This window comes from Pseudomonas sp. PDM03 (assembly GCF_014852385.1).
GTDB classification, from domain to species: Bacteria; Pseudomonadota; Gammaproteobacteria; order Pseudomonadales; family Pseudomonadaceae; genus Aquipseudomonas; species Aquipseudomonas migulae.
On record NZ_JACVBM010000002.1, the window covers coordinates 166,893 to 279,745 of the forward strand.

Sequence of the window (112,853 nt, forward strand, 5' to 3'; positions counted from 1 at the left end):
CGGGAGCGTTCATGATTCGTTTCGAACAGGTCGGTAAACGCTACCCGAACGGTCACGTCGGCTTGCATGAGCTGAGCTTTCGAGTCCGTCGGGGCGAATTCTTGTTTGTAACCGGCCATTCCGGCGCCGGTAAAAGCACCTTGTTGCGCCTGCTGCTGGCCATGGAGCGTCCGACCACCGGCAAATTGCTGCTGGCCGGTCAGGACCTCGGCACCATCAGCAACGCGCAGATTCCTTACCTGCGTCGGCAGATCGGCGTGGTGTTCCAGAACCACCAGTTGCTGTTCGATCGCACGGTGTTCAACAACGTGGCCCTGCCGTTGCAGATTCTTGGTTTGTCCAAGGCCGAAATCGCCAAACGTGTGGATTCGGCACTGGAGCGCGTGGCACTGTCGGACAAAACCGATCTGTACCCCGGCGATCTGTCCACCGGCCAGCAACAGCGCGTAGGTATCGCCCGCGCCATCGTTCACCGCCCGGCCTTGCTGCTGGCGGATGAGCCGACCGGTAACCTCGACCCGCGCCTGGCGGCCGAGATCATGGGCGTGTTCGAAGACATCAACCGTCTGGGCACCAGCGTGCTGATCGCCAGTCACGACCTGGCCCTGATCGCGCGCATGCGTCACCGCATGCTGACTCTGCAACGCGGCCGACTGATCGGTGACGGGGAGGCTGGGGAATGAGTGCGACACGCAGCCCTAAAGTTTCCGAACGCGTGGCGCCGAAAGCCGCCGATCCGCAACCGCAGAAGAAAAAACACGACGATGACGACGGTCCGGACTTCGCCACGCTGTTCCGCGCCTGGATAGAAAGCCATCGCGCCAGTCTGCTGGACAGTCTGCGGCGCCTGGGCAAGCATCCCATCGGCAGTTTCTTCACCTGCATGGTGATGGCGGTGGCCCTGAGTTTGCCGATGGGCCTGTCACTTCTGCTAAGTAACGTCGAACGTCTCGGCGGTTCCTGGCAGCGCGCGGCGCAGATTTCCCTGTACCTGCAACTTGAGGTCAGCCCGGCTGAAGGCGAATCGTTGCGCGATCAGATCAAAGGCATTCGGGGCGTAGCTGATGCCGAATATGTCGGTCGTGATCAGGCGCTGGAAGAGTTTCAGCAACAGTCCGGCCTGGGCGAAGCGTTGAAGGAACTGCCGGAAAACCCGCTGCCAGGCGTGGTGCTGGTGACACCGAACGAAGTCGACAAGCCCGCGCTTGAAGCATTACGACAAAAACTTTCCGAGCTGCCGAAGGTACAACAGGCGCAACTTGATCTAGTCTGGGTCGAGCGTCTGGCAGCCATCCTCAAGCTGGGTGACCGTTTTGTCTTCGGTCTGACCGTGCTTCTGATTTCTGCATTACTTTTGGTGATAGGCAATACCATTCGTCTTCATATTGAAAACCGCCGCACAGAGATAGAAGTGATTAAACTCGTCGGCGGCACTGACAGCTATGTGCGCAGGCCCTTTCTATATATGGGCGCGTTGTATGGCTTCGGTGCGGGGATACTTTCCTGGGGCGTATTGGCGTTTGGCCTGAACTGGCTGAACGAGGCTGTGGTTGGACTGGCCGGTTTGTATGGCAGTAATTTTGCGCTGGCCGGAGTGCCAGTTGCCGACGGTCTGTCTCTCTTGCTTGGCGCGGTGCTGTTAGGGTATATCGGTGCATGGATTGCAGTCGCACGCCACCTGAGGGAGCTTGCGCCTAAGTAGTATCATTTTGCTCGTATTGACCTTTCAGCGTTTATGGGAACTTGTCTTTTGGTTTCCGGTCAATTTTCGCAGTGCTGAACTGCACGAGTTTGTAAGACGGAGGTTTTTTCGTATGACCAATTCTTTGCAACCTGCATATGCTCTGGTCCCGGGTGCGAACCTGGAGGCCTACGTGCACACCGTGAACAGCATCCCATTGCTGACGCCGGAGCAGGAGCGTGAACTGGCCGAGAGTCTCTACTATGAGCAGGATTTGGGGGCGGCTCGGCAGATGGTGCTCGCCCACCTGCGTTTTGTCGTACATATCGCCCGTAGCTATTCCGGCTACGGTCTGGCCCAGGCTGACCTGATCCAGGAAGGTAACGTCGGCCTGATGAAGGCCGTGAAGCGCTTCAACCCGGAAATGGGTGTGCGTCTGGTGTCGTTCGCTGTGCACTGGATCAAGGCGGAAATTCACGAGTTCATCCTGCGCAACTGGCGCATTGTGAAAGTCGCGACCACCAAGGCCCAGCGCAAGCTGTTCTTCAACCTGCGCAGCCAGAAGAAACGTCTGGCGTGGCTGAACAACGAGGAAGTCCATCGTGTGGCGGAAAGCCTCGGCGTAGAGCCGCGGGAAGTGCGCGAGATGGAAAGTCGACTGACCGGCCATGACATGGCCTTCGACCCGGCCGCAGAAGCGGACGACGACAGCGCTTTCCAGTCGCCGGCCAACTATCTGGAAGACCACCGGTACGACCCGGCCCGTCAACTGGAAGATGCCGACTGGAGCGACAACTCCAATCACAACCTGCACGAAGCGCTGGAAGTGCTGGACGACCGCAGCCGTGACATCCTTTATCAGCGCTGGTTGGCTGAAGAGAAAGCCACGCTGCACGACCTGGCGCAGAAGTACAACGTGTCGGCCGAGCGTATTCGTCAGCTTGAGAAGAGCGCGATGAACAAGCTCAAGTTGTCGATCGCCGCCTAAGCTGCGTGAAGGCAATAAAAAACGCCCCGATCATTGATCGGGGCGTTTTTGTTTGTGCTCACTATTCCCCTCCTCACACCAAACCACTGTGGGAGCGAGCCTGCTCGCGATAGCGGTTTGTCATTCAACATTGATGTTGGCTGATACACCGCTATCGCGAGCAGGCTCGCTCCCACAGGGTTCAGCAGTGTGCGAAAGATCGTGGTTATTGTGCCCAAGGCGCCCGGCGTGAATCGTTGAGCCCCAGCAGATAACTGTCGCCCCCCAACTGGCTCATCTGCTGCCGAATCCACCCGGCGCGACGTGCGACGTAATTCGTCGGGTGACTCGCGCTCCACACCCGTGGGTTAGGCAATACAGCCGCCAGATAACTGGCCTGCTGCCGGGACAGCGACTTGGCGCTCACGCCAAAGTGATGCCGAGCCGCCGCTTCCGCGCCAAACACCCCGTCATCCCACTCGACGCTGTTCAGGTACACCTCAAGAATCCGCTGCTTGGGCCAGATTACTTCGATCAGCCCGGTAAACCAGGCTTCCAGACCTTTGCGCAGCCAGCTACGGCCGGACCATAAAAACAGGTTTTTCGACACTTGCTGGCTCAAGGTGCTGGCGCCGCGAACCGACCCCCCCAGCTCGTTGTGCGCCAGGGCTGCGCGGATCGCGCCGAGGTCAAAACCCCAGTGCTCCGGGAATTTCTGATCTTCACCGGCAATCACCGCGACTTTAAGGTCGTCGGAGATTTCATCCCAGGGTTTCCAGGTGCGTTGCAGGTCGATGGGCTCGCCGTCGAACCAGGATTCGATCTTGCGCTCGACCATCAGCGTCGTGCCCGGTGGCGGTACCACGCGGAAAATCAGCACCAGCAATACGCTGCCGCCCGCGAACCAGAGCACGGCCTTTGTAAATCGTCGTAAAAATAAACGCAGCATAGAGATGGCTTGGCCGAACCCATTGAGCGGGCCATTATACAGACCCTGTTGATCGAGTCTGACTGGAGTTCTTCATGCTGCGTGGCTTTCTGATGCTGGCCGCTTTCTTCGGCTTCACCGGCGTTGCCCTTGGCGCATTCGCCGCCCACGGCTTGAAAAGCCGCCTGACGCCTGAATACCTGGCGATTTTCCACACCGGCGTCACCTACCAATTGGTGCACACCTTGGCGTTGCTGGGTGTGGCGCTGCTTGCCACGCAGATTCCGGGTCGTTTGATCACGTGGGCCGGCGCCTCGTTTGCCATTGGCATCCTGCTGTTTTCCGGCAGTTTGTACCTGTTGACCCTGACCGGTATCAGCAAGCTCGGAATCATTACCCCCTTCGGTGGCCTGGCATTCCTGATTGGTTGGCTCTGCCTGGGCCTTGCCGCCTGGCGGTTGAGCTGACCGGGTGGTCCATTTCATGACGAATGGCTTGGGTCGCCAAGACTGATCGGGCTAGAATGCCAGCCCCTAAAAATGATGGCGGCATCCGGCATGCGCATTCAGTTGAACGGCGAATCCCTTGAACTGCCCGACGGTGAAACCGTTGCGGCCCTGCTGACCCGTCTGGAATTGACCGGACGCCGGGTAGCGGTCGAACTCAATCTGGATATCGTCCCGCGCAGCCAGCATGCGGACACCACATTGAACGATGGCGATTCCGTCGAAGTGGTACACGCCATCGGCGGCGGCTAGTCGCCCGGCCCGCAAGGGCACAGAATTCTGCAAGAACCTCACCCCTACAGAGGATTTCCCATGAGCATCGTTCGTAGCGACAAGCCCTTCGTCCTGGCCGGTCGTACTTACCAGTCGCGTTTGCTGGTAGGCACCGGCAAGTACCGCGACATGGAAGAAACCCGCCTGGCCATCGAGGCCTCGGGTGCCGAGATCGTCACCTTCGCCGTGCGCCGCACCAACCTCGGCCAGACCCCGGGCGAACCGAACCTGCTCGAAGTCCTGTCGCCGGATCGCTACACCTTCCTGCCTAACACCGCCGGTTGCTTCGACGCTACCGAGGCTGTGCGCACCTGCCGCCTGGCCCGTGAGCTGCTCGGTGGCCACAACCTGGTGAAGCTGGAAGTGCTGGCGGACCAGAAAACCCTGTTCCCCAACGTGATCGAAACCCTCAAGGCCGCCGAAGTGCTGGTCAAGGAAGGCTTCGACGTGATGGTCTACACCAGCGATGACCCGATCATCGCCCGTCAACTGGCGGAAATCGGCTGCATTGCGGTCATGCCGCTGGCCGGTCTGATCGGCACGGGCCTGGGGATCTGCAACCCGTACAACCTGCAGATCATCCTCGAAGAGGCCAAGATTCCTGTGCTGGTGGATGCCGGTGTCGGTACCGCTTCCGACGCCACCATCGCCATGGAGCTGGGTTGCGAGGCGGTGCTGATGAACTCGGCCATCGCCCATGCCCAGCAGCCGATCATGATGGCTGAAGCCATGAAACACGCCATCGTTGCAGGCCGCCTGGCCTACCTCGCCGGCCGCATGCCGAAAAAACTCTATGCCAGCGCCTCTTCGCCGCTGGATGGTCTGATCAAGTAAGAGCCATTGATGACTGAATCAAACGACACGCCAATCCAGACGGAAGAAGGCGACGAGCGCCAACACCGCCGCATCAAGAGTTTCGTGATGCGCGCCGGGCGCATGACCGAAGGCCAGCAAAAAGGTCTGGAGCAGGGCACGCCGCTGTTCGTGCTGCCATTGGCCGACGCGCCGGTGGACTTCGACCAGGTGTTCGGTCGCTCGGCACCGCGTTCGCTGGAAATCGGTTTCGGCATGGGCCATTCGCTGCTGGAAATGGCCGCCGCTTCGCCGGAACAGGATTTCATTGGCGTGGAAGTGCACCGTCCGGGTGTGGGCGCGCTGCTCAATGGCGTGCTGACACAGGGCCTGACCAACCTGCGGGTCTACGATTGCGACGCGATCGAAGTGCTCAACCGTTGCGTGGCCGATAACAGCCTCGATCGCCTGATGCTGTTTTTCCCGGACCCATGGCACAAGAGCCGCCACCACAAGCGTCGTATCGTTCAGGCGTCGTTCGCTGAACTGGTGCGCAGCAAGTTGAAGGTCGGCGGTATTCTGCACATGGCCACCGACTGGGAACCGTACGCCGAGTACATGCTGGAAGTGATGAATGTCGCGCCGGGTTACCGCAACCTGGCCGAAGACGGCAAGTGCGTGCCGCGCCCGGCCGAGCGCCCGATCACCAAGTTCGAACGCCGTGGCGAACGTCTTGGGCATGGCGTGTGGGACCTGAAGTTCGAAAAGCAGTCCTAAGCCCTACGCAATAAACCTGTAGGAGCCGGCTTGCTGCGGGCGGCGTTCCGACGATGGAGTGTCAGTCAACATCAATGTGTCTGACACTCCATCGCCAGCAAGCCGGCTCCTACAGGTTTTTTTGTGTCCGGAAATCAGCGGCGGTCGGCAACTACGCCGATGAGCACCAGAACCACCAACAACACCGGCGCCAGGCTGTAGTTGTTGAACTGGCTCAAACCACGAACGATCCACGGTGTGGCGTAGATCAGCGCGGCACCGCTGCCGATCATGCACACCAGCGCGAGCAACGGGACGCGCAAAGCGCCGGCGATGCTGCCCAGGCGTTGATCGATCCAGGCTTTGATGTCCGCGCCGAACAGCACCAGCAAACAGCCCACCAGCGCCAGAGAGATTTCCGACAGGTTACTGCGGCTCCAGCGGGAGACGGTGGCGAGCAGGTCGAGTATCAAATCCATTCGTTTTCCCTTACGGCTGAAATCAGCTCAGAAATGTTTGCAGCAAGTCATTGAGGAACAATTGCCCGCGCTCGGTGGCCGCCAGGCGTGACGGTTCGACCTGCAACAGGCCGCTTTGTTCGGCTTCGCGGCGGCCTTCGGCGAGGCTTTCCAGGCTCAGCCCGGTGCGCTCCGGATACAGCCGCGATTCCACGCCATCAGTCAGGCGCAAAGCGTTCATCAGGAAATCGAACGGCAGTTCATCGTTGGTCAGCGCTTTCTCGCCAGCCTTGAAGCTTTTCGCCGGGTTCAGGTAATCCTTCGGCAGGCGCGTCTTCCAGGTGCGCACGATGCGCCCGTCCGGATGACTGAGCTTGCCGTGGGCGCCGGCACCGATGCCGATGAAGTCGCCGAAGCTCCAGTAATTGAGGTTATGCCGCGCCGGACGACCGGGCAGGGCATACGCCGAGACTTCGTATTGCGCGTAACCGTGTTCGGCGAGCAGCGCCTGGCCGGCTTCCTGAATGTCCCACAGCGTGTCGTCTTCCGGCAGCACAGGCGGCTGGTTCCAGAACACCGTGTTCGGCTCCAGCGTCAGCTGATACCAGGACAAGTGGGTCGGCTTCAGGGCGATGGCCTGGCGCAGATCACTCAGGGCGTCGTCCAGCGACTGATCGGGCAAACCGTGCATCAAGTCCAGGTTGAAGTTATCGAACCCGGCCTGGCGCGCCATGCCGGCGGCACGCACCGCTTCATCGCCGTTGTGAATCCGCCCCAGAGCCTTGAGTTTCTCTTCCTGAAAGCTCTGGATGCCGATCGATAGCCGATTGATGCCCAGCGCGCGGTAGGCGACGAACTTTTCTTGCTCGAACGTGCCCGGATTGGCCTCCAGGGTGATTTCAATGTCGCTGGCAAACGGAATCCGTTGCTCGACGCCTTTGAGCAGGCGGCCCAAGGCTTCGGCGCTGAACAGGCTCGGCGTACCACCACCAAAGAAGATCGAGCTCAACTCGCGGCCGTAGACCGCGTGCAGATCCTGATCAAGGTCCGCCAGCAAGGCATCGACGTACTCTTCTTCCGGCAGCACGGGGCTTGCGGTGTGGGAGTTGAAGTCGCAATAAGGGCATTTGCGCACACACCACGGGATGTGGATGTACAGCGCCAGGGGCGGCAGCACGGGAAGCGCAGCCCGAGGCGATTGTGCGCCGCCGCCGTAGATCAGCGGTGGCGCGGATGATTCACGGGTCATTTCAAGCCCAGACGCTGGCGCAGCAGATCCATTGCACGGGCGCGGTGGCTGATGAGGTTCTTGTCGCTCGGGCTCAGCTCCGCGCTGGAGCAATCGCGCTCTGGCACCCAGAACAGCGGATCGTAACCGAAACCGTGCTCGCCACTGGCTTGGGTCAGGATGCGCCCATGCCACAGCCCTTCGCAGAGGATCGGCAGCGGATCGTCAGCGTGACGCACCAGCGCCAGTACGCAGACGAACTGCGCGCCACGCTCGGCTTGCGGCACGTCTTTCAAGGCGTCGAGCAGTTTGGCGTTGTTCGCCGCATCGCCTTTGCCGTCAGCGTAACGAGCCGAGTAGATCCCCGGCGCGCCGCCAAGGAAATCCACCGCCAGCCCGGAATCGTCGGCCAACGCCGGCAGGCCGGAAATGCGCGCGGCATTGCGGGCCTTGAGAATGGCGTTCTCGACAAACGACAGACCGGTTTCTTCAGGCTCGACGCTGCTGAACTCGCCGATCGAGCGCAGATGCACCGAGTCGCCGAGCATGGCCTGGAGTTCCTTGAGTTTGCCGGCGTTGTGGCTGGCCAGTACGAGTTGCGTGAAATTCATCATTGGCCGGGGAAAAGCTCTTGTTGGAAACTGATGGTGTTGGTTTTGTCGCCGGTCTGCACTTTGATATCGAAGGTGCGGACTTCCTGCTGCTCCACAGGGTATTGCGCAATGTAGTAGATCGCGCCTTGTTCGGTGATCTGCTTGAATTTCAACGGCACACTTTGGCTGGTGAGGTCTTTGACCGTGCCGCTGACGTTAGAGATCAGCGGTTTGCCATCCTTGATCACTGAGACGTTGATCACGCCCTGGTTCTTGCTGCGGATCAGTTCGGCCGATTTGGCGATGTCCGGTGTCAGGAATGTGGAGTTGAAGGTGTTGTAGTGAACCGTCACATCACCGAAGGTTTCCTTGCGCTCGCCCTTGATGACGTCGGCGGCCATGGCGGTAACGCTCAGGCAGGCAGTGAGTAGAAATAACGCTAGACGACCCATGATCGTTCTCCTTGAAATAGGGTGGTTCAGACCGCGACCTTGTGATCCTGCAGTCCTGGACTGCTGACGCGGTAAATACCGATCTCACCTAACAGATTAGGCCATAGCTTACTGGCCCACCCGTGCCGATGCTGTTGATCCACGGCAAGCCGATCAATGACCTTGGCTTCACGTTCGCGGCAAAGTGCTTCAAAGTCTTCGAAAGTGCAGAAGTGGATGTTCGGCGTGTTGTACCAGGTGTACGGCAGAAACTCGGACACCGGCATCCGGCCCTTGCTCGCCAGGTACCAGCGGCAGCGCCAGTGACCGAAGTTGGGGAAGGTGATGATGCATTGGCGACCGACCCGCAGCATTTCGTCGAGGATCTTGTCCGGGTAGTGCACGGCTTGCAGCGCCTGGGTCATGACCACGACGTCGAAACTGTTGCTGGCAAAGTTGCCCAGGCCCTTGTCCAGGTCCTGCTCGATCACGTTGATGCCCTTGGCCACGCACTCGGCGATGTTGTCCGGGTCGTTTTCCAGGCCGTAGCCGGTGACTTGCTTGTTGTCGCGCAGCCACGTCAGCAGCTCGCCGTCACCGCAACCGAGGTCAAGCACGCGGCTGCCGGCGGGGATCCATTCCTGGATGATTTCCAGATCAGCTCTCATGGCTTTCTCACAACGTAATGCGGTTCATGTAATTGCCGAATGCCTGCAGATAGCGCGGGATCGGAATCAGGAAGGCGTCGTGGCCTTGCGGGGCGTCGATCTCGAGGTAGCAGACGTCTTTCTTGGCCGCCATCAGCGCGTCCACCAGTTCCCGCGAGCGGGCCGGGGAGAAGCGCCAGTCGGTGGTGAAGGACATCACGCAGAACTTGGCCGAAGCGCCGGCGAAGGTTTTCGCCAGGTCATCGTCGAAGTTTGCCGCCGGGTCGAAGTAGTCCAGCGCCTTGGTCATCAGCAGGTAAGTGTTGGCATCGAAACGCCCGGAGAACTCTTCACCCTGATAACGCAGGTAGCTTTCAACCTGGAACTCGACGCTGTGGAAGTCGTAGTTGAGCTTTTCGCTCTTCAGGCCGCGACCGAATTTTTCGCCCATCGAGTCATCGGACAGATAAGTGATGTGCCCGACCATCCGCGCCAGCATCAAGCCGCGCTTGGGGATCACGCCCGCTTCCTGGAACGAACCGCCGTGGAATTCGGGGTCGGTGAGGATTGCCTGGCGCGCCACTTCGTTGAAGGCGATGTTCTGTGCCGACAGTTTCGGTGCCGAGGCAATGGCCAGGCAGTGACGAATGCGATCCGGGTAGGTGATGCTCCATTGCATCGCCTGCATGCCGCCGAGGCTGCCGCCAATCACGGCGGCCCATTGGCTGATGCCGATCCGGTCGGCCAGGCGCGCCTGGCTGTGCACCCAGTCCTCCACGGTCAGCACCGGGAAATCGGCGCCGAATGGCTTGCCGGTTTCCGGGTTGACGCTGCTCGGGCCCGTGGAGCCGTTGCAACCGCCGAGGTTGTTCAGGCTGACCACGAAGAACTTGTTGGTGTCGATCGGCTTGCCGGGGCCGATGCAGCTGTCCCACCAACCGGGTTTGCGGTCGTCGGGGCTGTGGAAACCGGCGGCGTGATGGTGCCCGGACAAGGCGTGACAGATCAGCACGGCGTTGCTCGCCGTGGCGTTCAGCGTGCCGTAGGTTTCGTAAATCAGGTCATACGCTGGGAGCGAACGGCCGCAGGCCAGGGCCAGGGGTTCACTGAAGTGCGCCACTTGCGGCGTCACCAGACCAACAGAATCGGCGGGAAAGGCAGTTGGCATCGACCCTGCTCTCGTTGAAATGAGGCGTAAGTCTAAAGACCGGTGGGGTTAGCGGCAAGCAAAGGCCGGGCCTGATTTCATTCTGTCAAACCGGGTTGCCTTCATCGCGAGCAGGCTCGCTCCCACATTGGAATGCTTACCCCTGTGGGAGCGAGCCTGCTCGCGATGAACGATGACGCGGTCTTAGATCAAGCCGAGCAGCCCTTGAGGCATCAGGGCAAAGTACGCCAGTCGCGGAATCAGCCAGCTTTGCAGCAACTGGATCACGATAAACGCGAAGATCGGCGAAATGTCGAGGCCGCCCAGGTTCGGGATGATCCGGCGGAACGGGGCCAGTACCGGTTCGGTAATCTGCGCGACCAGTTCGGCGCCCGGATTGTGGCTGCCCGGCGCGACCCAGGACAGAATCACGCTGATGATCATCGCGTAGAACAGAATGTTCAAAAACAGCGAGAACAGCGCAATCAGCGCCCACGGCACCAGCAGCACCCAATCGACCATGAAGCCTTTGAGCGACACGATGACCGCAATCAGCAGCATCTGCACGATCAGCGCCAGCACCAGTGACGACATATCCAGCCCGAACATGCTCGGGATGACCCGGCGCAGCGGCTTGAGCAGCGGCTGGGTGGCCTTGACGATGAACTGGCAGAGCGGGTTGTAGAAGTTCGCCCGGACCAGTTGCAGGATGAAGCGCAACAGCACAATCAGCAGATACAGGCTGCCCAGGGTCTTGATGATGAAAATGGCAGCGTCGTTGAGTCCTAGCATCATTTATTCCTTTGTAAGGGCTGATTAGCGACCGAGCTGCTCAGCCATCTCGGCCGAGCGGTGCGCAGCGGCGCCGAGTGCTTTTTCTACCAGCGCTTCGAAGCCGCCAGCCTGGAACGATTTGATTGCAGCTTCTGTGGTGCCCGCCGGCGATGTCACACGGCGACGCAGTTCAGCCGCGTCGACATCGCTGGCAACCGCCATGTGTGCGGCGCCCAAGGCAGTTTGCAGGGTCAGTTGGGCAGCGATGTCCGCCGGCAGGCCGAGCTTCACGCCGGCGGCGGTCATGGCTTCGATCAACAGGAAGAAATACGCCGGGCCCGAGCCGGAGACAGCGGTGACGGCGTCCAGTTGCTGTTCTTCATCCAGCCACAAGGCGATACCCACGGCCGACAGCAGTTCTTGCGCCTGTTGGCGTTGTTCTGCGGTGACTTCGGCGGTGGCGAACAAACCACTCACACCCTGACGCAGCAGCGCCGGGGTATTGGGCATGCAGCGCACGATCGGTTGCGCGCCGAGCCAGTTGTTCATGCTGGCGCAGGTGATGCCGGCGGCGATGGACACTACCAGTTGATCCGGTTTCAAGCTCGGGCGAATCGCTTCGCACACGGCTTTCATCGCTTGCGGTTTGACTGCCAGAACGACCACGTCGGCGCCTTGAATGGCCTCGGCGTTGTCAGCGAATACTTCGATGCCGTGTTCGGCGTTCACTTTGGCACGGGTTTCTGCGCCCGGATCGCTGGCGCGGATCTGCGCGGCGTCCAGACCTTTGGCGCGCAGGCCGCCGATCAGGCTGGCGGCCATGTTGCCGGCACCGATAAAGGCAATACGAGTTTTGCTCATGTCAGTTCCTTGTAGAGAAGTAGGCCAGCCATTTCATGGTTGACCATGCACTTGTTGAGAGCCGCGGGCGCCGAACAGGGCTGTGCCGATACGGACCCAAGTGGCGCCCATGGCGATGGCCGACTCAAGGTCGTGGCTCATGCCCATGGAAAGTGTGTCGAGCGGCAGGTTCAGGCTGGCTTGCAGGCTTTGCACGGCAGCAAAAGCGGCGTCCTGGGCGGCCCGATCTTCCGTTGGCTCGGGAATCGCCATCAGCCCGCGCAGCTTGATGCGCGGCAGTTCGCTGATGGCGTTGGCCAGGGCCGGCAGGTCGGCCGGGGTGCAACCGGATTTGCTGGCCTCACCGCTGACATTGACCTGGATGCAGATGTTCAGTGGCGGCAGATCGGCAGGGCGTTGTTCGGACAGGCGTTGTGCGATTTTCAAGCGATCCACGGAATGCACCCAAGCGAAGTGCTCGGCGATAGCGCGAGTCTTGTTCGATTGAATGGGGCCGATGAAGTGCCAGATCAAGGGCAGGTCGGCCAATTCGAGCTGTTTGCCCAAGGCTTCCTGCAGGTAGTTCTCGCCAAAGTCGCGCAGGCCGGCGGCATGCGCTTCGCGCAGGGCCTCGGCGGGCTTGGTCTTGCTCACGGCCAGGAGCTGGACGCTGTGTTCGTCACGATGGGCGGCGAGGGCGGCAGCCCGGATGCGTGAACTAACCAGTTCAATGTTGTCTGCTATCGTGGACATTCAAGAGGCGCCAGCGGGTCTGAGGTTGGCGGCATTCTACTGGAATTGAGGAGTGCTATGGATATCACTGAACTGCTGGCGTTCAGCGCCAAACAAGGAGCGTCCGACTTGCACCTGTCGGCAGGCCTGCCACCGATGATTCGCGTCGACGGCGATGTGCGGCGCATCAATCTGCCAGCCCTGGATCACAAGGAAGTTCAGGAGCTGGTCTACGACATCATGAACGACACCCAGCGTGTGGATTTCGAGAAACACCTGGAAACCGACTTTTCCTTTGAAGTGCCCGGCGTTGCGCGTTTCCGGGTCAATGCGTTCAACCAGAACCGTGGCGCCGGCGCGGTGTTCCGGACCATTCCATCGAAGGTCCTGAGCATGGACGACCTCGGGATGGGGGAAGTGTTTCGCAAGATTACCGATTCCCCCCGTGGCCTGGTGCTGGTCACCGGCCCGACCGGTTCCGGCAAATCCACCACCCTGGCGGCGATGATCGACTACCTGAACAACCATCGTCATCACCACATCCTGACCATTGAAGACCCGATCGAATTCGTCCACGAATCGCGCAAGTGCCTGATCAATCAGCGCGAAGTCCATCGCGATACCCGCAGCTTCGCCACAGCCTTGCGCTCGGCGTTGCGGGAAGACCCGGATGTGATTCTGGTGGGTGAGATGCGTGATCTGGAGACTATTCGCCTGGCGCTGACGGCTGCCGAGACTGGCCATCTGGTGTTCGGCACGTTGCACACCACGTCGGCGGCGAAAACCATCGACCGGATCGTGGATGTGTTTCCGGGGGATGAGAAGTCGATGGTGCGTTCGATGCTGTCCGAGTCGCTGCTGGCGGTGGTATCGCAGACGCTGGTGAAGAAGATCGGTGGTGGGCGGATCGCGGCGCACGAAATCATGCTGGGAACGTCGGCGATCCGTAACCTGATCCGCGAGGACAAGGTGGCGCAGATGTACTCGTCGATTCAGACCGGTGGGAATCTGGGAATGCAGACGCTGGATATGTGCTTGAAGGAGTTGGTGACCAAGGGTTTGGTCAGCCGCGAGCATGCGCGGGATAAGGCGCGGTCGCCGGATAACTTCTGACTGGGATTTGTAGCGCTTTCAATGACGCCATCGCGAGCAGGCTCGCTCCCACATTGGAACGCGATCAACTGTAGGAGTGAGCCTGCTCGCGATGGGGATATCACGGTCAAAAAAATCCCGGATCAGGCCCGGGATTTTCAAATCAACGCTGAACAACCTGCAGCGTGTTCTTCTCTTTAGGCAGAACCCGCTTGGCAACCACGTAGTGGCTTTCCCAGTACGGTTTCTTCAAGGTGTCGATGGTCACCGACTTGCCACGACGTGGTGCGTGGATGAAGCGGTCGTTGCCCAGGTAGATGGCAACGTGATTGACCCGGCGGCTCTTGATGTTGAAGAAAATCAGGTCACCCGGCTTCAGGTCGCCGCGTTCGACTTTCTCGCCATGACCACTGGCCATGGCGTTCGAGGTGCGCGGCAGGTCAAATGTGGCGTCGTTGAACGCGTATTTCACCAGGCCGCTGCAATCGAACCCTTTACTTGGGCTGCTGCCGCCCCAACGGTAAGGTGTACCGAGGACGTTGACGGCACGGCTCAGCACATTGCTGCTTTCCTTGGTCGCCATCGGCGGGACAAGCTTGCTGTTGGCTTTGCTCAGCGAAGTCGGTTGCTTGGCAGTTTGTTTGTTTTTGCTCGAAGGAGCAGAAACATGGGATTTTGGGGTGTAACCATTAACGTTAGGAAGACGTTGCTCACGATTGGTGGCGTGGGCGGCCAGTGGCATCAAAAGGCAAATGGTTAGCCATGTCTTGAAAAATGGACGCATTAGGCAAGGCTCGTGTTGGTTAGCGCGAAACTTTATAACAGCTTTTTTTGTCATTCCGAGGCCGTTGGTCGATTCAACCTGGCGGTCAACGGAGCCCAATACGCGGCAAATAGACGCAATTGTCGGACAGAAGTCAGGTGCTATAAGGGTTTGACGGGAGACACGGTAGCATTTGCCATACGTCGGCCACCTGTAAAAAAGTCACAAAGAATTCAAGAATATTTATCTATCGTGTGATTCGAGGCTATTCATGAACACCTATCGACACCCCGTTCCACATCAAGATACCCACAGCAAAGTGATCGGTTACCTGCTGTGGATTTTCGGTTTTACCGGTGCTCACCGCTTTTATTACGGCAAGCCCGTGACCGGGACGATCTGGTTTTTCACCCTGGGTTTGCTGGGTATCGGCTGGCTGATCGACGTGTTCCTGATCCCGGCCATGGACCGTGAAGCGGACCTGCGTTTCACCGCAGGGCCTATCGAATACAACGTTGCGTGGATTCTGCTGACGTTTCTGGGAGTGTTCGGCGTGCACCGGATGTATCAGGGGAAGTGGATCAGCGGATTGCTGTACCTGGTGACGGGCGGGTTGTTCTTTCTGGGGGTTTTGTATGACTTCTGGACGCTGAATGACCAGGTTTCCGTGCGTAACGCGCAGAATCGCGGCACTTTCCAGTAAGTCATCGCTAGCAGGCTAGCTCCCACACAGGATCTGTGAACGACACAAATCCTGTGTGGGAGCTAGCCCTGCTAGCGATTGGGACAACGCGGTCTTACGCCTGGTGGCTAATCCGCCCATCCACCAAGGTGTAACGCACCACACCCGGCAAGCTATGCCCAATGAACGGGCAGTTCTCACCCTTGGACAACCAGGTTTCACCGGCCACGGTCGAAGCTGCCGGATCGAACAGCACGATATCCGCCGCACCACCTACCGCCAGTTTCCCCGCCGGCAAGCGCAAGGCTTGCGCAGGTCCCGCACTCAGGCGTGCCAGCAACGTCGGCAGATCGAGCAAACCGTCTTCCACCAGCGTCATCGCCAGCGGCAGCAACAGTTCAACGCTGCTGATCCCCGGCTCCGTCGCACCGAACGGCGCCAGTTTGGCGTCCCGTTCATGGGGCTGGTGATGACTGGAAATCGCCGAAACCACCCCGGACTTCACCGCTTCACGCAAGCCATCGCGGTCGGCGCGGGTGCGCAGCGGCGGCTGGACGTGATAGAGGCTGCTGAAGTCGATCAGCGCTTCATCGGTCAGGATCAACTGGTACAGGGCGACATCCGCCGTCACCGGCAATCCGCGCGCCTGAGCCTGAGCAATCAGGGCCACGCCGCGAGCGCTGGTCAGCTGGCTGAAGTGCGCGCGCACGCCACTTTGCTCGACCAGCAACAGATCACGGGCCAGCGCTACGGTTTCTGCGGTTTCCGGGATACCCGGCAAGCCGAGGAAGCTGGCGGTCGGACCTTCATGCGCCAGGCCACCTTCGGCCAGATCATGGTCCTGCGAGTTGAAAATCACCGTCAGGTCAAAGGTCGCCGCGTACTCCAGCGCCCGGCACAGGGTGCGGGTGTTGCGGAAGCTTTCCAGACCGTTGCCGAAGGCCACGCAACCAGCATCGCGCAACGCCACGAGCTCGGCCAGTTGCTCGCCGTCCAGGCCTTTGCTCAGGGCGCCAATCGGGAACACCTTGGTGTTGCCGGCCTCGCGGGCGCGGTCGAGGATCAGTTCGGCCACGGCCGAGGTGTCCAGCACTGGTTTGGTTTTCGGCGGGCAGCACAGGCTGGTCACGCCACCGGCAGCGGCGGCGCGGGTTTCGCTGACGATCGAACCTTTGCGGCTGTAGCCTGGCTCGCGCAGGGCGACGTTCAGGTCAACCAGCCCCGGTGCGGCCACCAGGCCTTGGGCGTCGATGGTATCGACGGCAACAAAACCGGCGGGTACGGCGCCAAGGGCGACGATCTTGCAGGCTTCGATGTGGATATCAGTCACTTGATCCAGCCCGCTGACTGGATCGATCACGCGGGCGCCGAGAATGCTGAGCTTCACTGGGCGTTCTCCTGCTCGAATTGGCGCTGGGCAGTCTGCCCGCTCATGGCCATGGACAACACAGCCATACGAATCGCAATACCGTAGGTCACCTGATTGAGGATCACCGAGTGCGGGCCGTCGGCCACCGCCGACTCGATTTCCACACCGCGGTTGATCGGGCCCGGGTGCATGACGATGCAGTCCGGTTTGGCCCCGGCCAGGCGCGCGGTGGTCAGGCCGAACAGGCGATAGAACTCGCCCTCGCTCGGCAGCAGGCCGCCAGTCATGCGTTCGCGTTGCAGGCGCAACATGATCACCACGTCGACGTCTTTCAGGCCTTCGGTCATGTCGGTGTAGACCTTCACGCCGTATTGCTCGATGCCGATCGGCAGCAGGGTTTTCGGCGCGATCACGCGGATGTCCGGGCAGCCGAGGGTTTTCAGCGCCAGCATGTTCGAGCGCGCTACCCGCGAGTGCAGGATGTCGCCGACGATGGCCACGGACAGGTTTTCGAAGCTGCCCTTGTGCCGACGGATCGTCAGCATGTCGAGCATGCCTTGGGTCGGGTGTGCGTGACGGCCGTCGCCGCCGTTGATGATCGCTACTTGCGGGCATACGTGTTCGGCGATGAAGTGCGCGGCGCCGGAATCACCGTGGCGCACGACGAACATGTCGGCGGCCATGGCTTCCAGGTTGCGCAGGGTGTCGAGCAGGGTTTCGCCCTTGCTCGCCGACGATGTCGAGACGTTGAGGGTGATCACGTCCGCCGACAAGCGCTGGGCCGCCAGTTCGAAGGTGGTGCGGGTGCGGGTGGAGTTCTCGAAGAACACGTTGCACACGGTCTTGCCGCGCAGCAACGGGACTTTCTTCACTGCCCGGGCGCCGACTTCGAGGAACGAGTCGGCGGTGTCGAGGATTTCCGTCAGCAGCTCACGGCGCAAACCGTCGAGCGAGAGGAAGTGGCGCAGCTGGCCCTGATCATTGAGCTGCAGCGGGCGCTTGGTTTCTAGAGGCGTCATCGCGAGGGGGACTCTCAATAGGGCGAATTAAAGGGCGAGGTCTTGCAGTTCGAGCTTGAGTTCTGGGCCGGACAGCTTCACGCGCTCGTGGGCGGCCAGCGACAAAGTCGCGCCAACCACGTTCGGGCGGATCGGCAGTTCGCCGGCGTCCAGGTCCAACAGGCACACCAGCGTTACGCTGGCCGGGCGGCCGTAGTCGAAGAGTTCGTTCATTGCGGCGCGGATGGTGCGGCCGCTCATCAGCACGTCGTCGATCAGCACCAGGTCCTGGCCTTCGATCTCGAACGGCAGCGCCGAAGGGCGCACTTGCGGGTGCAGGCCGTTCTGGCTGAAGTCGTCACGGTAGAAGGACACGTCCAGCGTGCCGAGCGGCGCGTCGCTGCCCAGTTCTTCGAGCAACGCCTGGGCAACCCAGACGCCGCCGGTACGAATACCGATGTAGCGCGGTTCGCTGATGCCACGATGTTCCAGATGTGCCTTGAGACGGATCGCCATCTGGCTGATCAGTTCGGCGGGATTGGGCAGGCTCATGGTTGCTCCTTCTTGGGCCCGGGCCGGGTGCTGCTGGCGGTGGCTCGGGTTGTCGCTATAGAGAGTCGCTTGTTACGGCTCTTCAGGATTCGAACAGTGCGCTGTTTTCATCGAGCCAGCCTTGCAGCAGCAGGGCGGCGGCGATGGCATCGACCGGGTTGTCGCGGTAACTGCCCTTTTGCCCGCCGCGATCACGTCGTTCGCCCTTGGCTTCAAACGTGGTCAGGCGTTCATCGTGGGTATAGAAGGGCAGGTTGTAGCGGCCGTTGAGTCGGCGGGCGAACTTCTCGGCGCGCAGGCACATGTCGCTGGGCGTGCCGTCCATATTCAACGGCAGGCCGACCACCACCGCATCGGGTTTCCACTCTTTGATCAGCGCTTCGACCTGATTCCAGTCGGGCACGCCGTTTTGTGCCTTCAAGGTGCACAGCTCGCGGGCCTGGCCGGTAATCACCTGGCCGACCGCCACGCCGATCTGTTTGGTGCCGTAGTCGAAACCCAGAATCAGCCGCAGGGCCATCAGGCGTGTCCCGCCTGGCTGGTGAGCAGGCTGAGGTTGACGCCCAGGTGCTTGGCCGCTGCTTCGAGGCGCAGTTCGCTGCTGGTGTTGAACAGGATGTCGGCATCGAACGGGCAGGTCAGCCAGGCATTCTGCGCCAGTTCGGCCTCAAGTTGTCCGGCTTCCCAGCCTGCGTAACCGAGGGCGATCAGGCTTTTTGCCGGGCCGACGCCATCGGCGATAGCGAACAATACGTCCTGGGAGGTGGACAACGAGAGGTCGCCTTCCAGATCAACGGTCGCTTGAAACTGCTTGCCCGACGGGTGCAGGACAAAACCGCGATCGGTCTGCACCGGGCCGCCGATGAAGATCGGCACATGCTGGCAGAGCAGCGGCGGCTCGATATTGGGGCGCAATTGCTCGAGGATATCGGCCAGGTTCAGGTCTTGCGGACGGTTGACCACCAGCCCCATGGCACCATTGGCCGTGTGCTCGACGATGTAGGTCAAGGTGTGGGCAAAGTTCGGGTCGGCCATGTGAGGCATGGCGATCAGGAAGTGATGCTTGAGGTAGCTTGGGCTGACGTTCTTCATGAGCGCTAGTGTGGCGTTGGAGGGGCGAACTGACAAGCTGGGGATGCCGCAATTTGGCTGTCGATACAGATCAAATGTGGGAGCGAGCCTGCTCGCGATGACGGCGGCACATTCAAAATTGAGGTGTCAGACAGACCGCCATCGCGAGCAGGCTCGCTCCCACAGGGTTGTACGCTGTGGTTAATTACTGGACAGCCGATCCCCGCGTGCAAATTTCCAGGTGCGGATGATTTCCAGTCGGTCGATGTCCGACAAATCCCCGGTAAACGGCGAAAACGGCGCAGCCAGCCGCACAATTCGCTGTGCCGCCTGATCCAGCAGCGGTTGCCCGGATGACTCCAGTACCAAGACTTCAAAAAGCGAGCCGTCGCGGTTGATCGAGACCATCAAGCGCAAATTGCCGTAAATCTGTTTGCGCCGCGCTTCATCCGGATAATTGAGGTTACCGATGCGCTCGACCTTTTTGCGCCACTCATCCTTATACCAGGCGCCTTTGTCGCGCATGGTCGAGGCTGCGCTCAGGCGGTGGATGCGCGGGCGCTTGGCGTATAGCTGTTGTTCGTTGGCCAGTTCCGCTTCGAGGCTGGCGATGTCGCTGGACAGCTGTTCACTGTCGAACGTCGGCGCGGCGATGGCGGGTTTGTTGGCAGGTTTTGGCTCTTCGGTCTTGGTCGCAGCTTTCTTCGGCTTCGGTGCGACGGTGGTCACGGCAGCCTTGGGCGCTGCTTCCTGGACTTCAGGTTTGGCGGCCGGCGGTGGCGTGACTTTTTGCACCTTGTTGTCCTGGAACGGCGCGACCTCGGTGGTCTTGGGAATCGCCTTTTTATCCAGGGTGCCGCTGCCTTCCTGATTTTCCTGCGCGAGAAAGTCGGCCTTCGCCGGTTTCTTTTCGCTCTTGAAGGTGGCGAGGGTGATTTCCAGGGTTTTGCTGATTTGCTTGGGTTCGACCATCGTAAAGCCGACGCCCAACAGCAAGGCCAGGTGAATCAACGCCGCGAGAAACAGGGTAAATCCGAGGCGATCGGCCGGGCGCACGCCACGATGGGCGAGTTCAGCGGGCAGATCGGACGGAAGTGTCATGACAAGAAAACCAACATCGCGTTTTTCAGAGGCCGCGCATGATAACGCAATGTTGGTTTCATCTTGGGTGTTCTATATCAACGGGCCTTGAGCTTCTGATCGATGGCATCCATCAACAGGCCGCCGATGTCGGTGCCGAACGCGTTATCAATCTCGCGAATGCAGGTCGGGCTGGTGACGTTGATTTCCGTCAGGTGCTCGCCGATCACGTCGAGACCCACGAACAGCAGGCCTTTCTCGCGCAAGGTCGGGCCGACCTGGGCGGCGATCCAGCGATCCTTGTCGCTCAACGGACGGGCTTCGCCACGACCGCCGGCGGCGAGGTTGCCGCGGGTTTCGCCGGCCGCCGGAATCCGCGCCAGGCAATAATCCACCGGCTCGCCGTCGATCATCAGGATGCGTTTGTCGCCGTCCTTGATCGCCGGCAGGTACGCCTGGCCCATGATCTGCTGGGTGCCCAGCGCGGTCAGGGTTTCCAGGATCACCGACAGGTTCGGGTCACCTGCGCGATGACGGAAAATCGAGGTGCCGCCCATGCCGTCCAGCGGCTTGAGGATCACATCGCCATGTTTGGCGGCGAACTCACGCAGCACGTCGGCGCGGCGGCTGACCACGGTCGGCGGCGTGCATTGCGGGAACAGGGTGGCGAACAGTTTTTCATTGCAGTCACGCAGGCTCTGCGGCTTGTTGACCACCAGCACGCCCGCGCGCTCGGCTTGCTCGAGCAGATAAGTGGAGTAGACGAACTCCATGTCGAACGGCGGATCCTTGCGCATCAGGATCACGTCCAGATCGCTCAGCAGCGCGTCGGTCTCGTCTTCCAGCTCGAACCATTTTTCCGGGTTGGCGAAAACTTTCAGCGGCCGCATCCGCGCCCGGGCTTCACCTTCGCCTTGATACAAGTCGCGCTGTTCCATATAGAACAGTTCCCAGCCGCGCTTCTGTGCGGCCAGCAGCATGGCCAGCGAGCTATCCTTTTTATAGGAGATGCTGGCAATGGGATCCATGACAATCCCGACGCGAACGCTCATGGGTTTTTCCTCTGAAGTGGGGGAGGCCTATGTAAGTCCCCTGTAGGAGCGAGCCTGCTCGCGATGGACTTCAGGACACCGCGCTTGTCCTGCTGGCACGCGTCATCGTTGACGACCATCGCGAGCAGGCTCGCTCCCACAAAAGATCAATCCAAAGGACCGTATAAAAGTGGCGTCAGAGTGGCGCTGAGTGTGTTCCCGGTCAAGGAAAAACCACTTCACAGGACGCCCGATAGATTGCATTTGGAGACTGTGCTAAAAAGGCTGCCATGTCGTGCTGGCCCTTGAGTATCAAGGGTTTCAAGCCGCCGGTAACCGGAAAACGGACAATTTGATTCGCAAAGGCGACGGTAGAGCATTTATGGGCCAGCATTCCAGCGCCTTGAAGGTCATGGTGATCGACGATTCGAAGACGATTCGTCGCACCGCCGAAACGCTGTTGAAGAATGTGGGTTGTGAAGTCATTACGGCCATCGACGGTTTCGATGCGCTGGCGAAGATTGCCGATCATCATCCCGGCATCATCTTTGTCGACATCATGATGCCGCGTCTGGATGGCTATCAGACCTGCGCTTTAATCAAGAACAACAGTGCGTTCAAGTCCACGCCAGTGATCATGCTGTCGTCCAAGGACGGGTTGTTCGACAAGGCCAAGGGGCGCATCGTCGGCTCCGACCAGTTTTTGACCAAGCCTTTCAGCAAGGAAGAACTGCTTAACGCGATCCAGGCCCATGTACCGGGCTTCGCCGCCGTTTTGCCGCAGTAGGACACGCACAGTGACGCTCGGCCAGCGGGCCCGGCGTCGACAAGAATGGGGAAAACCATGGCACGTATTCTGATCGTCGATGATTCGCCGACCGAAATGTACAAACTGACCGGCATGCTGGAAAAGCACGGTCATGAAGTGTTGAAAGCCGAAAACGGCGCCGACGGCGTGGCCCTGGCCCGTCAGGAAAAACCCGACGCCGTGCTGATGGACATCGTCATGCCCGGCCTCAACGGTTTCCAGGCGACCCGTCAGTTGACCAAAGACCCGGAAACCGGGCACATCCCGGTGATCATCATCACCACCAAGGATCAGGAAACCGACAAGGTCTGGGGCACGCGCCAGGGCGCCAAGGATTACCTGACCAAACCGGTCGACGAAGAGACCCTGATCAAAACCCTGAACAACGTGCTGGCCGGTTGATCACCCGACCATGACCGAGTCGTTGACCGCCTTCGAACTGCTGCTGCAGATCGACCAGCGCTGTCGTCTGCTGGCGGCGGATCTGCCGTCGCAGCCAACCCGACAGGACAGTTGGAGCGGCATCGGTTTTCGTTTGGGCGAGGCGTGGTACGTCGCGCCGATGGGTGAAGTCAGCGAAGTCCTGCATGAACCGCGCTTCACCCAGTTGCCGGGGGTCAAGCCCTGGGTCAAGGGCGTGGCCAACCTGCGTGGCCGCTTGCTGCCGATGATGGATTTGAGTGCCTTCTTCGGGCACGAATTGTCGGCAGTTCGCAAGCAGCGGCGAGTGCTGGTGGTGGAGCATAACGAGGTGTTTGCCGGGTTGATGGTCGATGAGGTTTTCGGCCTTCAGCACTTTGCCCAGGACAGCCTGGAGCCGGTGGATAACTTGAGTGGCCCGATTGCACCGTTCATCAAGGGCCGGTTTCAGCGCGAGCAGAATTGGCAGGTGTTCAGCCCGTTTGCGCTGGTGCGGTCGCAAAGCTTCATGCATGTAGCGCTGTAAACACTGACCCTGTAGGAGCCGGCTTGCTGGCGATGGCGGCACGCCTGACACGCTGCGTCGTCTGAATCGCCAGCAAGCCGGCTCCTACAGGGGGGTGGCAAGCTTCACAGGTGTGGTTAACAGGCGAGGACCGATGATAAAAGCAAAAACAGGCAAGCCAGAAGGATCGCGCAGCCGCTCGCAGATCATCGCGCTGTTCATCGCGCTGATTGTCTTCATCATGCTGCTGTTCGCCAACTTCGCTTACCTCAACACCCAGGCCTCGTACGATAAACAGTACATCGGCCACGCCGGTGAGCTGCGCGTGCTGTCCCAGCGCATCGCCAAAAACGCCACGGAAGCCGCCGCCGGCAAGGCCGCGGCCTTCAAGTTGCTCAGCGATGCGCGCAACGATTTTGCCCAGCGCTGGGGTTATCTGAAGAAAGGCGACCCTTCCACCGGGCTGCCGCCGGCACCGTCCGCCGTGCGCCCGGAAATGCGCGCCGTGCAGCTGGATTGGGAGCGCGTGCTGAAAAACACCGACGCGATCCTCTCCAGCGAACAGACGGTTTTGTCGCTGCATCAAGTCGCCGCCACCCTCGCTGAAACCGTGCCGCAATTGCAGGTCGAGTACGAAAAAGTCGTCGAAATTCTCCTGCAACGCGGCGCGCCCGCCGCTCAGGTGGCGATGGCCCAGCGTCAGTCGTTGTTGGCCGAACGTATCCTCGGTGCGGTAAACACTGTGCTGTCCGGCGACGAAAATTCGCAACAGGCCGCCGACGCGTTTGGCCGCGACGCCGCGCGTTTCGGCCTGGTGCTCACGGGCATGCTCCAGGGCAATCCGGCACTGAAAGTCAGCCAGGTCGAAGACCACGATGCCCGTGCCCGCTTGATCGAGATCTCCGAGCTGTTCGAATTCGTCTCCGGTTCGGTGGATGAAATCCTCGAAACCTCGCCGGAGCTGTTCAAGGTCCGCGAATCGGCGACCAACATATTCAGCCTGTCGCAAACCCTGCTCGACGAAGCCTCGCACCTGGCCTCCGGGTTCGAAAACCTCGCCAGCGGGCGCAATACAGACACCATTGGCGGCTACGTACTGGGTCTGGCGGCGTTGATGTCGATCATCCTTATCGGGATGGTGATGGTGCGCGAAACCAATCGTCAGTTGCGCGAAACCGCCGAGAAGAACGAGCGCAACCAGAACGCGATCATGCGCCTGCTCGACGAGATCGAAGACCTGGCCGACGGCGACCTGACCGTGACCGCTTCGGTGACCGAAGACTTCACCGGGACCATCGCCGATTCGATCAACTATTCCGTGGACCAGCTGCGCGATCTGGTGGCGACAATCAACCTCACCGCCGGCCAGGTCGCCGCCGCCGTGCAGGAGACCCAGGCCACGGCCATGCACCTGGCGCAGGCCTCGGAGCATCAGGCGCAACAAATCAGCGAAGCCTCCACCGCGATCAACGACATGGCGCAGTCCATCGATCAGGTGTCGGCCAACGCCGCCGAATCCTCGGCGGTGGCCGAGCGCTCGGTGGAAATCGCCAACAAGGGCAACGAGGTGGTGCACAACACCATCCACGGCATGGACAACATTCGCGAGCAGATCCAGGACACCGCCAAGCGCATCAAGCGCCTGGGCGAGTCTTCGCAAGAGATCGGCGACATTGTCAGCCTGATCGATGACATTGCCGACCAGACCAACATTCTTGCACTCAACGCCGCGATCCAGGCCTCCATGGCCGGTGATGCCGGGCGCGGTTTTGCGGTGGTGGCCGACGAGGTGCAACGGTTGGCCGAGCGCTCGTCCGCCGCGACGCGGCAGATCGAAACCCTGGTGCGGGCGATCCAGGCCGACACCAACGAAGCGGTGATTTCCATGGAGCAGACCACCACCGAAGTGGTGCGTGGCGCGCGTCTGGCGCAGGATGCCGGTGTGGCTCTGGAAGAAATCGAAGGCGTGTCGAAAACCCTCGCGGCGTTGATCCAGAGTATTTCCAACGCGGCACAACAGCAGACGTCTTCGGCCGGGCAGATTTCCCTGACGATGAACGTGATCCAGCAGATCACCACGCAGACCTCGTCCGGTTCCACCGCCACGGCCGAGAGCATCGGCAACCTGGCGAAAATGGCCAGCCAGCTGCGACGTTCGGTGTCCGGTTTCACCTTGCCGGCCGCCAAGGCGCAGACTGTGGATAAAGTGTGAGGCGCCCGAGGGCGTTCGAACGATGAACGGAGTGGTTATGGGTGATCGGCACGACTATGTGGCCCTTGAGTGGGTCAAAGGCGAGATTGCCGAAACACTGAAAGTGGCTCACCAGGCGATTGAAACGTTGCTTGATGACCCTCAGGCGACGCACGCCCTCAGTGAATGCCTGGCGTGCATCCATCAGGTTCACGGCAGTTTGCAGATGGTCGAGTTCTACGGCGCGGCCCTGCTCGCCGAAGAAATGGAGCAACTGACCGCCGCCTTGCAGCAGAACCGCGTCATTCATCGCGACGAAGCGGTCCACTTGTTGCTGCAAGCGATCGGTCAACTGCCGATCTATCTCGACCGCGTACAAGGCGCGCGCCGAGACCTGCCGCTGGTGGTGTTGCCGTTGATCAACGACCTGCGCAGTGCCCGTGGCGAAAGCCTGTTATCGGAAACCAGCCTGTTCACCCCGCAATTACCGGACTTGCCGCCACTGGATGACAAGGCGCTGGCGCTGCTGGAGCCGGCGGACCTGCCGAACGTGCTGCGCAAATTGCGCCAGATGTTGCAGATGGCCCTGGTCGGGTTGCTGCGCGAACAGGATGACGACACCCATCTCGGTTACCTGAGCACCGTATTTTCACGCCTCGAAGGGCTGTGCGGGAATGCGCCGCTGAGCCCGTTGTGGCAAGTTGCCTCGGCGCTGGTCGAAGGCATGCGCGGCGGCTCGATCGCCAACAGCCCGGCCCTGCGCAGCCTGTTCAAGGACGCCGACAAAGAACTCAAGCGCCTGCTCGAACAGGGCATGTGCGCGATCAATCAGCCGGCACCGCCGGAGTTGCTCAAGAGTTTGCTGTTTTACATCGCCAAAGCCGAACACCCCACCGGGCAGATGCTGACCATGAAAGATCGCTATGGACTGGACGATGCGCTGCCTGACAGCGCGATGGTCGACGAAGAACGGGCGCGGCTGGCCGGCCCGGATCGTGATGCCATGCGCTCGGTGCTGGCCGCGCTGTGCGAAGAACTGGTGCGGGTCAAGGAACGCCTGGACCTGTTCGTGCGCAGCGACCGCCAGCATGCCTCGGACCTCGATAGCTTGCTGGCCCCCTTGCGGCAAATCGCCGACACCCTGGCGGTGCTCGGTTTCGGCCAGCCGCGCAAGGTCATCATTGATCAGCTTGCGGTGGTGTTGAGCCTCGCTCAGGGGCAACGCGAACCCAACGACGCGATCCTGATGGATGTCGCCGGCGCCTTGCTTTACGTCGAGGCGACGCTCGCGGGGATGGTCGGCACGGTCGAACCGGAGAGCCAGGAAGACAGTCGCCTGCCGACCACCGACCTGACGCAGATCCACCAGATCGTGATCAAGGAAGCACGCATCTGCCTGCAGCAGGCCAAGGACATGATCGTCGACTACATCGACGCCGACTGGGACCGCCAGCATTTGCAACCGTTGCCGGCCTTGCTCACCCAGGTGCGCGGCGCGCTGGCGATGATCCCGCTGAGTCGTGCGGCGAGCCTGATCGACGCCTGCAACCACTTTATCCGCGAGCATCTGCTGCTGGAACCGGACCAGCCTGGCTGGCAGGCGCTGGACAGCCTGGCCGACGTCATCACCAGCATCGAGTATTACCTTGAACGCCTGAGCGACGACCCTGAAGCGTCCGGTGAACAATTGCTCGACGTTGCGGAAAAGAGCCTGGCAGCGCTCGGCTTTTTCCCCAGCGAACACAATGTGCCGGTGCTGGATGAAGTGCTCAGCGCGAGTGAGGCGCAGGTGATGCAGGACCAGCAGGAACTGGACGATCCCGACGTCGTCCAGACCCTGGCCGATGTCCTCGCCAACCCGGTGTCGGCGGTCAATCCGCCCGCCCTGAATACGCCGGGCAGCCTGTTGCCACCGCCTCCGGGTGAAGAACCGGTGGACGATGAACTACGCGAAGTCTTCCTCGAAGAAACCGACGAGGTCCTGGAAATCCTCCGGGAATACTTGCCGCGCTGGGCGGCCAGCCCCGAGAGCGAATCGACCCTGGGCGAACTGCGCCGAGCCTTCCACACGCTCAAAGGCAGTGGCCGGATGGTGCGCGCGCTGGTGTTGGGTGAACTGGCGTGGGCCGTGGAAAACCTGCTCAACCGCGTGCTGGAACGCAGCGTTGAACCGGGGCCGGCGGTGCAGCAACTGCTCGGTGATGTATTGAACCTGCTGCCGGAGCTGGTGGCTGAATTTGCCGGCAATGCTCAGCGTCAGCGCAACGACGTCGACCAATTGGCCGCCCGCGCCCACGCGCTCGCCAAGGGTGACAAGCCGTTGGCCGATGAGGACGTGCAGGATGTCGCCGCCCTCGATCCGTTGCTGCTGGAGATCTTCCGCAACGAAGCCGAAACCCATCTGGCCAGCCTCAACCGCTTCCTCGATCAGGCCGCCGAACATGTGCCGTTGCAGGCCAGCGACGAACTGCAACGTGCCTTGCACACGCTCAAAGGCAGCGCCTCGATGGCCGGCGTGTTGCCGATTGCCGAGCTGGCGACGCCGTTGGACAAACTGGCTCGTGAATACAAGGCGCACCTGATCGCGCTGGACCTCGACGAAGTCGAACTGCTGCTGGAAGCCGAAGGCGTGTTCCGCGTCGGGCTGCGACAGCTCAAGGTCGATCCGTTGGCCGAGATTCCCGGGGCCCGTTCGTTGATCGAAAGAACCCAGGCGCTGCTGGCTGAACGCCTGGAAGCCCTGTTGAGCACGCCGAGCATGGCGCTCAGAACCAAGCGCGATCCGCAGTTGATCAACAATTTCCTGGCCCAGGGCATGGACATCCTGCTGGACGCCGAAAGCCTGTTGCAGCGTTGGCAGCAGCACCCCGGTGAACGTCAGGAACTCAGTGCGCTGTTGGATGAATTGACTACCCTCGGCGAAGGCGCGCACCTGGCCGATCTGCATCCGGTGGATGAGCTTTGTGAAGCCTTGCTTGATCTCTACGGCGCCGTGGAAGAAAGCAGCCTGGCGGTCAGCGAGGCGTTTTTCCATGAGGCGCAAAGTGCCCACGAAGCGCTGATCAACATGCTCGACGAACTCGCGGCCGGTCAGGAAGTCAGCCCGCAACCGGAGCGCATCCGGGCCTTGCGCGGCTTGCTCGATGAGAGCCTCGACCCATCGGCCATGGGCCTGATTCGCAGCGACGGCAGCCGCACCCTGAGCATTCGCGAATTAAGCGACGTCACAGCCGAACTTGAGCGCACGCTACCCCCTGTAGGAGCCGGCTTGCTGGCGATGGACTCACAGGCGCCGCATTCATCCAGTGAAAACGCGTCATCGTTAACGACCATCGCCAGCAAGCCGGCTCCTACAGTGGACAGCGCTGTCGATCTCGACGACGAGATCGTTTCGATCTTCCTCGAAGAGGCGGTGGACATCCTCGAAAGCGCCGGTCAGGCCTTGCAGCGCTGGCTGAAAGACCCGGACAACGCCGCGCCGTTGCTGTCGTTGCAGCGGGATCTGCACACGCTCAAGGGCGGTGCGCGGATGGCCGAAGTCGAGCCGGTCGCAGGCCTCGCCCATGAGCTGGAAAGCCTTTACGAAGGGCTTGTCGATCGCCGTTACAGCCACAACGAAACCCTGGCGCAGCTGTTGCAGCAGAGCCATGACCGACTGGCGCAACTGCTTGAGCAATTGCAGCACCACAAGCCACTGGGTGATCCGGGTGAGCTGATCGAAGCCATTCGCCAGTTCCGCCAAGGCAACGCCAGTGCGCCAGACGTCGCCGAGCCTGTGCGGGTCGAGGACTCGCCGGGGCATGATCCGGAGTTGCTGGAGATCTTCCTCGAGGAAGGTTTCGACATCATCGAAAACTCCGGCGCGGCGCTGGTTCGCTGGCAGGCCGAACCTGCAAATCGTCAGGAAATGGAAACCCTGCTGCGCGATCTGCACACCCTCAAGGGCGGTGCGCGGATGGTGGAAATCGGCCCGATCGGCGACCTCGCCCATGAGCTGGAATTTCTCTACGAAGGCTTGTCCGCCGGTGTGTTGAAACCGACCGCCGCGCTGTTCGGCCTGCTGCAAAGCAGCCATGACCGACTGGCGCAGATGCTCGATGCGACCCGCGCCGGTCAACCATTGCCACCAGCGGATCGGCTGATCGACGCGATCAGGAATTTCAGCCATCCGGAAGTACTGGAGTCACCCGTTGCCACACCGGTTGCACCCAAGGTTGAGCCGCTTGCGCCACAAGCCGATACCGGTGCCGATATGGTCAAGGTTTCGGCGGAGCTGCTCGACGATCTGGTTAACCTGGCCGGGGAAACCTCGATCTTCCGTGGTCGCATCGAACAGCAGGTCAACGATGCGCGCGTGGCGCTGAACGAAATGGAAACCACCATCGAGCGCATGCGCGATCAATTGCGCCGGCTCGATACCGAAACCCAGGGCCGGATTCTCAGCCGCCAGCAAGTCGACGCCGAACGCTCGGGCTACGAAGAGTTCGACCCGCTGGAAATGGACCGTCACTCGCAGTTGCAGCAGCTGTCGCGGGCGCTGTTCGAATCCGCATCCGACCTGCTCGACCTCAAGGAAACCCTCGACCGGCGCAATCAGGACGCGGAGAACCTGCTGCAACAGCAAGGCCGCATCAACACCGAATTGCAGGAAGGCCTGATGCGCTCGCGCATGGTGCCGTTCGAGCGGATGCTGCCGCGTTTGAAGCGCATCGTCCGCCAGGTCTCCAGCGAGTTGGGCAAGGAGGTGGAATTCGTGGTCGGCAACGCCGAAGGCGAGATGGACCGTAACGTCCTCGAACGCATGGCCGCGCCGCTGGAACACATGCTGCGCAACGCGGTGGACCATGGCCTCGAATCCGCAGACGTGCGCATCGCGGCCGGAAAACCGGCTCAAGGGCGGATCACCCTCGACCTGTCCCGCGAGGGCGGCGACATCATTTTCGACATCCGCGACGACGGCGCCGGCGTGCCGCTGGACGCGGTGCGGCGCAAGGCAGTCAAGCGCGGGTTGCTCGCCGCTGACAGCGACATCAGCGACCGCGACGTGCTGCAGTTCATCCTGCAACCGGGGTTCTCCACGGCCGAGAAAATCACCCAGATTTCCGGGCGCGGCGTGGGCATGGACGTGGTTCATGAAGAAGTCCGGCAGCTCGGCGGCACGATGAGCATCGACTCTGTGGCGGGGCAGGGCGTGCATTTCCGCATTCGCCTGCCGTTCACCGTGTCGGTCAACCGGGCGCTGATGGTGCAGTGCGCTGAGGATCAATATGCGATCCCGCTGAACACCATCGACGGCATCGTGCGCGTCCTACCCAATGAACTCGAAGGGCATTACCGGCTCGATCCGCCGACCTACAAATACGCCGGGCAGCACTATGAACTGTGCTACCTCGGTGAACTGCTGAAAACCAGCACACGCCCGAAACTGTTGGGCCAGAGCCTGCCGTTGCCGGTGTTGCTGGTGCAATGCAACGAGCGCCACATCGCGGTGCAGGTCGATGCCATGGCCGGCACCCGCGAGATTGTGGTGAAAAGCCTCGGCCCACAATTTGCGGCGGTGCAGGGCTTGTCCGGGGCGACGATTCTGGGCGATGGCCGTGTGGTGCTGATTCTCGATTTGCTGGCGCCGATTCGTGCGATGCAGGCGCAGGTGCCGCAACGACGGCTGCTTCAAGACCCCGAACCCGAGCCGCACAAGCCCTTGCTGGTCATGGTGGTCGACGACTCGGTCACCGTGCGCAAGGTCACCAGTCGTTTACTCGAACGCCACGGCATGAACGTGCTGACGGCCAAGGACGGCGTCGATGCCATGCTGCTGCTCGAAGATCACATGCCGGACCTGATGCTGCTGGACATCGAAATGCCGCGCATGGACGGTTTCGAAGTCGCCACCCAGGTGCGCGCCGACGAGCGACTGCAACACCTGCCGATCATCATGATCACCTCGCGCACCGGCCAGAAACACCGCGACCGCGCCATGGCCATCGGCGTCAACGACTACCTCGGCAAGCCGTATCAGGAATCGGTGCTGCTCGAAAGCATCGCCCTGTGGAGCAAAACCCATGCTTGAACATCGCACCAGCAACCTCACCGGGCTGCTGTTGCCCCTGGCTGACCGCAACCTGATTTTGCCCAACGTCGCGGTGGCGGAGTTGATCGACTATCAGCCGGGGGCGTTCGATCTCGATACGCCGCCGTGGTACCTGGGGCGGGTGAGCTGGCGGGAGCGGCAGATTCCGTTGCTGAGCTTTGAGTCGGCGTGCGGCGATAAAATCGTCATTGGCGAGCGCGTGCGGATCGTGATTCTCAATGCCCTCGGCGGGCGGCCGGAGCTGAAATTCATCGCGTTGCTGGTGCAGGGGATTCCTCGCTCTTACAAGCTCGACAGCCAGCTCAGCTATGTGGATGTGCCGTTATGTGCGCTGGAACAGGCGGCGGTGCAGGTGGGTGATCAAGTGGCCAAAGTGCCGGATCTGTTGGCGCTGGAGGAGTTGTTGGTGAGTGCCGGGTTGACCTGACTGGCCCCTTCGCGGGCAAGCCTCGCTCCTACAATGGATCGGGGCGCACACAATACCCCTGTAGGAGCGAGGCTTGCCCGCGAAGGCGTCCGTCCTGCCAACCATTACCCTGACCGTAACGATCCGACTCTCTGCTTGATTGATGCCCCCCACCCAACCCTCCTAAGGTGACTCCCACGACAGCGAACCCGTGGAGTGGTCATGACAACAACAATATCCCCCGACTCGCGATGGACGCGGCGGCGCAGCGAAAAGCAGCGGCGTCTGGCGTTGGTCAAGGGCCTGGCTGACGGTGTGGTGCTGCCCACCGACAACATCGTGGCAGCGCTGGAGGCACTGATCCTGCCCGGCGACCGCGTGGTGCTGGAGGGCAACAACCAGAAACAGGCGGATTTCCTTTCGCGCTCCCTGGCCAAAGCCGATCCTGCCAGGCTCCACGACCTGCACATGATCATGCCCAGCGTCGGGCGCTCCGAGCATCTGGACCTGTTCGAACGCGGCATCGCCCGCAAGCTCGATTTCTCTTTCGCCGGCACCCAAAGCCTGCGCATCAGCCAATTGTTGGAAGACGGTTTGCTGGAAATCGGCGCGATCCACACCTACATCGAGCTCTACGCACGATTGGTGGTCGACCTGATTCCCAACGTCGTGCTCTCGGCCGGTTTCATGGCCGACCGCGCCGGCAACATCTACACCGGCCCCAGCACCGAAGACACGCCCGCATTGATCGAACCAGCGGCCTTCAGCGACGGCATCGTCATCGTTCAGGTGAACCAGCTTGTCGATGACGTTACTGACCTGCCTCGCGTCGACATTCCCGCGTCCTGGGTCGATTTCGTGGTGGTGGCCGACAAGCCGTTCTACATCGAGCCGCTGTTCACCCGCGACCCACGGCACATCAAGCCTGTGCACGTGCTGATGGCGATGATGGCGATCCGCGGGATCTACGAAAAACACAACGTGCAGTCGCTGAACCACGGCATCGGTTTCAATACTGCCGCCATCGAACTGATCCTGCCGACCTACGGCGAATCCCTCGGCCTCAAAGGCAAGATCTGCCGCAACTGGACGCTCAATCCGCACCCGACCTTGATCCCGGCGATCGAAAGCGGTTGGGTCGAAAGCGTGCATTGCTTCGGCACCGAACTGGGCATGGAAAACTACATCGCTGCGCGGCCGGACGTGTTCTTCACTGGGCGCGACGGCTCGCTGCGTTCCAACCGGATGTTCAGCCAACTCGCCGGGCAATACGCGGTGGACCTGTTCATCGGCGCGACCCTGCAAGTCGATGGCGACGGCCATTCTTCCACCGTGACTCGCGGGCGCCTGGCCGGTTTCGGCGGGGCACCGAACATGGGGCACGATCCGCGTGGGCGGCGTCACGGCACGCCGGCCTGGCTCGACATGCGCCACGGCGATGCGCCGGAACCCTTGCTCGAACGTGGCAAAAAACTCGTGGTGCAAATGGTCGAGACGTTCCAGGAGGGCGGCAAACCGACCTTCGTCGAAACCCTCGACGCGATTGAAGTGGCGAAGAAAAGCGGCATGCCGCTGGCGCCGATCATGATTTACGGCGACGACGTCACCCACCTGCTGACCGAAGAAGGCATCGCCTATTTGTACAAGGCGCGTTCGCTGGAAGAGCGTCAGGCGATGATCGCCGCCGTCGCTGGCGTGACTGCCATCGGCCTGCGTCACAACCCGAAAGACACCGCCCGGATGCGTCGCGAAGGCTTGATCGCCTTGCCTGAAGACCTCGGCATCCGTCGCACCGACGCCACCCGCGAATTGCTCGCCGCCAAAAGCGTGGCCGATCTGGTCGAGTGGTCCGGTGGTCTCTACAACCCGCCCGCCAAGTTCAGGAGCTGGTAATGCACGCATTCAACCTGCAACCCAAACCTCTGTCGCTGGCCGAACGGCTGGCGGACCTGGCAGTGGACGCGCTGATCGACGAAGCGGACCTGTCACCGAAACCGGCGCTGGTGGATCGTCGCGGCAATGGCGCACACACCGATTTGCACCTCGGGCTGATGCACGCTTCGGCGTTGTCGCTTTGGCCAGCATTCAAGGAAATGGCGGAATCGGCCATCGCGTTTGGCGAAGTCGGTGTACCGCTGCGCGAAGCGATTGGGCGGATTGGCCGGGAAGGCGAGCAAACCATGCTCGCCACCACTAACGGTGCGAATACACATCGGGGCGCGATCTGGGCGTTGGGCCTGCTGGTCACTGCCGCTGCGCTGGACTGCTCGAATACCCACGCAAGCACGGTGACGTTGCGCGCCGCCCGACTGGCGATACTCGACGACCGTTTCGCCCCGCGTCCTCTGAGCCACGGCGCGCAAGTCGCCCAACGTTATGGCGCGCGTGGTGCCCGTGAAGAAGCCCAACTCGGTTTCCCTTCGGTGATTCAACGCGCACTGCCGCAACTCAAGCGCAGCCGCGCTGCCGGCCATGGCGAACAGAACGCCCGGCTCGATGCGCTGCTGGCGATCATGACTCAACTGAGTGACACCTGCGTGCTCTACCGCGCCGGCGAACAAGGCCTGCACACCATGCAACTCGGTGCCCAGGCAGTGCTCGACGCGGGTGGCAGCGCCAGCCTCGCCGGTCGCCGTCGCTTGCATGAACTGGACGAACAATTAATCGCGTTGAATGCCTCGCCCGGCGGCGCTGCGGACTTGCTCGCAGCCTGCCTGTTCATCGACCGCATTGCGTCGGCTGACGGCATCAACCAGGGAGCGTTTTGATGGAAACCTTATCCTTTGAATTCCCCGCCGGGCAGCCGCCACGCGGTCGTACGCTGGTGGGTTGTGTCGGCTCGGGCGATCTGGAAGTGCTGATCGAACCGGGTCAGGCCGGCAAGCTGACCATCAAGGTGCAGACCTCGGTCAATGGCGCCGAACAACGCTGGCAGCATCTGTTCGCACGGATGTTCGACGGCCAGACACCACCGGCAATGGCCATCGATATCCACGATTTCGGCGCGACCCCTGGCGTGGTGCGCTTGCGTCTGGAACAAGGCTTTGAGGAGATCGGCCATGACTGACAGTGCAGCGCTCCCCCAGCCATACCTACAAAGACGCAGCTTCATCGAACTCGGCGCGCGGCACCGGGCGAAAGCCTTGCTCGACGCCAGCACCTTCCGCGAATTGCTCGACCCGTTTCAACGCGTCATGTCGCCGTGGCTGGCGCGCCAGGGCGTGGTGCCGCAAGCCGATGACGGCGTGGTGATTGCCAAGGGCAGCCTCGGCGGTTTGCCGGTGGTGATCGCCGCCATCGAAGGTGCTTTCCAGGGCGGCAGTCTGGGTGAAGTCGGCGGGGCGAAGATTGCCGGTGCGCTGGAACTCGCCGCTGAAGACAACCGCAACGGCATTCCAACCCGCGCCGTGTTGCTGCTGGAAACCGGCGGCGTGCGCTTGCAGGAAGCCAACCTCGGGTTGGCGGCGATTGCCGACATTCATGCGGCGATTGTCGATCTGCGCCAGTACCAACCGGTGATCGGCGTGGTGGCGGGCAGCGTCGGCTGCTTTGGCGGGATGTCGATTGCCGCCGGGTTGTGCAGCTATTTGCTGGTGACTCAGGAAGCACGGCTTGGCTTGAACGGCCCGCAGGTGATCGAACAGGAAGCCGGGCTTGAGGAGTACGACTCCCGCGACCGTCCGTTCATCTGGAGCCTGACCGGTGGTGAGCAACGCTTTGCCAGCGGTCTGGTGGATCGCTTTGTCGCTGACGATGTGGCGCAGGTCCGGCAGCAGGTCAGTGAATTGCTGCAACAAGGCTTGCCGGAACAACAACGCAGTCGTCAGGCCGATCTTTTCCTGCAACGGCTGGCCCGCCTGGACGCCGAACCGCAAATCGATGCGGCGACGGTTCGGGATCTGTATCAAGGAGAGCGCTCATGAGTTCGTATTCCCTGAGAGGTTTGAACTGGTTCAACGCCTTGAGTGCAGGCGCGAAACCGGTGGAGGGTTTGCCTGCATCACTGAAAGCCGCTGATGGTGTGGTGGGCGAACAACCGGTCCGGTTTGTCGCGGTGGTGGCAGATCCCGACAACCGTTTCGTCCGCGCTCGCAACGGTGAAGTGGGTTTGCTGGAAGGTTGGGGCTTGGCCAAGGCGGTGGATGAAATCATCGTGGCTGACGTTGACAAATCGCATAAGCGCGCCGTGATCGCGATCATCGATGTGCCGAGTCAGGCTTACGGGCGGCGCGAAGAAGCGTTGGGCATTCATCAGGCCTTGGCGGGCGCGGCGGACAGTTATGCCCGCGCCCGGTTGGCTGGCCACGCCGTGATTGGTTTGCTGGTGGGCAAGGCGATGTCCGGGGCGTTTCTGGCGCATGGGTATCAGGCCAATCGATTGATCGCGCTGCGTGACCCTGGCGTGATGGTGCATGCGATGGGCAAGGCGTCAGCGGCGCGGGTGACCTTGCGCAGTGTCGAAGAATTGGAAGCACTGGCCGCCAGCGTGCCGCCGATGGCGTATGACATCGACAGCTACGCCAGTCTCGGTTTGCTGTGGGAAACCTTGTCGGTGGACCAGATTGAGCAGCCAACATCAGCGGATCTGGCGCGAGTGACGGAATGCCTGAATCTGGCGATTGGCGATGTTGCCGCAAGCGGTCGCGATTTGAGCAGCCGTTTGGGCGCGAGCAACCGCGCCGCGTCGAGCACGGTTCGCCAACTGCTGAGAGCGCAGTGGTGAACACGTTTCTGGCTCACGACCTGCTGTGGGGGATGACCCCGGAGCAGTTGCCTGCGCAGGCGCCTGCGTGGGTGATCGAGTCGATCAGCGCGGGTCAGCCGGTGGTGGTTCGGCGTGCGTTGAGTACGCCGGGTTTCATCGCGGTCGGGGCGCGTGGTCGGTTGCGTGAGCAGCGGTTTGCGACGGTGATGGCGGTCGATGCGGTTCAACGTCGGGTCACACCGGAAGCGCTGTGTCATGTATCGATTGATCGGGATTTGCCCGCCGTGCAGGCCCTCAACCAATTGCGGCCGTTGCTCGATGGTTGCGGCTGGGTGTGGGGCGTCAGCGGCAGTGCCGGATTTGAATTGGCCAGTGGCGTTGTTGCTTTGCATGAGGGCAGCGATCTGGATCTGATCCTGCGTACGCCGCAGGTTCTGGAACGGCTGAAGGCGCAGGAACTGCTGAAAATTCTGGACCGCGCCAAGTGCCAGGTGGACATGCAATTGCAGACGCCATTTGGCGCCGTCGCCCTGCGTGAATGGGCCGGTCCTGCGCGTCGGGTGTTGCTGAAAAACGCCAGCGGAGCCTGCCTTGTGATCGATCCGTGGAACCCGCTGGAGCAAGCAGCGTGAGCAGTTTGCTGGTGTTCCCCGGCCAGGGCGCGCAGCAGCCGGGCATGCTTCATCGTTTGCCTCGCGAGACGGTGATCGAGGCGAGCGAAGTGCTAGGCGAAGACGCATTGCAGCTGGATTGCGCTGAAGCATTGAAATCGACACGGGCGGTTCAGCTGTGCCTGTTGATTGCCGGTGTCGCGGCTTCGCGTCAGTTATCCATGACGCCGGATTACGTGGCGGGCTTGTCCATTGGTGCATATCCGGCCGCCGTGGTTTCGGGTGCCTTGAGCTTCAGCGATGCGCTGCATCTGGTCAGCTTGCGCGGTGAATTGATGCAGCAGGCTTATCCACAGGGCTACGGCATGACCGCGATCATCGGTCTCGATTTATCCACGGTGGAAGGCTTGCTGGCGCAGGTTCACAGCGTCGATACGCCGGTTTACCTGGCCAACATCAACGCCGATAACCAGGTGGTGATTGCCGGCAGCGACGGCGCGATGAAGGCCGTCGCCGAGTTGGCGAAAGGGCGCGGCGCAGGCCTGGCCAAGCGACTTGCCGTCAGCGTGCCGTCGCACTGCCCGCTGCTGGATGCGCCGGCGAAAATACTGGCCGAAGCTTTCACCCGCGTGCAGTTGAAAAGCCCGTCGGTGGGTTACCTGAGCGGCAGTCGCGCCCGGCCAATCATCAACATCGAAGCCCTGCGCGAAGACCTGGCTTACAACATGTGCCGCATCGTCGATTGGCGCGGCACGGTACAAAGCGCCTACGAGCGCGGCGTACGGCTACAAATCGAACTGCCGCCCGGTGCGGTGCTGACCGGGCTGGCGCGCCGGGTGTTCGAGCAGGGCACCGTGATTGCCTTCGACGGGGCGCGGCTCGACACCTTGCAGGCGCTGTTGCGTGAGGAGGGAAGCCACCAACTCTAGACCTCCGACTCAGGCCTTCGAACAACAAAAACAACATTCGACGATGCACTTTGAGGACTACAACAATGATTATTTACGGTGTGGCGCTGCTGGCGATCTGTACGCTGGCAGGGGTGATTCTGGGCGATGCGCTGGGCGTATTGCTGGGCGTCAAATCCAATGTGGGCGGGGTCGGGATCGCGATGATCCTGCTGATCTGCGCGCGTTTGTGGATGCAAAAGCGCGGCGGCATGACCAAGGATTGCGAGATGGGCGTCGGCTTCTGGGGTGCCATGTACATTCCGGTAGTGGTGGCTATGGCGGCGCAACAGAACGTCGTGACCGCATTGCACGGTGGCCCGGTGGCGGTGCTCGCGGCCATCGGTTCGGTGGTGCTCTGCGGCTGCACCATTGCCCTGATCAGCCGGACCCACAAAGGCGAACCGTTGCCTGATGAACCTGCGGAACTCACGCCCATTGGCACGCCAGTAGGAGGCCGCTGATATGTTGGAAGTCATCGAGAAGGGCTTGGCAACTAACGGTCTGGTCACGGCGTTCGCGTTCGTTGGCGTGATCATGTGGGTGTCGGTGGTGTTGTCCAAACGCCTGACGTTCGGGCGGATTCACGGCTCGGCGATTGCCATTGTCATCGGCCTGGTCCTGGCGTGGGTCGGCGGCACCATGACCGGCGGGCAAAAAGGCCTGGCGGACCTGACACTGTTCTCGGGTATCGGTTTGATGGGCGGGGCGATGCTGCGTGACTTTGCCATCGTCGCCACGGCGTTCGAAGTGCAGGCCACCGAAGCGAAAAAGGCCGGGATGATCGGCGTGATTGCGCTGTTGCTGGGCACGGTGTTGCCGTTCATTGTCGGGGCGAGCATTGCCTGGGTGTTCGGTTATCGCGATGCAATAAGCATGACCACCATCGGTGCGGGCGCGGTGACTTACATCGTCGGGCCGGTGACTGGCGCGGCGATTGGCGCGAGTTCCGATGTGGTCGCATTGTCGATTGCCACCGGGTTGATCAAGGCGATTCTGGTGATGGTCGGCACGCCGATGGCAGCGCGCTGGATGGGGTTGGATAACCCGCGCTCGGCGATGGTGTTTGGCGGGTTGGCCGGTACCGTCAGCGGTGTGACCGCCGGGTTGGCGGCGACGGATCGGCGGTTGGTGCCTTATGGGGCGCTGACGGCGACCTTTCACACCGGGCTTGGGTGCCTGCTTGGGCCATCGCTGCTGTATTTCATTGTTCGCGGGATTGTTGGTTAGTCCGGGAGTTGTAGCGATTGTTATGACGCCATCGCCAGCAAGCCGGCTCCTACAGGGTTATGTGTTGCGAATACGAACCCTGTAGGAGCCGGCTTGCTGGCGATGGAAGCGACACGGTCTTAAACCTGGCGATTGGCATACATCCGACACTCCGCCAGCAGCGCCAACAAATTCGGATCGCGTTCCTTGGCCTTCAAAAACACCACGCCGATGTGCTGCTGCAACCGATACTTTTCCTGCAGCGGAATCAGTTTCACCCGGTTTTCATACACCGCTGCAATCCTTCCTGGCAGCAACGCATAACCCACCCCCGAACTGACCATGCTCAGCAGGGTGAAGATGTCGTTGACCTGCATCGCCACCTTTGGCTCGAATCCCGCCTGTTTGAACACCCGATTGCCATCCTGGTGCGTGGCGAAGCCTTGGGTCAGGGTAATGAACGTCTCGTCGCGCACTTCGGCCAGATCGACTTCCGTGCGTTGGGCAAACTTCGAATCCGCTGGCGTGGCCAGGAAAATATCATCGGAAAACAGCGGGATCTGCTCGCAATCCGGGTCGTTCACGCTCTCGTCCAACGACACCAGGATCGCGTCGACTTCCATGTTCTTGAGCTTGTACAACAGGTCGAAATTCGATCCGAGGATCAGGTCGATGTTGAGTTCGCTGCGGCGGATTTTCAGGCCCATGATTAGTTGCGGCACGGTCTTCACCGTCAACGAATACAACGAGCCCAGCTTGAAGCGCTCAGCCGAGAACCCGGCGGCTTCGCGGGTCAGGCGCACGGTTTCGACCACGTCCTGAATCAGCTTCTGTGCCCGTTCTTCCAGCACGTAAGCACTTTCCAGCGGCGTCAGGTTACGGCCTTCGTGCTTGAACAGCGGGCAGCGCAGGGCACTTTCCAGGGAGTGGATCGCCCGGTGCACGCTGACGTTGCTGGTCTGCAATTCGGCAGCGGCGCGAGCCAGATTGCCGGTGCGCATGAAGGCGAGGAACACCTCGAGTTTTTTCAGGGTCAACTCTTCATCGATCAGCATGGGCGTGACTCTTATTCGAATGGCTCGATTGTGCCTAATTCATCTGGTTCGCGCAGACCTTTGTAGGAGCGGCCGGGCGGCGTTCCGTTTGCTGGCGATTGGGCCTCAAAATTTACGTTGATCTTGAGGCCGCCATCGCCAGCAAGCCGGCTCCTACAGTTTTGAAACATTGCGCTTTTACGCTTGAGGCCTGAGCCTTGCGCAACGCTGCATTGGATTGTGAGGTGAGCAACACATGTACCACGGGGAAAGATTGAACGCCTGGACGCATCTGGTCGGGGCGGTGGCGGCGACGGTTGGGGTGGTGTGGATGCTGGTGATCGCCGGCATGGACGGCAGCCCTTGGAAAATCGTCAGCGTGGCGATTTATGGATTCACGTTGATGGTGCTCTATAGCGCATCGACCGTTTACCACAGCGTGCGCGGGCGCAAGAAAGCGATCATGCAGAAGGTCGATCACTTTTCGATCTACCTGTTGATCGCCGGCAGCTACACACCGTTTTGCCTGGTGACCCTGCGCGGGCCGTGGGGCTGGACGTTGTTCGGGATTGTCTGGGGGCTGGCGTTGATCGGCATCCTTCAGGAGATCAAGCCGCGTTCGGAAGCGCGGATCCTGTCGATCGTGATTTACGCGGTGATGGGCTGGATCGTGCTGGTGGCGGTCAAGCCGCTAATGGCGGCGCTGGGCACGGCCGGGTTTGCCTGGCTGGCGTCGGGCGGGATTTTGTACACCGTGGGGATTATCTTTTTTGCCCTGGATCATCGGTTGCGGCATGCGCACGGGATCTGGCATTTGTTCGTGATCGCGGGGAGTTTGCTGCACTTTGTGGCGATTATGTTTTACGTCCTGTAAACCGCGTCGCGGCCAATCGCTAGCAGGCTAGCTCCCACAGAAATCTCCAGTGAACATGAAACTGGTGAACACCCAAAATTCAATGTGGGAGCTAGCCTGCTAGCGATGGCGGCCTAGAAATCACCCCAAAGTTGCTGGGCAACCGCCAGTGCAACCACTGGCGCAGTCTCGGTGCGCAACACCCGCGGGCCGAGGCGGGCGGCCTGGAAGCCGCTGGCCTTGGCCTGATCGACTTCGGCATCGGACAAACCTCCCTCCGGACCGATCAGGAATGCCAGACTTGAAGGTTTGGCATGACTCACCAACGGCTCAGCCACCGGATGCAGCACCAGCTTCAACTCCGCCTCAGTCTGCTTCAACCAGTCCGCCAACAACATCGGCGGGTGAATCACCGGTACCCGTGAACGCCCGCATTGCTCGCACGCGCTGATTGCCACCTGGCGCCAGTGCATCAGGCGTTTGTCGGCGCGCTCGTCCTTCAAGCGGACTTCACAGCGGTCGCTGAAGATCGGGGTGATTTCGGACACGCCCAGTTCGGTGGCTTTCTGAATCGCCCAGTCCATCCGCTCGCCACGGGACAGGCCCTGGCCGAGATGGATCTGCAGCGGCGATTCGATTTGCCCGGCGAAGCTTTCGTCGATCTGTACCACGACGCGCTTCTTGCCGACCTCGACCAGCTTCGCGCGAAACTCATGACCCGAACCGTCGAACAGTTGCAACGCATCACCCTCGGCCATGCGCAGCACGCGGCTGATGTAATGGGCCTGGGCCTCGGGCAATTCGTGCTCGCCAGTGCTCAGGGGGGCGTCGATAAAGAAGCGGGACAGTCTCATGCGGGTTCTCTGTAATTCATGTGTAGTTCTTGAGGCCGCCATCGCCAGCAAGCCGGCTCCTACAAGGATTTGTGCATATCGCAAATTTTGTATGCGACATCGGACCTGTAGGAGCTGGCTTGCCGGCGATGAAGCCAGCCCAGACACCCACAGTATCGAGTGAAATCAATCAACCCGGATCACGGAAACCGGGGTGGAAATCCTGCGGCACCGACACGCTCACACTGTTGCGCGTCGCAATGTCGATCCCTTCACTGGCCACTTCCGCCAGAAAGTCGATCTGCTCCGGGGTGATCACGTACGGCGGCAGGAAATACACCACACTGCCCAGCGGTCGAAGTAAAGCACCGCGCTCCAGCGCGTGCTGGAACACCTTCAAGCCACGACGTTCCTGCCACGGATAAGCTTCCTTGGTCGCCTTGTCCTTGACCATCTCGATGGCCAGCACCATACCGGTCTGACGCACTTCCGAGACGTTCGGATGATCGGCCAGGTGCGCGGTGGAGGAGGCCATGCGCCGGGCCAGCACCTTGTTGTTCTCGATCACGTTGTCTTCTTCGAAGATATCCAGCGTCGCCAACGCCGCCGCGCATGCCAGCGGATTGCCGGTGTAGCTGTGCGAATGCAGGAACGCGCGCAAGGTCGGGTAGTCGTCGTAGAACGCGCTGTAGACATCTTCCGTCGTCACGCACGCCGCCAGCGGCAGGTAACCGCCGGTCAGGGCTTTGGACAAGCAAAGGAAGTCCGGGCGGATGCCGGCCTGTTCGCAGGCGAACATCGTTCCGGTGCGGCCGAAGCCGACGGCGATTTCGTCGTGGATCAGGTGCACGCCATAACGGTCGCAGGCTTCGCGCAGCAGTTTCAGGTAAACCGGGTGATACATGCGCATGCCGCCGGCGCCCTGGATCAGCGGCTCGACGATCACCGCTGCAACGGTGTCGTGATTTTCGGCCAGGGTCTGCTCCATCGCGGCGAACATGTTCCGCGAATGCTCTTCCCAGCCCATGCCTTCAGGGCGCAGGTAACAATCGGGGCTCGGCACCTTGATGGTGTCCAGCAGCAACGCCTTGTAGGTTTCCGTGAACAGCGGCACATCGCCCACCGACATCGCCGCCATGGTTTCGCCGTGGTAACTGTTGGTCAGGGTGACGAAGCGCTTCTTGTTCGGCTGGCCGCGGTTGAGCCAGTAGTGAAAGCTCATTTTCAGCGCGACTTCGATGCAGGACGAGCCGTTATCGGCGTAGAAGCATCGGGTCAGGCCCTCCGGCGTCATCTTCACCAGACGCTCGGACAACTCGATCACCGGCTGATGGCTGAAACCGGCGAGGATCACGTGTTCCAGCTGATCGACCTGATCCTTGATGCGCTGGTTGATGCGCGGGTTGGCGTGGCCGAACACGTTGACCCACCAGGAGCTGACGGCGTCGAGGTAGCGTTTGCCTTCGAAGTCTTCCAGCCACACGCCTTCACCGCGCTTGATCGGGATCAGCGGCAGCTGTTCGTGGTCTTTCATCTGGGTGCAGGGATGCCACAACACGGCGAGATCGCGTTGCATCCACTGATTATTCAGGCCCATTTCCAGTCTCCTCGAGGCGGTCCGCGACAGGCGCGGACATACAATCGCGCAAGCCTATGCAATGCGTGGCATCGGGACAACCCATTGTGTCGAATGAGCTACTTTGTATAGGGCGATAGACGTCGCTGGCGGCCCTTTGATGGCTAACGTATTCTTCGCGGTTCTTTGAGTCGTCTGACTCGCAAAACCGATTTTTTCTACGTGTATTTCCGGAGTTCGCTGAATGTCTGCTGGTTGGCTGCGCGCCTGTGCGCTGGTGATGTTGGGGCTGTTCAGCGTGTCTGCGCTGGCCAAGGATAAAACGGCGATCGTGATTGGCGGCGGGCTCTCGGGCCTGACGGCGGCGTACGAACTGCAGAACAAAGGCTGGCAGGTCACCCTGCTGGAAGCCAAGCCGACCCTGGGCGGTCGTTCCGGCATGGCCACCAGCGAATGGATCGGCAACGACAAGACTCAGCCGGTTTTGAACAAGTACGTATCGACCTTCAAGCTGAGCACCACGCCGGCCCCTGAATTCGTGCGCACGCCGAGCTACCTGATCGACGGCGTGTATTACACCGCCGCTGACCTGGCCACCAAAGAGCCGGCCACCGCTGACGCGCTCAAGCGTTACGAGAAGACCCTGGACGACCTGGCGCGCTCGATCGAAGACCCGCTGAACCCTGCAGCGACCAGCGCGCTGCATGCCCTGGACCAGATCAACGTCTCCAACTGGCTCGACCGTTTGACGTTGCCAGCCACGGCTCGTCAATTGATCAATCAGCAAATCCGTACCCGTTATGACGAACCTTCGCGCCTGTCGTTGCTGTACTACGCACAACAGAGCCGGGTTTACCGTGGCGTGTCCGACCGTGACCTGCGCGCTTCGCGCCTGCTGGGCGGTAGCCCGGTGCTGGCACAAGCCTTCGTCAAACAGCTGAAAACCATCAAGACCAGTTCCCCGGTTTCGTCCATCACCCAGGACAAGGACGGCGTGACCGTCAAGGTCGGCAGCGTCGGCTATCAGGCTGACTACGTCGTGGTCGCGGTGCCGTTGCGCGCCCTCAACAAAATCGTGATGACCCCGGCGCTGGATGCCCAGCACATGGGCGCGATCAAAGGCACCAACTACGGTTGGCGCGACCAGATCATGCTGAAGTTCAAGACGCCGGTCTGGGAAAGCAAGGCGCGCATGTCCGGCGAGATCTACAGCAACACCGGCCTGGGCATGTTGTGGGTCGAGCCGGCGCTGAAGGGTGGCGCCAACGTGGTGATCAACCTGTCCGGCGACAACGCGCGGGTGATGCAGGCCTTCGGCGACAAGCAGATGGCCGATCAGGTGCTGATTCGCTTGCACACGTTTTATCCACAGGCGCGCGGTTCGTTCACCGGTTATGAAATCCGTCGCTACAGCACCGACCCTTCGATGGGCGGCGCTTACCTGGCCTTCGGTCCGGGCCAGATCAGCAAGTTCTGGCGCCTGTGGGAACGTCCGTTGCAACGCGTAGCGTTCGCTGGCGAACACACCGACACCTTGTACCCGGGCACTCTGGAAGGTGCGTTGCGCACCGGTCAGCGTGCAGCCGGTCAGGTTGAAGACCTGGCGGCCGGCAAGTCGTTTGAACCGGCGAAGGTTGTTCCGGCAGCGACTGCTGCTGCAGCCGGCGCAGTGGCGGCGAAGAAAGGCAACTTCTTCAGCAACCTGTTCGGTGGTTCTTCGGACGACGACAAGAAGCCGGAACCCGTGAAAGCGCCAGAGCCAGTCACACCGCCAGCCCCGGCACCGGCTCCGGTACCAGCCCCGGTCCCTGCGCCAGTTGAAGCGCCGAAACCTGCCGCCCCGGTGAAAGCCGAGCCGGCCAAGAAGGCTGCGGCCAAAGCACCGGCGAAAAAGCCTGCGGCCGAAACCAAAAAGGCCCCGGCGAAACCGGCGGCAAAGAAAGCTGAAGCGGCGAAGAAACCAGCAGCCAAACCTGCTGCGACCCCGGTAGCTGATACCAAAGCGCAGTAAGCGTCTGGATTAAAGAAACGCGGCGCACATGCCGCGTTTTTTTATGCCTGAAGAAAAGAATTGAATAAATCTCATGGCATTGGTGTTCTTGATCTGGACGTCATTTTTTTTCACACATTGGTCTTTAATCTTTCCTTAACTCACCGATTTCAGACTCTTGATCGTATTTCTCGATATTTCAAAGCGAAATTTTCCGCTTTAATTCGATAGATAACTCGATAGTCTTGGTCGCAATTCTCACAGGATTTGGGCATGCAGCTACGTAACTCTTCTTCCCGCTACGGTTGGGTCAGCATCTTCATGCACTGGGGCGTGGCGCTGGCGGTCTTCGGTCTATTTGCGTTGGGCCTGTGGATGGTCGATCTCGACTACTACAGCACCTGGCGCAAAGATGCGCCGGAGCTGCACAAGAGCATTGGCCTGGTGTTGCTGGCCGTGATGGTGCTACGGGTGCTGTGGCGCTTTATCAGCCCACCACCGCCAGCACTGGAAAGCTATGGCCGGCTGACGCGCATCGGCGCGAAGTTTGGCCATTCGTTCCTGTACCTGGGTCTGTTTGCTGTGATGATTGCCGGTTACCTGATTTCCACCGCAGATGGTGTCGGGATTCCGGTGTTTGGCCTGTTCGAAGTTCCTGCACTGGTTTCCGGACTACCGGACCAGGCAGACACCGCCGGTGAGATTCATCTGTATCTGGCATGGGTGCTGGTAATTTTTTCCGGTCTCCATGCGTTGGCAGCATTGAAGCACCACTTTATCGATCGTGATGCGACCCTTACTCGAATGCTGGGTCGCAAAGCCTGAAGTTCAACCTCGACTCCAAAGGAATAGAAAGCATGTTGAAAAAGACCCTCGCCGCTCTGGCAATCGGTTCCGCTCTGCTGTCCGCCGGTAACGTAATGGCAGCTGATTATGTCGTCGACAAGGAAGGCCAGCACGCCTTCGTCGACTTCAAGATCAGCCACCTGGGCTACAGCTTCATCACCGGTACCTTCAAGGATATCGACGGCAAGTTCAGCTTCGACGCTGCCAAGCCTGAAGACGCCAAGATCGAGTTCAATGTGAACACCGCCAGCGTCTTCACCAACAACGCCGAACGCGACAAGCACATCGCCAGCGGTGATTTCCTGAACGCGAGCAAATTCGCTAAAGCCACCTTCGTTTCCACCAGCGTCAAATCCACCGGCAAAAACGCCGCTGGCAAAGACACTGCGGACGTGGCGGGTGATCTGACCATTGCTGGCGTGACCAAGCCAGTCGTGGTCAAGGCGACTTTCCTGGGTGAAGGCAAGGATCCATGGGGCGGCTACCGTGCCGGCTTCGAAGGCACCACCAACCTCAAGCGTTCCGATTTCGGCAAGCAGAAAGACCTGGGCCCAGCGTCCGACGCGGTTGAACTGTACGTGACGTTTGAAGGTGTCAAAGCGAAGTAATTTTCGCGCCTGACACAAAAACGCCCCCGATCTCACGATCGGGGGCGTTTTTTATTGCCTGCCAAAATATGCACGCTCACCACAAATCCCCTGTAGGAGCCAGCAAGCCGGCTCCTACAGGTTTTTTGTCAGGCGCAAAAAAGTGTTTTTGTCCGGCATAAAAAAATGCCCCGGATCGTGAGATCAGGGGCATTTTTCATGGCTGGGTAAAACTCAGCGGTTGCGAGTCAGCAACGCTGGTTTTTCACCGCGCGGACGGCCTGGCAATTGATCAAGCTGTTCAGGTGTCGGGAAACGATCGGTTTTCGACTCCTTGTGAATGATCTTCGGAGCCGGGCCACGCGGGTTTTGCACAGCCGGTTCCGAGCGTGACTGCTCGTCACGTGCCGGGCGACGGTTGCGGCCTTCTTCGCGACGGGCCTGACCGTCACGAGGTGCACCGTTGCGTGGACCGCTGCGCTTGGCTGGCGGCGTGCCAGTGGTGGCGCCGTCGCTGCTGCGTGGACCGCTTTGGCGACCCTGAGGCTTGCCGCCGGTGCGTGGAGCACCTGCGCCAGCGGCCGTGCCTTGTGCCGGAGCACCCGGACGGCGGCCACGGCCCTGGGCCGGTTTGGCTTGAGGCACGTAGTCGACGCGGTTACCGAAGTTATCGATATCGTCGTCCAGGAACTCGTCCGGAGCGCGATCAGCGGCAGCGCGTGGCGCCGGGCGCTGTTGCTCGCGGGCAGGCGTGCCTTCGCGTGGCTTCTGCTCACGTGCCGGGCGCTCGCCACGGCCGCTGGCCGCCGGTTTTTCCTTGCCGCCCTTGTCCTTGCCCTTGTCTTTACGACCGCCGCCACCGCCGCTGCCGTTCGGACCGTCGCCGCGCGGGCCACGTGGGTTGCGCGGGTTACGCACGTCCGGACGCTCGCGCACTTCCGGTTTCTCGGCTTCCACGGCGCTGGAATCGAAGCCCATCAGGTCGCCGTCGGCGATTTTCTGCTTGGTCATGCGTTCGATGCTTTTCAGCAGTTTTTCTTCGTCCGGAGCCACCAGCGAGATCGCCTCGCCCGAACGACCGGCACGGCCAGTACGGCCGATACGGTGCACGTAATCTTCGTCGACGTTCGGCAGTTCGAAGTTGACCACGTGTGGCAACTGGTCGATGTCGAGGCCGCGCGCGGCGATGTCGGTAGCGACCAGGATGCGCACTTCGCCGGCCTTGAAGTCGGCCAGGGCTTTGGTGCGCGCGTTCTGGCTCTTGTTACCGTGGATGGCGACGGCGCTGAGGCCATGTTTATCCAGGTATTCGGCCAGGCGGTTGGCGCCGTGCTTGGTGCGGGTGAACACCAGCACCTGTTCCCAGGCGCCCGCGGTGATCAGGTGCGCCAGCAGCGAACGCTTGTGGTTGGCTGGCAGGCGGAAAACCCGTTGCTCGATACGCTCGACCGTGGTGTTCGGCGGCGTCACTTCGATGCGTTCCGGGTTGTGCAGCAGCTTGCCGGCGAGGTCGGTGATGTCCTTGGAGAACGTCGCCGAGAACAGCAGGTTCTGACGCTTGGCCGGGAGGCGGGCCAGGACCTTCTTCACGTCATGGACAAAGCCCATGTCGAGCATGCGGTCGGCTTCGTCCAGCACGAGGATTTCCACGTGGGACAAATCGACGCTGCCTTGGCCGGCGAGGTCGAGCAGGCGGCCAGGGCAGGCCACCAGCACGTCAACACCACGGGACATGGCCTGAACCTGTGGGTTCATGCCGACGCCGCCGAAGATGCAGGCGCTGACGAACTTCAGGTCACGGGCATAGACCTTGAAGCTCTCGTGTACTTGAGCCGCGAGTTCGCGGGTAGGGGTCAGGACCAGTACGCGCGGTTGGCGCGGGCCGTGACGCTGGGATTTGTCCGGGTGACCGTTAGGGAACAACCGCTCCAGGATCGGAAGGGCGAAGCCACCGGTTTTACCAGTACCTGTCTGAGCCGCAACCATCAGGTCGCGACCTTGCAACACGGCGGGAATGGCCCGCTGTTGCACCGGAGTAGGCTCGGTATAGCCCGCTGCCTCGATGGCGCGGACTAAAGCCTCGGAGAGACCGAGGGAAGCAAAGGACATGAGTAATCCTGTTTTAGTTAGGGCTTGGCCCAATGGGAGTCTTGCCTGGCGCGAATGGCGTTTAAGAGGACGCAATCCCGTCCGGTCCTGCTGGGCCTCGAAGGCTCGTCTGGAGCGCTCGCGCGGGCTGAAAAGCTGCGCTGTAGCGGGGTCGAGATGCCTTGAACAAGTCCGAGCGTCCGGGCGTGAGCCTGGCGGGAAGGCCGGAGTATAACAGAGCAATCACTGCGCGCCGCTTTCCTGCTGCTCAACGGTTTTTTCGCGGACAGCGGTGGCCCCGGCAGTTTTCGTGCTGGTAGCCGGATCGGCACCATAACGGGCGCTCAGTTCGGCGTACGCGGGTTCGCGCTTGAATCGTTTGAGCTCGGCGCCGAAGCGCTGCACCAGCAAATCCATGCCCGCGTTGCGGCGCACTGCCAGAAACTGGCTCTGCTGGCTGATGACGGTCGGGTTTTCGCTGATCTGGTCGCGGATATTCAATTCGTCGAGCAAATGCTGGCCCACCCGGCGGTCGGTGATCAGCAGGTCGATCCTGCCGCGCACCAGTTTGCCGAAGTTGGCTTCATGGGTGGGCGCCGGTTCGCGCGTGAACAGCGTCGATTCACGGAAGTCCGGGCTGTACAGATAGCCCGGCGAGGTGCCTATCGTCAGGCCCTTCAGATCGTCGAGGGTGCTGAACGGATGCGGGCGTTCGTTGGCATAGAACAGCACGAACTGGACTTCCGAGAGCGGTTCGCTGGGGTAGAGCAGGGTCGCATCGCGCTCGTCGCTGTGAAAAATGTCCAGCGCGCCATCGGCCTGGCCGGTTTCAAGCATCGACAGGCAGCGTTTCCACGGCAGGAACTGCCACTCGACTTCGATCCCCAGGCGCTTGAAGACGATGGCCGTGGTTTCGTAGTCCAGACCCAGTGATTTGCCATTTTCCTCGTAGACATAAGGCGCCCACGGTTCAGTGACAATGCGTAGCTTCTCGCCCCGAGCGGCGAAGCTCAGGCAAGTGAAAACCAGCACGGCAATTAACTGTGGGATCAAAGGCATGGGCTTGAGATTACGACGAGAAACGGGAAAGAGCCAGAAACCGACTGCAGATGCTCTATCTCCGTGTGTTGCATCACAATAAAAGTACGTAGAAAGCAAAAAATCGCAGCCTTCGACCGCTCCTACAGGGATTAAACATGCCCGAATGTAGGAGTGGCCGAAGGCTGCGATCTTTTGATCTTGCTTTAAACGTTTATCAGCGCGGCAACTTCAGGTTGTTCCACACCGCCAGACTCGCTTCAGCCTGGTTCAGTGTGTAGAAGTGCAGCCCTGGCGCACCACCTTGCAGCAGGCGTTCGCACATTTCGGTGATGACTTGCTCACCAAAGCCTTGAATGCTCTGGGTGTCGTCGCCGTAGGCTTCCAGTTGCTTGCGGATCCAGCGCGGGATTTCCGCACCGCAGGCATCGGAGAAGCGCGCCAGCTTGCTGTAGTTGGTGATCGGCATGATGCCCGGCACGATCGGGATGTTCACGCCCATCGCCCGTACACGCTCGACGAAGTAGAAGTAGCTGTCGGCGTTGAAGAAGTACTGGGTGATCGCGCTGTCGGCGCCAGCGTTGGCTTTGCGCACGAAGTTGGTCAGATCGTCTTCGAAATTGCGCGCTTGCGGATGCATTTCCGGGTAGGCGGCGACTTCGATGTGGAAATGATCACCGGTCTCTTCACGAATGAATTGGACCAGGTCGTTGGCGTGGCGCATTTCGCCGCTGGCCATGCCCATGCCCGAAGGCAGGTCACCGCGCAGGGCAACGATGCGCTTGATGCCGGCGGCCTTGTATTGCGCCAGCAGGCCGCGCAAGTCGTCCTTGCTGTCGCCTACGCAGGACAGATGCGGTGCGGCAGGGACTTTGACTTCGCTTTCGAGCTGCAACACGGTGTTGAGGGTTCGATCACGGGTCGAACCGCCAGCGCCATAGGTGCAGGAGAAGAAATCGGGGTTGTACGTGGCCAGCTGACGAGCAGTGGCGAGCAGCTTTTCATGCCCAGCGTCGGTCTTCGTAGGGAAGAACTCGAAGCTGTAGCGACGGTCTTGGGACATGGTCATATCCTTGGAAACGCGTAAGCCTGAGGGGCCGGTTTGTCCGCAATCGCCAGCAAGCCGGCTCCTACAGGGTTGCGTCGTACACGTTACTCACATACGACCGCTCCCTTGTAGGAGCCGGCTTGCTGGCGATGCAGGCGACGCGGTGCATCAGAACACCGCGCAGCCGGCCAGCGAATCAGTAGCGGTAAGCGTGCGGCTTGAACGGACCTTCGACAGTCACGCCGATGTAGTCGGCCTGGGTCTTGGTCAGTTGAGTCACGACGCCGCCGAAACCGCGGACCATTTCCAGGGCCACTTCTTCGTCGAGTTTCTTCGGCAGTACTTCAACAGTCAGGCGCTCGGCTTTCTGGGCTGGCGACAGGTCGGCGTACTTCTGGCCGAACAGGAAGATCTGCGCCAGAACCTGGTTGGCGAACGAACCGTCCATGATGCGGCTTGGGTGGCCAGTGGCGTTACCCAGGTTAACCAGACGGCCTTCGGCCAGCAGGATCAGGTAGTCGTCGTTCTGGGCATCGAATGCGCCAGGGCCGGTACGGTGGATTTTGTGAACCTGTGGCTTCACTTCTTCCCATGCCCAGTTCTTGCGCATGAAAGCGGTGTCGATTTCGTTGTCGAAGTGGCCGATGTTGCAGACAACAGCGCGCTTCTTCAGGGCTTTGAGCATGTTCGCGTCGCAAACATTGACGTTACCGGTGGTGGTCACGATCAGGTCGATCTTGCCCAGCAGCGCTTTGTCGATGCTTGCTTCGGTACCGGTGTTGATACCGTCGATGAACGGCGAAACCAGTTCGAAACCGTCCATGCAGGCTTGCATGGCGCAGATCGGGTCGACTTCGGAGACTTTAACGATCATGCCTTCCTGACGCAGGGACTGAGCGGAGCCCTTGCCCACGTCGCCGTAACCGATGACCAGCGCTTGCTTGCCGGACAGCAGGTGGTCGGTGCCACGCTTGATCGCATCGTTCAGGCTGTGACGGCAGCCGTACTTGTTGTCGTTCTTGCTCTTGGTCACCGAGTCGTTGACGTTGATGGCCGGGATTTTCAGCTCGCCCTTGGCCAGCATGTCCAGCAGGCGGTGAACGCCGGTGGTGGTTTCTTCGGTCACGCCGTGAACGCGATCCAGAACCTGTGGGTACTTGTCGTGCAGCAGCTGGGTCAGGTCGCCGCCGTCGTCGAGGATCATGTTGGCATCCCATGGCGCGCCATCTTTCAGGATGGTTTGCTCCAGGCACCACTCGTACTCTTCTTCAGTCTCGCCTTTCCAGGCGAAAACCGGGATGCCGGCAGCGGCGATAGCAGCAGCGGCCTGATCCTGAGTCGAGAAAATGTTGCAGGACGACCAGCGAACTTCGGCACCCAGGGCAACCAGGGTTTCGATCAGCACGGCAGTCTGAATGGTCATGTGGATGCAGCCGAGAATCTTGGCGCCTTTGAGCGGCTGCTCACCGACGTACTTGCGGCGCAGACCCATCAGGGCTGGCATTTCGGATTCAGCGATGATGGTTTCGCGACGGCCCCAGGCAGCCAGGGACATGTCGGCGACTTTGTAATCGTTAAAATCTGCAGGCGTGATAACAGCGCTCATGAAGAGCCTCCATTCGTAATGTATGCGAATGGGCGCCGTTGTGCGTTTAGTGTCTGGCCGTGGCCAGTCAACGCCCCATCCGAGCCTGACAGGTTGAACCTGCTGCAGCGCCCCTCGGACAGGTGGCGGGAAAACGGTATCAACTGAAGATGACCGTTTTGAAACGGGGGCGATTATAGCGGGCTATGCTGATCTTCCAAAGCGTTTCTGTCGGTCAATGTCCGAACGGTAATCGTGACCATAGACGATGCTTAATAGAGCTCTAGTCCGGGCTCTGCCATGATGGCACCCATCATTCGGCAAGACGCTCAGGAGTGAATATGAATTTCCACACCCGCAAATGGGTAAAACCCGAAGACCTCAACCCCAACGGCACGCTGTTCGGCGGCAGTCTGTTGCGCTGGATCGACGAAGAAGCGGCGATCTACGCCATCGTCCAGTTGGGCAATCAGCGCGTGGTGACCAAGTACATTTCTGAAATCAACTTCGTCAGCGCCTCGCGCCAGGGCGACATCATCGAACTGGGCATTACCGCCACCGAGTTCGGCCGCACCTCGATCACCCTGACCTGCGAAGTGCGCAACAAGATCACCCGCAAAAGCATCCTGACGGTGGAGAAGATGGTCTTCGTCAACCTCGGTGAAGACGGCCTGCCCGCCCCACACGGCCGAACCGAGATCAAGTACGTCAAAGACCAGTTCAAGGACGAGTAATGCGAGTTCCGTAGGAGCCGGCTTGCTGGCGATAGCGTAATCAGCGACAGCGCAGAAACCGAGTCGCCCCCATCGCCAGCAAGCCGGCTCCTACAGAAACCAGCCAGTGCACTGAACAGCGCCGAACCCCGCGTGTCGTACCTACATGACACGCCACCGGTTCCGGAGCTCTATGGACGCGCAAAAAGACGGCAAGACCCCGAACCTCTCGGCTGAAGAACGGCACGACGTCGAAAAAAGCCAGCCGCCACGTGCGGCTGTATTGCACGAAATAATCCGCACCCAGGGCGATCAGGAGCTCGAACGCAGCGTCGCCGCACTATGGTGGTCGGCGCTCGCCGCCGGCCTGACCATGGGCCTGTCGCTGATGGCCATGGGGTTGCTCAACTCGCGCCTGCCGGAGGGCGAACACTTCAAGGTGATTGCCAGTTTCGGTTACTGCGCCGGGTTCCTGGCGGTCATCCTCGCCCGCCAGCAATTGTTCACCGAGAACACCCTGACGGCGGTGCTGCCGGTCATGACCAAACCCACCCTGAACAATTTCGGCCGGTTGTTGCGGCTGTGGTCGGTGGTGCTGGTGGGCAACCTTTGCGGCACCTTGCTGGTCGCGTATGTGATGTTGCACCTGCCGATTTTCGACACCAAGACCGACCTGGCCTTCCTCGATATCGGGCGCAAGGTCATGGAGAACGACGCGAGCAAGATGTTCGCCAAAGGCATTGTGTCGGGCTGGATGATCGCGACCATGGTCTGGATGATCCCGTCCATGGAGAGCGCCAAGATGTGGATCATCATCCTCATCACTTACCTCATGGCGCTGGGGGATTTCACCCACATTGTCGTCGGTTCGGCCGAAGTCTCGTATCTGGTGTTCGCCGGCGAGTTGCCGTGGAAGGATTTCTGGCTGGTGTTTGCAGGTCCCACGCTGGCGGGGAACATCATCGGTGGCAGCTTTATCTTTGCGCTGTTGAGCCATGCGCAGATTCGCAGCGAAAGCGGGCCGCCGAAGCAGTCTGCGGATCGGGAGTCCGACCCGCAGAAGGTCAAAAAGTAATCAGTGATGCCCGGCCTGTGCCACTGGCGCAGGCTCATCCCGGGTCACGTGCTTGACCAGTTTGCCGATGCTCAAGCCCTGCAACAGGATCGACGACAACACCACGATGTAGGTGATGCTCAGCAGCAAATCACGCTCCGGGCCCAATGGCAGTGCCAGGGCGAGCGCTACCGAAACACCACCGCGCAAACCACCCCAGGTCAGAATCCGGATCGTTCCGCGCGGCACTGTGCGCCAGCGTCGCAGCAGGAGGATGGCCGGTGCCACGGTCAACAGGCGCGAGAGCAGAATGGCCAGGGCCAGCAAACTTGCCGCCAGCACGTGCAGCCAGTTGAACGGCAGCAGCAACAGCTCCATGCCGATCAGGGCAAACAGCAGGGCGTTGAGCATGTCGTCGAGCAGCTCCCAGAAACCGTCCAGGTACTTTCGGGTCATGTCGTTCATCGCCAGGTTGCGCCCCAGATTGCCGATGATCAGGCCGGCGACCACCATCGCGATCGGTGCGGAAACATGCAGCTCCGACGCCATGGCCGAGCCGCCGATCACCAGTGCCAGGGTCAACATGACTTCGATCTGATGCTGCTCGATGCTCTTGATCATCAGGTACACCAGGTAGCCAATCAGCCCACCAAACAGCACGCCGCCAATCGCTTCGTGTGCGAACAGCAGGGCCGTGGCGCCTACGGTTGGGGTTTCACCGAGTTGCGCGATACCCAACAGCACGGTGAACACCACTACCGCGGTGCCATCGTTGAACAGCGATTCGCCGACAATCGTGGTTTTCAGCGGTTTGGACGCGTTGGCGGTCCGCAACACGCCGAGCACCGCGATGGGGTCGGTCGGGGAAATCAGCGCGCCGAACAGCAGGCAATACAGAAAGCTCACATGCCAGCCGAACAGGGCAAAGATGTAATACGCGAGGCTGCCGATCACGGCGGTGGCGATCAATACACCAAATGTTGCGAGCAGGCCGATGGGCCAGCGATAGCTGCGCAGGTCATTGAGATTGACGTGCAGCGCACCGGCGAACAGCAGAAAGGACAGCATCCAGTTCATCAGCAGATCACCGAAGTCGATCTGGCCGATCAGCTGTTGCACACGCTCTTCGAGGCCGGGGTAACCGAGGGAACTCAGGCCCTGCAACAGCAGGGAAAACATCAGTGCGGTGACCATGACGCCGATGGTCGGGGGCAGGCCGATGAAACGGAAATTCACGTAGGTGAGCAGGGAGGTGAGGCAGATAAACGCAGCGACAAGTTCAAGCATCCGGGGTCCTTGGATGGGAGTTGGAAAACAGGTTATGGCAGGTGCACCGTGTCAATTTCTTCGCGGGCGGACACATTGACCGCAGCCGCACCGCGACGTTGCAGGTAAATGAAGAAAAGCGCCGTCAGCACCGTCAGGCCACTGACCAGCGCCCCGGTCCACGGCAAGTCCGCCAGATCCGCGCCGCTGGCGACCACCAGCCCACCAATCCACGCGCCCGCCGCATTACCGAGATTGAAAGCGCTCTGGTTCAACGTCGAGCCGAGATTGGGTGCCTCGTGCGCCTGATCAATGATCAGCAGTTGCAGAATCGGGCACAGGGCGAAGGCAAAGATCCCCCACAACACCAGCGTGATCGCCGCCGGAATCACCGAGTGACTGGTCTGCGTGAACGCAGCCAGCACGACCACTACCGCCAACGCCATGCCCACCAGCGAAGGCAGCAAGCGACTGTCGGCCAGGCGGCCGCCGAGCATGCTGCCCGCCGTCAAACCGACGCCGAACAACAGCAACATAATGGTCACGCCGTGCGGGCTGACTCCGGTGATGTCCTGCAGGATCGGCGCGATGTAGGTGAACACGCTGAACAGGCTGGTCGACGCCAGCACGCTCATGCCCAGGGCCAGCAGCACATTGACCTTGCCCAGCACCTTGAACTCACTGGCGAGGTTGGCCTTGTCCATGGTGATGTCCTTCGGCAGCCAGGCCCACTGCGCAATCGCGGCGATCACACCGATCACCGACACCGCCCAGAACGTCGAACGCCAACCGGCGTATTGGCCGAGCGCGGTGCCCAATGGCACGCCGAGCACATTGGCCAGGGTCAGGCCGGTGAACATCATGGCAATCGCCTGCGCCCGTTTGTTCGGCGCGACCAGACCGGCCGCGACCACCGAACCAATGCCGAAGAACGCCCCGTGGCATAACGCGGTAACCACTCGCGCGGCCATCAGCGTGGCGTAGTTTGGCGCCAACGCGCACAGCACGTTGCCGAGGATGAACATCAGTGTCATGCCCAGCAGGGTGGCTTTGCGCGGCATATTGGCGGTGCCGACCGCGAGGATCGGCGCGCCGAACACCACGCCCAGGGCGTAACCGGTGATCAACAGACCGGCGTGAGGAATGCTCACGGCGAGGTCGCGAGCGACGTCGGGCAGTAAGCCCATGATGACGAATTCAGTGGTGCCGATGCCGAACGCGGCAACAGCGAGGGCAAGCAAGGCGAGTGGCATGCGCAAGGTCTCTGTCGGTAGTCTTGACGCTGTGATCAGGCATACGCAGGCCGACGACCGTTCTCGAAGAGAGCGGGCCATGGCAGAAATTATTGGAATTAGTCTGTGCGCAACTGAGTGCGGCGTGGTCGCTTGCAGTATAAACAGCTGCTGACATATGGCGAATCAATTCTCCCCCGCCCTTGTAGGAGCCCGGCTTGCCGGCGATGGCGTTCTTGAGGATGTCATCGCCGGCAAGCCGGGCTCCTACAAGGGCGGCGGGGGCAAAAAAAGGAGTGTGCCGTGCTTGCGACGGCGTTGGTGTTGGTGGCGGCGCTGTTGCACGCGGCGTGGAACACCCTGATTAAATTCAGTGCGGAACGGTTGTTGGTCGTGGCCTGCATGGACAGCGTGGCGATGCTTTTTGTCGCGCTGATGCTGCCGTTCGTGGCGCTGCCACCGATTGAAATCTGGCCATGGATTCTCGCATCGGCCGCATTCGAATTGCTTTATCGCTATCTGCTGATTCAGGCCTATCGGGTGGGTGATCTCGGTTTGGTGTACCCGCTGATGCGTGGCTTGTCGCCGTTAGTGGTGCTGGCCTTGACGCTGATCTTTGCCGGGGAGGTGCTGACGAATCAGCAGATCTTCGGAATTCTGCTCATCCCGTTGGGCATGCTGTGCCTGCTGTCGCAGGGCGGTGGCGGTACGCGTTTGCCGTGGTCGATGCTGCCGGTGGTGGCGCTGATTGGCCTGTGCATTGGCTGCTACACCTTTATCGATGGCCAGGCGTTGCGGCGCTGGTCGCATCCGCTGGATTACCTGGTCTGGGTGACGTTGCTCAGCGCATGGCCGTTTCCGCTGCTGGCGTTGGTGCGCAAACGGCCGGCGTTCATGCTGTTCTGGCGTGAACAATGGCGCTTGGGATTGGCGGTCGGGTTCTGCGTGTTGTTCAGCTACGCTCTGGTGCTGTGGGCGATGCAGCTGGGGTCGATTGCAGAAGCGGCGGCATTGCGCGAGATCAGCGTGATTCTGGTGGTGCTGTTTGGCATGCGCTATCTGAAAGAACCTTTCGGTCGGCCGCGGCTCCTGGCCTGTGGGCTGGTGCTGATCGGCATGTTGGTGATGAAGTTTTGACCAGAATCCGGATTTTATAACTCGAAGAAAGGGACTGCGATATGACGGTTGCTTTGTGGTGCATTTTGATTGCGATCTTCCTGCCCTATCTCTGCGTGGGTATTGCCAAGATCAGTGGCCGTTTTGGATTGAAAGACAACCATGACCCACGGGATTTTCTCGAGTCACTGAATGGTTTGGGCCGGCGCGCCTATGCGGCGCAATTGAACAGTTTCGAAGTGACCCCGGCGTTCGCGGCGGCGGTGATCGTGGCCCACCTGGCCGGCAACGCCGAGCTGGTGACGATCAATGTGCTGTCGGTGTTGTTCATCACCAGCCGTCTGCTGTACATCATTTGCTACCTGGCGGACTGGGCGATTCTGCGGTCGCTGGTGTGGTTTGTGGGGATGGGGTTGATCGTGAGTTTCTTTGTGATTTCGGTCTGACATATCTGCGGTGTTTTTACTGACCCCTTCGCGGGCAAGTCGGATCGCCGCCCGCTCGCTCCTACAGGTATTACAGTCGATCACAATTGTGTGATCGCCGCAGATCCCTGTAGGAGCGTGGCTTGCCCGCGAAAGCTATCTATCTGCCGCCACAGTAATTAAGGATTGGCTTTAACCGCATCAGCCACCTGAGGCACTTGCGGCAGTGCCGCGCCTTTGGGCCAGAGCATCCAGATCTGCCCCTGCTGTTTCATGTCGCCAGCCAGTTGCCCCGCCGCTTCGCCGGTGCCCCAGAACAAATCTGCACGGACTTCACCGGCAATCGCGCCGCCAGTGTCTTGAGCTGCTACCGGACGAACCAGTGCGGTGCCGTCCGGCCGCGTTGTGGATAACCACAACAGGCTGCCCAGCGGAATCACTTTGCGATCCACTGCCGCGCTGTAACCCGCCGTCAGCGGTACGTTCAGCGAGCCGCGAGGGCCTTCATTGCTGTCCGGGTTGCGGGTGAAGAACACATAGCTCGGGTTGCTGCCGAGCAGTTCCGGAATGCGCGCCGGATTGGCCTTGGCCCAGTCGCTGATTGCGCCCATGGTCACGTCTTCTTTCTTCAATTCGCCTTGCTCTACCAGCCAGCGGCCGATGGGGCGATACGGATGACCGTTCTGGTCGGCATACGCAATGCGCAACTGGCGACCATCGTCGAGCTGAATGCGACCGGAACCCTGGATTTGCAGGAATTGCAGGTTCATCGGGTCGGTCAGCCACGCCACGACCGGCGCCTTGACCCCTTTGGTTTCGATGGTTGCCGCATCGTCGTAAGGCTTGAGCACGCGACCTTCGAGCCGTCCGCGCAGGCGTTTGCCTTTGAGCTCCGGGTAGATGCTGTCCAGAGAGACGATGATCATGTCCTCTGGAACCCCGTACACAGGGATGTTCGCCACGGCAGTTTGGGTCAGGCTGCCGGGGTAGACCGGCTCGTAGTAACCGGTGATCAAGCCGTTGGGATTGTCGTTGGCGGCGCGCAGGCCGTAGACGTCGAGGTTCTGTTTGAGGAAGCCGCGAATGTCACTGGCGGTTTGCGGCACGTTGGTGGCAGCAGCACAGGTCGAGCCCCAGATCGGGTCGGCCTTGAGTCGGGTGCAGGCGCTGCGCCATGAACCGAAACCGGCGACCAGGTCGTTATCGGACACCGTCGGCAGGGCTTCCCAGGTGGAGCTGGAATAAGTCGCCAGCGCGTGGGTCTTGGGTTTGTTGTTGTCACCGCCGGTGCAGCCTGCGAGCACGGCCACCATCGGGAGGGTCCAGGCGAGGCGGTGACGCCATGCCTTGAAACGGCTGTTCATGGAGTAATTCCTTTGTCGGTTGCCTGAGTGCTCCATGCGCTCAAACAACCCGTATTGATAATAGGGCTATTGGTCTTTGCCGATGACGCGAGGATACTGGCCGCCGTTTCCCGTGACCTGAAGCCACCATGACTCTTAAAAGACTTTCCGTTGTATTGCTGGCCTGCCTGACCTTGTCCGCGTGCGGCGGTGTCGATCCGAATTCTCCATTGGGCCAGCGCAAGGCAATCTTCAAACAAATGCTCAAGACCGGCGAAGACCTGGGTGGCATGTTGCGCGGCCGCATTCCATTCGACGGCCCGAAATTCGCTGACGGCGCGGTGAAACTCGATGCGTTGTCCCAGGAACCGTGGAAGCATTTTCCGCAGGTGCGCGAGGAAGATCACACCAGCGCCAAGGGCGACGTGTGGCAGAAACAGGCACGCTTTCAGGAAATGGCCCGCACCCTTGAAGCCGCCACCGGTGAATTGGTGATAGCCAGCAAGGTTCAGCCATACAAGGCCAGCAACCTGGGGCCGGCGGTGCAGAAAGTCGAAGATGCCTGTAGTGCGTGCCATAAAGAGTTTCGGGATCATTGATTTGCAGCGCTCTTGCTGACGCTTTCGCGAGCAGGCTCGCTCCCACATTGGAATGCATTCACCTGTGGGAGCGAGCCTGCTCGCGAAGCTCCCTGAAGAACGCTACAAATTCCTGACTTTACCTTTTCTTATTTATCCAGCTCGTCGAGCGCGTCTTGCAGTTCCTTGCGCGACTCGGCCAGTTTGTCTTTGCGCTTGTTGATCTTCTCGGGGTCGCCTTTCTTCATGGCTTTGTCGAGGTCGGCCTGGCGCTGGCTGACGTCATGCTTGGCGTCGAGGACCTTGTTTTCCCGCTCCTTCTTCAGCGAAGCGTCGGTGCAATGCGCGGTGACTTCGCTCAGTGCCGTTTCCAGGCCTGCCTGCTGTTCGGCGTTGCCATGGGATTTGGCCAGTTCGATCTGGTTGATGATGCCTTGTTTCTTGGCGGCACAACCGGTCAGCCCCGGGGCCTCTTCGACGGCCATCAGTGGCGCGGCCATCACGCTGCAAAGGGTCAGCAGGGCGAGCGGTGAAAGAAATTTCATAAAAGCTCCATGTGCAGGTGCAATCGGGTCGATAGGGCGATGGGCGTTTGAGCTCGTCGGCCTCTTTGGGTTCCCGGGCGGGCGAGAATCTGCGGTTGCTAAAAACCGTCGATCCCCGCCGCACGTAATGTGTCGCTCAAGGCCAGGACCTGCGGGTCGCGGAAAAATGCGCTCAATTGCGCCGCGCGTCCCGGGCCGATGCCGGCTTCGGCCTGCCATTGTTCGGTGTTTCGTTGTGCCAGTTCCTGCCAGGAGTCGGCGAGGTTTGCCTGGCCGGTCGGTGGTAAACCCAGGGCTTTGAGCCAGCGAGCAAAAGGGCGTTGGCGGGCACTGTTGAAACTGTTTAGAAGACGAGTACTGCTGCGCTCGCCGAAGCCGTTAATGGTAGCAAGCTCTTGAGCATCGAGGGTCAACCAATCCAGCAGGCCGTTCAGGTGGCCTGTTTCGAAAAGTTTCTCCCATGTTCCCGGGCCGACATGAGGCATGGCCAACCCTTGCTTGCCGCTGAGCCAGGTCAGTCGCGCGAGAAATTGGCTTTCGCAGCCCGGCGTCGGTTGCCAGCAACTCAAATGATGAAAGTCGGCTGCCAGCGGCGTGTTCAAGGCTGGGCGTTCGGCGGCGCGTAGTACGACGCCGTCGAGCCGGGGAATGGTCAGCCCCGCGAGGCTGATGGACACCTGATCACCGGGGCGGATGTCCAGCTCCTCCCAGCGCCGCAGTGAGCTGACGCTGACACGCTTGATCTGCCGGTCATCGAGCGTCACCGGCTTCAAGTCCAGCACGGGGGTGATCCGTCCGGTGCGACCGACCTTGAAGTCGACTTTGCGTACTTCGGCCAACGCCTGGGCAAAGGGGTATTTCCAGGCAACGGCCCAGTACGGTGTTTTTGCCTGCCAGCGCTCGGCCGAAGGCCGTTGGCTCTGGCGCAGGACCACACCGTCACTGGCAAAGGGCAGGGGCGAGCGGTACCAGTGATCGCGCCAGTGTTCGGCATCGGCAAGCGTCTGTACCTGCTGACTGTAAGGCGCGATGCCCTGCAACCCCAGCTCATCCAGCGCGGCGATGCGAGCGGGCAAACCGGCCGGGCCTTGTGGCCAGTCCCAGATAAACAGGCCAATGCCAGCGGCTTGCTCAGGGCTGAGTTCCTTGCGCGCCATCAAACCGGCCACCGTGGAACGGGCATTGAGGCTGCCGGCTTTGGCTTGCACATGGTCGACCAGTCGCCAATAGAGTTCACCTTGCACCAGCAGGTCCAGCGGGCGCGACAGTTGCCGGGGGATGGCGGGGATCAGTCGCGCCGAGGTTGTCCAGTCTTGCCCGTTTATTCCGTCGCCGCGACTGATTGCCTGGTGCAGTACGCCCGTGCGGTAGATCAGCGTCACCGCCACACCATCGACTTTGGGTTGTACCCAGAGGTCCTTGCGATCACGCATCCAGGTTTCGGCTGCACGACCATCGCGCACTTTTTCCAGGCCGGTGTGGGCAATGGGGTGCGCAATTTTGCCGCCAGCCGTGCGTAATGGTTCGGGCGTCAGGCCCAAGTCAAAGCAACTGCGCCATTCGGTCAGCCGGGCGAGGGCTTGATCGTAAAGTTCGTCGGCAACCAGCGAGCGGCCATGGCGGTGATAACTGTTATCCCAGGTGTCGATCTGTTTTTGCAGGGTTGTGATTTCGTCCAGAGCCCTGGCGGGCGGCCAGTCGGGACAGTCGGCTGCAGCTGTAGTGAGGCAAAAAAAGCTCAGAGAAAAAACAGAAAACAGGCGCAGAAGCATCGTGAGCATCCTTGCTCAAGGGGAGTGCTTGAAGGCTAGTCAGTATTTTCTGGCGGGGACGGTGGGTGTTTTGCCTGGTGTTTCCGGGGGGGGGGGCTGGGCTTGCCGGCGATGGGGGCGACTCGGTCTCAAACGCAAGACAATAAAAAGCCCCGCACGGCGAACCGTGCAGGGCTTTTGGTACCGCCGGGGAGGTCTTACAGGCCGGCAGCCGAACGCAGGTCGTCGGCGCGGTCGGTTTTTTCCCAAGTGAACGTGGTGAAGGTGTCTTCGCCCACGGTCTTGGTTGCCGGGGTGCGACCGAAGTGGCCGTACGCTGCGGTTTCCTGGTACATCGGGTGCAGCAGGTCAAGCATGGTGGTGATTGCGTATGGACGCAGGTCGAACACTTCGCGAACCAGTTTGACGATTTTGTCGTCGCTGATTTTGCCGGTGCCGAAGGTGTTCAACGAGATCGAAGTCGGCTGGGCAACACCGATCGCGTAGGAAACCTGAATCTCGCAACGCTCGGCCAGGCCGGCAGCGACGATGTTCTTCGCCACGTAACGACCGGCGTAGGCCGCGGAACGGTCAACCTTCGATGGATCTTTACCGGAGAACGCGCCGCCGCCGTGACGGGCCATGCCGCCGTAGCTGTCGACGATGATCTTGCGACCGGTCAGACCGCAGTCACCCACTGGGCCGCCAATGATGAACTGGCCAGTCGGGTTGATGTGGAACTGGGTGTCTTTGGTCAGCAGTTCGGCAGGCAGCACGTGCTTGACGATCAGCTCCATCACGCCTTCGCGCAGGTCTTTGTACGACACTTCAGGGTTGTGTTGGGTCGACAGTACAACGGCGTCGATACCGACAACCTTGCCGCCTTCGTAACGGCAAGTCACTTGCGACTTGGCGTCCGGGCGCAGCCAAGGCAGCAGGCCGGATTTACGGGCTTCGGCCTGGCGCTGAACCAGCTGGTGCGAGAAGGTGATCGGTGCTGGCATCAGCACGTCGGTTTCGTTGCTGGCGTAGCCGAACATCAGGCCCTGGTCGCCGGCGCCCTGATCTTCAGGCTTGGCACGGTCAACACCCTGGTTGATGTCTGGGGACTGCTTGCCGATGATGTTCATCACACCGCAAGTGGCGCCGTCGAAGCCGACATCGGAGCTGTTGTAGCCGATGTCCAGAATGACGTTACGCACGATTTCTTCCAGGTCGACCCAGGCCGACGTGGTGACTTCACCTGCGATGATTGCCACGCCGGTTTTTACCAGCGTTTCGCACGCCACACGGGCGAACTTGTCTTCAGCAATGATGGCGTCCAGCACCGCATCGGAAATCTGGTCGGCGATTTTGTCCGGATGCCCTTCGGACACGGACTCGGAGGTGAAGAGGGAGTATTCGCTCATCTCGATTTTTTCCTGAATTTACCGATGGTGAGTGTCGCCAGTTGGCCGCTGAAAGTGGCGGACCTGAATCTGGAAACCATTACGTAAGCCTACATAGAGGCTTTCCCCGGGAACGAGTCCCGCAGCGGTGGCCCAACGGGCCAGATCGTCCTGTTCAAACCCCAACCAGAGATCACCGCAGGCCTCCCTGGCCCAACTCTGGTTGTGGCTACATAACTCTGTCACGAGCAGGCTACCGCCCGGTTGCAGCAATTTGGCCATGTGCTTGAGCGCATCGGCCGGTGCGGCAAAGTGGTGCAGCACCATGTTCAGTACAACGCAATCGGCCTTGAGGCTTACGCCATTCAATGCATCGGCCAGTTGCAGGCTGACGTTAGCCAGCGTTTCACGTTCGCAGACCTGTCGCGCCAATTCGAGCATCGCCTGGCTGTTGTCCAGTGCGGTGACGTGAGTGAAACGACGCGCCAGTTCCGGCAGAAAAGCACCGTCGCCAGGGCCTACTTCTATGGCCGTGGCGCCTTCACTGAAGCTCAGTTTGTCGAGCAAGGCCACCACGCTTTCGCGGTACTGCGGCAGGCCGGCAATCAGGTCTTGCTGGGCGCGAAACTTCTCCGCCACCCGTGAGAAAAAGTCCTGGCTGGCCGCTGCGCGTTGCCCGTGGACCTGACCGATCCGCGACTGCACATCGGCAGGCAGGGTCAGGTTGTCCACTTCTTCGAGCAGCGCGGCGTGCAGCTTGCCGCCGAGCAGGTCGGTGTGGGGCAGGGCACGACGGTAGAAAATCGCGTTGCCTTCACGGCGCGTTGCCACCAGGTCGGCCTGGGCCAGCACCTTGAGGTGATGACTCATGCCCGACTGGCCAATACCGAAGATCTGCGCCAGCTCGAGTACGCCAAACGAGTCGTTGGCCAGCGCGCGCAATACATTCAGCCGCAGAGGATCGCCACCGGCCTTGCAAAGGGCCGCCAGCTCATCGCACTCGTCATGTTGAATGGAAGGCACGCGTAAATTCATAGGGCCAGCAGTCTAGTGACGGTCAGAAAGTACCGCAAGAGCAATATCAAAAAGTTTTGATATTGCTCGATGGGTGGCACTTCTGATGACTTGTTCCACTCTACAAACGAATAGCAGAAAGGTTTCACCAGCCGAAACCGTCTTTATCCATTGGAAAAACGCCTTCAGATGACTATCTGTCATTGCCGCGAGGCATGCCTGTGAGGGAAAATGCTCGCCTTTTTTCCGTTTCGTTTTATTCAAACCCTAGGAGATCAGCGATGCCCAGCCGTCGTGAGCGTGCCAACGCCATTCGTGCCCTCAGCATGGATGCCGTGCAAAAAGCCAACAGCGGCCATCCCGGTGCCCCGATGGGTATGGCGGATATCGCCGAAGTACTTTGGCGTGACTACCTGAAGCACAACCCGAGCAATCCATCGTTCGCCGACCGTGACCGCTTCGTGCTGTCCAACGGCCACGGCTCGATGCTGATCTACTCGCTGCTGCACCTGACCGGCTACGACCTGTCGATCGATGACCTGAAGCAATTCCGTCAACTGCACAGCCGCACCCCGGGTCACCCGGAGCTCGGCTACACCCCGGGCGTTGAAACCACCACCGGTCCACTGGGCCAGGGTCTGGCCAACGCCGTGGGTTTTGCCCTGGCTGAAAAAGTCCTGGCGGCGCAGTTCAACCGTCCGGGCCACAACATCGTTGATCACCACACCTACGTTTTCCTGGGTGATGGCTGCATGATGGAAGGCATTTCCCACGAAGTCGGCTCGCTCGCCGGTACTTTGGGCCTGGGCAAGCTGATCGCCTTCTACGATGACAACGGCATCTCCATCGACGGCGAAGTCGAAGGCTGGTTCACCGATGACACGCCGAAGCGTTTCGAAGCCTACAACTGGCAGGTGATCCGCAACGTCGACGGTCATGATCCTGAAGAGATCAAGATCGCCATCGAGACCGCTCGCAAAAGCGCGCAGCCGACCCTGATCTGCTGCAAGACCACCATCGGTTTCGGTTCGCCGAACAAGCAAGGTAAAGAAGACTGCCACGGCGCCCCATTGGGTGACGCGGAAATCGCACTGACCCGTACTGCGCTGAAGTGGAACCACGGTCCGTTCGAAATCCCGGCCGAGATCTACGCCGAGTGGGACGCCAAGGAAGCCGGCCGCGCTGCCGAAGCCGAGTGGGACCAGCGTTTCGCTGCCTACTCCGCCGCTTTCCCGACCGAAGCGAACGAACTGATTCGCCGTCTGAGCGGTGATCTGCCGGCCGACTTCACCGAGAAAGCCGATGCTTATATCGCTGAAGTCGCTGCCAAAGGCGAAACCATTGCCAGCCGTAAAGCCAGCCAGAACGCTCTCAATGCATTCGGCCCGCTGCTGCCTGAGTTCCTCGGCGGCTCCGCTGACCTGGCCGGTTCCAACCTGACCCTGTGGAAAGGCTGCAAAGGCGTCACGGCTGAAGACGCCAGCGGCAACTACATGTACTACGGCGTACGCGAGTTCGGCATGACCGCCATCATGAACGGCGTTGCCTTGCACGGCGGCCTGGTGCCTTACGGCGCGACCTTCCTGATGTTCATGGAATACGCCCGCAACGCTGTGCGCATGTCGGCCTTGATGAAGCAGCGCGTGATCCACGTCTACACCCACGACTCCATCGGTCTGGGCGAAGACGGCCCGACTCACCAGCCTATCGAGCAACTGGCCAGCCTGCGCTGCACGCCAAACCTCGACACCTGGCGTCCAGCCGACGCCGTGGAATCGGCGGTGAGCTGGAAGTGCGCGCTGGAGCGCAAGGACGGTCCTTCGGCCTTGATCTTCTCGCGTCAGAACCTGCAGCACCAAACCCGCAACGCGATTCAGATCGAAGAGATCTCCCGTGGCGGTTACGTGTTGAAGGACTGTGCAGGCGAGCCTGAGCTGATCCTGATCGCCACTGGTTCCGAAGTCGGCCTGGCGGTTCAGGCTTATGACAAGCTGACCGAGCAGGGTCGCAAAGTGCGCGTCGTTTCGATGCCGTGCACCAGCGTGTTCGATGCCCAGGACGCCGACTACAAGCAATCGGTCCTGCCGTTGCAGGTCAGCGCCCGTATCGCCATCGAAGCCTCTCACGCGGACTACTGGTACAAGTACGTGGGCCTGGAAGGTCGCGTCATCGGCATGACCACCTACGGCGAGTCGGCGCCTGCGCCAGCCTTGTTCGAAGAGTTCGGTTTCACCCTGGAAAACATCCTGGGTCAGGCTGAAGAGCTGCTGGAAGACTAAGCACGACGCGGTGGTCTCATGATCACCGCAATCCCCTGTAGGAGCTGGCTTGCCAGCGATGGCGCCCGGTCAGGCAACATTTATGTTGAAGCTGATGACGTCATCGCTGGCAAGCCAGCTCCTACAAGGGGTGTGTTGAATATAAGAATGACGTCTGGCTGCGAATTATCGAGAACCCCATGCCTCAACCGCGTCCCTACAAAGTTGCACTCAACGGCTACGGCCGGATTGGTCGTTGCGTCTTGCGTGCGTTGTTTGAGCGAGGCTCGGCGGCCGGGTTTGAAATTGTCGCGATCAACGATCTGGCGGACATGGCCAGCATCGAATACCTGACACGCTTCGACTCCACGCACGGGCGTTTTCCCGGCGAGGTGAAGGTCGACGGCGATTGTCTGCATATTAATGGCGACTGCGTGAAGGTCCTGCGCAGTGCCACCCCCGAAGGCATCGATTGGGCGTCCCTGGGCGTCGATCTGGTGCTGGAGTGCTCCGGCGCTTACCACACCCGTGAAGACGGCCAGCGTTTCCTCGACGCCGGCGCGCCACGCGTGCTGTTTTCCCAGCCGATGGCCAGCGAGGCGGATGTCGACGCCACCATCGTCTACGGCGTGAACCAGGATTGCCTGACCGGCGACGAGCTGCTGGTGTCCAACGCATCCTGCACCACCAACTGCGGCGTACCGCTGTTGCGCCTGCTGGATCAGGCCATCGGCCTGGAATACGTGTCGATCACCACCATCCACTCGGCGATGAACGATCAGCCGGTGATCGACGCCTATCACCACGAAGACCTGCGCCGCACGCGTTCGGCGTTTCAGTCGGTGATTCCGGTGTCCACTGGTCTGGCGCGTGGCATCGAGCGCCTGTTGCCGGAACTTGCCGGGCGAATTCAGGCCAAAGCCGTGCGGGTGCCGACGGTGAACGTGTCTTGCCTCGACATTACGATGCAGACCGTGAGCGATACCGACGCCACCGAGGTCAACCGGATTCTGCGCGAGGCTGCCACCAGCGGCCCGCTCAAAGGTCTGCTGGCCTACACCGAGTTGCCTCACGCAAGCTGTGATTTCAACCATGACCCACATTCGGCGATCGTCGATGCCAGTCAGACCCGAGTTTCCGGCCCACGGCTGGTGAACATCCTGGCCTGGTTCGACAACGAATGGGGTTTTGCCAACCGAATGCTGGACGTTGCAGAACACTATCTGCAAACAGCAACTTCAAAAAAACCGTAGGAAGTGCGACCCATGACCGTGTTGAAGATGTCCGACCTCGATCTGCAAGGTAAGCGCGTATTGATCCGCGAAGACCTCAACGTCCCAGTCAAGGACGGTGTTGTCACCAGCGATGCGCGAATCCTGGCCTCGCTGCCGACCATCAAGCTGGCCCTGGAAAAAGGCGCGGCCGTGATGGTCTGCTCGCACCTTGGCCGCCCGACCGAAGGCGAGTTCTCGGCCGAGAACAGCCTCAAGCCTGTCGCTGACTACCTGAGCAAGGCCCTGGGCCGCGAAGTGCCGCTGGTTGCCGATTACCTGGGCGGCGTTGACGTCAAGGCCGGCGACATCGTGCTGTTCGAAAACGTGCGCTTCAACAAGGGCGAGAAAAAGAACGCTGACGAACTGGCCCAGCAATACGCCGCCCTGTGCGACGTGTTCGTGATGGACGCCTTCGGCACCGCTCACCGCGCCGAGGGTTCGACCCACGGCGTGGCCAAGTTCGCCAAAGTCGCGGCCGCGGGCCCGTTGCTGGCCGCTGAACTGGACGCGCTGGGCAAAGCCCTGGGCGCTCCGGCTCAACCAATGGCAGCCATCGTTGCCGGTTCCAAGGTATCGACCAAACTCGACGTGCTGAACAGCCTGAGCCAGATCTGCAACCAGCTGATCGTCGGCGGCGGCATTGCCAACACCTTCCTGGCCGCAGCCGGTCACCCGGTCGGCAAGTCCCTGTACGAGCCGGACCTGCTGGACACCGCTCGCGCCATCGCCGCGAAAGTCAGCGTGCCGCTGCCGGTCGACGTGGTGGTCGCCAAGGAATTCGCTGAAAGCGCCACCGCCACCGTCAAGCTGATCGCCGATGTGGCGGCAGACGACATGATCCTCGACATCGGCCCACAGACTGCGGCGAATTTCGCCGAGCTGCTGAAGTCGTCCAAGACCATCCTGTGGAACGGCCCGGTCGGCGTGTTCGAATTCGACCAGTTCGGTAACGGCACCAAAGTCTTGGCCCAGGCCATCGCCGAAAGCTCGGCGTTCTCCATCGCGGGCGGCGGCGACACCCTGGCGGCCATTGATAAATATGGCGTTGCCGAGCAGATCTCCTACATTTCTACCGGCGGCGGCGCATTCCTCGAATTCGTCGAAGGCAAAGTGTTGCCGGCCGTAGAAGTCCTGGAAAGTCGGGCCAAGGCCTGAGGTCGCTGATTTGACCAGGCAAAGGAGTGTTCAGATGGTCAAGACGCTAGCGCTGTTGATCGTCGCCGGTTCACTGGCGGCTTGCGGGAGTAACCCGAAGGCCGCACCGGAACCTGCGCCGCAATCGGTACAAAAAAGCTGCTACCAGGCTGACTGGCAAGCGGAAACCAACCCGGTGCTCAACAAGCGTTCCGGGCCTGATGGCCTGGACAAATACGAAACACAGACCCCCGCCAAGGAACATGGTTGTCCTTGACGGGTCTGACTCCTTACTCAGGGCTGGCAGCGTGCGCCGTCAGTCGAGGAACACGGATGAAAGGTTTTATCGCCATTACGGCGCTGGTGCTGCTGGCAGGTTGCTCGAATTTTGACCTGTTCAAGCCGGCCCAATCGACGGACAGCTGGGCCACCTGGACCTGCGACAGCCAGGCCAAAGTGGTCTGGCGCTACACTGATGACAGCCGTAAGGCCGTCGACGTGCGCCTCGGTGGGGCCGATCAGGTCTATCGCCTGAAGCTCGAGCCGGGCGCCGAAGGTTCGCTGTACAGCAACGACATGCTGGCGTTTCACATAAAAGGTGAGGAAGGCCTGGTTTACTGGGTCGCCACCAACGATTTGATCGGCCGCGGTTGTAAAGCCGAATAACAACGGCCGAAGCAACCTCTGTAGGAGCTGGCTTGCCAGCGATGAGGCCCTTGAGGCGTGTGGTGTCTGTGCGGACGCCATCGCCGGCAAGCCGGCTCCTACAGGGGATGTGCAGGTCAGTAGCGTAATACCGAATTCGCAGGCCGGGCTGACCCCCGATCTGCAATAACTTGAATAGCCGCCGCCGCTCCGGCAGGCTGGCACGATTAACGACCCAAACCGGGAGAGACACACACAATGGCACTTATCAGCATGCGCCAGATGCTGGACCACGCAGCCGAGTTCGGCTACGGCGTTCCAGCCTTCAACGTCAACAACCTTGAGCAGATGCGCGCCATCATGGAAGCCGCTGACAAGACTGACTCCCCGGTGATCGTCCAGGCGTCGGCCGGTGCTCGCAAATACGCCGGCGCACCGTTCCTGCGTCACCTGATCCTGGCGGCAATCGAAGAATTCCCGCACATCCCGGTGTGCATGCACCAGGACCACGGCACCAGCCCTGACGTCTGCCAGCGCTCCATCCAGCTGGGCTTCAGCTCGGTCATGATGGACGGCTCCCTGGGCGAAGACGGCAAGACGCCGACCGACTACGACTACAACGTCCGTGTTACCCAACAAACCGTTGCCATGGCTCACGCCTGCGGCGTTTCGGTAGAAGGCGAGCTGGGCTGCCTGGGTTCGCTGGAAACCGGCATGGCCGGTGAAGAAGACGGCATCGGCGCTGAAGGCGTTCTGGATCACAGCCAGATGCTGACCGACCCGGAAGAAGCTGCCGACTTCGTCAAACGCACTCAAGTCGACGCCCTGGCCATCGCCATCGGCACCAGCCACGGCGCGTACAAGTTCACCAAGCCGCCTACCGGCGACGTGCTGGCCATCGACCGCATCAAAGAAATCCACAAACGCATTCCGAACACCCACCTGGTAATGCACGGTTCGTCTTCGGTTCCGCAAGAGTGGCTGGCGATCATCAACCAGTACGGCGGCGACATCAAAGAAACCTACGGCGTACCGGTTGAAGAAATCGTCGAAGGCATCAAGCACGGCGTGCGCAAGGTCAACATCGACACCGACCTGCGCCTGGCATCCACCGGTGCGATGCGTCGCCTGATGGCCACCAACCCGAGCGAATTCGACCCGCGTAAGTTCTTCGGCGCGACTGTCACTGCAATGCGTGACGTGTGCATCGCTCGCTACGAAGCCTTCGGTACTGCCGGCAACGCTTCGAAGATCAAAGCGATTTCGCTGGAAGGGATGTATCAGCGTTACCTGAAAGGTGAGTTGAACGCCAAGGTTAACTAAGCCTTCAGCGTTTGAGTCGCACAAAAAACCCGCCGAGAGGCGGGTTTTTTTATGGGCGATAACTCTGTGTTAAATGCGGTCATTGTAGGAGTGAGCCTGCTCGCGATGACGGAGTGTCAGGCGACTTCCACGTTGAATGACACTCCGCCATCGCGAGCAGGCTCGCTCCCACAGTTCACCTGCGATTCACGTCACTTATCGTGATCAATATCCAGTTTGCTAAATGTCACTTTACCGCCTTCACTGGTGTACCCGGTGTTGTCCTGCACATACACCCCGGCCTTGAAGTACAGCGGTTTGACCCGCCACGTGGCGCTGATGTTGGTGTCCCACTGATAACCCGCGGCACTGATGCCCAGCGCACCGCCAGGGCTGAGGTGGATGAGGTAGGAGAACTCCTGATCCAGTTTCACGCCGGTGGCGATGGTGATTACCCGGCCTACGTCGTCATCGGGGTGCATGCGCACTTTGGCGACGATGTTGCCGGTCTTGGTGGTGGTCTTGTACTGATACTCGACCTTCACCATGGGTTTCTGGCTTTCATAGGCGTGGATCTGGCCAATGACGATTTTGCCGGAGCTCGGCACCTGGTTCACCGCCAGGGTGGCGCGCAGGGAATTGTCGGCGTCCGGGTAGTACCAGTTTTTCAGGGTGCCGTTGCTGTAGGTTTCCCGCAGTTCGGTGCGGGGATACTTAGCGTTTTCGGTTTTTGTGCCGGTCACCGGCGACCAGAAAAACAGTGTGCCAGTGTCGGAGTGGAAGTATTGATCCTTGAACCCATTCACCAGTTTGGTCGTTTCAACGGTGTACGGCGGGTTGCCGACGGGAACACTGAGGTTCCAGGATGCGAGATCGATCATAGGCAAAGCTTCCACGAATTTTGCTGCACGGACGTACCAGAAGCTCTAGCACGCGCCTTTGAGGGCGGTCTTTATAAGCGTTGAAAGCTATTTTGTTAACGTCTGTCTGACAAATGGATGACGTCAAAATCCTGTTAAAAGGCCATCTTTCCCGGTTTTAGCGGTCTGTAGAGGTGACCGTTAGTCGGGCAATGAACCCTTTAGTTAAATGATGGCGTACTGATATCTTCTGCTTTCGCGAATCCCGGTCTAGAGTGAAGACGTAACATTTGTCCGGTTTTCACGAGAAACCGGCCTGACGCCCCGACATAGAGAAGCAGCATGGAATGCGCGCAACCCACGCCAGCCGAAGGCAGCTCAACCCTTTTAATCGTCGATGATTACCCTGAAAACCTGATCAGCATGCGCGCGTTGCTGCAACGCCAGGACTGGCAGGTCATCACTGCTGCGTCCGGTTTCGAAGCGCTTGGCCTTCTGCTCGAACACGATATCGACCTGGTACTGCTGGATGTGCAGATGCCGGGCATGGACGGCTTTGAAGTGGCGCGCCTGATGCGCGGCAGTCAACGCACCTGTCTCACACCGATCATTTTCCTCACCGCCAACGAACAGTCCCAGGATGCCGTGATCAAGGGCTACGCCAGTGGTGCGGTGGATTACCTGTTCAAACCGTTCGACCCGCAGATTCTCAAGCCCAAAGTCCAGGCGCTGCTCGAGCATCAGCGCAATCGCCGGGCGTTGCAGCGCCTGAGCCATGATCTGGAAGTCGCACGCGCCTTCAACGCCTCGGTGCTGGACAACGCCGCCGAAGGCATCCTGGTGGTCGGCGAGGACGGGTTGATTCGCTTTGCCAACCCGGCGATGTCGCGACTGCTCAACGCCACGGTGCAAGACCTGCAAGGCAAAGAGTTTCTGGATTATCTGCAAAAGCCGCATATTCCGATCTGGGCCGATTCCGAACTGCTGGCCGGTTACAAGCGCGGCGAAACCCTGCGCCTGCACGATGCGCTATTGCGTACGGCGCCGGGCCAGCAGGTGCCTGTCGCACTTTCATGTGCGCCACTACCAACCGAGCAACACGCGATGGTGGTGACGGTGCTCGACATGTCGGTGGTGCGTCATCTGCATCAGCAGCTGGAATTCCAGGCGGTGACCGACCCGTTGACTGGCCTGCTCAATCGCCGTGGTTTCTATCAGACCGTGGAAAACCTGCTGCTGCGCGGTGAGCGTAACGACAGCGCCTGGGTGTTGCTGTACCTCGACCTCGACGGTTTTAAACGGGTCAACGATTCCCTTGGTCACGATGCCGGCGACCGCGTGTTGCGCTGGGTGTCCGAACAATTGAAGGCTTGCTTGCGACCCTTCGACATTCTGGCGCGCATGGGCGGCGATGAGTTCACGGCGCTGCTTGATCTGGAGTTCCCCGAGCAAGCGGCCAAGATTGCCGAGAAGCTGATTGAGCGGGTGTCGATCTGTCAGCAGATCGATGGGCTGGATATCGCCCTCGGCGCCAGCATCGGCATCGCCACCTATCCGGATTGCGGGGCCAATCTCGATGGTCTGCTGCGAGCGTCCGACATCGCCATGTACGAAGCCAAGCGTGCCGGGCGTCAGCAATATCGCTTCTATGACCATGACATGAACGGTCGGGCGCGCTCACGGCTGATGCTCGAAGAAAGTGTGCGCACCGCCATCGAAAATCGCGATTTCAATCTGGTGTATCAACCGCAGGTGGCCATTGCCGGAGGGCAGATTCGCGGGTTCGAAGCCCTGCTGCGCTGGCAGCATCCGAGCGTCGGCGACGTGCCGCCGGGGCTGTTTTTGCCGTTGCTTGAAGAAGCGCGGTTGATCAGTCGCCTGGGCAGCTGGATTTATCATCGCGGCGCCGGGCAACGCAAAGCCTGGGAAACCTTGTTTGCCGAAGACTTGGTGCTGGGCGTCAGCTTGAGCAGTACACAGTTCGGCATGCCCAATCTGGTCACTGAGTTGCGTCAGGTGCTGGAGCGCCACAGCTTGCAGGCGCGGCATCTGGAGGTCGAGGTCACGGAAGAGGCCTTGATGCTCAACCCCGATGAAACCCGCAAACAACTGCGCCTGCTGCGCAATCTGGGAGTGCGAGTGGCGCTGGATGATTTCGGCTCCGGGCCGTGCTCATTGTCGCATCTGCGGGATCTGGAACTGGACACGCTCAAGCTTGACCGGCATGTAATCGCCCGGTTGCCGGACTCTTCGCGGGATGCGGCGTTGGTGCGCAATGTGATCGACCTGTGCAAGCAGTACGGGATGCTGGTGATCGCCGAAGGCGTGGAAACCATCGCGCAATATGAATGGCTGCAAGCCAATGGTTGCGAGTACGTGCAAGGTTTCCTGGTGGCGCGGCCGATGATGGCCGAGGACGTCGGCGACTTTGTGCGGCCGTTCGACTGGAGCACGTTGATCGACTGAATTCGCTACACTGGCGACCTTTCAGTAATTGATGTTGCCTATCCCGATGACCGCGTTGAAATACCTTCAGGCCTATCCCGTAGAGTTGCAGGACCAGGTGCGCTGGCTGATCACCGAAGGTCGGCTGGGCGATTACCTGGACAAACGCTACCCGCAAAAGCACGACGTGCAGAGTGACAAGGCGCTGTATGCCTATGCCCTGGACCTCAAGCAGGAATACCTGCGTAACGCCCCGGCCATCGACAAAGTGTTGTTCGATAACCGTCTGGACCTGACCCACCGCGCCCTCGGCCTGCACACCACGATCTCGCGGGTGCAGGGCGGCAAACTCAAGGCCAAGAAAGAAATTCGCGTGGCCTCGCTGTTCAAGGAGGCGCCTTGCGAGTTTCTGAAGATGATCGTGGTGCATGAGCTGGCGCACTTCAAGGAATCGGATCACAACAAGGCGTTCTACAAGCTGTGCGAACACATGTTGCCGGGGTATCACCAGGTCGAATTCGATTTGCGGGTGTACCTGACGTGGCGGGAAATGCAGTAGCCAAGGAGTGTGTGGATGGACGTGAGCAAGACCAAGAGCAGTTTCTATCGCCGTTTGTACGTGGCGTACCTGATCGACAGTGGGCTGGCCAGCAGCGTCCCGGCATTGACCGACGTGACCGGCATGCCCCGGCGCACGGCGCAGGACACCATTGCGGCGTTGGCGGATCTGGATATCGTTTGCGAGTTCGAGCAGGAAGAGGGCGCGCGCAACCATGCGGGGCGTTATCGGATTCGCGAGTGGGGAGCGATTGATCGGGGGTGGATCGAGCGGAATCTGCGGCAGATTAAAGCGGTGTTGGAATATCCCTAGCTCCTGCGGTGTTGCGGCTGATGCCTTCGCGGGCAAGCCTCGCTCCTACAGAAACAATGAAGTCCATGTAGGAGCGAGCGGTGCGGCGATCCGACTTGCCCGCGAAGAGGCCCTCAAGAACGACGCATCCCGATATGCGGAATGCCATCTTCCACGTATTCCTCGCCCGCCACGACAAACCCGTACCGCCCGTAATACCCCTGCAAATGCGCCTGCGCCGACAGATAAACCGGCACATCAGGCCAACGCTTCCCAGCCTGCTTCAACGCCAGGGCGATCAGCTCATGACCCAACCCTTTGCCGCGCGCTTGCGGGGCGGTAAGCACTCGGCCGATCACCACGTCGCCACCCTGTAATTCCGGGTCGAGCAAGCGCAGGTACGCCACCAGCCGATCGCCGTCCCAGGCCATCAAGTGGCAGGTGTCACCCTCCAGATCCTGGCCGTCCACGTCCTGATAGACGCATTTCTGCTCCACAACGAAAACCTCTGAGCGCAGCTGCAGAATGGCGTACAGCTGCTCTTTGCCCAGATCACTGTGGTGCTTGCAGATCCAATCGATTGTCATCTTCACATTCCGTTGACCTAGTCGCTCCGATACTAATCGCCTGGGCGAAAGATGTCTTTATGGCAGAGAAATCTGTGACAAAGGCCAAAATGCCATCATTCAATTCGCGCGGCGTTGTCTTCTTTGTGTAATCTGGGGTGAAGCGCTGTGCAGTGGCTTCGATGAGCTAATGTTGGTACCTGGGTTTCGCCGTTACGGGGCCTTGGAGTTTTGGCTGAAAACACGTCGGGCAGCCGCCCGCTAAGGATTTTCGAGCATGCCGCGATTGCATCGAGCTTTGGCCTTGATCGGATTGCTGTTGCTGACTCAGAGCGCGGCAGCGGAAAAGCTGCGACTGGTAGCCGATGCCTGGCCACCCTTTACTGATGCGACGCTGCTCAATGGCGGCCTGGCGACGGACATTGTCAGCACCGCGCTGGCGCGAGCCGGCTATGCCAGTGACTTTGAACAGGTGCCCTGGGCACGCGCCCTGATGGGTGTGGGCGAAGGCCGTTACGATGTGCTGGTGAATGCCTGGTATACCGAAGAGCGCACCAGGCTCGGCCGGTTTTCCGGCGAGTACCTGCTCAACCGCGTGCGCTTTCTCAAGCGCAAGGACGCACCGATCGAATACAACAACCTGCAGCAGCTGCACACTTACCCGATTGCAGTGGTACGCGGTTACGCCTATTCACCGGCGTTCGATGAGGACGCCTCGCTGCAGAAGGTCCCGGTGCACAGCTTCGCCATGGCCGTGCGCATGGTCGCTGCCGATCGGGTCAAGCTGACGCTGGAAGACGAATACGTCGCGCGTTATTACCTGGCCCGGGAGTCCGCCAAGGTGCGCAATGCCGTGGAGTTCCTGCCCAAGCCGTTGAGCGAGAACAGCCTGCACATTCTGGTCAGCCTGAAAAATCCGCACCATGAAGAGATCGTGGCCGGTTTCGACCGTGAGATTGCGGAGATGAAAGCGGATGGCAGTTATGAGCAGTTGATGAAGCAGCACGGGATGTAGTTTTTGGGGTGTTGCTGATGGCCTCTTCGCTGGCAAGTCGGATCGCCGCACCGCTCGCTCCTACAGGTATCGCGAACCCTGTAGCAGCGAGGCTTGCCCGCGAAGAGGCCGGCCCACTCACCACACATCTCAATCCTCGCCAGTGTCCTTGATCAAATGCGCCGCCAACGTCCGTAACGGCCCCAACTGCCGACAGATCAACGCCAACTGCGTCTGCACCAATCGCTGCCCTTCATCGATCTCATCCGGCATCTGCTCCAGCTCATTGGCCAGCGCCTCTTCCTCATCACTCTGAATCGCAATCGGCAGTTTGCTCGCCAACCCTTGAGCGATTTCATCGATGCTCGCCGCCAGTTTCACGCCGGCCCCTTCAATCAATTGTTCGCGCACGTCCGCCGGCAGTTGGGTTTCACGATGCGCACCCAGTCCTGACAAATAGCTGAGCAAGGTGTGCGACAACACCAGGAAACGGAACCCGACATCCGCTTCCTTACGAAAATGCCCCGGCTCCATCAGCATGTTGGCGAGCGTCGTCGAGAGCGCCGCATCGGCGTTGTGCGCGTTGCGCCGGGCCAGGCGATAAGCCAGGTCGTCGCTCTTGCCGGCGGCGTATTGCTGCATGATCTGGCGCAAGTAAATGCTGTTGCAGGTGAGGGTGTTGGCCAGCACTTTGTTCAAGCGTCGGCCCTGCCAGTCCGGCAGGAACAGGAACACCGCCAGGCCGGCGATCAGGCTGCCGAGCAAGGTATCGAACAGTCGCGGCAGGAACAGGCCGTAACCGTCGCCGACCTGGTTGAAGCAGAACAGCACCATCAGCGTGATCGCGGCCGTGGCCAGGGTGTAACGGGTGGTCCGGTTGATAAAGAACACCACGCCGGCGGCGATGGCGAAGCACGACTGGATCAGCGGGTTCGGGAACAGATCGAACAGCGCCCACGCCACGGTCAGGCCGATGGCGGTGCCGATGATCCGCTGACCGAGCTTGCGGCGGGTCGCGCCGTAGTTCGGTTGGCAGACGAACAGCGTGGTGAGGATGATCCAGTAACCCTGCGACGGGTGAATCAAATGCACCATGCCGTAGCCGATGCTCAACGCCAGGGGCAAACGCAGGGCATGGCGGAACAGCAGCGAGGTCGGCGTCAGCTGCGTGCGCAAGCGAATCCACACATCCTTGAGGCTGCGTGGCGAACGGTCGAGCAGGCTGCTGTCGGTGGCGTCGGCGAGGGCGTCGGGGTTGCTCGCATCGCTGAGCAACCGGTCGAGGGTGCCGAGGTTGGCGGCCAGGGCGCGCAAGGAGCGCAGCAGTCCGCGCCAGGCCGGGTTGCTCTGGATGCGCAGGTGTTCAAGGGACGCGTGCAGGTCGCTGAGGGCTTCGGCGAAGCTGGCGTCATAGATGAATGGCTGGCGCATCTGGATCGACTCCGCCAGCGCTCGGCAAGCCTTGCCCTGTTGGCGCAGCAGGCGCTGACAGCGGAACAGCACGTCGCTGTGGAAAAAGGCGTCGGCCAGCGCGTTGTACGGATAGTGCGAGGAGCTGGCGCGCTCGTGGATGTCCTGAGCGAGGAAGTAGAGCTTCAGGTAACGGCTGACTTTCGAGCCCGGTCGACCGTTGCCGACCCGGTGCAGAATGATTTCCTTGGCAGCGTTCAGGGCCGCCACGACCCGACCGTTCTGCTGGGCCAGTTCCAGTCGGCGCGCTTCCACGTCCATCTGCCGGATCGGCTCGAACAGCGACGATTTCAGCTTCAGGTAGAAGCCCAGTTCGCGGAACAATCTTGCCAGGCTCTGCTGCACCGGCTGGTTGGAAAACATCGCCTGCCACAACACCGAAAGCAAACCGTACCAGGCCGCGCCGGCCACCAGCAGCACCGGTTCGTGCCAGAAATCGGTCACTGCGCCGCCGCGCTGGTCCACGCCGATCATGGTGTAGACCGACAGAATCAACGTCGCCGAGGCAATCGCGCCATAACGTTCGCCGAGCGCACCGAGCATGGTCAGGCAGAAAGCGGCCAATGCGAAAGCGATGATGAACAGGACGGGGTAGGGGAAGAGCAGTTCGACGGACAGGGCCGCGACGATGAAGCAAACCAGCGTTACAGCCAGCGAATTGAGGCGGCCCTGCCAACTGTCGTCGGTTTCGGCCAGGGCGCTGGCGATGATCCCCAGGAACAACGGGATCAGCAGCCCCATTTCATCCTGATACCAACACAGCGCCATGCTGCCGGTCAGGGCGATGAACACCCGTACGCTGTAGCTGAATTTATCCAGCGCCCAGAGGCGACGCAGGGACTGACGAAAAGGGGTCGATGGCATGAAGTGCGAGGGCCTTCCGAGGCAATGACGCTAAATTGAGCCAGTAATGACGCCGACGCAATGGCGCCGATCACATCTGACAGCAAAATCTGTTCCTTTACCGAACAACACATCACAACTGTAGGAGTGAGCCTGCTCGCGATAGCGGACTGTCAGTCAACGACTCTGTTGAATGTTATGGCCTCATCGCGAGCAGGCTCGCTCCTACAGGTACAGCGGGGTGTCAGACGAATTGCGCAGCCGCGTAACCCGAGGCCCAGGCCCACTGGAAATTGAAGCCGCCCAGATGCCCGGTGACATCGAGCACTTCGCCGATGAAGTACAGCCCGGGGCTTTTCAGCGACTCCATGGTCTTGGACGAGACTTCGTTGGTGTCGACGCCGCCCAAGGTCACTTCGGCGGTGCGGTAGCCTTCGGTCCCGGCCGGCACCACTTTCCAGCTCGCCAGCTTCTCGGCGATGTCGGAAATTTCCGCGTGGGTGTATTGCTTCATCGGTTTGGAAACGAACCAGTTGTCTGCCAGCAGGTTGGCCATCTTCTTGGTGAAGATTTCACCGAGCAGGGTTTTCAACTCGCTGTTCGGCCGTTCGGCCTGCTGCTGTTGCAGCCAGCTCGGCACATCGTGATCCGGCATCAGGTTGATCTCTACCGGGTCGCCGGATTCCCAAAACGAGGAAATCTGCAAAATCGCCGGACCGCTGAGGCCGCGATGGGTAAACAGGATGTTCTCGCGAAAGCTCTGATCGTTGCAGCTCACCAGGCAATCCACCGACGTACCGGACAGTTCGGTGCAAAGCTCTTTGAGTTGATCAGTGATGGTGAAGGGCACCAGGCCGGCGCGGGTCGGCAGCAGTTCGTGGCCAAACTGCTTCGCGACCTGGTAGCCGAAACCGGTGGCGCCGAGGGTCGGGATCGACAGGCCGCCCGTGGCGATCACCAAGGATTCGCAGGTGATCTGGCCCAGTGTGGTGTCCAGCAGATAGCCGCTTTCCAGCTTCTCGATGGTCTGGATCGACGTGTCCAGGTGCAGGCTGACGCCAACCTGATCGCACTCGTTGAGCAGCATTTCGAGGATGTCGCTGGATTTGTTATCGCAGAACAACTGGCCGAGTTTCTTCTCGTGGTACGGCACACCGTGCTTGGCGACCATGCCGATGAAATCCCACTGCGTGTAGCGCGCCAGTGCGGATTTGCAGAAGTGTTCGTTCTGCGAGAGAAAATTGCCCGGTTCGGTGTACATGTTGGTGAAATTGCAGCGGCCACCGCCCGACATCAGGATTTTCTTGCCGGCCTTGTTCGCATGGTCGAGCAACATCACCTTGCGCCCGCGCCCGGCGGCGGTCAGCGCACACATCAACCCTGCGGCGCCAGCGCCAATGATCACGACTTCGGTAGAGCGCAAAACGGTGTCCTCAAAAATTTCAAAACCGACATGAAACCTGTAGGAGCCGGCTTGCTGCGGGCGGCGTTCCGACGATGCAAGCGCCGCGGTCCATCAGGCGGACCGCGTCATCGTTCATCGCCAGCAAGCCGGCTCCTACAAGGTGATCAGAGGATACGCACGCGCAGCGAACGGCCCTTGATCTTGCCGTCGTTCAGGCGTTGCACTGCCTGCTTGGCAACTCCACGTTCCACGGCGACGAACGCCTGGAAGTCGAAAATCGCGATCTTGCCAACCTGCGCGCCCGGAATGCCGGCATCGCCAGTCAACGCACCCAGAATATCGCCCGGACGCACTTTGTCTTTACGGCCAGCGCCGATGACCAGCGTGCTCATTTGCGGCAGCAACGGACCACCGCCCTGGGACTTGAGGTTGTCCAGCTGATCCCAGCTCAACGGCGACTTCTGCAGTTGCTCGATGGCCTGGGCGCGGTGCGCTTCTGACGGGGCGACCAGGCTGATCGCGATGCCTTTTTCACCGGCGCGGCCAGTACGGCCAACGCGGTGAATGTGGATTTCCGAATCACGGGCCAGTTCGACGTTGATCACCATGTCCAGCGCATCGATGTCCAGACCGCGGGCGGCGACGTCGGTGGCAACCAGTACCGAAGTACTGCGGTTGGCAAACATCGTCAGCACCTGGTCGCGATCACGTTGTTCCAGATCGCCGTGCAGGCCGACGGCGGAGATGCCTTTGGCGGTCAGGTGATCGACGGTTTCCTGAACCTGCTGCTTGGTGAAGCAGAAGGCCACGCAAGAGGCCGGGCGGTGATGCGCGAGGACTTTGACCACGGCGTCCATGCGCTCTTCCGGAGAGATCTCGTAGAAGCGCTGCTCGATCTGCGTGTCGTCGTGAAACGCCTCGGCCTTCACTTGCTGCGGGTTGCGCATGAACTTGGAGGCCAACTGCTTGATGCCCACCGGGTACGTGGCGGAGAACAGCAGGGTCTGACGACGCTCCGGGCATTGGGCGATGATTTCTTCGATGGAGTCGTAGAAACCCATGTCGAGCATGCGGTCGGCTTCATCGAGGATCAGCGTGTTCAGGCCGTGAAGCACCAGCGAACCTTTGCGCAGGTGCTGCTGGATGCGGCCCGGAGTGCCGACGATGATGTGCGCGCCGTGCTCCAGCGAGCCGATCTGCGGACCGAACGACACGCCGCCGCACAAGGTCAGGACCTTGATGTTGTCTTCGGCGCGGGCCAGACGACGGATTTCCTTGGCGACCTGGTCAGCCAGCTCGCGCGTCGGGCAAATGACCAGCGCCTGGCAGCCGAAGAAGCGCGGATTGATCGGGTTCAGCAGGCCGATACCGAAGGCTGCGGTCTTGCCGCTGCCGGTCTTGGCCTGGGCGATCAGGTCCATCCCCTTGAGGATCACCGGCAAGCTTTGCGCCTGGATCGGCGTCATCTGGGCATAACCGAGGGAGTCGAGGTTAGCCAGCATGGCGGCGGACAGCGGCAAAGTATTAAAAGCGGTGGCGATGGTGGTCACGGGACTGGCCTGCAAAACAAAATGTCGCGCAGTGTACCAGTCCCATGGCCATTGGCCCTAAGGTTCGATGTGTTCTTCCGGACGCTTGACGCGCCGTCCGTCTTCCTTTGACAGCTGCGAGAAGATCGTCGCGGCCAGCATCGCCATGATTCCGACGGTCACAAACGTGAGTTGGAACGCGCCCAGCACCGTGTCCACGCCGTCGTTTCCGATCTCCGCGGTGAATCCGCCGAGCAGCGCACCGGCGCATGCAACGCCCAGGCTCAGGGACAATTGCGCGACCACCGACAGCAAGCTGTTGCCGCTGCTGGCGCTGGCGTCATCGAGGTCGATCAGGGTCACGGTGTTCATCGCGGTGAACTGCAACGAGTTGATCGCGCCGAGAATCGCCAGCATGCCCAGCAGCAGCCAGTACGGCGTCTGCTCGCTGACCAGGCCCATGCTTGCCAGCATCAGCCCCAGCGCCAGGGTGTTGCCGGTCAGCACAATGCGATAACCCAGGCGCTCGATCAGCGGCCGCGCCACCGACTTGGCGACCATCGCCGCCGCTGCCAGCGGCAGCATGCTCATCCCCGCTTGCGACGGCGAATAGCCCAGCGCCACTTGCAGCAACAACGGCACGAGGAACGGCAGTGCGCCGCTGCCGAGACGGGCAAACAGGTTGCCGAGGATGCCGACGGCGAATGTGCGGGTCTTGAACAGCGATGGTGCGAACAGCGGATTGTCGATGTGCCCGGCCCGCAACCAATACGCCGCCAGGCACGCCATGCCACCGAACAGCAGCAACATCACGCGCAGGTGCGGCAGGTGCAGTTCGCCGAGGCCTTCCATGGCGATGGTGATCAGCACCATCGCTGCGCCAAACAGCAAAAAGCCGAGGCTGTCGAACCGCGTGCGTTCAGTGCCGCGCAGGTCGGGGATGAATTTCCATACGGCGTAGCAACCGACGACGCCGACCGGCAGGTTGATCAGGAAGATCCAGTGCCACGTCAGGTATTCCACCATCCAGCCGCCCATGGTCGGGCCGATCAACGGGCCGAGCAGGCCGGGAATGGTGATGAAACCCATGATCCGCACCAGTTCCGAGCGCGGATAGGCCCGCAGCACCACCAGTCGCCCGACCGGCAGCATCAGCGCACCGCCCAGGCCCTGAATCACCCGGGCGCCGATCAGCATGCTCAGGCTGCTCGACAAGGCGCAGAGCAACGAGCCGAAGCTGAACAGCAGGATCGCGCCGAAGAAGATTTTCTTGGTGCCGAAGCGGTCGGCAATCCAGCCCGAGGCGGGGATCAGCAACGCGACGGTGAGCATGTAGGCGATGATCACGCCCTGCATGCGCAGCGGGTCTTCCGCCAGATCGCGGGCCATGGCCGGCAGGGCGGTGTTGAGGATGGTCCCGTCGAGGGACTGCATGAAGAAGGCAATAGCGACGACCCACGGCAACCAGCGGGCGGTGACAGCGTCGAGAGGCGGGCGGTTGGGCATGGGACCTCAGGTTTTGAGTCGCAGGAATTTCGGTGTTTCCCCAATCCCTGTAGGAGCTGGCTTGCCAGCGATGAGGCCGGCACATTCAACATAAGTGTTGTCTGACAGATCGCCATCGCTGGCAAGCCAGCTCCTACAGGTTTTGCGTCGTTACAGGTTTTGCGTTGTTACGGGTTTTGCGGGGTTACAGGGTCAAGGTCAGTTTGCTGATCAGCGCGCCCGGCAACAGCGCCGATGCCGTGGCCCGCTGGCTGTAAGTGCTCGCCGACAGCAACAACTCGCGCTCTTCGGTCAACGCTTCCAGCTGCGAACCCAGCAAACTGTAAGCACTGTCATCAAAACGCATGGTGCTGACCGGTGCCTGTATCTCGCCATTCTCGACCCAGAACGTCGCAAACCGCGTCATGCCGGTCATGCGTGCCATCGGTTGGTCCGAGTAATTCAGGTACCAGAGGTTGCTGATGTACAAGCCCGTGCCCAGTTGCTTGAGGATCTCGGCATCGGCAAGTGCGCCTGGCGCCATGTTCAGCGCGGTCGGCGATTCACCGCCGCTGGCGCCGTTGGCCGTCAGGCCGTATTCGGCGGCGCTGCGTGAGCCGACCAATTGCGCGCCGGCCTTGCCTTCGACGATCAGCTTCAGGTCACTGCGTGGATAACCTTCGCCAGAAAATGCCGGGCTCAACGAACCGCTGACTTGCTCGTCAAGGGACACCAGCGGACTGAACGAATGATCGCCCGCATAGAGTTTCTGCAACGGGCTGCTCTTGCTGGCAATCGACTGCGCCGAAAAGCCACCCCAGGACAACATGCCCATGATTTCTTCCAGCGCGGCCGGCGCCAGGTAAGCGCGATACTGACCCGGTGCCAACGTACGCAATGGTCGACCGAGGAACTCAAGCTGCTCGCGCGCCTGCTGGAAGCGCCGGGCAAACCCTTCGCTGTTCCAGTCATGGCCGGCGTAGCTGGCTTTCACCGCCTGCCCGTTTGCATGAAACAGGCTGAAGTCGAAGTTGAAGCTGTTGGCCTGATGCCAGCCGAACGCGCCTGAAGAACTGGCGAAACCGCGACTGATCGGGCCGGCGGCGTAGAAACCCACCAGATCCAGCCCTTCGGCGGCCCGGGTGATTTCGGCGACCACCTGCTCGGTGTCCGGCAGCGGATGCTCCTGCACATTCTTGCTTTGCCAGCCGGTGTAGTTGAGCAGCAAGTACGGATCCTGCGGCAGCAGCGGCAGGGTGTCGCGCAACTGTTGCAGGCCTTCGGCCAGACGCTGGGAGTCGACGTGAGCATCGCCCGACAGCGTGATGTCGAGGTCAGCGTGGCGACCGTCGTTGATCAGTTTGAGACCGACGCTCGCCTGTTGCACCTGCCCGGCCTGCCGCACCTTGGCATGATTGAAACGCACGAAAGCCGACGACTCGGCGGCGTAGCTGAGGGTGAATTGCTCCGGTTCGCGAATCGCCTCGCGCAACCCGTTGACCAAGGCCTTGAACGAATCAGCCTGACTTTTTGAAGTGCTCATCAGGCGTCTCCCCCAAATACATCCACGTTGCTGAACACGCAGGCCGGTGATGCATGGCCGACACGGATCACCTGATTCGGCTCGCCCTTGCCGCAGTTCGGCGTGCCCAGAACCTTGAAGGTGCTGGCGTCGCCGACGGCGCTGAGGCTCTTCCAGAACTGCGCGGAAATTGCCCGGTAGTTCGGGTTTTTCACCACGCCTTTGAGTTCGCCGTTTTCGATCAACTGGCCCCATTCGCAGCCAAACTGGAATTTGTTGCGCGCATCATCGATGGACCAGGAACGGTTGGTGCTCATCAAAATACCGTGCTCGATGTTGCCGATCAGTTGTTCCAGCGGCTGATCGCCGGGCTCGATATTGAGGTTGGCCATGCGGTCGATCGGTGGGCGATTCCAGCCGCAGGCGCGGCTGTTGGCAACGCCGTCCATGCCAGCGCGGAACTGCGAAAGTGCGCCGCCCAATGGACGCAGGAGCAAGCCCTGCTTGATCAGGAATTGCTTGCTCGCGGCAGTGCCGTCGTCGTCATGACCGTAGCTGGCGAGCTGCTCGGGAATGTCCGGGTCGAAGGTAACGTTCAGCAGTTTCGAACCGTACTGCAAATGGCCGAAGTCTTCGGCCTTGACGAAACTGGTGCCGGCGTAATTGCGCTCGTCACCGAGGATGCGATCGAGTTCCAGCGGGTGACCGATGGATTCGTGGATCTGCAGCATCATCTGATCGGGCATCAGCAACAGGTCGCGCGGGCCTTGCGGCGTGTTCGGCGCGAGCAGCAATTGCAATGCTTGATCAGCAACTTTTGGACCGGCGCCGATCAGGCCACAACGGCTGATGACATCAGCGCTGCCCTGCTGGCCGAAGTTCTCGCGGCCGAGGCTGCGGGTCTGGCTGTCGTTGCCATCGTAGGCCGTGACATCGAGTCCCGGATAGACAAAACGCTGGGCCTGGCGCAGTTCGGCGCCGGCGCTGTTGAGGTAGATCTGCTCGACATGGGTGATGCCGATGCTGACCTGCCAGTTCACCAGTCGCTCGTCCTTGGGCACCGCCGCGGATTCGGCGCCGAGCAGTTGGTAGCAATCGCTCAGGGACGGGAAGGGCTGGTCGAAGTTCGGCGAAAAATAGTCGGCTCGGTCGCTGGAAACGGCCTGCTCACGCAGGTCGAGCAACGCGTGAGGCTTGAGCAGGCGAGCTTGTTGCTCGGCTCGGTCCAGCGCCGATTGCAGGCCTTGCGGCGACAGGTCGTTGGTCGCGGCGTAGGCTTCAACGCCGTTGACGCGAACGGTCAGCATCGCGCCTTCGTCACGGCTCAGGCTCGGAGGTTCGGCAACGTTCTTGCGCACCGACAGGTATTGGCCGGACTCGCGCACGTATCGCAGAGAAAAGAATTCAGCGCCCGTGCGCAAGGCAGCAAAGCGCTGCTTGAGCTGGGGGTGGAAATCGAACATTCAGGAACCTCCTTGGTCTGGAGTGGCGATGCAGCGGTGTTGCGAAGGGGAGGGTGAAACGTTTGCGTGGCGCTAGATTAGGCCTGCGTGGGGGTAGGATCAAGCGCAGAGCTGCGTAGGAAATATTTAATCAGCGTGAAGGCCGAGGCTCGCGGGCAGACCGTGTCGTGATCTGCTCGCGATGGCATGGGTTACGGTGGTGAGAGGGGGCGGGGCTTACTGCCCGCCATAGAGATAGACGACCGCCGTCAGATAAATCATCAGGCTGGCCAGGAAAGCGGGAAGTATTTTTCTGGTTTTGGCGACCACAATAAAGGTCCCCAGCAGCAGGATCAGCTTCAGTGCATCCAGACTTTCAAACTGTTGCATCAGGCTCGGCGCATCCTGTTTGTTGAAGGCCGTGTCATAAATGATCACCCCCAGCATGGCTTGTGCGCTGTAGTTGATAAACCGATAAAACGAACCGTGGGTGCGCGTCAGTGCCGTCGTGTTTTTAAAGGCAAAGGGCAGGGCGCGAAACGCCAGTGCGCTGACGGCGGCAAAGCCGATCAAAAACCAAACTGTCATTGGCTGCGCGCTCCTTGTTCGGTCCAGGCGTTTTCAATCAGCACGGTCACGCCACCGATCAAAAACGGTGTGATGAGCAAGCTGTAATCCTTGAAGAACAACACCAGCACTGGCGCGCCGATGAAGCCCAGCCAGTAGCTGGACACTTCGGCGTAATGCGGCCAGTGTTTGCCGGCCAGTGCGGTGAACTGAAGCGGCAACAGCATCATCATCACGGCCGTAGTCACCGGCGACGCCAACCCGGCAGCGGCGATGAAGCCGATGCAGGTACACACAATCGACACGGCAAATATCGGCAGGCCCACGCCGAGCATGTAAGTGAAGGGGTGATCGGTTCGTTGTTTGAAGCGGGTCATGCAGGCCGTGAATATCGACGGCGTTATCAGGATCAGCGAGGGCAGTATGTTGCTTGTCGAAACGTGCTTCAGGTACGGCGCCAGTGCGGCCGAGAGCAGCAGAAATCGCACGTTGAGTGCCAGAATGACTGGGATCAACAGCCAGCCATCGTTGTAGTTTTGCAGAAGCAAAAACTGTAGCGGCGTAGAAAATATCAACAGGGTTGTTGCCAGGGTCTGCCCCAGGGTTAACGACTGTGCGGCGCCTACCATCCCGATCGACAAATACAGAAACAGGAAGGCGACACCGAAGCTGATCGCATCCCGCGCGCCTTCCTGGAAGACCTTGGCTGACGAATGACAAGGCGGTTTTCCAGCAACCATCAGCAAGTTTCCCGCGGACAGTCGGATGCATTCAGCGCGTAATACTGTTTCCTGGGGCCTTTGCTGCGAAACAGCAGGCGAGGTGTGGTGGCCAGTGTTGAAGTGGCGGCCTTGGTGCGCACGGCATCTTCACTCATGTTCAGCATGGGGCGCGCGTGCAGGATCTTGTGGTTGGCCACGATCAGGAAGGTTCCGGTCTCGGCTGTCGAAACACTGTGCCTGGCGGTGGGCAACTGGGCTCTTATCTTGTCGAGGACATGTTGGCCGCCGTTGACCGCTCGCATCCGCTCACCGTTGTGCGGGTCGATCCGGAAGTCCAGAGAGAACCGGTAGCCGTAGTGGTCGTCGTATTCAACGACATTGCGAATTCGCTCTTTCGAACCGTTGACGTTTTTGCCTGAAATAAACCTGGCTTGCATGCCAAGCAGTGTTTCAATGTCTTCGTTATCAAGATCGCAGAGCAAGTTTGCGGGGAAGTAATAAGCCGTCGGCGTATGAGTAGTGTCTCGACAAACTGTTAATGCCAGGAAATCCACGCTGAGGTTTTCATACAAGTCGTCGGAATGCGGTGTGATATCTCCATAGCCATTTCCCCATTCCCGATATTTTTCTGCTGCCGGTTTAAGATATAAGGCTTTGTGTTCTTCATAGTCGTATTTGATGTCAACCAGATGGAACAAATCGGCGAGCGCTTCATGCACCGTCAGGGCCAGCCTGGGTGAATCGAGGTGGAAGATATTCTTGATGCACACGGCGGCCACGCCGTCGTGTGCTTGCCCTAATTTATCGAAATAGTAGGCATCTTCCGGGTGGAGGTAGGTTGCAAAGATATTGATTAGCTGGATTTTCAGCTCATGAATACTCTGGTCGTGATTTTTCATCCACCACGCTTCGATCATGCCGCTGAGATAGTTGAAGTTCAGAGTGATTGTTGTTTCTTTTGCTATTGCTTGTCGGAATAAGCTGGCTGATACAGTTGGGTTTGCATAGTGGGTATTCATTATCATCCTTGATACTCAGGTTTTTGTTTGGCGCTGATCTTAATGCAACTATTAAGTTTGAAGTCCCCTGTAAGTGTTGCGAGTTTTGTTGCGGGCTGGACAGGGTGAGTGGCTTATTCAAGGCAATAAAAAACCGCCAGCCTCCGAAGAGGTGGCGGTTTGCGGTTTTGCAGAGCGGCTATCAGCGTGCTGTCGCGCTCACATCACGCAGAGGCTTGCCTTTCACCGGAGCGTCACCGGCCACGTAGTAGCTGGCAGTGCTGCGCGGCAATGGCTTGCGACCACGGATCTTGTCGGCGATTTTCTCGGCGATCATGATCGTCGGCGCGTTCAGGTTGCCGGTGGTGATGATCGGCATGATCGAGGCATCGACCACGCGCAGGGCTTGCATGCCGTGCACACGACCTTCGGCGTCAACCACGGCCATCTCGTCGGTGCCCATCTTGCACGAGCAGGACGGGTGGAACGCGGTTTCGGCGTGTTCGCGGATGAACTTGTCGAGCTGCTCATCGGTTTGCACTTCAATGCCCGGGCTGATTTCGCGGCCACGGAAAGCGTCCAGTGCAGGCTGTTGCATGATTTCACGGGTCAGGCGGATGCCGTCACGGAATTCCTGCCAGTCCTGCTCGGTGGCCATGTAGTTGAACAGGATGCTCGGGTACTCGCGCGGATCCTTGGACTTGGCCTGGATGCGGCCACGGCTCGGCGAACGCATGGAGCCCATGTGCGCCTGGAAACCGTGCTCTTTCACACCGTTGCTGCCGTTGTAGTTAATCGCGACCGGCAGGAAGTGGTACTGGATGTTCGGCCATTCGAATTCCGGACGGGTGCGGATAAAACCGCCGGCTTCGAACTGGTTGCTGGCGCCGATGCCGGTGCCGTTGAACAGCCACTCGGCACCGATGGCCGGTTGGTTGTGCAAGAGCAGCGACGGGTACAGCGAGACCGGCTGGGTGCAGGCGTATTGCAGGTACAACTCGAGGTGATCCTGCAGGTTTTCGCCGACGCCTGGCAGGTCGTGGACCACCGGGATGTCGAGCTTGTTCAGCAGTTCGGCCGGGCCGACGCCGGAACGTTGCAGAATCTGCGGCGAAGCGATGGCGCCGGAGCACAGCAGCACTTCTTTGCGGGCGCGGACTTCAACGCGCTCTTCAGCGGCGCCGATCAGGTAACGCACGCCGACGGCACGCTTGCCTTCGAACAGGATCTTGTCGGTCAGGGCGTGAGTGACGATGGTCAGGGTCGAGCGCTTCTTGGCGACGTCCAGGTAACCGCGAGCGGTGGAAGCACGACGGCCTTTCGGCGTCACGGTGCGGTCCATCGGGCCGAAGCCTTCTTGCTGGTAGCCGTTCAAGTCTTCGGTGCGCGGGTAACCGGCTTGCACGCCGGCTTCAACCATGGCGTGGAACAGCGGGTTGTTGCCGGCTTTCGGCGTGGTCACGCTGACCGGGCCTTCGCCACCGTGGTAGTCGTTCGGGCCGATGTCGCGGGTTTCGGCCTTGCGGAAATACGGCAGGCAGTTCAGGTAGTCCCAGTCTTCCAGACCTGGCAGTTTGGCCCAGTTGTCATAGTCCATCGCGTTGCCGCGGATGTAGCACATGCCGTTGATCAGCGAAGAACCGCCCAGGCCCTTGCCGCGACCGCATTCCATCCGGCGACCGTCCATGTGTGGCTCTGGATCGGTTTCGTACGCCCAGTTGTAGCGACGACCTTGCAGCGGGAACGCCAAGGCCGCTGGCATTTGCGTGCGAAAATCCATGCGGTAATCCGGGCCGCCGGCTTCGAGCAGCAGGACGGTGACGCCTTCGTCTTCAGTCAGACGGGTCGCCAGGGTGTTACCGGCCGAGCCGGCACCGATGATGATGTAATCGAATTCTTGGGACATTGAATGCACCCTCTTTGAAGTTGGTCAGGTCGGGCGAGTGCTGCGCACTCGATCGCCAGCAGGCGGGCTCCCACATTGGAATGCGTACTCCTGTGGGAGCCAGCCTGCTGGCGATGACGGCCTCGCAGGCGAAGCGGATATCGCCTTAGAACACCGAGGCGTAATCGCCCAGCTCAACCTGTACCGATTTGATGCGCGTGAAGTTGTTCAGCGAGCTGATGCCGTTCTCACGACCCACACCGGATTGCTTGTAGCCGCCGACCGGCATCTTCGCGTCGGACTCGCCCCAGGCGTTGATCCAGCAGATACCGGCTTCCAGTTGATGAATCACGCGGTGAGCGCGGTTCAGGTCCTTGGTGACGACGCCCGCGGCCAGGCCGAAGTCGGTGTCGTTGGCACGACGGATCACTTCTTCTTCGGTTTCGTAAGTCAGGATCGCCATCACCGGGCCGAAGATCTCTTCGCGAACGATGGTCATCTCGTCGGTGCAATCGGTGAACACGGTCGGTGCGACGAACGCGCCTTTAGCGAATTCGCCGTCGGTCAGACGGCCGCCGCCGCACAGCACGCGAGCGCCTTCTTCTTTGCCTTTGGCGATGTAGCCCAGCACGCTTTCCATGTGGGCGAAGCTGACCAGCGGGCCGAAGTTGGTGTTTTCGTCTTCCGGATTGCCAACGCGGATGCGCGCAACGCGCTCAACGATCTTGGCTTCGAAAGCGGCTTTCAGATGGCTCGGTACGAACACGCGAGTGCCGTTGGTGCAGACCTGGCCGGAGCTGTAGAAGTTGGCCATCATCGCGGTGTCGGCGGCGCGATCGAGGTCGGCGTCGTCGAAAATGATCAGCGGGGATTTGCCGCCCAGTTCCATGGTTACGTCTTTCAACGACGAAGCGGAAGCGCTGGCCATGACCTTCTTGCCGGTGTCGGTGCCGCCGGTGAAGGAGATTTTTTCGATGCGCGGGTGTTCGGTCAACCAGGTGCCGACTTCACGGCCGCTGCCGGTCAATACGTTGAACACGCCGGCTGGCAGGCCTGCCTCGGTGTAGATCTCGGCCAGTTTCAGCGTGGTCAGGGAAGTGACTTCGCTTGGCTTGAAGATCATCGCGTTACCGGCCGCCAGGGCAGGAGCGGATTTCCACAGGGCGATCTGGATCGGGTAGTTCCACGCGCCGATACCGGCCACGACGCCCAGCGGCTCGCGACGGGTGTAAACGAACGAAGTGGTGCGCAGCGGGATCTGCTCGCCTTCAATGGCTGGGACCAGGCCTGCGTAGTATTCCAGCACGTCGGCGCCGGTAACGATGTCGACATACTTGGTTTCGGAGAACGACTTGCCGGTGTCCAGGGTTTCCAGGGCGGCCAGTTCATCGTTGCGCTCGCGCAGGATGTCAACGGCGCGACGCAGGATGCGCGAACGCTCCATGGCAGTCATTGCAGCCCAGATTTTCTGGCCCTTTTCGGCGCTGACTACAGCGCGCTCAACGTCTTCCTTGGTCGCACGCTGTACTTTTGCGAGGACTTCACCGTTAGCCGGGTTGATGGCTTCGAAAGTGGCGTCGCTGCTGGCGTCGGAGTAACCGCCATCGATGTAGAGTTTTTGCAGTTCGAAACGGGCCATAGTGTCCTCGCAAGTGCATAAGTGGTTGGCGTTGACCACTGGGCGTGCCGTATAGCGCTGGCACGCTGGTCAGTGGCGGTTCAGGGGTTGAGCGTTTTATGTGTGCTCTAACTCACCTGCTTGGCCAGTTGGAAATCCATGTATTCGTAAGCGATCCGGTGCGCCTGTTCCGTGTCGAAAGCATCTCCCGACAGCGCGCCGCGCAACCACAAACCGTCAATCAACGCCGCCAGGCCCCGGGCTGCACTGCGCGCGTCATCGAGCGGCAATACGCGGCGGAACTGGCAGCACAGGTTGGAATACAGACGGTGATCGTTGATCCGCTGCAACCTGTGCAAAGACGGGTGGTGCATGCTGGTGGCCCAGAAGGCCAGCCAGGTTTTCATTGCCGGGCCATTGACCTGGCTGGCGTCGAAGTTGCCTTCGATGATCACCTGCAGATGCGCCCGCGGGCTGGCATCTGTCAGCGCCTGACGGCGCGCGGTGACGTTCTCGCTGAGGACACTCATCAGGTACTGCGCCGTGGCAGCGATCAGGCCGTTCTTGTCCTGAAAATAGTGACTGATGATGCCGTTCGAGACACCGGCCAAACGGGCGATCAGCGCAATGCTGGCGTCCCCCATTCCGACCTGATCGACGGCCAGCAAGGTGGCTTCGATCAATTGCTGGCGGCGGATGGGTTGCATACCGACCTTGGGCATCTTGCACATCTCCTTAGGCCTTCCGGCAGACGCAAAACGTCTATCGGATTGAGGGCCAGTCTATTTTGTTTTGATTGAACGTTCAATCAACAAAGAATAAGATCTGCGACAAATCGTCGCTGCTTACAGGTTTTTCCTACGTGTAAATGGCGATAACCCGACATCCAAAACGGCTCGAAACCCCTACGCACTGGTGCTTAAGGGCTTCGGGCTTTTTTCGGGTTGTCTTTATATCACCCGCCGGTCGGCTGCCAACTAACCGATTGGTCGGGTAACGCGCTGCCTTGTGTTCTTCTCTCGCACTGCCTGGAGCATCTGTGCCATGAGTTCTGCCTCTCTAATAAAGACCCCGCCCGAGAAGGTGACGGTCAACGGTTGGGTGTTCTACACCTCTACCGCGCTGATTCTGCTGTTGACCGCCATTCTGATCATCGCCCCGCAAGAGGCTGGCAGATTGCTCGGTATCGCCCAGGCGTGGCTGTCCCGCAGCTTTGGCTGGTACTACATGGTGGTGATCGCCGCTTACCTGGTATTTGTGGTCGGCCTGGCGTTTTCGTCCTACGGCAAGCTCAAACTGGGCAGCAAGGACGACACCCCGGACTTCAGCTACGGCGCCTGGGCGGGGATGCTGTTCTCCTCGGGTATCGGCATCTCGCTGTTGTACTTCGGTGCGTCCGAGCCGCTGGATCACTACTTCAATCCGCCGGAAGGCGTTTCGGCCAGCAACATGGCCGCGCGTCAGGCGGTACAGCTGACCTTCCTGCACTGGGGCCTGCATGGCTGGGCGATCTACGCATTGGTCGGCCTGGCCGTGGCGTACTTTGCTTACCGTCATAACCAGCCGTTGGCGTTGCGTTCGGCGCTGTATCCGCTGGTCGGTGAGCGTTGGGTCAAAGGCGCTGCCGGTCACGCGGTGGACGGCTTCGGCATGTTCGTGACCCTGTTGGGTCTGGTGACGAACCTGGGGATTGGTTCGCTGCAAGTGTCGTCGGGCCTTGAAAACCTGTTCGGCATGGAACACAGCAACACCAACCTGCTGATCGTGATCATCGTGATGAGCACCGTGGCGACCATCGCCGCCGTGTCTGGTGTGGAAAACGGCATCCGTCGTCTGTCCAACCTGAACATCGTGCTGTTCAGCGGCTTGCTGATTTTCGTGCTGCTGTTCGGCCCGACCTTGCACCTGCTTAACGGCTTCGTGCAGAACGTCGGTGACTACCTGAACGGCGTGGTGCTGAAGACCTTCGACCTCTATGTGTATGAAGGCGACAGTGAGAAGTCCGACCGCTGGCTGGGCCTGTGGACCCTGTTCTACTGGGCCTGGTGGATTTCCTGGGCCCCATTCGTAGGCATGTTCATCGCGCGTATTTCCCGTGGTCGTACCGTGCGTGAACTGGTGGCCGGCGTGCTGCTGATTCCGTTGGGTTTCACCCTGGCGTGGCTGTCGATCTTCGGTAACTCGGCCCTGGACCTGGTGATGAACCACGGGGCGGTGGAGCTCGGGAAGACGGCGCTGGAACAGCCGTCCATGGCGATCTACCAGTTGCTTGAGCATTACCCTGCGTCGAAAGTGGTGATCGGCGTGTCGATTTTCGTCGGTTTCGTGCTGTTCCTGACCCCGGCGGATTCCGGCGCGGTGATGATGGCCAACCTTTCGTGCAAGGGCGGCAACGTCGACGAAGATGCGCCGCACTGGCTGCGAATCTTCTGGTCCGTTGTGATCACCCTGGTGACCATCGGCCTGCTGTTCGCCGGTAACTTCGAAGCCATGCAAACCATGGTGGTGCTGGCCGGTCTGCCGTTCTCGGTGGTGCTGGTGTTCTTCATGTTCGGCTTGCACAAGGCCATGCGCCAGGACGTGCAGATCGAACAGGAGCAAGCGGAACTGGCGGCGCGCGGTCGTCGTGGTTTCAGCGAGCGTCTGACTCAGCTGGACCTGCAACCGAACCAGTCGATCGTTCAGCGTTTCATGGACAAGCAAGTCAGCCCTGCGCTGGAAGAGGCCGTGGTGCAATTGCGTGGTAAAGGCCTGGACGTGCAAACGTTGCTGGGCAAGTCCAAGCGTTGCATGGGCGTGCGCATCGAGATGGAAGAGGGCAACCCTTTTGTCTACGAAGTGAGCCTGGACGGTTATTTGGCAGCGGCGAGCGACACGGTGTCGGCTGAAAGTGCCGATGAACCTCGCGCCCGTTACTACCGCGCCGAGGTGTACCTGCACAATGGCAGCCAGGACTACGACCTGATGGGCTTCACTCAGGATCAGATCACTCGTGACGTGCTCGATCAGTTTGAAAGCCATCGGCAGCTCCTTGGCCGGGTCTATAGCTAATAAGTTGTAAGTGACGCGGTGTTTCAGTCTGAAGCACCGCGTCGGCTTCATCGCCAGCAGGCTGGCTCCCACAAGAGAATGCATTTCAATGTGGGAGCCAGCCTGCTGGCGATGGGGGCTTCAACTTCAACACTGCATCACCCGATATCCACAAACAAAAACGCCGCGATCCTGTCGCGGCGTTTTTGTGTGTGTTGCCTTACCCCAGGTTCTTGCCGAGCAGTGCGTGATACAGCTCGCTGTCGCCGAGAATCCCGACCACTTTGTTGTTGTCGTGCAGCACCAGTTTGTTGCCGGTGTGATAACGAATCTGCAGCGCATCGCGCATGCCGATGTTGGAGTCCACCAGCGTTGGACGACGGCCCAGGCCTTCGACGGCTTGCCCCGGGATCCAGTTCTGCAGGTCCAGGCTCGCACCGTTCTGGCGTGCGCCTTTGATGGTGTTGCCTTCCGCCAGGTCCAGCCACGAATCGCCACCCGGATCCAGGCAGACCGAACCGTTGATGCGCTTGCAGTTGTCCAGGGTGCGCATCAGGCTGCGACCGCACAAAACGTTCAGCGGGTTGGTGTGGGCGACAAAGGTCCGCACATAGTCGTCCGCCGGGTTGAGAACGATTTCTTCCGGCTTGCTGTACTGGACGATCCGACCGTCTTTCATGATCGCGATACGGCTGCCCAGCTTCAGTGCTTCATCGAGGTCGTGGCTCACGAAGACGATGGTTTTGTTCAGCTTGCTTTGCAGCTCCAGCAGTTCGTCCTGCAGGCCTTGGCGGATCAATGGGTCGAGGGCCGAGAACGGTTCGTCCATCAGCAGAATGTCGGCGTCCATCGCCAGCGCGCGGGCCAGGCCCACACGTTGTTGCATACCGCCGGAGAGCTCGTTGGGTTTCTTGTTGCGCCATTGGGTCAGGCCCACCAGCTCAAGTTTTTCATCGACCAGTCGTTTGCGTTCCTTCTCCGGCCGACCCTGCATTTCCAGACCGAAACTGATGTTCTCGCGCACCGTCAGCCATGGCATCAGGGCGAACTTCTGGAACACCATCGCAATGCGCTTGGTGCGCATCATTTTCAGTTCTGCCGGGGTGCAGGAAGCGATGTCGATCTGCTTGCCTTCGTGCTCGACGAACAGCTTGCCGCGGCTCACGGTGTTGAGGCCGTTGATGCAACGCAGCAGGCTGGATTTACCGGAGCCGGACAGGCCCATCAGCACGCAGATTTCGCCTTTCTCGATATCCAGGCTGGCTTTTTCGACGCCGACGATCTGCCCGGTCTTTTTCAGGATCTCGTTACGGGTCATGCCCTGGTCGAGAAGTTTCAAGGCTTCGCGCGGATCTTTGGTGAAGATCACGTCGACGTCTTCGAAGCGAATAATGCTCATGCGTCACCCCCTACTTTAGCGTCGGGTTGTTTGCAGATACGGTCGAGCATGATCGCCAGCAATACGATCGCCAGGCCTGCTTCGAAGCCCAGGGCGATATCAGCAGTGTTCAGTGCGTTGACCACGGGTTTGCCCAGGCCGTCGGCGCCCACCAGTGCCGCAATCACCACCATCGACAACGACAGCATGATGCACTGGGTGATACCGGCCGCGATGCTTGGCATGGCGTGGGGCAATTCAATCCGTGAGAGCAGCTGACGTCGCGAGCAGCCAAAGGCTTTGCCTGCGTCCATCAATTCTTCCGGGACATCGCGAATACCCAGGTAGGTCAGGCGGATAGGCGCGGCAATCGCGAACACCACCGTGGAGATCAGACCCGGGACCACACCTAGACCGAAGAGGGTCAGGGTAGGAATGAGGTAAACGAAGGTCGGTACGGTCTGCATCAGATCGAGCACCGGACGCATCAGGGTGTAGAACATCGGTTTGTGCGCGGCGACGATGCCCAGCGGCACGCCGATGACCACGCAGACCAGGGTGGCGAACAACACCTGGGCGAGGGTTTCCATGGTTTCCTGCCAGTACCCCAGATTGAGGATCAGCAGGAAGGAGGCGATGACGAAAACGGTCAGCCCCCATTTTCGTTGAATAAAGTGTGCCAGTAGCGCGATGAGGCCGATCAATGCCAGCGGGTTGAACCAGGTCAGCGCAAAAGTCACGCCGTGGATCATCGTTTCCAGTGACACGGCGATTGCGTCGAAGGTGTTGGCGCCGTGTTGCGTCAACCATTCAACGAAGCCCGCGATGTACTGGCCTAGAGGTATTTTCTGATCAATCAGCATGGTAGTGAACGTCCGCATGCAAGGAAATAAACAGCCCGGGCGGGCTAGCCCGCCCGGCGTAAGCGGTGCTTCTTAATTCAAGGCTGCGCGAGCTTGGCTTTAACGGCCTCCAGGCCTGGTTTACCGTCAATGGTGGTCACGCCAGCGAGCCAGGTATCGAGCACCTGTGGATTCTTCTTCAGCCAGGCCTTGGCGGCCGCGTCAGGCTTCATTTTGTCGTCCAGGACGTTGCCCATCAGCGTGCTTTCCATGTCGAGGGTGAACACCAGGTTTTTCAGCAACTGTCCAACGTTGCTGCATTCCTGGGCATAACCCTTGCGGGTATTAGTGAAGATGGTCGCCTGACCAAAGTTGGGGCCGAAGAACTCGTCGCCGCCAGTCAGGTACTTCATCTTGAATCGTGTGTTCATCGGGTGCGGTTCCCAGCCCAGGAACACCACGGCGGTGTTGCGGCGCTGGGCGCGATCGACTTGCGAGAGCATGCCGGCTTCGCTGGATTCGACCACCTTGAAACCGGCGGCTTTCAAGCCGAAGGCGTCTTTGTCGATCATGCTCTGGATCAGACGGTTGCCGTCGTTACCCGGTTCGATGCCATAAATCTTGCCGTCGAGTTCTTTCTTGAACTTGGCGATGTCGGCGAAATCTTTCAGACCTTTGTTATACAACTCTTCCGGGACGGCGAGTGTGTATTTTGCGTTTTCGAGGTTGGCACGCAGGGTGTCCACGGTGCCGGCGTCGCGGTAGGCCTTGATGTCGTTTTCCATGGTCGGCATCCAGTTACCCAGGAATACGTCCATGTTCTTGCCGTCGGCCAGCGACTTGTAGGTCACCGGCACGGAAATCATTGTGGTTTTGGTTTTGTAGCCCAGGGCATCGAGCACGACGCTGGTGGTGGCGGTGGTGACAGTAATGTCAGTCCAGCCGACATCGGAGAAGTTTACGGTACTGCACTGAGCGGGTTCTGCGGCTTGAGCCAGTAACGGCAGACTCAGCATGGCGGCCAACAACAACGACGGGGAACCTTTCATGGATGGACTCCTTGGTGTTTTTTTTGGCAGTGTTCCGACTGTGGACCACCGCACTTATAGGTTGCGGTTGGATGGCGTTTTGGAGACATCTCTACCACGGCGCCTTGCAATCGAGTCGATACGATCATGTACCAGTGAAAATCTGACGCCTACAGGGTGCGTCGTATCCAGTACAGGGATGGTCGCATCCAGTGTCGGTGACGTCGTTTACAGATTTTTTCAGCCCCGTTTGCCCACCTGAGCCGCAAAAAAACGGCGAAAAAGCAGCGTAAAACGCACACGGCGCTGGTGGACAAGAGTGCGTCGGTACTGGACGTCGAGCGACACGGTAAAAGCCTGATGATGCAGCCATACCGGCGGATTGCAGCTTGAGCGTAGCAGCTCCGTCACCGGGCGCTTTTGCGCCCGGAGTTGGCATATCCAGGAGTTCGGCAGTAATGGCTATCAGCGTTTTCGACCTGTTCAAAATCGGCATCGGCCCTTCCAGTTCGCACACCGTGGGGCCGATGCGCGCCGCGGCACTGTTCGTGCAAGGTTTGCGTGAACAGGGGCTTTTGGAGCAAGTGCGGCGTGTCGAGGTCCAGCTTTATGGCTCGTTGTCGGCCACCGGCATTGGGCACGGCAGCGACAACGCGGTGATCATGGGGCTGATGGGCGAATGGCCGGACGCGATCGACCCGTCGCAAATCGGCATCCGCATTGAAACCCTGCGCGAAACCCACACCCTGTTGCTGGATGGCCGCTTGCCGGTGCCGTTCATCTGGGCGCGGGACATGCGCCTGATCGACGAAAACCTGCCGTTCCATCCGAACGCCATGACCCTGGTCGCCGAAGGCGATGACGGCGAGTTGCATCGCGACACCTACTATTCCGTCGGCGGCGGCTTTGTCGTCGATGAAGCACAAGCTTCCAGCGGTGTGGTGGATCTGGATCGCACGGTGTTGCCGTACGATTTCTCCAGCGCCGCCGAGCTGCTCAGCCTCTGCCAGAAGCACAACCTGCGCGTGGCCGAATTGATGATGGCCAACGAAAAGGTCTGGCGCAGCGAAGACGAAATCCGTGCCGGCCTGATGAAACTCTGGCGGGCCATGCAAGATTGCGTCGAGCAAGGCCTCAAGCACGAAGGCATCCTGCCGGGTGGCCTGAACGTGCGCCGTCGCGCGGCCAAATTGCACCGCAGCCTGCAGGAACTGAACAAGCCCAACGTCATCGGCTCGACCCTGAGCGCGATGGAATGGGTCAACCTGTTCGCCCTCGCGGTCAACGAAGAAAACGCGGCCGGCGGGCGCATGGTCACGGCGCCTACCAATGGCGCGGCGGGGATCATTCCGGCGGTGTTGCACTACTTCATGAAGTTCAGCGAGGTGGTGACGGACGCCAACGTGGTCGACTATTTCCTCGGTGCCGCGGCGGTGGGGATTCTGTGCAAGAAGAACGCCTCTATCTCCGGCGCGGAAGTCGGTTGCCAGGGCGAAGTCGGATCGGCTTGCGCGATGGCGGCGGCCGGGTTGGCGGAGATTCTCGGCGCCACGCCGGAGCAGTTGTGCAACGCGGCGGAAATCGGCCTGGAACACAACCTCGGCCTGACCTGCGACCCGGTCGGCGGGTTGGTGCAGGTGCCGTGCATCGAGCGCAACGCGATTGCCGCGGTGAAAGCGATCAACGCGGCGCAGATGGCGTTGCGTGGTGACGGCCAGCACTTTATTTCGCTGGACCGGGTGATCCGCACCATGCGAGATACCGGGGCGGATATGCATGACAAATATAAAGAGACATCGCGGGGCGGGTTGGCGGTTAGCGCGGTTGAGTGCTGAGTCGGCTGACCCTGTAGGAGCCGGCTTGCTGGCGATCCGTACAACGCGGTGTGGCTGATTAACCGCGGTGATGCCATCGCCAGCAAGCCGGCTCCTACAAAAAACGTCAGACCAGTCAAAACTGCGCACTAAGTGAACACCGGATTGAAAACGCGCCACGTTTTGGCGCGTCGCTTACAGATAAGTGCATTGCAACACGTCAGGGATCCAACCTGGCCCTGACCGTCCGTCCCCTGTGCCTGCGGTGACACTCTTTCCGAAGTCGTCGCAGGCCTGTTCCCACAAGTGCTACCGATTTGCTCACACGCAACACGGCAGAGCGCTTGCCCCTGTGAATGCCACTTATAACCCCTACTCGTGACGCGGCTTATATAGACAGGCTGCGACGTCGTTTTCAGGAGTTATTGAACGCGTATTCAATTTTAGGCATGGCAATTGCTCTGTCATTACAAAGCCCGTCTCCCACGCGAGAACGATGGCAATAACAAGAGCCTCCGCCTGAGGCCATCACCTGCTTTGTGTGAGGAGATACCGCGATGACGACGTTCAACTCCGGGGCTCAACCCCAGAACCGTGCGCCTCAATCCATCGGCTTTCTGCTGCTGGACAATTTCACGCTTATTTCTCTGGCCTCCGCCGTAGAACCCCTGCGAATGGCCAACCAATTGTCCGGTCGCGAGCTGTATCGCTGGACCACGCTCACCGTCGATGGCGGTCAGGTCTGGGCCAGTGACGGTCTGCAGATCACCCCCGACGCCTCCATGCACAAAGCACCTCCCATGGACACCATCATTGTCTGCGGCGGTATCGGTATTCAGCGTACGGTAACTCGCGAACACGTGTCATGGCTGCAAAGCCAGGCGCGTCAATCCAAGCGTCTGGGTGCGGTCTGCACCGGCAGTTGGGCCCTGGCCTGCGCCGGCCTGCTGGACGGTTTCGATTGCAGCGTGCACTGGGAATGCCTGGCCTCGATGCAGGAAGCTTTCCCGCGTGTGGCGATGAGTACCCGCCTGTTCACCCTCGACCGTAACCGTTTCACCAGCTCCGGCGGCACCGCGCCACTGGACATGATGCTGCACCTGATCAGCCGTGATCACGGGCGTGAACTGTCGGCGGCGATTTCGGAGATGTTCGTCTACGAGCGTATCCGCAACGAACAGGATCACCAGCGTGTGCCGCTCAAGCACATGCTCGGCACCAACCAGCCGAAGTTGCAGGAAATCGTCGCGCTGATGGAGGCCAACCTCGAAGAGCCGATCGACCTCGACGAACTGGCGGTGTACGTCGCCGTGTCACGTCGGCAACTCGAGCGGTTGTTCCAGAAATACCTGCACTGCTCGCCGTCGCGTTACTACCTGAAACTGCGCCTGATCCGTGCCCGGCAGTTGCTCAAGCAAACGCCGATGTCGATCATCGAAGTGGCGTCGGTGTGCGGCTTCGTGTCCACGCCGCACTTCTCCAAGTGCTACCGCGAATACTTCGGCATTCCACCGCGTGACGAGCGCGTAGGCTCCAATACCACGCAACAAGTGGCGATGATGCCGCTGCCGCAAGCGTTGGTGCTGTCGCCGTTGTCCGGGCCGTTGTCGGCGTTGAGTCAGGCACGCAACGAGTCGACCTTCGCCAGCGTACGGCTCTGATCAGAGCTGACGCCTGAAAAACACGACGCGCTCGGTTTCCTCGAAACCGAGCGCCTTGTGCGTCTCCTGGCTCGGCAGGTTATCGACGTCGGTGTCCGAGGCCATTTCCACGCAACCGCGTTCCCGTCCCCATAGCGCAACGTGTTCGATCAGTCGTGCGGCCACTCCATGGCGGCGCTGCTGCGGCACCACGTAGATACCTTCCAGGAACACCACCGGCGAGCTGTCGGTGCCATTGACGTAGTCGTGGCGCAATGAGGCTTCGGCCAGGCCGACGGGCTGTTCACCCGCGTCGTAGGCGACGAAGTTGATATAGCGTTGCGGCTGACGCAGCTGTTCGGCGATTTCGTCCCGATGCTCCTGTTCCGAAGCATCAGGCCAGAGTGCCTGGCGCAAAGGCAGCCAGCCCGCTTGTTCGCCGGACTGGCAGTGTTGGATTCGGAACATCGGTGATCGCTCGTGGTGGTCAGGAAGCGATCACTCTAGCAAACCGCCGACGCGTCAGGCGCGGCGGCTTTGTTGGTATTCAGCCAATGCCGGCAGCAGCTGCTTGTCGATGGCCTGACGCACTGCCGGCAGGATCGTCGCGCTGCTGGTGTACATCTGTTTGACCATGGTCCGCAGTGTCATCGCCCGTTCATCGTTCAAACCCCTCACCGCACACTCGCAAGCCTGCTCGGCTGTTGAGCCGATCGGTACTTGAAAGCCCAACGATTTCAGCTGGCCCAACAGGTCTTCCTGGTCAATCAAATCGGCGTGCATCATGACGCAATCCTTCTTCAGGGAACGGTGTCGTGGTTCGATTCTCGTAGGGGCCGTTGGCATCGGCAAGGACGATTTGTCGCAATGGCCGCAATACCTATGAACAGGTCGTTTTCGGCTAACTCGCGAAGGATAGGAGTGGGCACACTGGATTCAGCTGGCTTCACGAAGGTTTGGTCACCCTCGCGCAACGGCTCCTCAACAGTACCCACCTCTGCCCCGATCCTGTCACGGCTTGATCGGGGTTTTTTTTGCCTGTGCATCCGGGGAATAGGGGGTGTCTGCGCTGACGCCTTCGCGGGCAAGCCTCGCTCCTACAGAAGCCACGCTAACCCTGTAGGAGCGAGCCTGCTCGCGATGAACGATGACGCGGTCTAGCGTTGTAAAACCAGGATCCGCGACAACAACTCATCCCGATCGACATAGCACCCCTGGAAATGCCGTGCTCCCGTGGCAGGATCAAACGCATTACGCGCATGCAACGTGCGGCGATTGTCGAAGCACCACATCTCCCCGGGGTTGAGCCGTTGCATCAGCCTGAACCGCCCCTCGCGAGTCATCGCAATAAACCGTCGATAAGCGCGGTACAACCTGGGCATCTCCTCCACCGACGCATCGAACGGCCCGCGTAAAAAGTTCGCCATACGAATTTCAGACACCTGCCCCAGTGCATCCAGGGCGATGACCGGCGCGAGGCAGCGATAGTCGCTGTGACGGTCCTTGTTTCGAAACTCCACGGGGATTTCACACAGGGCCTTGAACGATTCGGGATCTTCCTCGCGCAGCGCTTGGGCGATGGCAAAACCGTCGACGAAAATACTCTCGCCACCGTCGGCGTCATTGACCAGGCAATGCAGAAATTGCAGCCCCGGTTGCAACTCCCGCGTCGGCAAGTCGCTGTGCAACGGCAGGTTGAAAGCGGTGTAGGCGTTGCTGTCGGCATCGGCCTTGGATTGCACGTTGAACAGCACACCGAAATTGCTCTCGCGGATGAAGGAAATCCGCTGGGCAATCAGCTTCAACGAGCCGGGTTCGGTGGGCACGCCGCGCACTTGCGTCAGGCCGATATCGCGCACCGCCAACAGCCATTGCAACAAGGCGTCGTTGTCGTCCATCAGCGCTTGATAATCGAACACCGGCAGTGACAAGTCGCTTTTCCACAGACGGGATTTTGGCTTTGCGGCGCGGCGTTCGGCGCGGGACTCGTCGTCATAGGCGTGGGCCCGCAACCAGCCCGGATCGAAGCGGCTGAGGTGACCGTCCTGCCACTGGATGCAGAGGCAACCTTCAGGGTCGACGCTTGTCTCTGCGGGCATCAGGTCTTGCGCAACGTCGACGATTTCCAGCACTTGCTCACGGGTCACCGTGTAGACGCACTGCGGGCAAGGGCAGTTGTCACGCAACCACTGGTGATGGAAGGGGCTGACACGGTCATCGGCCCATTTCACGAGAACGCGATCCGTCAGGGCCTGCACGCCACTCAGCGCGCTGATCAACGGATAAGTACGGAAGTCAGCAAAAGCGGCGGCGGTGTTCATGGCGATCTCCTTGTTATTTTTTTGGGGGTAACGCGATCACTCGGCCAATGTAGTCAGGGGTGGGCAGGTCGGTTTGTTGCGCAACGATGGCTTGCAGCTTGCCCAGCGTGTCTTCGCTGAACGGCGTGGAGCGGGGACCGGCGAGGTCGACGTGCAGCAACATCTGCTCGTTGCCCGCCAGCTCTTTGTCGTCACCGACCAGGTGCAGGCTGTGATAGAGGTGCAGGCGTTTACTGTCGTGAGCGATGATCTGGGTGTGCACTTCTACGTCGGTGTCGAGCTTCACTTCATGCAGGTAATTGAGGTGCAGTTCGAGGGTGAACAGCGAATTGCCGCTGGCTTCGCGGTTGTTGCTGTCCATGCCCAGCCGGTCCATCAGTGCGTCGGTGGCGTAGCTGAAAATCAGCAGGTAAAACGCGTCGCGCAGGTGGCCGTTGTAGTCGACCCAGTCGGGGATGATTTTGGTGCTGTAAGTCGTAAGAGCAGGCATGCGATCAGTTCCTGAGGTAACGAGAACCTGTAGGAGCCGGCTTGCTGGCGATGAACGATAACGCGGTCACTCTGAAACACCGCGTCGATCCGATCGCCAGCAAGCCGGCTCCTACAGGGCGCGGCGGGGTTTAGTCGGCGAACGCCATCCCATGCTTCTCTTTGGTGGTCTTCACCGCCTCCAGCACCGCCAGCAGGCAGTCATCACGATAGCGCTCCAGCGCCGAAATGCTGTGTTTGCCCAACTGATCGCTGGTGCCGTCCACCACATCATCAATCAGCTTGTCGGTCAGCTCCGGCGCCGGCAGATACGTCCACGGCAACTGCAATGCCGGCCCGAACTGTGCCATGAAATGGCGCATGCCCGCGTCGCCACCCGCCAGGGTGTAGGTCAAAAACGTGCCCATGAACGACCAGCGCAGACCCGCGCCAAAGCGAATCGCATCGTCGATTTCACCGGTGGTCGCCACACCGTCGTTGACCAGGTGCAGGGCCTCACGCCACAGCGCTTCGAGCAAACGGTCGGCGATGAACCCTGGCACTTCCTTGCGCACGTGCAGCGGGCGCATGCCCAAGGATTCGTAGACTTTCATGGCCGCTTGTACTGCTTCCGGCGCAGTGTTCTTGCCGCCGACCACTTCCACCAATGGCAGCAGGTAAACCGGGTTGAACGGGTGACCGACGACGCAGCGTTCCGGGTGGGTCGAGCTCTCGTAGAACTCGCTCGGCAACAGGCCCGAGGTGCTGGAACCGATCAGAGCATTTGGTTTGGCTGCGGCGCTGATTTTGCTGTGCAGTTCCAGCTTCAGCTCCAGGCGTTCAGGGGCGCTTTCCTGGATGAAATCGGCATCGCGAACACACTCTTCGATGGTTGCGACAAAGCGCAGGCGATCCTGCGACGCGCCGGGTGCCAGGCCTTGTTTCTCCAGTGCGCCCCAGGCATTGGCGACGCGTTTGCGCAGCGCGGCTTCAGCGCCGGGTGCCGGGTCCCAGGCCACAACATCAAGGCCGTGGGCGAGGGCGCGGGACACCCAGCCGCTGCCGATGACACCGCTGCCCAGGGCGGCGAAGGTTTTGATTTCGGTGATGAAGGTCATGGCAACTTCCTGAATTTGGCTCAAAAAATGTGGGAGCGAGCCTGCTCGCGATGGCGGTGTTACTGCCGCAGATAATGCGTCGGATGTACCGACGTCATCGCCGGCAAGCCGGTCTCGCTCCCACAGGGGAAAGGGTGATTCGGATTCAGCCGCGCTTGGTCAGGCCCATTTTTGCCCGGCCCTCAGCCGGTGTCAGAACCCGGGCGCCGAGGCGGCTGAGGATTTCCGAGGCGCGTTCGACCAGTTGGCCATTGGTCGCCAACACGCCCTTGTCCAGCCAGATGTTGTCTTCCAGACCGACCCGCACGTTGCCGCCCAGCAGCACCGCTTGCGCGGCCATCGGCATTTGCATGCGACCGATGCCGAACCCGGCCCACACGGCATTTGCCGGCAGGTTGTCGACCATGGCTTTCATGGTGGTGGTGTCAGCCGGTGCGCCCCACGGGATGCCCAGGCACAGCTGGAACAGCGGGTCGTCGAGCAGGCCTTCCTTGATCATCTGCTTGGCGAACCACAGGTGACCGGTGTCGAAAATTTCCAGCTCGGCTTTCACGCCCAGCTCTTGAATGCGTTTGGCGCCTGCACGCAGCTGCGCCGGGGTGGAGACGTAAATGGTGTCGCCGTCGCCGAAGTTCAGGGTGCCGCAATCGAGGGTGCAGATTTCCGGCAGCAGTTCTTCGACGTGGGCCAGACGGGTCAGCGGGCCGACCAGATCGGTGTTCGGGCCGAACTCCATCGGGTTCTCGCCAGCGCCGATTTCCAGGTCGCCGCCCATGCCGGCGGTGAGGTTGACGATGATGTCGACGTCAGCTTCGCGGATGCGCTCCATCACTTCGCGGTACAGCGCCACGTCACGGCTGAATTTGCCGGTTTGCGGGTTGCGAACGTGGCAATGGACCACGGTTGCGCCGGCCTTGGCGGCTTCCACGGCGGCAGCGGCGATTTGTTTCGGGGTGACCGGCACGTGTGGGCTTTTGCTGGTCGTGTCGCCAGCACCGGTAAGTGCGCAGGTGATGATGACGTCGTGGTTCATGAGGTGGTTCCTTGCAGGCGTGGTGGTCCCGTTCGCAGCCCGGTCGGGCTGCGAATCGGTGGTTCGGTTCGGGTCTGTTTACTGAAGAGCTATTTGCTGGTGAGTTGCAGGTTTTCAGCCGCTGGTTTGCCATCGAAAGTGGTTACACCTTCCAGCCAGCGCTGCTTGTCTTGCGGGTGATCTTTCAACCATTGCTTGGCCGATTCGAAGGCGTCCTTGTGATCCAGCAGCGGCTGCATCATCCGGCTCTCGTCTTCGGCGGTGTAGGTCAGGTTGCTCAGCAAGCGGCCGATGTTCGGGCATTGCTCGGCGTAGGTCGGCGAGGTGACGGTCCAGACAGTCGCCATGCCTTCGTTCGGGCCCAGGGCGTCGTCGCTGCCGGTGAGGTAGGTCATCTTCACGTTGACGTTCATCGGGTGCGGCGCCCAGCCGAAGAACACGATGGCTTCGTTGCGTTTGGTCGCCCGGGTCACCGCCGACAGCATTCCGGCTTCGCTGGACTCAACCAGCTGGAATTTGCCGAGACCGAACTGGTTCTTGGCGATCATCTCTTTGATCTGTGTGTTGGCGCCCGAGCCTGGCTCGATGCCGTAGATCTTGCCGCCCAGCTCTTTCTCGAATTTGGCGATGTCGGCGAAGGTTTTCAGGCCCTTGTCAGCGAGGTAAGTCGGAACCGCGAGGGTGGCGCGGGCGTCTTTCAGGCTGGGCGCCTCAAGCACTTTGACCTGCTTGCCATCGACGAACGGCGTGATGGTTTGAGTCATCAGCGGGTTCCAGTAGCCCAGGAACAGGTCCAGGCGCTGGTCGCGGATCCCGGCGAAAATGATTTGCTGGGAGGCGCTGGTTTGTTTGGTGTTGTAGCCGAGGCCATCGAGCAAGACCTGGGTCATGGCGCTGGTGGCGATCACGTCGGTCCAGTTCACGACGCCCATGCGTACGTTCTGGCACGATGCAGGTTCGGCGGCCATGACGCTGGCGCTCAGGAAAGCGGTACCGCTGAGTGCAAGAACACAGCTGCTGATCAGTCGTTTCATCTCAGGTTTCCTCGGCAGTTCGTTATTGTGGGTCCGGTCATCTTTGTGTGCCGGTGATGCCAAGTTACGCAGCTAAGCGCCCATGAAAACGCACTGCGGCGACCAGCTCTTGCACTGCAGCGACCTGTCCACTTGAATGCCGCTCGCAAGTGGCGTATCAACAGCACACGCTCCCCTCCCTCTCGTTACCCGCGAATCGAGTGCGCTCCATGTCCCAGGATTTCTACTTCATGTTGATGCCGGGTTTCTCGGCCATCGGTTTCATCTCGGCCATCGAGCCGTTGCGGGTCGCCAATCGCTTTCGCGGCGAGCTGTATCGCTGGCATGTGCTGAGTGCGGATGGCGGGGCGGTGCTGGCCAGTAACGGCATGTCGGTCAACGCCGATGCAGCACTGGAACCGCTGAAGAAAGGCGCGATCCTATTGGTGGTCGCTGGGTTCGAACCGTTGAAATTCGCCACACCGGCGCTGGAGCACTGGCTGCGCCGGCTGGACAACGAAGGCGTGACCCTCGGCGCCATCGACACCGGCAGCTTCGTCCTCGCCGAGGCCGGCTTACTTGATGGGCATCGCCTGACCCTGCACTGGGAAGCCATCGACGCGTTCAAGGAATCTTATCCACAGCTCAGCGTCACTCAGGAGCTGTTCGAGATCGACCGTCGGCGCATCACCTCGGCCGGTGGCACTGCCTCCATCGACCTGATGCTCGACCTCATCGCCCAGGCCCACGGCCCGGATCTGGCGATCCAGGTCAGCGAACAATTCGTGCTTGGCCGCATCCGCCCGCGCAAAGACCACCAGCGCATGGAAGTCGCCACGCGCTATGGCATCAGCAACAAGAAGCTCGTTCACGTGATCGGCGAGATGGAACAACACAGCGAACCACCGCTGACCACGCTGGAGCTGGCGGAGTCGATCAAGGTGACGCGGCGGCAGCTGGAGCGGTTGTTCAGGTTGCATTTGAACGACACACCGAGCAATTTCTACCTGCGGTTAAGGCTGGAGAAGGCGCGGCAGTTGCTGCGGCAGACCGATATGAGTGTGCTGGAAGTGAGCATTGCGTGCGGGTTTGAGTCGCCGTCGTACTTCACCCGTAGTTATCGGGCGAAGTTTGAGCGGTGTCCACGGGAAGACCGCCGACAAACCCAGAAAGCCTGACTCTACCAACTGAAAAAACCGAATCCTGTAGGAGCGAGGCTTGCCCGCGAAGAGGCCGCCTCAATCGAAATCACCGTCGTTTGACACTCCGCCTTCGCGGGCAAGCCTCGCTCCTACAGGTCGTGTCGCGTTTACTTTTTCATCAGTGCCGAACAAGCGGCTTTGTAAGCCTCATGCTGATACTTGTTCAACGTCCCCGGCAGCTCAAAATCAAACTTTTTGTTCTGCGCATTGATCGTCTGCGGTGACAGCAGAATCACCTCGCAATTCTCCAGCAACTGAAAAACGCCCTCGATCTTGAACGTGGTCGGCCCACCAGCGAATTCGCCTTTCTTGCTGCGCTTCTTGATCGCGATCCGGTCTATGGAATTCTCGCGTACAAACGATGCGACCTGAGCGGCAAAGACTTTCACGTTGGCGGCTTCGTCGTCATCGTCGAGGGCGATTTTCTTGGTGTTCAGCGCGACGTGGCTTAGCACCTGATCGTCGAGGGAGGCCACGGCGATGATCGCTTCGCTGCCTTTGATTTCGATGCCGCAGATTTTCATTTCGATCCCTTTCCCAAATGGTTGTGTGCAGCCTACAGCTCAAGTTGACTGGCCGTGATGCGAAAAGCTGCAGCAATTCTCTCGCGAGTGGCCTTGCGAGGCTTCGCGACGGTCTCCTGCTGGGCAAAAGCCGGTTGAGAAATGCCCATACGTTTGGCCACTTCATCCTGTGTAAGGTTCAAGTGTTCGCGCCAGGCACGAATCGGTGTTGCACCATCGACGATACGACTGACCACTTCGTGAGGGATCAGGTCGGGCTCGATTTTTTGCGCCACGTACTGCGCGTAAGGAATAACCACGAACGCGGGGTTTCCGTCTGCATCATTGATAATTTGAACGTCAGTAGGTGCGCTCATCACGTTTTTTGACCTCTTGAATACTGACCACTTTGATTGCGCCATCCCAGTCGAACATGACTCGATAGTTACCCACTCGAAGTCGATAGGCATAGTCATGACCGATGAGCGCTTTGACATTGCCTGTATCAGGCATGCCTGTTAGCGCCGCGACGGCATCACGAACCTGGATCTGGTGAGCGGAATGCAATTTCAAAAGCTGCTTTACGGCCTTTCGAGTCCAGTGAATGCTGTTCATGGGAGAATATAAGTCTTTTATAAGATTTGCGAATCTTTGCTTATATTTTCACCTCGGCCAATTAACGAAGCATGTCGGGATGTTGCCCCGACTGAAGGGTCGGCTCCGAGGTGGCGGAATGCTGTAGGTACAGTCAGTCAGGTTTGTAGGAAACTTGTTTTTTAGTCCCGAAATTTATCTTGGTGTGATATCTGATTTTTATAAAGGACTTAATATTGACCTTTAAATATTTGTATTGATTTTAACGGATAAAATATAGCCTTTAAAAAATAACGAATTTCTGGCGCTGCTACACTTGCTCACATTCCTCTTGAGGTCGACTCATGGCCCTTACTCATATCCTCTATTCCCCCGGAGAGATCGCTTTACAGATTGCCGGGAATGCAAAGCGTCTGAGGCTCAGCAAAAACCTTTCGCGGCGCACGCTCGCCCAAAAGTCAGGCGTCCCCGAGTCGAACATCAAACGCTTTGAGACGACCGGGAAGATCTCTCTGGATGGGTTGCTGCTGATCGCGACTTGCTTGGGGGCAGAGGAGCCGTTGACGAATTTGTTCGCCTCTACCCAGACGCTGACGCTTCAGGATCTGAAAAACTACGAAAGGGCTCGTGGCCGACAATGAAATCCGTCAATGCCCTTAGCGTCATGCTTCAAGGATCACGAGTCGGCGAACTGGTCGCGATTCCTCGGCAAGGTGTGTTCTTTTCTTATGATCCGGGCTGGTTGGTGAAAGGTTTCAACCTTGCGCCGTTTCATATGGATTTCTCGGTCAAACCCCAGAGAGCGGCCGATCCACAGCTGTTCGACGGCCTGCACGGTGCCTTCAGCGATTCGTTGCCCGATGGCTGGGGATTGCTGCTCATGGATCGATTTTTCCGAACCCGGTTGAGCATCGAGCGGCACGCAATCGGCCCGCTGGATCGTCTGGCCTACATGGGCAATCGAAGCATGGGCGCGCTTGAATATGTGCCGATGTTCGAAACCGTTGAGGCGGACGAAGAGCTTGATCTGGCCGCCCTTTATGAGGCATCACAAACCATACTTTCCGGCAGCACCGACGAGGTCATCACATCGTTACGGCTGGCTGGTGGTTCCCCCGGTGGCGCTCGACCCAAAGTGGTTATCGGTCTATCGCCAGACAAGCGTCGCGCCGTTTCGTCATTTGGCGAAATGCCCGAGGATTATGAGCGCTGGCTGATCAAGTTTCGCTGTGAAGAGGAGCATCATGACAGCGGCGCCATTGAGCGGGCTTATGCTTTGATAGCCCATCGGGCAGGGATCGAAGTTTCCGAGTCGAAACTGTTTCAGGTAGAGACCACCAAGGGGATCGAGCGGTTCTTCGCCACAAAACGCTTCGATCGAGAAGCAGGCGCCAAGCGCCACATGCTGACTGCTGCGGCGATTCTATATGCCGACTTCCGTGCGCCAAGCCTTGATTACAGTGATTTGTTGCGAGCGACCTGGGCAATGACCAAGGATGCGACCGAAGTCGAGAAAATGGCCCGATTGATGATCTTTAACGCTCTCGCTCATAACCATGACGATCACGCGAAGAATTTCTCGTTTTTTGGCGACAAGGACGGCTGGAGAATGGCTCCGGCTTACGATCTGACCTTTTCCAGTACGGCAGGGCGCGGCAACGAGCACACCACGGCATTCGCGGGGAGAGGAAAACCCACACGCAAAGCACTTTTTGAGGTGTGCAAACCATTCAGTTTCCTTGAGCCCGAACGCTACATCGAACAGACGCTGGACGCTTTTTCCGATTGGAGTGTCTGTTGCGCCGATCTGGAAATAGATAAAACGGCGAGCAATAAACTGCTGACCGCTCTTGAGTCAGTATGGCAGG

Annotated in this window: 109 protein-coding genes and 1 riboswitch (2 of these 110 cut by a window edge); of the genes, 50 read left to right on the forward strand and 59 right to left on the reverse strand. The window is 60.2% G+C overall.

The window, feature by feature from the left end:
* The 4 genes from ftsY to rpoH all read left to right on the forward strand — a co-directional run.
* Window positions 1-15 carry the 3' portion of a signal recognition particle-docking protein FtsY gene (gene ftsY, locus IB254_RS05635; protein WP_192416710.1) on the forward strand. It extends 1,491 nt beyond the left edge of the window, so only the last 15 of its 1,506 coding nucleotides appear in the window; its start codon lies off the left edge, out of view; its stop codon occupies window positions 13-15.
* Window positions 12-683: a cell division ATP-binding protein FtsE gene (ftsE, locus tag IB254_RS05640; RefSeq protein ID WP_008026149.1), complete on the forward strand. Its 672-nt coding sequence runs from the start codon at window positions 12-14 to the stop codon at window positions 681-683. Before ftsY ends, ftsE begins: the two co-directional genes overlap by 4 nt.
* The gene (gene ftsX / locus IB254_RS05645) at window positions 680-1,702 is read left to right on the forward strand and encodes a permease-like cell division protein FtsX (protein ID WP_008026150.1); all 1,023 of its coding nucleotides are present in this window, start codon (window positions 680-682) and stop codon (window positions 1,700-1,702) included. Before ftsE ends, ftsX begins: the two co-directional genes overlap by 4 nt.
* Window positions 1,703-1,814: 112 nt before the next feature.
* Complete coding sequence (rpoH, locus tag IB254_RS05650) at window positions 1,815-2,669, forward strand: RNA polymerase sigma factor RpoH (protein ID WP_007897890.1); 855 nt, start codon at window positions 1,815-1,817, stop codon at window positions 2,667-2,669.
* A 205-nt stretch (window positions 2,670-2,874) separates the two neighbouring features.
* Here rpoH and mtgA read toward each other — a convergent pair whose 3' ends face one another.
* Window positions 2,875-3,597, reverse strand: a complete 723-nt coding sequence (mtgA, locus tag IB254_RS05655) for a monofunctional biosynthetic peptidoglycan transglycosylase (RefSeq protein WP_192416711.1) — start codon at window positions 3,595-3,597, stop codon at window positions 2,875-2,877.
* Window positions 3,598-3,671: 74 nt separating this feature from the next.
* On the opposite strand from mtgA, the gene IB254_RS05660 reads away from it, so the two are divergent.
* The 4 genes from IB254_RS05660 to trmB all read left to right on the forward strand — a co-directional run bounded on the left by IB254_RS05660 (window position 3,672) and on the right by trmB (window position 5,924).
* The gene (locus IB254_RS05660; RefSeq protein WP_192416712.1) at window positions 3,672-4,043 is read left to right on the forward strand and encodes a DUF423 domain-containing protein; all 372 of its coding nucleotides are present in this window, start codon (window positions 3,672-3,674) and stop codon (window positions 4,041-4,043) included.
* A gap of 90 nt (window positions 4,044-4,133) precedes the next feature.
* Window positions 4,134-4,334 (forward strand): sulfur carrier protein ThiS, encoded by a 201-nt coding sequence (thiS, locus tag IB254_RS05665; protein ID WP_008026157.1) that lies wholly within the window; start codon window positions 4,134-4,136, stop codon window positions 4,332-4,334.
* 60 nt (window positions 4,335-4,394) lie between these two features.
* Window positions 4,395-5,189 (forward strand): thiazole synthase, encoded by a 795-nt coding sequence (locus IB254_RS05670; protein WP_008036703.1) that lies wholly within the window; start codon window positions 4,395-4,397, stop codon window positions 5,187-5,189.
* Window positions 5,190-5,198: 9 nt separating this feature from the next.
* Window positions 5,199-5,924, forward strand: a complete 726-nt coding sequence (trmB, locus tag IB254_RS05675; RefSeq protein ID WP_008026161.1) for a tRNA (guanosine(46)-N7)-methyltransferase TrmB — start codon at window positions 5,199-5,201, stop codon at window positions 5,922-5,924.
* 134 nt (window positions 5,925-6,058) lie between these two features.
* Here trmB and IB254_RS05680 read toward each other — a convergent pair whose 3' ends face one another.
* The 9 genes from IB254_RS05680 to IB254_RS05720 form a co-directional block, all read right to left on the reverse strand.
* Window positions 6,059-6,382 (reverse strand): DUF3392 domain-containing protein, encoded by a 324-nt coding sequence (locus IB254_RS05680; protein ID WP_008026163.1) that lies wholly within the window; start codon window positions 6,380-6,382, stop codon window positions 6,059-6,061.
* Between the two features lie 22 nt (window positions 6,383-6,404).
* Window positions 6,405-7,610: a radical SAM family heme chaperone HemW gene (gene hemW / locus IB254_RS05685; RefSeq protein ID WP_225602266.1), complete on the reverse strand. Its 1,206-nt coding sequence runs from the start codon at window positions 7,608-7,610 to the stop codon at window positions 6,405-6,407.
* Complete coding sequence (rdgB, locus tag IB254_RS05690) at window positions 7,607-8,203, reverse strand: RdgB/HAM1 family non-canonical purine NTP pyrophosphatase (RefSeq protein WP_008036695.1); 597 nt, start codon at window positions 8,201-8,203, stop codon at window positions 7,607-7,609. Before rdgB ends, hemW begins: the two co-directional genes overlap by 4 nt.
* Entirely contained in the window at window positions 8,200-8,634 is a 435-nt protein-coding gene (locus tag IB254_RS05695; RefSeq protein WP_192416713.1) for a DUF4426 domain-containing protein, read from the reverse strand. The genes rdgB and IB254_RS05695 overlap by 4 nt, the downstream gene beginning before the upstream one ends.
* A 26-nt stretch (window positions 8,635-8,660) precedes the next feature.
* On the reverse strand, window positions 8,661-9,281 hold the full coding sequence (gene metW / locus IB254_RS05700; RefSeq protein ID WP_008026169.1) for a methionine biosynthesis protein MetW: 621 nt from the start codon (window positions 9,279-9,281) through the stop codon (window positions 8,661-8,663).
* Window positions 9,282-9,288: 7 nt separating this feature from the next.
* Window positions 9,289-10,428, reverse strand: coding sequence for a homoserine O-succinyltransferase MetX (gene metX, locus IB254_RS05705; RefSeq protein WP_008036684.1), 1,140 nt, complete (start codon window positions 10,426-10,428; stop codon window positions 9,289-9,291).
* Between the two features lie 183 nt (window positions 10,429-10,611).
* Entirely contained in the window at window positions 10,612-11,199 is a 588-nt protein-coding gene (locus IB254_RS05710) for a YggT family protein (protein ID WP_008026173.1), read from the reverse strand.
* A gap of 24 nt (window positions 11,200-11,223) precedes the next feature.
* Window positions 11,224-12,042, reverse strand: coding sequence for a pyrroline-5-carboxylate reductase (proC, locus tag IB254_RS05715; RefSeq protein WP_192416714.1), 819 nt, complete (start codon window positions 12,040-12,042; stop codon window positions 11,224-11,226).
* 33 nt (window positions 12,043-12,075) lie between these two features.
* A complete protein-coding gene (locus IB254_RS05720) occupies window positions 12,076-12,774 on the reverse strand; it encodes a YggS family pyridoxal phosphate-dependent enzyme (RefSeq protein WP_192416715.1) in 699 nt (232 codons plus the stop codon).
* Between the two features lie 57 nt (window positions 12,775-12,831).
* On the opposite strand from IB254_RS05720, the gene IB254_RS05725 reads away from it, so the two are divergent.
* Window positions 12,832-13,866 carry a type IV pilus twitching motility protein PilT gene (locus tag IB254_RS05725; RefSeq protein WP_192416716.1) on the forward strand — a complete coding sequence of 345 codons (1,035 nt, stop codon included), beginning with the start codon at window positions 12,832-12,834 and terminating at the stop codon, window positions 13,864-13,866.
* Window positions 13,867-14,008: 142 nt separating this feature from the next.
* Here the strand turns inward: IB254_RS05725 and IB254_RS05730 are convergent, their stop codons facing one another.
* Window positions 14,009-14,629: a C40 family peptidase gene (locus IB254_RS05730; protein WP_008036675.1), complete on the reverse strand. Its 621-nt coding sequence runs from the start codon at window positions 14,627-14,629 to the stop codon at window positions 14,009-14,011.
* A 250-nt stretch (window positions 14,630-14,879) separates the two neighbouring features.
* Between IB254_RS05730 and IB254_RS05735 the strand changes: the two genes are divergently transcribed.
* On the forward strand, window positions 14,880-15,311 hold the full coding sequence (locus tag IB254_RS05735; RefSeq protein WP_008026184.1) for an NINE protein: 432 nt from the start codon (window positions 14,880-14,882) through the stop codon (window positions 15,309-15,311).
* A gap of 94 nt (window positions 15,312-15,405) precedes the next feature.
* Here the strand turns inward: IB254_RS05735 and IB254_RS05740 are convergent, their stop codons facing one another.
* The 7 genes from IB254_RS05740 to gshB all read right to left on the reverse strand — a co-directional run bounded on the left by IB254_RS05740 (window position 15,406) and on the right by gshB (window position 21,412).
* Window positions 15,406-16,677, reverse strand: coding sequence for a dihydroorotase (locus IB254_RS05740; RefSeq protein ID WP_192416717.1), 1,272 nt, complete (start codon window positions 16,675-16,677; stop codon window positions 15,406-15,408).
* Entirely contained in the window at window positions 16,674-17,678 is a 1,005-nt protein-coding gene (locus IB254_RS05745) for an aspartate carbamoyltransferase catalytic subunit (RefSeq protein ID WP_131060573.1), read from the reverse strand. The genes IB254_RS05740 and IB254_RS05745 overlap by 4 nt, the downstream gene beginning before the upstream one ends.
* Window positions 17,679-17,705: 27 nt before the next feature.
* Window positions 17,706-18,209, reverse strand: coding sequence for a bifunctional pyr operon transcriptional regulator/uracil phosphoribosyltransferase PyrR (gene pyrR / locus IB254_RS05750; protein ID WP_008026190.1), 504 nt, complete (start codon window positions 18,207-18,209; stop codon window positions 17,706-17,708).
* A gap of 82 nt (window positions 18,210-18,291) precedes the next feature.
* Window positions 18,292-18,729: a Holliday junction resolvase RuvX gene (gene ruvX, locus IB254_RS05755; RefSeq protein WP_007945492.1), complete on the reverse strand. Its 438-nt coding sequence runs from the start codon at window positions 18,727-18,729 to the stop codon at window positions 18,292-18,294.
* Window positions 18,729-19,301: a YqgE/AlgH family protein gene (locus IB254_RS05760; protein WP_032832312.1), complete on the reverse strand. Its 573-nt coding sequence runs from the start codon at window positions 19,299-19,301 to the stop codon at window positions 18,729-18,731. The genes ruvX and IB254_RS05760 overlap by 1 nt, the downstream gene beginning before the upstream one ends.
* Window positions 19,302-19,481: 180 nt before the next feature.
* Window positions 19,482-20,381, reverse strand: a complete 900-nt coding sequence (locus IB254_RS05765; RefSeq protein WP_192416718.1) for an energy transducer TonB — start codon at window positions 20,379-20,381, stop codon at window positions 19,482-19,484.
* 77 nt (window positions 20,382-20,458) lie between these two features.
* The gene (gshB, locus tag IB254_RS05770; protein WP_008026199.1) at window positions 20,459-21,412 is read right to left on the reverse strand and encodes a glutathione synthase; all 954 of its coding nucleotides are present in this window, start codon (window positions 21,410-21,412) and stop codon (window positions 20,459-20,461) included.
* A 361-nt stretch (window positions 21,413-21,773) separates the two neighbouring features.
* Here gshB and pilG point away from each other — a divergent pair, with 361 nt between their 5' ends.
* From pilG to madM, 15 genes are all read left to right on the forward strand, one after another.
* Complete coding sequence (gene pilG, locus IB254_RS05775; protein ID WP_008026200.1) at window positions 21,774-22,178, forward strand: twitching motility response regulator PilG; 405 nt, start codon at window positions 21,774-21,776, stop codon at window positions 22,176-22,178.
* 57 nt (window positions 22,179-22,235) lie between these two features.
* Window positions 22,236-22,601, forward strand: a complete 366-nt coding sequence (gene pilH, locus IB254_RS05780; RefSeq protein WP_008068134.1) for a twitching motility response regulator PilH — start codon at window positions 22,236-22,238, stop codon at window positions 22,599-22,601.
* Window positions 22,602-22,611: 10 nt separating this feature from the next.
* On the forward strand, window positions 22,612-23,145 hold the full coding sequence (locus IB254_RS05785; RefSeq protein ID WP_008026202.1) for a chemotaxis protein CheW: 534 nt from the start codon (window positions 22,612-22,614) through the stop codon (window positions 23,143-23,145).
* Between the two features lie 133 nt (window positions 23,146-23,278).
* Window positions 23,279-25,336: a methyl-accepting chemotaxis protein gene (locus IB254_RS05790; RefSeq protein ID WP_008026203.1), complete on the forward strand. Its 2,058-nt coding sequence runs from the start codon at window positions 23,279-23,281 to the stop codon at window positions 25,334-25,336.
* Between the two features lie 37 nt (window positions 25,337-25,373).
* A complete protein-coding gene (locus tag IB254_RS05795; protein WP_192416719.1) occupies window positions 25,374-31,385 on the forward strand; it encodes an Hpt domain-containing protein in 6,012 nt (2,003 codons plus the stop codon).
* On the forward strand, window positions 31,378-31,833 hold the full coding sequence (locus IB254_RS05800) for a chemotaxis protein CheW (RefSeq protein WP_192416720.1): 456 nt from the start codon (window positions 31,378-31,380) through the stop codon (window positions 31,831-31,833). The genes IB254_RS05795 and IB254_RS05800 overlap by 8 nt, the downstream gene beginning before the upstream one ends.
* A gap of 201 nt (window positions 31,834-32,034) precedes the next feature.
* Complete coding sequence (mdcA, locus tag IB254_RS05805; protein ID WP_008026213.1) at window positions 32,035-33,705, forward strand: malonate decarboxylase subunit alpha; 1,671 nt, start codon at window positions 32,035-32,037, stop codon at window positions 33,703-33,705.
* The gene (locus IB254_RS05810) at window positions 33,705-34,580 is read left to right on the forward strand and encodes a triphosphoribosyl-dephospho-CoA synthase (protein ID WP_192416721.1); all 876 of its coding nucleotides are present in this window, start codon (window positions 33,705-33,707) and stop codon (window positions 34,578-34,580) included. Before mdcA ends, IB254_RS05810 begins: the two co-directional genes overlap by 1 nt.
* Window positions 34,580-34,879, forward strand: coding sequence for a malonate decarboxylase subunit delta (locus tag IB254_RS05815; protein ID WP_008026217.1), 300 nt, complete (start codon window positions 34,580-34,582; stop codon window positions 34,877-34,879). Before IB254_RS05810 ends, IB254_RS05815 begins: the two co-directional genes overlap by 1 nt.
* Window positions 34,872-35,735 (forward strand): biotin-independent malonate decarboxylase subunit beta, encoded by an 864-nt coding sequence (locus tag IB254_RS05820; RefSeq protein ID WP_192416722.1) that lies wholly within the window; start codon window positions 34,872-34,874, stop codon window positions 35,733-35,735. The genes IB254_RS05815 and IB254_RS05820 overlap by 8 nt, the downstream gene beginning before the upstream one ends.
* Window positions 35,732-36,535, forward strand: a complete 804-nt coding sequence (mdcE, locus tag IB254_RS05825; protein ID WP_192416723.1) for a biotin-independent malonate decarboxylase subunit gamma — start codon at window positions 35,732-35,734, stop codon at window positions 36,533-36,535. The genes IB254_RS05820 and mdcE overlap by 4 nt, the downstream gene beginning before the upstream one ends.
* Entirely contained in the window at window positions 36,529-37,149 is a 621-nt protein-coding gene (locus IB254_RS05830) for a malonate decarboxylase holo-ACP synthase (RefSeq protein WP_192416724.1), read from the forward strand. Before mdcE ends, IB254_RS05830 begins: the two co-directional genes overlap by 7 nt.
* Complete coding sequence (mdcH, locus tag IB254_RS05835) at window positions 37,146-38,057, forward strand: malonate decarboxylase subunit epsilon (protein WP_192416725.1); 912 nt, start codon at window positions 37,146-37,148, stop codon at window positions 38,055-38,057. The genes IB254_RS05830 and mdcH overlap by 4 nt, the downstream gene beginning before the upstream one ends.
* A gap of 65 nt (window positions 38,058-38,122) precedes the next feature.
* Window positions 38,123-38,539, forward strand: coding sequence for a malonate transporter subunit MadL (gene madL / locus IB254_RS05840; protein WP_192416726.1), 417 nt, complete (start codon window positions 38,123-38,125; stop codon window positions 38,537-38,539).
* 1 nt (window position 38,540) lies between these two features.
* Window positions 38,541-39,305: a malonate transporter subunit MadM gene (gene madM, locus IB254_RS05845; protein ID WP_008026230.1), complete on the forward strand. Its 765-nt coding sequence runs from the start codon at window positions 38,541-38,543 to the stop codon at window positions 39,303-39,305.
* Between the two features lie 119 nt (window positions 39,306-39,424).
* On the opposite strand, the gene IB254_RS05850 is transcribed toward madM, so the two are convergent.
* Window positions 39,425-40,339, reverse strand: coding sequence for a LysR substrate-binding domain-containing protein (locus tag IB254_RS05850; RefSeq protein WP_192416727.1), 915 nt, complete (start codon window positions 40,337-40,339; stop codon window positions 39,425-39,427).
* Between the two features lie 235 nt (window positions 40,340-40,574).
* On the opposite strand from IB254_RS05850, the gene trhA reads away from it, so the two are divergent.
* A complete protein-coding gene (gene trhA, locus IB254_RS05855) occupies window positions 40,575-41,192 on the forward strand; it encodes a PAQR family membrane homeostasis protein TrhA (protein ID WP_192416728.1) in 618 nt (205 codons plus the stop codon).
* A 113-nt stretch (window positions 41,193-41,305) separates the two neighbouring features.
* Here the strand turns inward: trhA and IB254_RS05860 are convergent, their stop codons facing one another.
* On the reverse strand, window positions 41,306-42,025 hold the full coding sequence (locus IB254_RS05860) for a 16S rRNA (uracil(1498)-N(3))-methyltransferase (RefSeq protein ID WP_192416729.1): 720 nt from the start codon (window positions 42,023-42,025) through the stop codon (window positions 41,306-41,308).
* Between the two features lie 169 nt (window positions 42,026-42,194).
* Window positions 42,195-43,601: an adenosylmethionine--8-amino-7-oxononanoate transaminase gene (locus IB254_RS05865; RefSeq protein ID WP_192416730.1), complete on the reverse strand. Its 1,407-nt coding sequence runs from the start codon at window positions 43,599-43,601 to the stop codon at window positions 42,195-42,197.
* 223 nt (window positions 43,602-43,824) lie between these two features.
* Here IB254_RS05865 and IB254_RS05870 point away from each other — a divergent pair, with 223 nt between their 5' ends.
* The 3 genes from IB254_RS05870 to IB254_RS05880 all read left to right on the forward strand — a co-directional run bounded on the left by IB254_RS05870 (window position 43,825) and on the right by IB254_RS05880 (window position 47,024).
* On the forward strand, window positions 43,825-45,591 hold the full coding sequence (locus IB254_RS05870; protein ID WP_192416731.1) for a flavin monoamine oxidase family protein: 1,767 nt from the start codon (window positions 43,825-43,827) through the stop codon (window positions 45,589-45,591).
* A 252-nt stretch (window positions 45,592-45,843) separates the two neighbouring features.
* The gene (locus IB254_RS05875) at window positions 45,844-46,395 is read left to right on the forward strand and encodes a cytochrome b (protein ID WP_192416732.1); all 552 of its coding nucleotides are present in this window, start codon (window positions 45,844-45,846) and stop codon (window positions 46,393-46,395) included.
* A 32-nt stretch (window positions 46,396-46,427) separates the two neighbouring features.
* Window positions 46,428-47,024 carry a YceI family protein gene (locus tag IB254_RS05880; RefSeq protein ID WP_008033318.1) on the forward strand — a complete coding sequence of 199 codons (597 nt, stop codon included), beginning with the start codon at window positions 46,428-46,430 and terminating at the stop codon, window positions 47,022-47,024.
* 213 nt (window positions 47,025-47,237) lie between these two features.
* Here IB254_RS05880 and IB254_RS05885 read toward each other — a convergent pair whose 3' ends face one another.
* The 4 genes from IB254_RS05885 to ahcY all read right to left on the reverse strand — a co-directional run bounded on the left by IB254_RS05885 (window position 47,238) and on the right by ahcY (window position 52,783).
* Window positions 47,238-49,112, reverse strand: a complete 1,875-nt coding sequence (locus IB254_RS05885; RefSeq protein ID WP_008045030.1) for a DEAD/DEAH box helicase — start codon at window positions 49,110-49,112, stop codon at window positions 47,238-47,240.
* A gap of 222 nt (window positions 49,113-49,334) precedes the next feature.
* A complete protein-coding gene (locus IB254_RS05890; RefSeq protein WP_192416733.1) occupies window positions 49,335-50,150 on the reverse strand; it encodes a substrate-binding periplasmic protein in 816 nt (271 codons plus the stop codon).
* Between the two features lie 196 nt (window positions 50,151-50,346).
* A complete protein-coding gene (gene metF / locus IB254_RS05895) occupies window positions 50,347-51,192 on the reverse strand; it encodes a methylenetetrahydrofolate reductase [NAD(P)H] (RefSeq protein ID WP_008045026.1) in 846 nt (281 codons plus the stop codon).
* A gap of 181 nt (window positions 51,193-51,373) precedes the next feature.
* Entirely contained in the window at window positions 51,374-52,783 is a 1,410-nt protein-coding gene (ahcY, locus tag IB254_RS05900) for an adenosylhomocysteinase (protein ID WP_008045025.1), read from the reverse strand.
* A gap of 23 nt (window positions 52,784-52,806) precedes the next feature.
* Window positions 52,807-52,905: riboswitch (S-adenosyl-L-homocysteine riboswitch) on the reverse strand.
* Window positions 52,906-53,103: 198 nt separating this feature from the next.
* On the opposite strand from ahcY, the gene IB254_RS05905 reads away from it, so the two are divergent.
* Window positions 53,104-53,496: an acyl-CoA thioesterase gene (locus tag IB254_RS05905; protein ID WP_008033312.1), complete on the forward strand. Its 393-nt coding sequence runs from the start codon at window positions 53,104-53,106 to the stop codon at window positions 53,494-53,496.
* A 172-nt stretch (window positions 53,497-53,668) separates the two neighbouring features.
* The gene (locus IB254_RS05910; RefSeq protein WP_192416734.1) at window positions 53,669-54,550 is read left to right on the forward strand and encodes a formate/nitrite transporter family protein; all 882 of its coding nucleotides are present in this window, start codon (window positions 53,669-53,671) and stop codon (window positions 54,548-54,550) included.
* Here the strand turns inward: IB254_RS05910 and IB254_RS05915 are convergent, their stop codons facing one another.
* Together IB254_RS05915 and IB254_RS05920 are read right to left on the reverse strand one after the other, a co-directional pair.
* Window positions 54,551-55,816, reverse strand: a complete 1,266-nt coding sequence (locus IB254_RS05915) for a cation:proton antiporter (protein ID WP_192416735.1) — start codon at window positions 55,814-55,816, stop codon at window positions 54,551-54,553.
* Between the two features lie 32 nt (window positions 55,817-55,848).
* Window positions 55,849-57,048 (reverse strand): MFS transporter, encoded by a 1,200-nt coding sequence (locus IB254_RS05920; RefSeq protein ID WP_192416736.1) that lies wholly within the window; start codon window positions 57,046-57,048, stop codon window positions 55,849-55,851.
* Between the two features lie 282 nt (window positions 57,049-57,330).
* Between IB254_RS05920 and IB254_RS05925 the strand changes: the two genes are divergently transcribed.
* A complete protein-coding gene (locus IB254_RS05925) occupies window positions 57,331-58,164 on the forward strand; it encodes an EamA family transporter (RefSeq protein WP_192416737.1) in 834 nt (277 codons plus the stop codon).
* Window positions 58,165-58,205: 41 nt separating this feature from the next.
* A complete protein-coding gene (locus tag IB254_RS05930; protein ID WP_192416738.1) occupies window positions 58,206-58,589 on the forward strand; it encodes an MAPEG family protein in 384 nt (127 codons plus the stop codon).
* A gap of 158 nt (window positions 58,590-58,747) precedes the next feature.
* On the opposite strand, the gene IB254_RS05935 is transcribed toward IB254_RS05930, so the two are convergent.
* Window positions 58,748-59,932 carry a murein transglycosylase A gene (locus IB254_RS05935; RefSeq protein WP_192416739.1) on the reverse strand — a complete coding sequence of 395 codons (1,185 nt, stop codon included), beginning with the start codon at window positions 59,930-59,932 and terminating at the stop codon, window positions 58,748-58,750.
* Between the two features lie 128 nt (window positions 59,933-60,060).
* On the opposite strand from IB254_RS05935, the gene IB254_RS05940 reads away from it, so the two are divergent.
* Window positions 60,061-60,510 (forward strand): c-type cytochrome, encoded by a 450-nt coding sequence (locus IB254_RS05940; RefSeq protein ID WP_008033302.1) that lies wholly within the window; start codon window positions 60,061-60,063, stop codon window positions 60,508-60,510.
* 128 nt (window positions 60,511-60,638) lie between these two features.
* On the opposite strand, the gene IB254_RS05945 is transcribed toward IB254_RS05940, so the two are convergent.
* The 4 genes from IB254_RS05945 to IB254_RS05960 form a co-directional block, all read right to left on the reverse strand.
* Window positions 60,639-61,034, reverse strand: coding sequence for a DUF1090 domain-containing protein (locus IB254_RS05945; RefSeq protein ID WP_008045011.1), 396 nt, complete (start codon window positions 61,032-61,034; stop codon window positions 60,639-60,641).
* A gap of 98 nt (window positions 61,035-61,132) precedes the next feature.
* On the reverse strand, window positions 61,133-62,806 hold the full coding sequence (ligB, locus tag IB254_RS05950) for an NAD-dependent DNA ligase LigB (RefSeq protein WP_192416740.1): 1,674 nt from the start codon (window positions 62,804-62,806) through the stop codon (window positions 61,133-61,135).
* A gap of 197 nt (window positions 62,807-63,003) precedes the next feature.
* The gene (gene metK / locus IB254_RS05955) at window positions 63,004-64,194 is read right to left on the reverse strand and encodes a methionine adenosyltransferase (RefSeq protein WP_008033298.1); all 1,191 of its coding nucleotides are present in this window, start codon (window positions 64,192-64,194) and stop codon (window positions 63,004-63,006) included.
* Between the two features lie 18 nt (window positions 64,195-64,212).
* Window positions 64,213-65,208 carry an ArsR/SmtB family transcription factor gene (locus IB254_RS05960; RefSeq protein WP_008033297.1) on the reverse strand — a complete coding sequence of 332 codons (996 nt, stop codon included), beginning with the start codon at window positions 65,206-65,208 and terminating at the stop codon, window positions 64,213-64,215.
* A 260-nt stretch (window positions 65,209-65,468) separates the two neighbouring features.
* On the opposite strand from IB254_RS05960, the gene tkt reads away from it, so the two are divergent.
* The 6 genes from tkt (at window position 65,469) to fba (ending at window position 71,821) form a co-directional block, all read left to right on the forward strand.
* A complete protein-coding gene (gene tkt, locus IB254_RS05965; protein ID WP_192416741.1) occupies window positions 65,469-67,466 on the forward strand; it encodes a transketolase in 1,998 nt (665 codons plus the stop codon).
* A 179-nt stretch (window positions 67,467-67,645) separates the two neighbouring features.
* The gene (gene epd / locus IB254_RS05970) at window positions 67,646-68,698 is read left to right on the forward strand and encodes an erythrose-4-phosphate dehydrogenase (RefSeq protein WP_008033294.1); all 1,053 of its coding nucleotides are present in this window, start codon (window positions 67,646-67,648) and stop codon (window positions 68,696-68,698) included.
* A gap of 12 nt (window positions 68,699-68,710) precedes the next feature.
* A complete protein-coding gene (locus IB254_RS05975) occupies window positions 68,711-69,874 on the forward strand; it encodes a phosphoglycerate kinase (protein ID WP_192416742.1) in 1,164 nt (387 codons plus the stop codon).
* A 34-nt stretch (window positions 69,875-69,908) separates the two neighbouring features.
* Complete coding sequence (locus IB254_RS05980) at window positions 69,909-70,130, forward strand: hypothetical protein (RefSeq protein ID WP_008033291.1); 222 nt, start codon at window positions 69,909-69,911, stop codon at window positions 70,128-70,130.
* A gap of 56 nt (window positions 70,131-70,186) precedes the next feature.
* On the forward strand, window positions 70,187-70,519 hold the full coding sequence (locus IB254_RS05985) for an MliC family protein (protein WP_192416743.1): 333 nt from the start codon (window positions 70,187-70,189) through the stop codon (window positions 70,517-70,519).
* Window positions 70,520-70,756: 237 nt separating this feature from the next.
* Window positions 70,757-71,821: a class II fructose-bisphosphate aldolase gene (gene fba, locus IB254_RS05990; RefSeq protein WP_007981624.1), complete on the forward strand. Its 1,065-nt coding sequence runs from the start codon at window positions 70,757-70,759 to the stop codon at window positions 71,819-71,821.
* Window positions 71,822-72,012: 191 nt separating this feature from the next.
* Here the strand turns inward: fba and IB254_RS05995 are convergent, their stop codons facing one another.
* Window positions 72,013-72,681 carry a polysaccharide lyase family 7 protein gene (locus IB254_RS05995; RefSeq protein ID WP_192416744.1) on the reverse strand — a complete coding sequence of 223 codons (669 nt, stop codon included), beginning with the start codon at window positions 72,679-72,681 and terminating at the stop codon, window positions 72,013-72,015.
* Window positions 72,682-73,002: 321 nt separating this feature from the next.
* Here IB254_RS05995 and IB254_RS06000 point away from each other — a divergent pair, with 321 nt between their 5' ends.
* Genes IB254_RS06000 through IB254_RS06010 form a run of 3 tightly spaced genes read left to right on the forward strand, consistent with a single transcriptional unit; the run spans window position 73,003 to window position 75,976 of the window.
* A complete protein-coding gene (locus IB254_RS06000) occupies window positions 73,003-75,126 on the forward strand; it encodes a putative bifunctional diguanylate cyclase/phosphodiesterase (RefSeq protein ID WP_192416745.1) in 2,124 nt (707 codons plus the stop codon).
* A gap of 46 nt (window positions 75,127-75,172) precedes the next feature.
* Window positions 75,173-75,664 (forward strand): YgjP-like metallopeptidase domain-containing protein, encoded by a 492-nt coding sequence (locus IB254_RS06005; protein ID WP_032832888.1) that lies wholly within the window; start codon window positions 75,173-75,175, stop codon window positions 75,662-75,664.
* 15 nt (window positions 75,665-75,679) lie between these two features.
* Window positions 75,680-75,976, forward strand: a complete 297-nt coding sequence (locus tag IB254_RS06010; protein ID WP_008033286.1) for a winged helix-turn-helix domain-containing protein — start codon at window positions 75,680-75,682, stop codon at window positions 75,974-75,976.
* 113 nt (window positions 75,977-76,089) lie between these two features.
* Here the strand turns inward: IB254_RS06010 and IB254_RS06015 are convergent, their stop codons facing one another.
* Window positions 76,090-76,542, reverse strand: coding sequence for a GNAT family N-acetyltransferase (locus IB254_RS06015; protein ID WP_008044754.1), 453 nt, complete (start codon window positions 76,540-76,542; stop codon window positions 76,090-76,092).
* Window positions 76,543-76,798: 256 nt separating this feature from the next.
* Between IB254_RS06015 and IB254_RS06020 the strand changes: the two genes are divergently transcribed.
* Window positions 76,799-77,536 (forward strand): substrate-binding periplasmic protein, encoded by a 738-nt coding sequence (locus tag IB254_RS06020; RefSeq protein WP_192416746.1) that lies wholly within the window; start codon window positions 76,799-76,801, stop codon window positions 77,534-77,536.
* Window positions 77,537-77,665: 129 nt separating this feature from the next.
* Here IB254_RS06020 and yccS read toward each other — a convergent pair whose 3' ends face one another.
* From yccS to betI, 12 genes are all read right to left on the reverse strand, one after another.
* Entirely contained in the window at window positions 77,666-79,849 is a 2,184-nt protein-coding gene (gene yccS, locus IB254_RS06025; RefSeq protein ID WP_192227573.1) for a YccS family putative transporter, read from the reverse strand.
* A gap of 223 nt (window positions 79,850-80,072) precedes the next feature.
* A complete protein-coding gene (locus IB254_RS06030) occupies window positions 80,073-81,251 on the reverse strand; it encodes an NAD(P)/FAD-dependent oxidoreductase (protein WP_192416747.1) in 1,179 nt (392 codons plus the stop codon).
* Window positions 81,252-81,397: 146 nt separating this feature from the next.
* Window positions 81,398-82,735 (reverse strand): ATP-dependent RNA helicase DbpA, encoded by a 1,338-nt coding sequence (gene dbpA / locus IB254_RS06035; protein ID WP_238541041.1) that lies wholly within the window; start codon window positions 82,733-82,735, stop codon window positions 81,398-81,400.
* Window positions 82,736-82,840: 105 nt separating this feature from the next.
* On the reverse strand, window positions 82,841-84,268 hold the full coding sequence (gene mdtD / locus IB254_RS06040; protein WP_008033279.1) for a multidrug transporter subunit MdtD: 1,428 nt from the start codon (window positions 84,266-84,268) through the stop codon (window positions 82,841-82,843).
* A 184-nt stretch (window positions 84,269-84,452) separates the two neighbouring features.
* On the reverse strand, window positions 84,453-85,790 hold the full coding sequence (locus IB254_RS06045; protein WP_192416748.1) for a TldD/PmbA family protein: 1,338 nt from the start codon (window positions 85,788-85,790) through the stop codon (window positions 84,453-84,455).
* Complete coding sequence (locus IB254_RS06050; protein ID WP_192416749.1) at window positions 85,790-87,232, reverse strand: TldD/PmbA family protein; 1,443 nt, start codon at window positions 87,230-87,232, stop codon at window positions 85,790-85,792. The genes IB254_RS06045 and IB254_RS06050 overlap by 1 nt, the downstream gene beginning before the upstream one ends.
* A 216-nt stretch (window positions 87,233-87,448) precedes the next feature.
* A complete protein-coding gene (locus IB254_RS06055; RefSeq protein ID WP_259331664.1) occupies window positions 87,449-87,784 on the reverse strand; it encodes an AzlD domain-containing protein in 336 nt (111 codons plus the stop codon).
* A gap of 11 nt (window positions 87,785-87,795) precedes the next feature.
* On the reverse strand, window positions 87,796-88,518 hold the full coding sequence (locus tag IB254_RS06060; protein WP_192416751.1) for an AzlC family ABC transporter permease: 723 nt from the start codon (window positions 88,516-88,518) through the stop codon (window positions 87,796-87,798).
* Entirely contained in the window at window positions 88,518-89,519 is a 1,002-nt protein-coding gene (locus IB254_RS06065; protein WP_192416752.1) for a hypothetical protein, read from the reverse strand. Before IB254_RS06065 ends, IB254_RS06060 begins: the two co-directional genes overlap by 1 nt.
* A 181-nt stretch (window positions 89,520-89,700) precedes the next feature.
* Window positions 89,701-91,404 (reverse strand): choline dehydrogenase, encoded by a 1,704-nt coding sequence (gene betA, locus IB254_RS06070; protein WP_192416753.1) that lies wholly within the window; start codon window positions 91,402-91,404, stop codon window positions 89,701-89,703.
* 145 nt (window positions 91,405-91,549) lie between these two features.
* Window positions 91,550-93,022, reverse strand: coding sequence for a betaine-aldehyde dehydrogenase (gene betB, locus IB254_RS06075; RefSeq protein WP_008044788.1), 1,473 nt, complete (start codon window positions 93,020-93,022; stop codon window positions 91,550-91,552).
* A gap of 107 nt (window positions 93,023-93,129) precedes the next feature.
* Window positions 93,130-93,723 carry a transcriptional regulator BetI gene (gene betI, locus IB254_RS06080; protein ID WP_008033272.1) on the reverse strand — a complete coding sequence of 198 codons (594 nt, stop codon included), beginning with the start codon at window positions 93,721-93,723 and terminating at the stop codon, window positions 93,130-93,132.
* A gap of 379 nt (window positions 93,724-94,102) precedes the next feature.
* Between betI and IB254_RS06085 the strand changes: the two genes are divergently transcribed.
* The gene (locus IB254_RS06085) at window positions 94,103-96,052 is read left to right on the forward strand and encodes a BCCT family transporter (RefSeq protein WP_253405841.1); all 1,950 of its coding nucleotides are present in this window, start codon (window positions 94,103-94,105) and stop codon (window positions 96,050-96,052) included.
* Between the two features lie 199 nt (window positions 96,053-96,251).
* Here IB254_RS06085 and choV read toward each other — a convergent pair whose 3' ends face one another.
* The 3 genes from choV to IB254_RS06100 form a co-directional block, all read right to left on the reverse strand.
* A complete protein-coding gene (gene choV, locus IB254_RS06090) occupies window positions 96,252-97,430 on the reverse strand; it encodes a choline ABC transporter ATP-binding protein (protein WP_008044794.1) in 1,179 nt (392 codons plus the stop codon).
* Window positions 97,427-98,272 (reverse strand): choline ABC transporter permease subunit, encoded by an 846-nt coding sequence (choW, locus tag IB254_RS06095; protein ID WP_192416755.1) that lies wholly within the window; start codon window positions 98,270-98,272, stop codon window positions 97,427-97,429. The genes choV and choW overlap by 4 nt, the downstream gene beginning before the upstream one ends.
* 77 nt (window positions 98,273-98,349) lie before the next feature.
* On the reverse strand, window positions 98,350-99,300 hold the full coding sequence (locus tag IB254_RS06100) for a choline ABC transporter substrate-binding protein (RefSeq protein ID WP_008044795.1): 951 nt from the start codon (window positions 99,298-99,300) through the stop codon (window positions 98,350-98,352).
* Window positions 99,301-99,737: 437 nt separating this feature from the next.
* Here IB254_RS06100 and IB254_RS06105 point away from each other — a divergent pair, with 437 nt between their 5' ends.
* Both IB254_RS06105 and IB254_RS06110 read left to right on the forward strand, forming a co-directional pair.
* On the forward strand, window positions 99,738-101,114 hold the full coding sequence (locus tag IB254_RS06105) for an L-serine ammonia-lyase (protein WP_192416756.1): 1,377 nt from the start codon (window positions 99,738-99,740) through the stop codon (window positions 101,112-101,114).
* Between the two features lie 536 nt (window positions 101,115-101,650).
* Window positions 101,651-102,754, forward strand: a complete 1,104-nt coding sequence (locus IB254_RS06110) for a GlxA family transcriptional regulator (RefSeq protein ID WP_192416757.1) — start codon at window positions 101,651-101,653, stop codon at window positions 102,752-102,754.
* Here IB254_RS06110 and aac(6') read toward each other — a convergent pair whose 3' ends face one another.
* The 7 genes from aac(6') to IB254_RS06145 form a co-directional block, all read right to left on the reverse strand.
* Window positions 102,755-103,201 carry an aminoglycoside 6'-N-acetyltransferase gene (gene aac(6'), locus IB254_RS06115; protein ID WP_192416758.1) on the reverse strand — a complete coding sequence of 149 codons (447 nt, stop codon included), beginning with the start codon at window positions 103,199-103,201 and terminating at the stop codon, window positions 102,755-102,757. It lies immediately after the preceding gene.
* A 54-nt stretch (window positions 103,202-103,255) separates the two neighbouring features.
* Entirely contained in the window at window positions 103,256-103,519 is a 264-nt protein-coding gene (locus tag IB254_RS06120; protein WP_192416759.1) for a hypothetical protein, read from the reverse strand.
* A gap of 371 nt (window positions 103,520-103,890) precedes the next feature.
* A complete protein-coding gene (locus IB254_RS06125; protein ID WP_192416760.1) occupies window positions 103,891-105,054 on the reverse strand; it encodes a gamma-butyrobetaine dioxygenase in 1,164 nt (387 codons plus the stop codon).
* Between the two features lie 13 nt (window positions 105,055-105,067).
* On the reverse strand, window positions 105,068-105,544 hold the full coding sequence (locus tag IB254_RS06130; RefSeq protein ID WP_192416761.1) for a thioesterase family protein: 477 nt from the start codon (window positions 105,542-105,544) through the stop codon (window positions 105,068-105,070).
* Between the two features lie 130 nt (window positions 105,545-105,674).
* Window positions 105,675-106,640, reverse strand: a complete 966-nt coding sequence (locus IB254_RS06135; protein ID WP_008044808.1) for an L-carnitine dehydrogenase — start codon at window positions 106,638-106,640, stop codon at window positions 105,675-105,677.
* A 145-nt stretch (window positions 106,641-106,785) separates the two neighbouring features.
* Entirely contained in the window at window positions 106,786-107,673 is an 888-nt protein-coding gene (locus tag IB254_RS06140) for a 3-keto-5-aminohexanoate cleavage protein (RefSeq protein WP_008033258.1), read from the reverse strand.
* 89 nt (window positions 107,674-107,762) lie between these two features.
* Entirely contained in the window at window positions 107,763-108,707 is a 945-nt protein-coding gene (locus tag IB254_RS06145) for a choline ABC transporter substrate-binding protein (RefSeq protein WP_008033257.1), read from the reverse strand.
* Between the two features lie 209 nt (window positions 108,708-108,916).
* On the opposite strand from IB254_RS06145, the gene IB254_RS06150 reads away from it, so the two are divergent.
* On the forward strand, window positions 108,917-109,864 hold the full coding sequence (locus IB254_RS06150) for a GlxA family transcriptional regulator (RefSeq protein ID WP_192416762.1): 948 nt from the start codon (window positions 108,917-108,919) through the stop codon (window positions 109,862-109,864).
* A 131-nt stretch (window positions 109,865-109,995) separates the two neighbouring features.
* Here the strand turns inward: IB254_RS06150 and IB254_RS06155 are convergent, their stop codons facing one another.
* From IB254_RS06155 to IB254_RS06165, 3 genes are read right to left on the reverse strand one after another with little or no spacing between them, the layout of a single operon-like run.
* Complete coding sequence (locus IB254_RS06155) at window positions 109,996-110,412, reverse strand: DUF3010 family protein (RefSeq protein ID WP_192416763.1); 417 nt, start codon at window positions 110,410-110,412, stop codon at window positions 109,996-109,998.
* A 32-nt stretch (window positions 110,413-110,444) separates the two neighbouring features.
* Window positions 110,445-110,768: a helix-turn-helix domain-containing protein gene (locus tag IB254_RS06160; RefSeq protein ID WP_192416764.1), complete on the reverse strand. Its 324-nt coding sequence runs from the start codon at window positions 110,766-110,768 to the stop codon at window positions 110,445-110,447.
* Window positions 110,752-111,006, reverse strand: coding sequence for a type II toxin-antitoxin system RelE family toxin (locus IB254_RS06165; RefSeq protein WP_192416765.1), 255 nt, complete (start codon window positions 111,004-111,006; stop codon window positions 110,752-110,754). Before IB254_RS06165 ends, IB254_RS06160 begins: the two co-directional genes overlap by 17 nt.
* 323 nt (window positions 111,007-111,329) lie before the next feature.
* Here IB254_RS06165 and IB254_RS06170 point away from each other — a divergent pair, with 323 nt between their 5' ends.
* A complete protein-coding gene (locus tag IB254_RS06170) occupies window positions 111,330-111,626 on the forward strand; it encodes a helix-turn-helix domain-containing protein (RefSeq protein ID WP_192416766.1) in 297 nt (98 codons plus the stop codon).
* Window positions 111,623-112,853, forward strand: the 5' portion of a protein-coding gene (locus tag IB254_RS06175) for a type II toxin-antitoxin system HipA family toxin (RefSeq protein ID WP_192416767.1). Its footprint extends 8 nt past the window's final position; 1,231 of the gene's 1,239 nt are visible here — the first part of the coding sequence; it begins with the start codon at window positions 111,623-111,625; its stop codon lies off the right edge, out of view. The genes IB254_RS06170 and IB254_RS06175 overlap by 4 nt, the downstream gene beginning before the upstream one ends.

Excerpts from the sequence above, each read along its gene's own strand:
- mtgA (WP_192416711.1), bottom strand. The coding sequence starts at position 3,597 with ATGCTGCGTTTATTTTTACGACGATTTACAAAGGCCGTGCTCTGGTTC.
- IB254_RS06010 (WP_008033286.1), top strand. The coding sequence starts at position 75,680 with ATGGACGTGAGCAAGACCAAGAGCAGTTTCTATCGCCGTTTGTACGTG.
- IB254_RS05820 (WP_192416722.1), top strand. The coding sequence starts at position 34,872 with ATGACTGACAGTGCAGCGCTCCCCCAGCCATACCTACAAAGACGCAGC.
- IB254_RS05910 (WP_192416734.1), top strand. The coding sequence starts at position 53,669 with ATGGACGCGCAAAAAGACGGCAAGACCCCGAACCTCTCGGCTGAAGAA.
- betB (WP_008044788.1), bottom strand. The coding sequence starts at position 93,022 with ATGGCCCGTTTCGAACTGCAAAAACTCTACATCGATGGCGGTTACTCC.
- IB254_RS06065 (WP_192416752.1), bottom strand. The coding sequence starts at position 89,519 with ATGAATACCCACTATGCAAACCCAACTGTATCAGCCAGCTTATTCCGA.
- IB254_RS05800 (WP_192416720.1), top strand. The coding sequence starts at position 31,378 with ATGCTTGAACATCGCACCAGCAACCTCACCGGGCTGCTGTTGCCCCTG.
- IB254_RS05815 (WP_008026217.1), top strand. The coding sequence starts at position 34,580 with ATGGAAACCTTATCCTTTGAATTCCCCGCCGGGCAGCCGCCACGCGGT.
- choV (WP_008044794.1), bottom strand. The coding sequence starts at position 97,430 with ATGAGCATTATTCGCTTCGAAGACGTCGACGTGATCTTCACCAAAGAT.
- IB254_RS05710 (WP_008026173.1), bottom strand. The coding sequence starts at position 11,199 with ATGCTAGGACTCAACGACGCTGCCATTTTCATCATCAAGACCCTGGGC.
- madM (WP_008026230.1), top strand. The coding sequence starts at position 38,541 with ATGTTGGAAGTCATCGAGAAGGGCTTGGCAACTAACGGTCTGGTCACG.
- ftsX (WP_008026150.1), top strand. The coding sequence starts at position 680 with ATGAGTGCGACACGCAGCCCTAAAGTTTCCGAACGCGTGGCGCCGAAA.
- mdcA (WP_008026213.1), top strand. The coding sequence starts at position 32,035 with ATGACAACAACAATATCCCCCGACTCGCGATGGACGCGGCGGCGCAGC.
- betI (WP_008033272.1), bottom strand. The coding sequence starts at position 93,723 with ATGCCCAAGGTCGGTATGCAACCCATCCGCCGCCAGCAATTGATCGAA.
- IB254_RS05945 (WP_008045011.1), bottom strand. The coding sequence starts at position 61,034 with ATGAAATTTCTTTCACCGCTCGCCCTGCTGACCCTTTGCAGCGTGATG.
- IB254_RS06015 (WP_008044754.1), bottom strand. The coding sequence starts at position 76,542 with ATGACAATCGATTGGATCTGCAAGCACCACAGTGATCTGGGCAAAGAG.
- IB254_RS05935 (WP_192416739.1), bottom strand. The coding sequence starts at position 59,932 with ATGAACAGCCGTTTCAAGGCATGGCGTCACCGCCTCGCCTGGACCCTC.
- trmB (WP_008026161.1), top strand. The coding sequence starts at position 5,199 with ATGACTGAATCAAACGACACGCCAATCCAGACGGAAGAAGGCGACGAG.
- IB254_RS06105 (WP_192416756.1), top strand. The coding sequence starts at position 99,738 with ATGGCTATCAGCGTTTTCGACCTGTTCAAAATCGGCATCGGCCCTTCC.
- ruvX (WP_007945492.1), bottom strand. The coding sequence starts at position 18,729 with ATGGCCCTGCGGCTGATTCTGGGTTTCGACTACGGCACCAAACAGATC.
- ftsE (WP_008026149.1), top strand. The coding sequence starts at position 12 with ATGATTCGTTTCGAACAGGTCGGTAAACGCTACCCGAACGGTCACGTC.
- IB254_RS06160 (WP_192416764.1), bottom strand. The coding sequence starts at position 110,768 with ATGAGCGCACCTACTGACGTTCAAATTATCAATGATGCAGACGGAAAC.
- rdgB (WP_008036695.1), bottom strand. The coding sequence starts at position 8,203 with ATGATGAATTTCACGCAACTCGTACTGGCCAGCCACAACGCCGGCAAA.
- IB254_RS05795 (WP_192416719.1), top strand. The coding sequence starts at position 25,374 with ATGGGTGATCGGCACGACTATGTGGCCCTTGAGTGGGTCAAAGGCGAG.
- pyrR (WP_008026190.1), bottom strand. The coding sequence starts at position 18,209 with ATGAGCCTGCCCAATCCCGCCGAACTGATCAGCCAGATGGCGATCCGT.
- proC (WP_192416714.1), bottom strand. The coding sequence starts at position 12,042 with ATGAGCAAAACTCGTATTGCCTTTATCGGTGCCGGCAACATGGCCGCC.
- IB254_RS05920 (WP_192416736.1), bottom strand. The coding sequence starts at position 57,048 with ATGCCACTCGCCTTGCTTGCCCTCGCTGTTGCCGCGTTCGGCATCGGC.
- IB254_RS05745 (WP_131060573.1), bottom strand. The coding sequence starts at position 17,678 with ATGACGCCTCTAGAAACCAAGCGCCCGCTGCAGCTCAATGATCAGGGC.
- IB254_RS05680 (WP_008026163.1), bottom strand. The coding sequence starts at position 6,382 with ATGGATTTGATACTCGACCTGCTCGCCACCGTCTCCCGCTGGAGCCGC.
- ahcY (WP_008045025.1), bottom strand. The coding sequence starts at position 52,783 with ATGAGCGCTGTTATCACGCCTGCAGATTTTAACGATTACAAAGTCGCC.
- IB254_RS06060 (WP_192416751.1), bottom strand. The coding sequence starts at position 88,518 with ATGGTTGCTGGAAAACCGCCTTGTCATTCGTCAGCCAAGGTCTTCCAG.
- fba (WP_007981624.1), top strand. The coding sequence starts at position 70,757 with ATGGCACTTATCAGCATGCGCCAGATGCTGGACCACGCAGCCGAGTTC.
- metW (WP_008026169.1), bottom strand. The coding sequence starts at position 9,281 with ATGAGAGCTGATCTGGAAATCATCCAGGAATGGATCCCCGCCGGCAGC.
- IB254_RS06120 (WP_192416759.1), bottom strand. The coding sequence starts at position 103,519 with ATGATGCACGCCGATTTGATTGACCAGGAAGACCTGTTGGGCCAGCTG.
- IB254_RS05730 (WP_008036675.1), bottom strand. The coding sequence starts at position 14,629 with ATGCGTCCATTTTTCAAGACATGGCTAACCATTTGCCTTTTGATGCCA.
- IB254_RS06100 (WP_008044795.1), bottom strand. The coding sequence starts at position 99,300 with ATGAAAGGTTCCCCGTCGTTGTTGTTGGCCGCCATGCTGAGTCTGCCG.
- yccS (WP_192227573.1), bottom strand. The coding sequence starts at position 79,849 with ATGCCATCGACCCCTTTTCGTCAGTCCCTGCGTCGCCTCTGGGCGCTG.
- IB254_RS05725 (WP_192416716.1), top strand. The coding sequence starts at position 12,832 with ATGGATATCACTGAACTGCTGGCGTTCAGCGCCAAACAAGGAGCGTCC.
- IB254_RS05695 (WP_192416713.1), bottom strand. The coding sequence starts at position 8,634 with ATGGGTCGTCTAGCGTTATTTCTACTCACTGCCTGCCTGAGCGTTACC.
- IB254_RS05905 (WP_008033312.1), top strand. The coding sequence starts at position 53,104 with ATGAATTTCCACACCCGCAAATGGGTAAAACCCGAAGACCTCAACCCC.
- IB254_RS05960 (WP_008033297.1), bottom strand. The coding sequence starts at position 65,208 with ATGAATTTACGCGTGCCTTCCATTCAACATGACGAGTGCGATGAGCTG.
- thiS (WP_008026157.1), top strand. The coding sequence starts at position 4,134 with ATGCGCATTCAGTTGAACGGCGAATCCCTTGAACTGCCCGACGGTGAA.
- IB254_RS05995 (WP_192416744.1), bottom strand. The coding sequence starts at position 72,681 with ATGATCGATCTCGCATCCTGGAACCTCAGTGTTCCCGTCGGCAACCCG.
- IB254_RS05875 (WP_192416732.1), top strand. The coding sequence starts at position 45,844 with ATGCAGCTACGTAACTCTTCTTCCCGCTACGGTTGGGTCAGCATCTTC.
- IB254_RS06140 (WP_008033258.1), bottom strand. The coding sequence starts at position 107,673 with ATGAACCACGACGTCATCATCACCTGCGCACTTACCGGTGCTGGCGAC.
- IB254_RS05860 (WP_192416729.1), bottom strand. The coding sequence starts at position 42,025 with ATGAGACTGTCCCGCTTCTTTATCGACGCCCCCCTGAGCACTGGCGAG.
- IB254_RS05785 (WP_008026202.1), top strand. The coding sequence starts at position 22,612 with ATGACCGAGTCGTTGACCGCCTTCGAACTGCTGCTGCAGATCGACCAG.
- IB254_RS05980 (WP_008033291.1), top strand. The coding sequence starts at position 69,909 with ATGGTCAAGACGCTAGCGCTGTTGATCGTCGCCGGTTCACTGGCGGCT.
- IB254_RS05660 (WP_192416712.1), top strand. The coding sequence starts at position 3,672 with ATGCTGCGTGGCTTTCTGATGCTGGCCGCTTTCTTCGGCTTCACCGGC.
- dbpA (WP_238541041.1), bottom strand. The coding sequence starts at position 82,735 with ATGCTGGCTAACCTCGACTCCCTCGGTTATGCCCAGATGACGCCGATC.
- IB254_RS06145 (WP_008033257.1), bottom strand. The coding sequence starts at position 108,707 with ATGAAACGACTGATCAGCAGCTGTGTTCTTGCACTCAGCGGTACCGCT.
- IB254_RS05850 (WP_192416727.1), bottom strand. The coding sequence starts at position 40,339 with ATGCTGATCGATGAAGAGTTGACCCTGAAAAAACTCGAGGTGTTCCTC.
- ligB (WP_192416740.1), bottom strand. The coding sequence starts at position 62,806 with ATGCTTCTGCGCCTGTTTTCTGTTTTTTCTCTGAGCTTTTTTTGCCTC.
- IB254_RS06050 (WP_192416749.1), bottom strand. The coding sequence starts at position 87,232 with ATGTTCGATTTCCACCCCCAGCTCAAGCAGCGCTTTGCTGCCTTGCGC.
- IB254_RS05930 (WP_192416738.1), top strand. The coding sequence starts at position 58,206 with ATGACGGTTGCTTTGTGGTGCATTTTGATTGCGATCTTCCTGCCCTAT.
- IB254_RS06155 (WP_192416763.1), bottom strand. The coding sequence starts at position 110,412 with ATGAAAATCTGCGGCATCGAAATCAAAGGCAGCGAAGCGATCATCGCC.
- rpoH (WP_007897890.1), top strand. The coding sequence starts at position 1,815 with ATGACCAATTCTTTGCAACCTGCATATGCTCTGGTCCCGGGTGCGAAC.
- mdtD (WP_008033279.1), bottom strand. The coding sequence starts at position 84,268 with ATGCCCAACCGCCCGCCTCTCGACGCTGTCACCGCCCGCTGGTTGCCG.
- IB254_RS05865 (WP_192416730.1), bottom strand. The coding sequence starts at position 43,601 with ATGGGCCTGAATAATCAGTGGATGCAACGCGATCTCGCCGTGTTGTGG.
- trhA (WP_192416728.1), top strand. The coding sequence starts at position 40,575 with ATGTACCACGGGGAAAGATTGAACGCCTGGACGCATCTGGTCGGGGCG.
- IB254_RS05870 (WP_192416731.1), top strand. The coding sequence starts at position 43,825 with ATGTCTGCTGGTTGGCTGCGCGCCTGTGCGCTGGTGATGTTGGGGCTG.
- IB254_RS06045 (WP_192416748.1), bottom strand. The coding sequence starts at position 85,790 with ATGAGCACTTCAAAAAGTCAGGCTGATTCGTTCAAGGCCTTGGTCAAC.
- IB254_RS05760 (WP_032832312.1), bottom strand. The coding sequence starts at position 19,301 with ATGAAGAACGTCAGCCCAAGCTACCTCAAGCATCACTTCCTGATCGCC.
- metF (WP_008045026.1), bottom strand. The coding sequence starts at position 51,192 with ATGTCCCAAGACCGTCGCTACAGCTTCGAGTTCTTCCCTACGAAGACC.
- tkt (WP_192416741.1), top strand. The coding sequence starts at position 65,469 with ATGCCCAGCCGTCGTGAGCGTGCCAACGCCATTCGTGCCCTCAGCATG.
- IB254_RS05810 (WP_192416721.1), top strand. The coding sequence starts at position 33,705 with ATGCACGCATTCAACCTGCAACCCAAACCTCTGTCGCTGGCCGAACGG.
- IB254_RS05790 (WP_008026203.1), top strand. The coding sequence starts at position 23,279 with ATGATAAAAGCAAAAACAGGCAAGCCAGAAGGATCGCGCAGCCGCTCG.
- IB254_RS06125 (WP_192416760.1), bottom strand. The coding sequence starts at position 105,054 with ATGAACACCGCCGCCGCTTTTGCTGACTTCCGTACTTATCCGTTGATC.
- mdcE (WP_192416723.1), top strand. The coding sequence starts at position 35,732 with ATGAGTTCGTATTCCCTGAGAGGTTTGAACTGGTTCAACGCCTTGAGT.
- IB254_RS05890 (WP_192416733.1), bottom strand. The coding sequence starts at position 50,150 with ATGCCTTTGATCCCACAGTTAATTGCCGTGCTGGTTTTCACTTGCCTG.
- IB254_RS06110 (WP_192416757.1), top strand. The coding sequence starts at position 101,651 with ATGACGACGTTCAACTCCGGGGCTCAACCCCAGAACCGTGCGCCTCAA.
- IB254_RS06170 (WP_192416766.1), top strand. The coding sequence starts at position 111,330 with ATGGCCCTTACTCATATCCTCTATTCCCCCGGAGAGATCGCTTTACAG.
- hemW (WP_225602266.1), bottom strand. The coding sequence starts at position 7,610 with ATGACCCGTGAATCATCCGCGCCACCGCTGATCTACGGCGGCGGCGCA.
- IB254_RS05735 (WP_008026184.1), top strand. The coding sequence starts at position 14,880 with ATGAACACCTATCGACACCCCGTTCCACATCAAGATACCCACAGCAAA.
- pilH (WP_008068134.1), top strand. The coding sequence starts at position 22,236 with ATGGCACGTATTCTGATCGTCGATGATTCGCCGACCGAAATGTACAAA.
- IB254_RS05670 (WP_008036703.1), top strand. The coding sequence starts at position 4,395 with ATGAGCATCGTTCGTAGCGACAAGCCCTTCGTCCTGGCCGGTCGTACT.
- IB254_RS06020 (WP_192416746.1), top strand. The coding sequence starts at position 76,799 with ATGCCGCGATTGCATCGAGCTTTGGCCTTGATCGGATTGCTGTTGCTG.
- IB254_RS05880 (WP_008033318.1), top strand. The coding sequence starts at position 46,428 with ATGTTGAAAAAGACCCTCGCCGCTCTGGCAATCGGTTCCGCTCTGCTG.
- IB254_RS06130 (WP_192416761.1), bottom strand. The coding sequence starts at position 105,544 with ATGCCTGCTCTTACGACTTACAGCACCAAAATCATCCCCGACTGGGTC.
- madL (WP_192416726.1), top strand. The coding sequence starts at position 38,123 with ATGATTATTTACGGTGTGGCGCTGCTGGCGATCTGTACGCTGGCAGGG.
- choW (WP_192416755.1), bottom strand. The coding sequence starts at position 98,272 with ATGCTGATTGATCAGAAAATACCTCTAGGCCAGTACATCGCGGGCTTC.
- pilG (WP_008026200.1), top strand. The coding sequence starts at position 21,774 with ATGGGCCAGCATTCCAGCGCCTTGAAGGTCATGGTGATCGACGATTCG.
- gshB (WP_008026199.1), bottom strand. The coding sequence starts at position 21,412 with ATGAGCGTTCGCGTCGGGATTGTCATGGATCCCATTGCCAGCATCTCC.
- metK (WP_008033298.1), bottom strand. The coding sequence starts at position 64,194 with ATGAGCGAATACTCCCTCTTCACCTCCGAGTCCGTGTCCGAAGGGCAT.
- metX (WP_008036684.1), bottom strand. The coding sequence starts at position 10,428 with ATGCCAACTGCCTTTCCCGCCGATTCTGTTGGTCTGGTGACGCCGCAA.
- IB254_RS05720 (WP_192416715.1), bottom strand. The coding sequence starts at position 12,774 with ATGTCCACGATAGCAGACAACATTGAACTGGTTAGTTCACGCATCCGG.
- IB254_RS06150 (WP_192416762.1), top strand. The coding sequence starts at position 108,917 with ATGTCCCAGGATTTCTACTTCATGTTGATGCCGGGTTTCTCGGCCATC.
- betA (WP_192416753.1), bottom strand. The coding sequence starts at position 91,404 with ATGTCCCAAGAATTCGATTACATCATCATCGGTGCCGGCTCGGCCGGT.
- IB254_RS05940 (WP_008033302.1), top strand. The coding sequence starts at position 60,061 with ATGACTCTTAAAAGACTTTCCGTTGTATTGCTGGCCTGCCTGACCTTG.
- IB254_RS05985 (WP_192416743.1), top strand. The coding sequence starts at position 70,187 with ATGAAAGGTTTTATCGCCATTACGGCGCTGGTGCTGCTGGCAGGTTGC.
- IB254_RS05765 (WP_192416718.1), bottom strand. The coding sequence starts at position 20,381 with ATGACACTTCCGTCCGATCTGCCCGCTGAACTCGCCCATCGTGGCGTG.
- IB254_RS05915 (WP_192416735.1), bottom strand. The coding sequence starts at position 55,816 with ATGCTTGAACTTGTCGCTGCGTTTATCTGCCTCACCTCCCTGCTCACC.
- epd (WP_008033294.1), top strand. The coding sequence starts at position 67,646 with ATGCCTCAACCGCGTCCCTACAAAGTTGCACTCAACGGCTACGGCCGG.
- IB254_RS06005 (WP_032832888.1), top strand. The coding sequence starts at position 75,173 with ATGACCGCGTTGAAATACCTTCAGGCCTATCCCGTAGAGTTGCAGGAC.
- IB254_RS06000 (WP_192416745.1), top strand. The coding sequence starts at position 73,003 with ATGGAATGCGCGCAACCCACGCCAGCCGAAGGCAGCTCAACCCTTTTA.
- IB254_RS06135 (WP_008044808.1), bottom strand. The coding sequence starts at position 106,640 with ATGACCTTCATCACCGAAATCAAAACCTTCGCCGCCCTGGGCAGCGGT.
- IB254_RS06165 (WP_192416765.1), bottom strand. The coding sequence starts at position 111,006 with ATGAACAGCATTCACTGGACTCGAAAGGCCGTAAAGCAGCTTTTGAAA.
- IB254_RS05885 (WP_008045030.1), bottom strand. The coding sequence starts at position 49,112 with ATGTCCTTTGCTTCCCTCGGTCTCTCCGAGGCTTTAGTCCGCGCCATC.
- IB254_RS05975 (WP_192416742.1), top strand. The coding sequence starts at position 68,711 with ATGACCGTGTTGAAGATGTCCGACCTCGATCTGCAAGGTAAGCGCGTA.